This window comes from Vibrio tubiashii, from assembly GCF_028551255.1.
GTDB lineage: Bacteria > Pseudomonadota > Gammaproteobacteria > Enterobacterales > Vibrionaceae > Vibrio > Vibrio tubiashii_B.
Window position 1 is genome coordinate 2191518 of the sequence record NZ_CP117029.1, and the last position, 115343, is coordinate 2306860.

Consider the following 115343-nt stretch of genomic DNA (forward strand, 5'->3'; position numbering starts at 1 on the left):
TCATGCTCGAAAACCTTGGCAAGCCTGTTATCGTCACTGGTTCACAGATTCCTCTGGCGGAACTTCGTTCTGATGGTCAAGCAAACCTGCTCAATGCGCTGCACATTGCCGCTAACTACCCAATTAATGAAGTGACCTTGTTCTTCAACAATAAGCTTATGCGTGGCAACCGCAGCACTAAATCTCATGCTGATGGTTTTAACGCCTTTACGTCACCAAACCTACCGCCACTGCTTGAAGCGGGTATCAATATCCAAATTAGCAGTGAGATTGAGGTGGGTGCTAAGCCGGAAGGTGAGTTCAAAGTTCATGACATCACACCGCAGCCAATCGGTGTCATTACTATGTACCCTGGTATTTCGCACGAAGTGATCCGTAACACGCTACTGCAACCTGTTAATGCCATGATATTACTGACGTTTGGGGTAGGTAACGCACCGCAGAACCCTGAGCTGTTAGGCCACCTGAAAGATGCGTCTGAACGTGGTGTTATTGTCGTTAACCTAACTCAATGTTTAGCTGGTAAAGTCAATATGGGTGGTTATGCAACAGGCTGTGCTCTTGCTGAAGCGGGTGTTATCAGCGGTTACGATATGACACCAGAAGCTGCGCTGGCGAAACTTCACTTTCTACTTAGCCAAGGTCTTAGCTACGATCAAGTAAAAGTGAAGATGCAGCAAGTTTTACGCGGAGAGATGAGTATCTAATCTCGATACGCGACAAACATGATACCAATCGGGATAATATAGGTAATCAGATATTTATTTTGGTTGGTATTTAAAAAGCGTCACATTGTGGTGACGCTTTTTTAGCTATTGAGAAGATGCCTGCAACGTCACATCAGTATAAGCACTGTAGGCATCAAGCATAACATGGTAAGTGCCTGGCGCAGCTTGGTTGAAGCGACAAGTCTCACTGTTGCCATTGCGATAAGGTCGACAATCCCAATTTGACTTCGATGCTGGAGAGCCGAACTTAACATAGAGGTCAACATCACCACTGCCTCCTTGAGTTGTAAAGGTTAAGCTCTTTTGAGTAGCAAGTTCAAAGGTGTAACTTTGCTGACTTGAGCGTACTCCAAATAACCCTGTTTTTGGCACGCCATCTTTGAGTACATTATCAAGAGGAGGCTCAATATCGGATGCATTCGCTAGTTCAACCACATACGATAGTCCAAGCTTAGTGAACTTCACTGCGTGTCCGCCCGTTGGGTCAGAATTCTCTAGTGTATCTTGAGAAGTATGAATCTTAGGGTTGTAGTCATTAAACTTAGATTCAAATGGCATTGCCGCAGAGTAACCCGCATTATGCCAAGAGGCATGATCTGAACATGCGTAACCACATCGATCATATCCATAAGTCAAACTTGGAAGATACGTATCAATTAAGCTTGCTAAAAACTGAGTCAGGTTACTGTCGGTGTAGTCTGTAATAAAGACGATGTCCTCTGCAGATCCTTTGTAGTTAGTCATATCCAGTTGCAATACAGAAACGACATTTTTGCCCTGAGCTTTATAGCGATTTGCAATGTCTTGAGACCCTCTCAAACCAACCTCTTCTGCCGCATATGCCATAAAGGCAACGGAACGTTTGGGCTTAAAGTTGTTCTCAGCTAACACTCGAATAATTTCACTCACACTAGCGATCCCTGAAGCATCATCGTCCGCACCTGGAGCAATTGTGTGTTCATCTGTGTGTGAGCCAATTGTAGAATCTAGATGCCCACCAACGATCACCCACTCATCAGGCTTTTCACTACCTTCGATAGTTAGAACAACCGATTTTTGGTTGTATCCTGAGTGAGCAATTTGTTCTACGTTTGCCTTTGTCATCGACGAAGCTAAGTTTCGCCATTCATTGGCTATCCAATCTGAGGCTTGTGCTCCTGATGTTGTAGTGTAAAAACGGTTATTGAAGCTTGTTAAAGAACGGATTGTGTTGGTGAGTTGCGATGCACTGACCAATGGTAGCCAAGCATTGAGGGTCGACTGCTGGGAAGGCTTGGGTAATATGAACTGCGCCCTGCTTTGTGGCATTGCGCTCGCGGCCATGGCGCTTTGCGCTGAAGCATGAACCATATAGCCGCCGCATCGGTGATGCTCTTCATGCATGTTATGCGACAGCTCAGCCAGATGAGCAGTCTCAACTTGTCCAACCCACACGTCACCACTGCTCGCAATTGAGTGAGGCAGAATAGATTCTGCTTGCGCTTTCGCGACGGTACTAGCAGCATCGGCACCAATAGAAATCCAAACTTTATCTTCTGCATAAACATTTAAGCATGCCGTAGTTAATGCCATCGCCAAAAGCGTTTTTGTATATTTCATTATCCTCTCCAAAGGGGTTTTAAGCCCTAAAAAGTTAGAATAATTATTCAAACATTGAGAAATATTGCTTTTAAATCAGTTTGTAGAGAAAAGTTGTCACCGTTTTATCAATAGATAAGCTGAATGGTTAACGTGAAATAGATATAAAAAAGGCGACTCACTGAGCCGCCTTTCATTACTAACTTTGGCTATTAGCCGATGTGCGTTGCGCCGCCCATGTACTTCTGTAGTACAACAGGGATTGCGATACGGCCATCTGCTTCTTGGTTGTTTTCTAGAATAGCAACCATGGTACGACCTACTGCTAGACCTGAACCGTTTAGTGTGTGCACTAGCTCTGGCTTCTTCTCGCCCTTACGACGGAAACGCGCTTGCATACGGCGAGCTTGGAAGTCCCACATGTTTGAACAAGATGAGATCTCACGGTAAGTCTCTTGAGCTGGAACCCAAACTTCTAGGTCGTAAGTCTTACGCGCGCCGAAGCCCATGTCACCCGTACATAGAACCACTTTACGGTAAGGAAGCTCTAGAAGTTGCAGAACTTTCTCAGCGTGACCAGTTAGCTCTTCAAGTGCATCCATTGAATCTTCTGGCTTAGTGATTTGTACAAGCTCAACTTTGTCGAACTGGTGCATACGAATCAGACCACGAGTATCACGACCGTAAGAGCCCGCTTCAGAACGGAAACATGGCGTATGCGCCGTCATCTTCAATGGCAAGTCTGCTTCATCAGAAATAGTGTCACGAACCATGTTTGTCACTGGCACTTCAGCAGTAGGGATTAGAGACAGTTTACGTGGCTCTTCATCGTTTACTTTCTCTTCTAGCGGCTCAGTGTGGAACAGGTCTTTACCAAACTTAGGTAGCTGACCAGTACCAAATAGGCTGTCAGAGTTCACTAGGTATGGCATGTACATTTCTGTGTAGCCATGCTCATCTGTGTGAAGGTCTAGCATAAACTGAGCGATTGCACGGTGCAGACGCGCAAACTGGCCTTTCATCACGATAAAACGAGCACCAGTAATTTTTGTCGCGCTAGCGAAATCTAAACCACCACCAAGCTCACCCAGATCAACGTGATCTTTCAATTCAAAGTCGTAAGTTTTTGGCTCACCCCAACGAGAGATTTCAACGTTGTCATCTTCGTCTTTACCCGCAGGTACATCGTCAGCTGGTAGGTTAGGAACAGAAAGCGTGATCTCTTCAAGTTTAGCCATTACTTCATCAAGTTCAGCTTTTTTAGCGTCAAGATCGCTACCTAGAGTACCGATTTGCTTCTTGATCTCTTCTGCGCCTTCTTTGTCACCAGCTGCCATTTTTTGGCCGATTTGCTTGGAGATGGAGTTACGCGTGGATTGTAAATTTTCAACTTCTACTTGAATCGACTTACGTTGCTCTTCAAGTGTACGGATTGTCTCTACGTCTAGCTTAAAGCCACGACGCGCTAGTTTTGCAGCTGTATCATCCAGCTCTGTACGAAGTAATTTAGAATCCAGCATTGTTAATCCTATGCTTTTTTAGTAGTGAAATCGCGCTTAAGCATCGTGCTCATACGCTAAAAATATTAACCGAACAAATGTATCTAAAATGGAAGCTTATTCATAGCGCTTTTGTGGGCTTTTTGCGTCTAAACTAGCCAAGTAATCTAACTTTTCGCCAATTTTGGTTTCTAAGCCGCGGTTGGTCGGATAATAGTAGCGCGTTTCTGCCATTTCAGGTGGTAGGTAACGCTCTCCTGCCGCATACGCTCCCGGCTCATCATGGGCATAACGATACTCCGCGCCATAGCCGAGATCTTTCATCAAACTGGTAGGTGCATTGCGAAGATGTGGCGGAACTTCATACTCAGGCTCGTTGTGTGCGTCGCGAAGTGCTTGTTTCCACGCCGTGTAGACCGCATTACTCTTTGGCGCACAGGCAAGGTAGACAATCGCTTGTGCAATCGCTCGTTCACCTTCCGCAGGTCCAACACGGGTAAAGCAATCCCAAGCCGATAGTGCTACCTGCATTGCTCTTGGATCCGCATTACCAATATCTTCTGATGCAATCGCCAGTAATCGTCGGGCAATATAAAGCGGGTCACAACCTGCGGCAATCATCCTCGCTGACCAATAAAGCGCAGCGTCAGGGTTTGAGCCTCGGATAGATTTATGTACCGCTGAAATTAAGTCGTACCAAATGTCGCCTTTGTTATCAAAACGAGAGACTTTTTCCCCAGCAACTTCAGCCAGTAGCTGCAAAGTAATTTCTTTGTCGCCTTGGTCATCTTCTTGAGCCATATCGTATAACAGCTCAAGATAGTTAAGAGACATTCGCGCATCACCATTAACCAGCTCCGCTAGTCTATCGAGAACGTTATCGGCAAACTTCGCCGATATCTTGCCTAAACCACGCTCTGAGTCGGAAATCGCCTGCTGCAACGCTAAATGAATATCTGCGGTAGATAAGGAAGTGAGCTTATATACCCGAGCGCGAGACAACAGTGCGTTGTTTAACTCGAATGAAGGGTTTTCAGTCGTCGCGCCGATAAAGGTCACCGTGCCATCTTCAATATGAGGAAGAAACGCATCTTGCTGAGACTTGTTAAAGCGGTGTACCTCGTCAACAAACAAAATAGTCCGACGACCACCCAATTTATTTTCACGCGCTTTTTCAATTGCTGCCCGAATCTCTTTAACCCCAGACGTCACAGCAGAGACTCGCTCCACTTCGGCATTGGCGTAGTTAGCAGCCACTTCCGCCAGCGTGGTTTTTCCTGTACCAGGCGGCCCCCAAAGGATCATTGAGTGAATATGGCCCGCTTCTAGCGCTCGTCTAAGTGGCTTGCCCTCTCCCAGAACATGTTGCTGACCTATGTATTGGTCTAACGTTTCTGGGCGCATTCTAGCGGCAAGGGGACGAAAATCTTCATCCCCAGAAAAATCCAATGAGTAGTTACTCACATTTAATTCCTTTGGTCATCGACCTCAACACCTTCTGGCACAACGAAAGTAAATCGTTCTGATTTTGGCTTACTGAGAACAATGTTGTTGAAGACAAAGTTACTTTGCTGACCATCTTGCTCTACAACACTAAAACCTTGTACCGCGCCCTTGGCATCAATCTTCAGCTTGAATTGACCTTGATTAGAGTCCACTGCGCTTGGCGTTAGCGTAAATGTATCGCCATTCTGCTCAACGTTGTAGTTATCCCAGTCGCTAGCACGATTACGAGTCAGCAGAACAAAAGGCGTTTGCTCAGTTGCTTGCTCTTGCCAGTAAATGCTCACTTGCTCGATAAACGGGCTGTAGTACCACAAAGATTTACCATCTGAGACAAGGACATTTTCGTCAGGCGTTGTTGTTGTCCAACGAAACAAACTTGGGCGAGCAATTTCAACATTGCCCTCACCTTCCATTACGACGTCGCCTTCTGGGCTAATTAGCTGCTGAGAAAAGTCAGCGCTAAAACCTTCATTTTTCTGTAATCGTTTGCTCAATTCGTCTTTTGGCGCTGCCATCACTGAAAAGCTCATCAGTAGTAATGCGGCAAATTTCTTCATTAACATTCTTCCTAGTTGTGCACGTTTGGCTTTGTTATATCGCGATTGAATAACCAGTTTGACCGAATAAAGTTAACTTGGTTCGATTTAACGAATTCAATAACTTAACAGCCGCAGCATTGCTTGAACTTCTTACCACTGCCACACGGGCAAATATCGTTACGGCCAATGTCTTTGTATGGGTTAACGCTTTGAGATTTAGCCCCCATCATTGCTTCATCTGCCGCTTGTGCGACTTCAGATATCATCAAGTCAATTTTCGGAGACATCTCTTCAAGCGCTGGTGGTGTTTCTATACCCGACGCTTTCATCTGTTCGTGAGTTTGTTCTTCATCAATGGCTAACATTAGCGTCGTTAACAGAGCTTGCAGCATCCGCAGCGTACCATCACCAAGATTTACCTCTGCCCACTGCTCTTCAACCGTAGGCCAAAGCGTCATAAAACCTTCGGCAAAATCGGCTAACTGCTCACGCTGGTTCGACTCATCCAACAGAGCGAGAAGCGAGTACTCATTGCGTTTTAAATAGCTATATTGCTGGTTAATATGGGTTTCGACATCGGCTCGTGCGCTATCAGACTGCTCGGCAAACACAGACGGCAGCCAAGTTTCAGGAGCTAAAGGCTTGGTTGCCATGTTTGCAGCCAGTATTAGACCTTCAATAAACAGTGGGGACTCTTCAGTAATTGAGCCTTCGAGTGCCAGTAATTGATACTTCATTATCTTAATCTAGTTTTAACCATAGTTTGGGCGCATTATACCCCTAAGCAAGGCTTGGGGTCACTTCGATACTTTACTCCCTGATTTGATAACCTCTCCTTGTGGTAATTCGACACTCTTCCCGTCACGGCTAGCACTCATATTTGTACCTAGCCTTTTTTCTCACCGCCACTTATTTCTCTTTGAGAATTTGCTCAATAGGTGCATTATTCGCCAATGAAACATTTTCTTACATCCTATTGATAGGTCGTTGTCATCAATATGAAAAGATCTTCTACACGCGGCTTCACGCTGATTGAACTGGTTGTTGTGATTGTAATTTTGGGCGTACTGGCTGTAACAGCTGCACCAAGATTCCTTAATTATCAACGTGATGCTCATATTGCTCGTGCCGATGCTGCGTTTGGCGCTTTTGCTAACTCAGTGCAGCTCTATCAAGCAAAATGGTTAACTCAGGGTGAACCAGAAACACCCGTTAGCTATGGCTCTGGCACTATTTACCCTTCGACGCCTGGCTACCCAATGTCGGTCGGCAGTGCGCCTGTTGACCCAACGGTAGGCCCAATTCGCGGCAGTGACTGCGTCGCAATGTGGAATGCGCTAATGCAAGTTGACTTAACAATTCGCCCGCTCACAACCACGGTACTGCCATCAGATACCGATATCGTCTCTTGGTACACCTCTAGCAACCAATGCACCTATTACTACACCACGGGTTATAGCGATGGTGAAGAAATGCCACTGTTGCTCTACTCCCCACTAACAGGAGTGATTGAAAAAACCACTGGCAGGAATAATGCTTAGACTTCTTAGTGCGAAATCTCTAAAATCACGCCTCTTAATTTAAGACTGATTGTGTGAGAAGAGCGGTATGCGACTAGTGCTAGGCCCGATGGAGGGCGTGTTAGATCATTTGATGCGCGAGATTTTGACAGATATCAATGACTACGATTTATGTGTCACTGAGTTTGTCCGCGTGGTTGATCAACTTCTCCCTGACCATGTTTTCCATCGCCTGTGTCCCGAACTAGAGCAAGGCTCGCAAACTAAATCTGGTGTGCCTGTCCATGTTCAATTGCTCGGACAAGATCCAAATTGGATGGCAGAAAATGCGATTAAAGCGGCACAATTGGGCGCAAAAGGGATCGACCTTAACTTTGGTTGTCCTGCTAAGTTAGTCAACAAAAGCAAAGGGGGCGCAGCGCTATTGCAGCACCCTGAACTGATTCACAACGTCGTTAAAGCTTGTCGTGAAGCAGTCCCTTCACACACTCCAGTCACCGCTAAAATTCGCCTAGGCTGGGACAACCCAGAAGATTGTTTCGAGATTGTCGACGCGATTCAGTCTGCGGGAGCCAATGAACTAACCGTGCATGCCCGCACCAAAACGGGTGGTTACAAGGCAAGTGAAATCAAATGGGATTACATCAACCAAATTCGTCAGCGCTTTTCGATTCCGTTGATCGCAAATGGCGAGATTTGGAATTACCAAGATGGCCAAGCTTGTATGGAGACAACGGGTGTCGATTCACTTATGGTATGTCGCGGCGCATTTAATGTGCCGAACCTAGGTAACGTTGTGAAGCACAATCACACCGTGATGCCTTGGTCTGAGGTAGTCGAACTGCTGCTAGTTTACTCTCAGTATGAGATGAAAGGTGATAAAGGGCTCTACTATCCGAACCGCGTTAAGCAATGGTTCTCTTATCTGCGTCATCAATACCCACAGGCCGATGCTTTATTTAGAGAAATTCGTACTTTTAATAAGGCTGCTCCGATTGTTGAGCACATCACTCGCTATCGTGACGAGTTAGCCGCTTAAAACACCAGCTTGTTTTTACCACTGGTTTTCGCCTGATAGAGCTTTTCATCTGCAGCTTTGAACAACTTATCAAAGCTGCCTTGCATACCTTCTTGAATCACTTCAACACCGCCAGACACAGTAAATCCACCTTCAACCACCTGATGAGACTGAGAACGGATAGTGTGATGGACTCGGTTGATACTCTTCTTCAGCGCCTCGATGTTGTTACCCGACAGATAGATAACAAACTCTTCTCCACCAATACGCGCCGCGGCATCACTACCGCGTATGCTCCGTGAGATCGCTTCTGCCATATAGGTGATCACACGATCCCCTACGTCATGCCCATAGGTATCGTTAATCGCTTTAAAATCATCAATATCGAGGACGGCTAATACCGCATATGGAGCGTTGGAGCTACCTTGCAAAAAATCTTCTAAGCCACGGCGATTAAGTAACCCTGTCATCGGGTCTTTCGCAGCCAACTCTTTAAAGTAGCCATGTTCAACGCGCGTATTGATGAAAAAGAGAACGATAACCGAGAAAACATAAATAAGCAGGGTAACAACTAAGCTATACCGCTCAAACGAGACAAAGTTGCCAATCTCTTTTGGCAAATCAAACAGATAATATAGTGAGTGCTCACCGACTACCCCATCAATTGATATCGCTTTTAACCGAAGCGCATTGTCTGGTGGCGCAATTCTCGCACTATCAATAATGCTCAGATTTCCCGCCAATTTCCCTTGGCTATCAAGTAACTCATCATAAGAGAGATCTACAGACAGCATCCCCTGATGAACACCTTTATTGAACACAGGCATAGTCATGCTCATCACTAGATCGCTCGTCGTCGCAATAGGTGCGGGACCGGATAAGGTGACCAAATCTCGGTTAAACGCCGTTTGATGCCAAAATGGACGCACTTTAATGGTATTGAGTAACTCTAGGGTAATGCTTTTGGCATAAGTATCGGGAGAAGACATGATATAGCCCTCTTTGTCGATGTAATGAATACCCAACAAATAGGAGTCAATATCATGCAAAAAAGAGAGTACAGGCGCTAATGAGACCTGACTAGAAACTCTCTGATAAGCTTCGCTTGAGGGGTCACATAACGAAGCTTCACCCACCAACATGTAATTGATATCAACCGCTGGGATTTCTTGAGCGCGTCCATCAGAAAGCAAAGCCGCATCAATTGGCCACATCTGACATAAATCATCTTTGACCTGTCGATTATGTTCAACTAAAAGAATGTAATTGGACTTTGAGTAGTTGGAAAAGCTGTAGTCGAGCGCTGAAATCACTTTCGCCGCTCTAGATAAAACAGCATTCACACGCTCATACTCGGTATCAATGTCTCGATTTACAGAGTCGTAGTAGTTTTTGATCGTCAAAGCCAAAACGATCACAGCAATTACCAAAGGCATCAAGAAAACAAACTTTAAACTGAAATGTCGGTTAACTTGCATTCCTTTACTACTCATATAGAAACCAAAAACTTAAAAAGCCCATCAATACTGTATTACAGCAGATAGGCTCAGCAGATAAATTGACGCTAATTGTGTCACAAATCAACATCATAAGTTGATTTATGACTGTCAGTAAATACCTAATTTAGCAATAGACTATCGTCAGCGAGCTCTTCTCCACGAACTTTAGTGAACATTTCAAGTAAATCTGGCACCTGCATATTGGCACGCTGCTCACCCGCCACATCAAGAACGATCTCGCCCTGATGGAGCATCACAGTACGATCACCACAGGCTAGCGCATCTTTCATTGAGTGCGTCACCATCATCACCGTCAAGTTAAACTCAGCGACAATTTTCTTGGTTAAGTCGATGATGAATGCCGCCATACGTGGGTCTAGCGCGGCGGTATGCTCATCGAGCAACAGCAGTTTACTATCGGATAAGGTCGCCATAACTAGACTCACTGCCTGTCGTTGACCACCCGAGAGGAGACCGATACTGTCACCTAAACGATCTTCTAGCCCTAGCCCCAAGATGCTGATTCGTTCTTGAAACAACTTGCGACGCTTGCTTGATAGCGACAAGCTCCAGCCACGCTTTTTGCCACGCATATAGGCAAGTGCCATGTTCTCTTCAATGGTGAGATCACCACATGTGCCTGCTAGTGGGTCTTGGAAAACACGCGCGCATTGCTGAGCTCGCTGGTCAACGGTACGCTTGGTCACATCCAAATCATCAATAATGACACTGCCGCCCACCATTGGGGTTTCTCCCGTCACCGCGCCAAGCAGTGTGGATTTACCCGCACCATTTGAGCCAATTACGGTTAAAAACTGGTGCTCTGGTACTTCTAAGCTCACGCCGCGTAAGGCTCGATTTTCTAAGATAGTGCCCGGATTAAAAGTCACTTGAATATCTTCTAAACGAATCATGCTACTTCTCCTGACTCTTTGTCCTGCTTGATTGTTCTTTGACCATCAGCAGGAGGGCTAAGCTTTTTTGATTTGAGGTTTCCTTTAATCTTTGGTGCGATAAGGGCTGCCGCTACTAGCACTGCGGTCACTAAGTTTAAATCCGACGCTTGTAACCCAAACATTCCAGTACTCAACGCGAAGGCTACCGCTAAACGGTATAGCACTGAGCCAACGATAACCGCCACAACCGCTACCCAGATCTTTCTACCGGGAATCAAGGTTTGCCCTAGAATCACCGCAGCTAGGCCAACAACGATAGTACCGACCCCTGACGTGACATCGGCAAAACTATTGGTTTGAGCAAATAAGGCACCTGCGAAACCCACAAACCCGTTCGATAGCGCTAAACCAAAGTAAGTATAAAACGCCGTACTCGCCCCTTGAGCCGAGACCATGCGTGCATTGACACCTGTCGCTCTAAGTCCAAGGCCAAAATCACTGTTTAATAACCTCACCACTAGCCAGCCCGATATCAAAACCAAGATTCCGACAATCAACGGACGAATCAGCATAGGATCACCGATGGCTTCAAACGGGGTCAAAATCGTCTCTTCCCCAAGTAAAGCAACGTTAGGCCTACCCATAATTCTGATGTTGATTGAGAACGCGGCGATCATCGTCAAGATAGAAGCAAGCAAATGAAGAATGCCACAACGCACCGCCAAGAACGCAGTCACCCAGCCCGTTGCCGCACCGGCTAAAATTGCCATAAACGTCGCCAGCCAAGGGTTAATCCCCGCCACTATAGCCGTTGCAGCCACGGCCGCCCCCATAGGAAAGCTACCGTCAACACTTAAGTCTGGAAAATCAAGTACGCGAAAGGTGAGATAAACGCCCAGAGCAACAAGGCCATATAGCAAGCCAATTTCTAGAGCGCCAAAAAATGCAAAAGCAGACATACCAACTCCCTTTTCTGCTAGAGATCAAAACGCCTCAAGCATGTATTGCACACACTTGAGGCTAAGGTTTATTTCACGCTTGTTGCACGGTCTAGAACAGATTGAGGAATAGAAACACCTAGCTTAGTTGCTGCGCTCTTATTGACCACCAGATCAGAGCCTTTAGCGACTTTTACATCCAGTGAGCCTGGGTTAGAACCTTCTAAAATTGCCGCAACATAATCTGCGGTTTGTACGCCCACTTGGTAGTAATCAAAACCTAAGCTCGCAATGGCACCTTTGTCGACATAAGAAGTCGCCCCGCCAAGTACTGGGGTCTTAGCTTGGTTTGCCGCCACAATCATACCTTCGATGGCACTCGCAACTGTGTTATCCGTTGGAGCATAAAGAACATCTGATTTTGCTGCGATGGCTTGAGTTGCCGATTGGACGTCAGCACTTTTCAGCGCCGTTGCTTCAATCACTTCAATACCCTGCGCTGATGCACTTTGTTTTAGTAGCTCAACTAGGGTAACTGCGTTTGCTTCACCAGGGTTAAATACCACGCCGATAGACTTAGTATTTGGCAAGATTTCTTTAATTAGCTCAACGTGCTGACTTACAGGAGACAAGTCAGAAAGACCGGTAACGTTTTTACCTGGTTGCTCTAGCTGTTTAACTAGTTTTGCGCCTACCGGGTCCGTTACCGCAGTAAAGACAACCGGAATGGAGCGCGTTGCAGAGACCAAAGCCTGTGCGGTTGGCGTAGCAATACCGACTAATACATCTGGCTTCTCACCAACATATTGGCGGGCAATCTGCACCGCAATCGCTGGATTGCCTTGCGCAGTTTTATAGTCAAATTCAAGGTTTTTGCCCTGCTCGTAACCTTTAGCTTTTAAGCCATCGATTAAGCCTTGGCGTGTAGCATCCAATGCTGGGTGCTCAACGATCTGAGAAACGGCGACTTTCGCTGTTTTCGCCATAATGCTAGCGGATGAGAGTAATGCGACACCTGCAAGAGCGGCAGTTGCAATGACTTTTGCTGCTTTCATCTTAACTCCTTGATGTAATACCAACGTCCTTGTTCGCTCAAACATCTATCCCTAAGCTTGATAGGCATTCACCTCGTCAGTTGTTTGCTTAGATGACACAGCGTAAGAGCCCGTTTGTTGAACTTGGTATAAGCAATAATGTTGTGTGAGGGTAGATTTAGTATTGTTGTTATTGCACAAAATATGTGCACATCAATATTATTACCAACATGCTGTTCAAAAGAAAAGCAACTTTTAACATTAAAGCAACAAAAGGAGAGCCGCGTTGTCGTTTACTGTTTCACGGCATGAATCAACAAGTTGCGCGGAGTTGTCTCTCTAGAACAAAACTCAGATAAGGTCACCTTGTAGCCTTGCTCTTGTAGGTAGAGCGCTTTATCTAGCACTAACCACAGCTCTAGCACACGACGAAAAGGTTGCTGTACCAAACTGATGCGTTCCATCTGCCAGTAGCGATCCTGACCTAATTGTTCATAGTAGCCAAAATCGACTTCCGGCAGATTGACTCCCTTCTGCTCACACGCCCAGCGACAAAAAGCGTCAAAACCTTGTGCCAACTGAGATTTTTTAATGCTAGGTACAGGTTGATAGGTGTCGATTTGCGTGATGTCGCGCATCAATAAGTCGAAGCCAAGACGATAGGTCATCTCTTCCATACGATGGCGTTTTACGCGTTCGCCCCCTGTTACCGTCTCCTGTAGAGGGATTCTGAGCTCTTGGCGCGTTAGAGTCAGTGTCGAAGCTCGGCCAAGCTCAGATAAGGCTTGATAAGTCTCGCTATTAACCAAGTGATAGCAACATGGTGATAAGGTCACCGCAGGAAGTTGCTTAGTCGTGGCATGGTCGATTAAAGAGACATGCAAATCACCGCAGGCATGCAAGGCAACCGCGTGTTGATTACTGTTGAATGCCACCTCGGCCTGCTCACTCAGCGCATCACCTTGGATGAACTGCATCGTGAGCCCCTGTTTGTCTGCCTCGCGTTGACCCGACTCGCACAGTGCTTGCTGATATTCAAAACTCGTTACTTTTTGTTGAGTTTGGCTTGCAAGAATTCGCCCGAGAAAGCCCTTGCCTGAACACCACTCAAGCCATTCACCACCATGATGGTTGTTAATAGCCGCTTCCCCCATCGAGAGAATTTGCGCTAATTTTCGACCGGGTACGCCACTTTCAACACCTCGTGCTAACTCTAGGCCTTTGTTGTCAATTTGTGGCAGTGTTGTCCATCCGTTAATCTGCTCAAGACAAGGTAGATAGCATGACATATCGTTAAGCAATGAAGCGTTGTCTTGCTTATAAGAGGTAATTTGCTCAGGGGAAAGACTCTCTAACCAAGCACACAATGCTGAGCTATGAGTAAGCCAAGGCAACGATTGTTGATCAGATAGAAAAAATGGCTCGAAGCGCCAGTAGGCTTGATGTTCAATCAAGAACTGATTGAGTGATTGGAATTGGTTTAACATGACTTCCCCCTAAACGGGTATTTTAGAGGGAAGCCAATCGAGATGCTAGCGTACCGGTAGATCGATATCTTTAAACATCTCTTCAATTTCAGCGTTTGATTTCAGTGACAAGGCTTGCTCCACCACAGGTCGAGTCAAGTGAGGCGCAAATCGCTCCATGAAATCAAACATGTAAGAACGCAAGAAAGTACCGCGTCTAAAGCCAATACTTGTCGTACTTGCACCAAAGATATGGCTCGCATCAATCGCGACTAAATCGGTATCTTGTTCTTGGTCGATCGCCATGCTTGCAATCACACCCACACCGATTCCCATGCGTACATAAGTTTTAATCACGTCAGCATCGGTGGCAGTAAACACCACTCGCGGCGTTAAACCGTACTTATTAAACGCAGTATCAAGCTCAGAACGGCCGGTAAAACCAAATACGTAAGTGACAAGCGGGTAGCTCGCTAAATCTTGAATCGTGACCTTCTCTTTTTGCGCCAATGGATGAGACTTAGGCACGACAATTGAGCGATTCCAGTGGTAGCACGGCAACATGATGGCGTCTTGGTACAAATGCAGCGCTTCTGTGGCGATAGCAAAGTTTGCCGTCCCTTTCGCAATGGCCTCGGACATTTGCGAAGGCGTACCTTGATGCATGTGTAGCGATACTTTTGGGTAGCGCGCAGTAAAGCCTTTAATCACATCTGGTAGGGCGTAACGAGCTTGTGTATGAGTCGTAGAAATATTCAGCGTACCCATTTCTGGATGAGTATGCTCACCCGCAACCGCTTTTATGCTCTCTACACGGGCTAAAATCTCTTGAGAGATGCGGATGATATCTTGTCCCGCACTGGTCACTTGAGTTAGGTGCTTACCACTACGTTCAAAAATTTGAATGCCCAGTTCGTCTTCTAATAAACGAACCTGTTTACTGATACCCGGTTGCGAGGTATATAAGCTCTCTGCGGTTGCTGATACATTTAGGTTATGGTTAACAACCTCAACAATATACTTCAATTGTTGTAATTTCATTCTCGACCTCGCAATCCCTTATCGACGCCCCATAGTGAGCAAATATAGTTTATAATATTTAGTTATAACGCCAATAGGTTTAAATTGATAGTCCAATCGCAATTAAGGTAAGGAAATACAGGCTGTTTTTGCGCCTGATTGCCCATTTTGCAATCAAATACTCAGAATGAGCTTTGCAATCAGAGTTTTCATTAATAAAATTTATCAATTGGGCGATAATACAAAACAGGTGCAGTAGCTTAGCGGAATCGTGTATGCTTACCTGCTAGCCATTACAAAAACATAAGATACGGAATTTATGAATATTGGTTTAATCATAGCTTTAGTTGCCATCTTACTTATTTTGATCCTTGGCTATAACATTATGCTCCAGTATAAAGTTAAAGCTGAAACGGCGCGAAAACAGGAAAGTTCCCGCTATTTGCAGATCATAGACGCAACCGAAGACCTCATCGGGCATGCCCATCATATGCCTTATAGTAAAGAGCTATTGATGTGTCTCAATACCCGTATTCTCGATGCATTGCAAAGCATGCATGAACTCGACCCGAAGAATAAGCAATTAGAGCAACGGGTTGAGCACGTAAAGCAACAGATTAAGCAGCTTGAAGAGAATTTCAAAGGTGGTGAAAGCGCAACCTTTAAAGTTCCATCAAGTGATAAACAAGCGATTGTTATGCTCAAGTTGGTTAAGCGCCTGCGCGACACTATTCGCAGCGAGCACAACAAAGGTCGCTTCGAAACCCAAGCGTACGTTGCAGAGAATGCTCGACTAGAAACCATTCAGATTCGCATCAATATTGAAAACGTTATTAAACGTTCCAATGATGCCATCGTTCGTGGTCAGCCAGGTACTGCTATTCAATTGCTGAAGAAAGGTCTCGATGCATTAAGTACTAAGAACGATAGCTACTCAACACAAGCTCGCGAGAAGCTACAGACCATGTACGATGAGCTTGAGACGAAACGCCAAAATCGCAATGCAGAAGAGCTTCATCAAATTGAAGAAGATCAACGCAAGGACGATATGGATGCGCTCTTTGGCGAAAAGAAAAAGTGGTAATATAATCCCACTCAACCTATTCAAAAAGGTCGCAATTGCGGCCTTTTGTTTTTAATTTAGCTGTAAAACCACAATGATTGAACTAGAACAATATCAGAGCTTACTGGAGCCGATTAATGGCTTCCTGCAATGCTCAACGCCAGATAAGTGGGTAGAAGAAGCTCGCAAGCCTGAAAACCTAAAAGTCGTTTTAATCGACCACTTGCTGTGTGAGCTTAAGGCTGGCCAGTCTGCCATGTACCTGATTCGCAAATACGCGGTAGATAAAGAGAGTGCGCATAGCTTGCTTGATTGGTTTAAGCCTTATGAAGACTTTGCTTATCGCAAGACCGGCAGTATTGAAACTCTGAAAGGCAAGAGCAATATCTCTAAAGCGATCATGGCCAAGTCTAACTCGCCTTATAGCCAAGATCTGATCGACAAAATGGTTCTATTGATTAAAGAAGAACTGCACCACTTCTATCAGGTGCTTGAAATCATGGACAGCAGAGATATCGCGTACGAGCCAGTTCAAGCCAGTCGCTACGCCAAAGGCTTGATCGCCAAGATGGCAACACACGAACCACAAACCTTGATTGATAAGCTTATTATTGGCGCCTACATTGAAGCTCGTTCATGCGAACGCTTTGCTAAACTAGCACCACATATGGATGAGGATATCGCTAAGTTCTACGTATCCTTATTGCGCTCAGAGGCTAGGCACTATCAAGACTATCTCACCCTCGCTGAAGATATCGCCGGCGAAGACATCAGTGAGCGCGTTGACTACTTCGGTAAACTAGAAGCAGAGTTAATCTCTTCACCTGATAGCGACTTTAAATTTCATAGCGGAGTTCCAGCTTAGCAAACTTGAACCTCCCCCTCTTCAAATCAAACAAGGATGCTTGTCAGCATCCTTGTATTGTTAGTTCTGATTGGATATTAGGTATCGAGTAATGCTTCACCTAATCCCGCCGCATATAACTTCTTACTGATCCGGTTAAGTGCTTCCGCGTGTTTTGGCTCAACCACTAAAGTGCCCTTACTTTTCAACACATCCATCATGGCTTCAACACAGTTAGCATCGTTATCAACACCATCTAATTTCGAGCGAATAAACTGGAACCAGTCTTCATCCATTTTCTTCTTCACTTTGTCGATAACTTCTTGGCTTACGACTTCGAACTGTTGGCGGTTGTCAAAAGAGTCCTGATTAGTCCGTGCTATATCATAAACGATATGAGCTTTCTTCTTCGCGATAAGCATACCGGGAATATTGAGCTGCAACTCTGCAATCTGTCCGTTACTCATTTTAAGGAAGAATTTGATATCTTTGTAACCGCTGCTATCAGGGGCCACATTGTGTTGCTCTAGATTACTGCCCCCTCGCGCCAGCTGATAGCGATCTTTGAGCGCTTTTTGGTGAGTAGCGACCGCTTTAAATTCTTCCGTACCACAAATAAACAACTTAGCACTCTGAAGGTCACGGAATCTTTTGACTTTAACAGTGATGCGCGCACAGTCTTTCAAATCTCCGACATCATTTGCTCGCACTCGTGTGGTGATTTTCGCTAATGCTCCGCTGTAGCTTTTAATCCCTCCATAAGCACCAGGAGGAAAGCTCACCTCAGCACCGAATGCGACTTTTAGCCTTTCTGCGAATGTATTGAGCTCAACCTGCGCTTGAATTATCTCTTTAAACATCAAAAACAGCTGCTTACGTTTCAGTTTGGCATTGGCCACTTGGTTTTTGCCGTGGAAATCCATCGCCTTAGTATTCAATACCTGTTTACCTGCTGCATTGGTTTCTAGGTACTGAGATAAGTCCTCATCAAGGTACTCGACTAAATGGGCATCGTCGGTAAGGATATCGTGCATGAGTTTGCACATTTTGCCTTCTTCAGTCTGTTGGAAACTCTTCGACTTTAGCTGCGCACGTAACTCAGCCAAGCTCGACTGATACTCGGTTTGATTGACAAGGCGAAACCCTTGCGAGAGGTGAGCGGATTGGTTGATTCTTTTTAAAACTTCCGCTTTAACTTTTGCGACATCTCCGACCGTCATTTTCTTGGTAACGGCGCCACCTAAAGCTTCACTGCCCACTGACGCGACTAACGTATCTGCCATTAATCCAACTCCTTCTCTAACGTTACGCTTGCGCGTATGATTCACACGGCAACTCATTCATTACATTGATTAAAGAAGATATTTGAACGTATAGACAGCGCAAGTGATGAGATTGAGATAAAGATCAGCAAATTAGCATGCGAATAGAGATAGAGGGTACAAAAAAAGCCAGCGAACGCTGGCTTTAGTAAGGGGTTACGCGAGAGTCGCGTTAATGTCTGCTAATACCGCTGCTGGATCGGCAGCTTGAGTAATCGGGCGGCCAATCACTAAGTAGTCAGACCCGGCTTGAATCGCATCAACTGGCGTCATAATTCGTTTCTGGTCACCAACCGCTGCGCCTGCCGGACGAATGCCAGGAGTCACAAGTTTAAACTCTTTACCTAGCTCGCTCTTAAGCATTGAAGACTCTTGTGCTGAACAAACCACACCATCTAGACCTGAGTTTTTGGTCAGGTTTGCTAGGCGAATAACCTGCTCTTGTGGCGCAATGTTTAAGCCAATGCCTGCTAAATCACTTTGTTCCATACTAGTTAGTACTGTCACACCAATGAGTAGCGGACGATCTTTACCATACGGTTCTAGGATCTCGCGAGATGCTGTCATCATGCGCTCGCCACCACTGGCATGTACGTTTACCATCCACACACCAAGCTCTGCCGCAGCGCGAACCGCTTTAGAACAAGTATTTGGGATATCGTGGAACTTAAGATCTAAGAACACTGAAAAGCCGCGCTTGTGCAATTCTTTGACGAAATCAGGACCAAATAGCGTAAACATCTCTTTACCTACTTTTAGTCGGCATGAGCTTGGGTCAATTCTATCTACAAAAGCGAGTGCATCAGCTTGGTTATCGTAATCAAGTGCAACTATTACTTTTTGGTCGATCATTTCATCTCCTAACTTACTTTAAACAAATCGAAAAAAAGCAGCGGGATCACCGCTGCCATTTTGTGATGGGATTACCCCATAAAAACTATTCACCATCCAATCCTCGGATTGGCTTGATCGTCCCCCACCCTTTACATGAAGGGCAGTGCCAATACATGGAATGGGTCGAGAAACCGCATTTGCGACATCGATAATGAGGCTTAACTTTGAGCTGTTCCCCAACCAGTTTCTGCAGCGTGCCAAGACTGGCCTTAGCTCGACCTTCTTCAGCCTCAGCTAAATGGTAGTCCATCAAGCGATAAAAGCCCTTCATGGTTGGGTTTTTAACTAGCTGACGAGTCAACAGCTCCTGAGCAGCACCTGCGCCATCATGTTGTGCGACAAGTTGTGCGAGCATCAACTCAGCAGATACTCCCGCCTTGTTAACAATGCACTGGCGTAAGAAATTAAGTAACTCGTCTTCTTGTCCTAGATGATGGTAACACTCCGCTAAGGTAGGTAATACCTCACTGACAAAATCACTGTCTTGCTCTAACACCATCTCCATATACTTGATGGTATTGTTGTAATCTTCATCATCTAGATACAACTTGCCCAACGCAATGCTAGCTCTGACACACTTTGGATCTTCAGACAGTGCTCGCTTAAAGTTCTGCATCGCGACCGCATGATTGCCGTCTGCTTTTTCTTGCATCGCCAGCTCACACCAAAAGTGTCCAATACTGGTTCGCATCCTTTTGCGTCCCATCTTGACCAACAAAGACGCATAGTGAATGGCTTTGTTCCACTCACGTGTCTGCTGATAAATTGCGACAAGTTGTTGTAAAGCCGCTTCACGATGATCAGGTTCTTCAACCAACTGCTCAAAGATTTTTTCCGCACGGTCAAGGAAACCTGACGCCATATAATCTTTTGCTAGCTGCTGAAGCGCGATGTTTTTCTGGTCAATCGTCAAACCAGATCGGGAAATTAAGTTTTGGTGGATACGAATGGCGCGATCAACTTCACCTCTAGAACGGAATAAGTTGCCTAGCGCTAAGTGGGTATCGATCGTTTCATTATCAACTTGAAGAAGTTCGATAAAGTGATCAACGGCCTTGTCAGATTGATCTGACAAAAGAAGGTTCAAACCCGTCACATACTGACGTGATATTTGGTTTGATTGTTTCTGCTTGTCTTGCTGGGCGCTTCGATTACCCATATACCAACCGTAAGCGGCGGCAATTGGCAATAACAAGAAGAGAATTTCTAACATCAAGTAACAGCCTACCTAATACAACTTTAAGCTTTACCTTGGCTTGCTTCACTCACTGACGGAGATAACTTGTTAAGCTGCTTCTTCAGTTTACGCACCTGCAACTTAGATTTAAGGTGCAGGCTGCCGAAAATGATCCATGCTACGGCGAAGCCACCAATAAACACGCCACCAAGCAACGTAGAGAGGTGGAAATCACCTTGAGCAATTAGATAATTGAAATTAACGACTGCCTGATTTTGAGAGCCTAATGCCAATGCAATTAAGAATAGGGCCAGTACGAGAACGATTTTTATAATTTTCATAGTCCATCACCTAAGATAAGTTCTGCCGTTACGATTATGCAGTAAAAGCTACAAACAAACCATGGTTATCTCGGTTATTACAATGATAAAAAAGCGGCATACGCTATGTATGCCGCTTTTTTATCAGTCTTTTACAAATATCTAACCGATATTCACTCGCTCACGTAACTCTTTACCTGGCTTGAAGTGAGGAACGAATTTTCCTTCTAACTCCACTCGGTCGCCTGTTTTAGGGTTACGGCCAACACGAGGCTCGCGGAAGTGTAAAGAGAAGCTACCAAAGCCACGAATCTCGATTCTGTCACCACTTTCTAGTGTCGACGCCATATGCTCTAAGATATCTTTTACAGCATCTTCTATCTCTTTCGCTGAAAGGTGCGTCTGCTCTGCGCACAGTCTTTCAATCAATTCAGACTTAGTCATAGTTGCCCTCGTAGAGTAATTTATCACTTATTATAGTAAGTAATACCAGTTCCAACAAACACTTGCTTTCAATTTTAGACAATAATTGAGCAATATGTGTAATGAAAAATTGCTTTTTTTAGAACACTTTGAAGAGATTGGTATTACTACTAGTGATCTATCGAACATAAAAAAGGAGCCTTTCGGCTCCTTTTTCTTAAAAGCGATTTAATTATTCGCCTTTAGCTGCTTTGAAAGCGTCAGCCATAGCGTTACCGAATGAAGCATCGTCTGCTTTGTTCAGTGAAGCCATTGCTTCTTGCTCTTCAGCTTCGTCTTTAGCTTTGATAGATAGGTTGATTACGCGGTTCTTACGGTCTACACCTGTGAACTTAGCTTCAACACTGTCACCAGCGCTTAGGATTAGAGAAGCGTCTTCTACGCGGTCACGAGAAACTTCAGAAGCGCGGATATAACCTTCTACGCCTTCTTCAAGCTCGATAGTTGCACCTTTAGCGTCAACAGCAACAACAGTACCGTTAACTAGAGTGCCTTTCTTCTTCTCAGCAACGTAAGCGTTGAATGGGTCGTTTTCCATTTGCTTAACGCCTAGAGAGATACGCTCACGCTCAGCGTCTACTGCTAGTACTACTGCAGAGATTTCGTCGCCTTTCTTGTACTCACGTACCGCTTCTTCACCAGCAACATTCCAAGAAATGTCAGATAGGTGAACTAGACCGTCGATGCCGCCTTCTAGACCGATGAAGATACCGAAGTCAGTGATAGACTTGATCTTACCAGTAACTTTGTCGCCTTTAGCTTGCGCTTCAGCGAAAGATTGCCATGGGTTAGCTTTACACTGTTTTAGGCCTAGAGAGATACGACGACGCTCTTCGTCGATTTCAAGAACCATAACCTCAACTTCGTCGCCAACATTAACAACTTTAGATGGGTGGATGTTCTTGTTAGTCCAATCCATTTCAGAAACGTGTACTAGACCTTCAACGCCTTCTTCGATTTCAACGAAACAGCCGTAGTCAGTTAGGTTAGTAACGCGACCAGATAGTTTGTGACCTTCTGGGTAACGCTTAGCGATTGCTACCCATGGATCTTCGCCTAGCTGCTTAAGACCTAGTGATACGCGAGTACGCTCACGGTCGAACTTAAGAACTTTAACTTGGATCTCGTCACCAACGTTAACGATCTCAGAAGGGTGCTTAACGCGCTTCCAAGCCATGTCAGTGATGTGTAGTAGGCCGTCAACGCCACCTAGGTCTACGAATGCACCGTAGTCAGTAAGGTTCTTAACGATACCTTTAACTTCTGCGCCTTCTTGTAGAGTTTCTAGAAGCTCATCACGCTCAACGCTGTTCTCAGACTCGATTACTGCACGACGAGAAACAACTACGTTGTTACGCTTCTGGTCAAGTTTGATAACTTTGAACTCTAGCTCTTTGTTTTCTAGGTGAGCAGTGTCGCGGATAGGACGCACGTCTACTAGTGAACCTGGAAGGAAAGCACGGATACCGTTTAGTTCAACAGTGAAACCGCCTTTAACTTTACCGTTGATGATACCAACAACAGTTTCAGCTTCTTCGTAAGCCTTCTCAAGTACGATCCAAGCTTCGTGACGCTTCGCTTTCTCACGAGAAAGTTGAGTCTCACCGAAACCGTCTTCTACAGCGTCTAGAGCTACGTCTACTTCAGAACCAACTTCAACTTCAAGTTCGCCAGCAGCGTTCTTGAACTGTTCAGCAGGGATTGCAGACTCAGACTTTAGACCAGCGTCAACAAGAACGAAACCGTTCTCGATAGCTACTACAGTACCTTTAACGATAGTACCTTGTTGGAATTCAGTCTCGTTTAGAAACTCTTCAAAGAGTTGAGCAAAAGATTCAGTCATTTATTTAATCTTCAATAAATTAAACGTCCACGGGTGTCCTACCGCGTGGGGTTATTAAATTCGCCAGTCATCATCCTTGCGACCAACGCTCTTACCTAGCCGCCTAAGCGACTAGCTTCGATTCGATATATTGTAGTGCTTTTTCTACCACTTCGTCGATACTCATCGTAGTAGAATCTAGCAAAAGCGCATCCTCAGCAGGGCGTAATGGAGCCACTGGGCGGTTACGATCTCGGTCGTCACGCTCTTGGATCTCGCGCAAAAGGTCGTCAAATCTAACATCTAACCCTTTGCCTTGCAACTGTTTAAGGCGGCGCTGAGCGCGTTCTTCAGCGCTAGCGTCTAAGAAAATTTTCGCTTCAGCCTCAGGAAAAACAACCGTGCCCATGTCACGACCATCAGCAATCAAGCCCTGCCCTTCGGCAAATGCTCGTTGGCGACGCAACAAAGCCTCACGCACTCGCGGTAGTGCTGCAACTTTTGACGCTGCCATACCCGTTTCTTCTTTGCGTAGCTCTCCGGAGACGTCTTCGCCTTCAAGGATCACTTTAACTAGGTCACCTTCAGCGACAAATTGAACATCAAGGTGAGTTGCGAGCGGAACAAGCGCATCTTCAGACTCTAAGTCCACGCCATGGTGGATTGCAGCAAGTGCAAGTACGCGATAGATCGCGCCAGAGTCTAATAGGTGGAAGCCTAGCTTGTTCGCTATAAGCATACAAAGAGTGCCTTTACCCGCACCACTCGGTCCATCAACGGTCACAACCGGTGTATGAGACGACATGTTTTACTCCGTGTTGGTTGCAGATCAACGCTCAAAGCGTAGACCTTAATTCGGCGACAAATTATAGAGGGAAACGCTATTAGGTTCTAGGCGGGAATGACAGTAATTGGAAAAAAGAGCGCTGATGCGCTCTATCGTAACTAAATAGCAAATTACAGTTGGATCCGAGATTGATTTTTGGCAACAATTGCAGCGCCAATTCCTTTCACTTCGGTTAAAGACTCCGCGCTGGCAAACTTACCATGTTGCTTTCGATGCTGCACGATCGCTTGAGCTTTCTTGATGCCAATTCCATTGAGTAAATCTGCCAACTCCTGCGCACTCGCAGTGTTTATATTCACGGTAATTTCAATGCCGTCATATTTGGGATCAGATTTAACATCGTTGGCAAAAGAGAAAGGCGCAACACATATTAGTGACGCGATGAGAAGAATCTGTTTTAGCATACTGGCTTCCTTGTTTATTGAGGGATTTGCTCAGCATACGCTTAAACGCCAACCTGCCTATCAGCGACCGACGAAAACAAAACGGACTGCAGAAGCAGTCCGTTTTAAGATATGTATCAATTACACAAGCTGTGCTTATTGAGTCACAGCGTAGTACTCGATATCAATGGTCTTGCGTAAGATATTGATTAGACCAGAGAGGTCTTGTTGAGCATTAACTTGCGTCAATTGAGAACCGATTTGCTGGTTGTATTGAGGGTCAAATTCCGACGCAACTTTTGTCAGTTCAACCACAACGATATCACCATTCAGATCTTTCGCTTGTGCAAAGCCAACTGTACCTTCTGCTGGCTTCGTCATCGAGAACACAACATCAGCAAGTGGTGAGCTGCGGTCAAGTGTTTCTGCTTCACCAAAAGCCAAGCCATTAGCGCTTAGTAGCTCTTGCTTACCTTGCTTTAGTTCTTCAACCAGATTTTGCGCCAATTCGATCGCAGTTTGCTCGCCCTTAACATTCGCAAGTGCTTTAACCACATCACTGCGAACATCTTCTAGAGGAAGTACTGTTTCATCGCGGCTGTCTTCAACACGAACCACCACGATATGTTCAGGAGCCACTTCAATCGCTTCTGAATTTAGGCCGTCTTCTTTCACTTCAGGACTAACAATCGCTTGCAGTACTGCAGGCGTTTTCAGCAGTTCAGGAGCATCACGCTCTGAAATAAAGTCAGTAGTTTGAATCTTCGCGTTGATAGCTTTAGCTGCATCATCCAGCGAATCTGGGTATTCAAACGCCACTTTCTCTAACTCGCTTTGAAGCTCGTAGTACTGATCGATCGCTTGCTGATCTTTAAGCTCTTGCTTAATTTCCGCAGCAACTTCTTGATATGGCTTAGCTACAGAATCTTTTAGCTCATCAAGCTTGATGATGTGGTAACCGAACTCAGACTTAACTAAACCTGTTGTTTCACCCACTTTAGTTAAAGCAAACGCCGCTTCTTCAAATGTTGGGTCCATCACGTCACGTTCAATCCAACCTAAAGAACCACCTTCAGAGGCACTACCAAAGTCGTCCGATTTCTCTTCCGCTAGCGTAGCGAAGTCAGCACCAGCATAAAGCTCATCAAGAATTGCTTGAGCTTTCGCTTCATCATTACCTTCAACTAGGATATGGCTTACACGACGTTGCTCTTCTGAAGAGTACTTATCTAGGTGCTCTTGGTAGTATTGCTGAGCTTGCTCATCTGAGATTTCAATCGAATCTTTAAGCTGCTGAGCTGACAACTCAATGTAGGCTACTTTCACTTGCTCTGGGCGTGTATAACGCTCAGGGTTTTGTTTGTAGTAGTCATTGATCTCTTCTTCAGACAACTCTGCTTTCGCTGCAAAATCTGCAAGCGATAGCGTTACTTTTTTGATATCGCGAGTTTGAGTCAGAAGCTTGCTTTGCGCTTCAACTTCACCCGGTAGAGAAAAATCACTGCCTTGAATTGCTGTCAGTAGCTGATTACGAACTAGGTCACGACGTAGGTACTCAGCAAAACTCTCTGCCGAGAAGCCTGCACGACGAAGAGCGGTTTGATAGATGTCTTGGTCGAACTTGCCGTCAACTTGGAACTGAGGCATTTCTAGAATCAGCGTACGTACTTGCGTATCACTCACACGTAGACCTAAAGATTCTGCGTGTTGTTCTAGAAGTAAGTCATTCACCATGCGGTCAAGAACAGATTTACGGAAAGATTCTACATAGCTTGGGTCAGCCAGTAGGTTTGAGAAGTAATCGCCCAATTGCGCTTGCATACGATTACGTTCGTTTTGGTAAGCTTGTTCAAACTCACCACGACCAATTTCCACATTGCCTACTTTCGCTGCTGAGTTGTTTGAACCGCCCACAATGTAGCTGCCCACACCTGCAAATACGAAAGATAGGATGATAAGTCCTAGGATAATTTTAACCGCGATGCTGTTAACGCCTTCGCGTAATCGGTCCATCATACTTAAACTACTCTCCGCTTATGCACCGTACTTAAGACCTATCGGCTGCGTACGATACACTTCATTAAAATAAAAATTGAATAGCGCGATAATACCAGAAAAAGAAATGCGCATCAGTATGATGCGCATAATTTAAAAAGGTTCGAAAAAATCCGCCTAACTGGCGATTTTTTGATTAGTTACAAGAGTCTTTCAGAGCTTTACCAGCTTTGAACGCAGGAACTTTAGCTTCTGCGATTTGGATCTCTTCACCAGTCTTAGGGTTACGACCTGTGCGCGCTGCACGAGTACGTACGCTGAATGTACCAAAGCCAACTAGAGCAACTTGGTCACCAGACTGTAGAGTGTCACCGACTGCTTCGATGAATGCGTCTAGAGCACGACCAGCAGACGCTTTTGATAGATCTGCATTTTCTGCGATTTTTTCTACTAATTGTGTTTTATTCACTGTGATTCCCCTTTGTGCCACCTGATTTTATTTTTGTCGGTAGCTTTACGTTCCATTTCATTTCAAATTAGCGACAAACCCTTATATTACAAGGCTTGAAGCTATAGTCGCTAAAGTTAGCGCCCAAAAAAAACGCTGACAAGCCTTTTTATGCTTATCAGCGTAATCTTTTACTTATTTTTGCTGCACATCACTATTTTACGGCTGCAAACTCGACACCTGACGGCTCTTTTTCTAATGCAACTTTCAATACTTCATCGATCCATTGCACCGGAATAACCTTCAGATCTGCAATAACATTATCAGGAATCTCTTCCAGATCACGTTCATTGTCTTTCGGAATCAGTACCGTTTTGATGCCACCACGGTGTGCTGCAAGCAGTTTTTCTTTCAAGCCACCGATCGGAAGAACTTCACCACGCAGGGTGATTTCACCCGTCATCGCCACTTCAGCTTTTACAGGGTTACCCGTTAAGCTTGAAACAAGAGCAGTACACATCGCAATACCTGCACTTGGGCCATCTTTTGGTGTTGCCCCCTCAGGCACGTGAACGTGAATATCGCGTTTTTCGTAGAAATCTGAGTTAATGCCCAGTTTCTCGGCGCGCGAACGGACCACTGTCATTGCCGCTTGAATCGACTCTTGCATCACATCGCCGAGAGAACCGGTTTGCGTTAGCTTACCTTTACCCGGCATTGCTTCGGTTTCAATCGTCAGCAGGTCACCGCCTACTTCCGTCCAAGCAAGACCTGTAACTTGACCAATGCGGTTGCTGTCGTCAGCTTTGCCGTAATCAAAACGCTGCACACCCAAGTATTCTTTCAGGTTGTCCATCGTCACAGTCACGCTCTTAAGATCTTTATCCAGCAGGATGTTCTTCACTGCTTTACGACAGATCTTAGAAATCTCACGCTCTAGGCTACGTACACCTGCTTCTCGCGTGTAGTAACGGATAATGCCGATAATGGCTGAGTCTTCGATCTCAATCTCGCCAACCTTAAGACCGTTGCGCTTAATTTGCTTCTCAACTAAGTGACGCTTAGCGATATTCAGTTTTTCATCTTCTGTGTAGCCAGATAGACGAATCACTTCCATACGGTCTAGTAGTGGGCCTGGGATGTTCATTGAGTTCGACGTTGCAACAAACATCACATCTGAGAGATCGTAATCCACTTCTAGATAGTGATCGTTAAACGCGTTGTTCTGCTCTGGATCGAGAACTTCTAGTAGTGCGGACGATGGATCGCCACGCATATCTGAAGACATCTTATCGATTTCATCCAGTAGGAATAGCGGGTTTTTCACACCGACTTTCGACATTTTCTGGATAAGCTTACCTGGCATAGAGCCAATGTAAGTACGACGGTGACCACGGATTTCCGCTTCGTCACGTACGCCACCCAATGCCATACGCGTGTATTGACGACCTGTTGCTGCCGCAATAGAGCGACCCAGAGAGGTTTTACCTACACCAGGAGGACCAACAAGACAAAGGATAGGACCTTTCAGCTTGTTGATACGGTTTTGAACCGCTAAGTACTCAAGGATACGTTCTTTAACACGCTCTAGGCCGTAGTGGTCTTCATTAAGAACCTCTTCAGCTTTAGCGAGATTTTTCTTAACTTTAGAACGTTTAGCCCAAGGCACGCCAAGCATCCAGTCGATATAGCCGCGTACAACCGTCGCTTCTGCCGACATAGGAGACATCATTTTCAGCTTTTGTAGCTCTTGCTCTGTCTTCTCACGCGCTTCTTGCGGCATCTTAGAGTCAACGATTTTCTGCTTCAGAGTTTCAAACTCATCGACGCCGTCTTCGCTTTCACCCAGCTCTTTCTGAATCGCCTTCATTTGCTCGTTCAGATAGTATTCACGCTGAGATTTTTCCATCTGCTTTTTCACGCGGGTGCGGATACGCTTTTCAACTTGAAGCAAGTCAATTTCAGATTCCATCTGTCCCATTAGGAACTCAAGACGCTCTGTCACGTCTAGAATCTCAAGCACATTCTGCTTTTCTGCCAGTTTAAGCGGCATATGCGCGGCAATAGTATCCGCGAGACGAGCAGCTTCATCAATTCCGTTTAGCGAAGTCAGAACTTCTGGTGGAATCTTCTTGTTGAGCTTAATGAAGCCTTCAAATTGGTTGATAGCGCTGCGCACGATAACTTCTTGCTCACGCTCATCTAACTCAGAAGTAGTTAGATACTCTGCATCAGCAAAGAAAAATTCGTTTTCAATAAAGTGGTTAATTTTCGCGCGCTGCTGACCTTCTACCAGCACTTTAACTGTGCCGTCAGGAAGTTTCAGTAGTTGCAGGATTGTCGCTACGGTACCAACTTCAAATAAGTCCGCTTGAGTTGGCTCATCAGTATCCGCTTCTTTTTGGGCTACCAACAATACTTGCTTGTTGTTGTCCATTGCCGCTTCTAGGCAAGCAATAGATTTTTCACGTCCAACAAACAATGGAATAACCATATGCGGGTAAACGACTACATCTCGTAGAGGTAGTACGGGGATCTCGATACGTTCGGAACGTTCCAAGTTCATATTATTCTCTCTTCCGCTTTGTCCTATGAGCAGTATATGGGGGCTAATTGGTTGGATTCAATGAAAGAATAAAAAAAAGGGAGTAATTGATTACCCCCTTTTAACGTACATTAATTTATGTGAATCAGGTTATGATTCTGCACCTGCTGCTTGGTTGTCAGAGTTGCTGTAAATAAGCAGTGGATCAGATTCACCCTTAATTACTGACTCGTCGATAACAACCTTGCTCACGTCATCCATTGATGGCAGTTCATACATGGTTTCAAGTAGAACGCCTTCAAGAATTGAGCGTAGACCACGAGCACCTGTTTTACGCTCCATCGCTTTCTTAGCAATTGCGCGTAGTGCATCTTCACGGAACTCTAGCTCAGAGTCTTCAAGCTCGAACAACGCCGCATACTGCTTAGTTAGCGCGTTCTTAGGCTCACATAAGATTTGAATCAGTGCGTCTTCATCAAGTTCAGTTAGTGTCGTTGTTACTGGTAGACGACCAATGAACTCAGGAATCAGACCGTACTTAACAAGATCTTCTGGCTCAACTTGAGAGAACAATTCACCAATAGTGCGTGTTTCGTCTTTAGAGCGAATATCTGCACCAAAGCCGATACCCGTACCTGTCGCAACACGTTGTTCAATCACTTTATCTAGGCCAGCAAATGCACCACCACAAATAAATAGAATCTTAGACGTATCTACTTGTAGGAACTCTTGCTGTGGATGCTTACGACCACCTTGTGGCGGTACTGAAGCAACCGTACCTTCAATCAACTTCAGCAACGCTTGCTGAACACCTTCACCTGACACATCACGTGTAATCGATGGGTTCTCAGCTTTACGAGAAATCTTATCGATTTCATCGATGTATACGATGCCGCGCTCTGCTTTCGCTACGTCGTAGTCACATTTCTGAAGAAGCTTTTGAATGATGTTTTCAACGTCTTCACCCACGTAACCCGCTTCAGTTAGCGTTGTCGCATCAGCCATTGTAAATGGAACGTCTAGGAAGCGAGCTAGCGTCTCTGCTAATAGCGTTTTACCACTACCAGTAGGACCAATGAGTAGAATGTTACTCTTACCAAGCTCAACACCTTCACTCGTGGTGTCCCCATTACGTAAACGCTTATAGTGGTTATAAACGGCTACTGCTAACACTTTTTTAGCGTAATCTTGGCCAATCACATAATCGTCAAGGTGTTCACGAATCTCTCTTGGCACAGGTAGTGCTTCAGATTGTTTCTTCGGTAGAACATCTTTGATTTCTTCACGGATGATGTCGTTACATAGATCGACACATTCATCACAAATGTAGACTGACGGACCAGCGATTAACTTGCGAACTTCGTGCTGGCTCTTGCCGCAGAAAGAGCAGTAAAGAAGCTTACTACTACCGCTCTCTTTGCTTTTATCTGTCATTCGCTAACCTCTTATTAGCTTTCACTGTCTTGCTTTGAGTTTATATCAATTTTGACCAAATTTCGCCTGCATCTTTTGGCGATATGGTATTACTCTTTGTGGTGAGTCAAAACTGAGTCAACCAAACCGTACTCTACCGCTTGATCTGACGACATAAAGTTGTCGCGGTCTGTATCACGCTCGATCACTTCTAGAGGCTGACCTGTGTGCTCTGCAAGCAACTTGTTTAGCTTCTGTTTAATAGTCAGAATTTCTTGAGCATGGATCTGAATATCCGATGCTTGACCTTGGAAGCCACCTAGCGGTTGGTGAATCATCACACGAGAGTTTGGCAGTACATGACGCTTACCAGGAGCACCACCAGCAAGGAGGAATGCACCCATAGAGCAAGCTTGTCCCATACATACTGTGCTTACGTTTGGTTTGATGTACTGCATAGTGTCGTAAATAGACATACCCGCAGTCACGCTACCGCCCGGTGAGTTGATGTAGAGGAAGATATCTTTATCAGGGTTTTCTGACTCTAGGAATAGCAACTGAGCAACAACTAGGTTAGCCATTTGGTCTTCCACTTGGCCTGTCAGAAAGATGATACGTTCCTTAAGCAAACGAGAGTAAATATCGTAAGAGCGCTCACCTCGGGAAGTTTGTTCAACCACCATTGGTACTAGCGCGTTTAGGATTGGCGACATTGCATTTTTTTCTTGGTAGCTCATATTCTTATGTCCCTAAAATAAATGGCCCGGATGATACTTATCATACGGACCATTGTTAGCAGAATAGTTAACGCTAAGTCAACCTTGTAAGCACTTTATTGCTTATTACGCTGCTGGCTGCTGGTTCATTAGCTCGTTGAAGCTAACTTCTGTTTCAGAAACCTGAGCTTTAGCGATGATTGCATCAATAGCTTGCTCTTCTAGAGCAACGTTGCGCATGTTGTTCATCATCTGCTCGTTTTGCTCGTAGTAAGCAACAACTTCTGTTGGATCTTCGTATGCAGTAGCCATTTCTTCGATAAGTGCTTTCACTTTCTCATCGTCAGCTTTTAGCTCTTCAGACTTGATTACTTCACCTAGTAGAAGACCTACTACTACGCGACGCTTAGCTTGCTCTTCGAATAGCTCACGTGGAAGCTGCTCAGCTGCTTCTGGGTTGCCACCGAAACGTTGTGCAGCTTGCTGACGTAGAGTACCGATTTCTTGATCGATTAGTGCAGCAGGTACGTCGATTTCGTTTTCTTTAACTAGACCGTCAAGCGCTTGCTCTTTGATGCGGTTCTTAACAGCTTGCTTAAGCTCACGCTCCATGTTCTTACGAACTTCAGCTTTAAGAGCGTCAACGCCACCTTCAGCAACACCGAACTTAGAAACGAACTCGTCGTTTAGTTCTGGAAGCTCACGAGCTTCAACTTTGTTTACTTTAATAGCGAATTTCGCAGCTTTACCTTTTAGGTTCTCTGCGTGGTAATCTTCTGGGAAAGTTACGTCGATTTCGAATTCCATACCAGCAGTCTTACCTGCGATACCGTCTTCAAAACCAGGGATCATGCGACCTGCGCCCATTTCTAGAGGGAAGTTCTCAGCTTTACCGCCTTCGAACTCTTCGCCGTCGATTGAACCAACGAAATCGATAGTAGCGCGCTTGCCTTCTTCAGCAGCTTCTTCTACTTCAACCCAACCAGCTTGTTGCTTACGTAGAGTTTCGATCATTTCTTCAACGTCAGCGTCTTGAACTTCAGTTGTTGGTTTTTCAACAGTGATGTTCTCTAGGCCTTTTAGTTCAACTTCTGGGTAAACTTCAAAAGTTGCGTTGAATACTAGGTCTTCGCCTTCTTTAGTCTCAACTGGAGCGAAAGTTGGTGCGCCTGCTGGGTTGATTTTCTCTTTAACGATCGCTTCGATGAAGTGACGTTGCATTACTTCACCCATTACGTCTTGACGTACTGCTTTGCCGTACATCTTCGCAACCATTTTTAGAGGCACTTTGCCTTTACGGAAACCATCGAAACGACGGTTTTTTGCGATGTTGCGTAGTTCTGCAGTAACAGCATCTTCGATGTTTGCAGCAGGAACAGTAATGTTTAGACGGCGCTCTAGGCCCTCTAGCGTTTCAACAGTAACTTGCATTATTCATTAACCTCAAAACTGGCTCAGATAACTGAGCGTATGTGCCCTATTCAATAGGAAAAGGACCCATCCTTGTTTGTACTCTATGAGTACTCTTGTAAATCGAGTATCGATAACCGAGCAATTCAATTATCGGACTAATTAGCGATATCCTTTCGAGCTAGTTGTTTAGAATCTAGTCCGGTAAAGGTATCTCCGATTAGCCTCAGGATAAAAATTTAGACGCAGCATTCTACCGAGCAGATCGGTAGCTGTCGAGCCGATCCCCACGATCACTGCGGGATTACCCTAAAAACTCACTTAACTGCTAAAAAAAACATCAATAAAGCAGTCTTTGTTTCCAGAAATGGGGACATTAATGCCTTTTTCAAGAGAAACTAATGTTTTTTTTCATTTAAAGATCAAAACAAGATCTAAGTCCGGTTTTATCCCTCAGTTTGCCGCGCAGAGTACACACATTTGTAACAAAAACCTTTACGCTATGGATGTTTAAGGAAGTTTCACAGGAAAAGTGATGTTAACGTTCAGGCGCAGCAAGTTTTATCTGCTCATACTCTACCTGTTCACCGTTCTTGTCGGTTCGAGCTGGATATGGAATTCAAGCGAAAGCCGCCAATTTTCAATACACAAAGAGCAGCTTGAACGTTTTGCAGAATTTATTTCGAGTAAGCTCGATAAGTACGCGCATCTGCCTCAGCTGATTGCCAAAGATAAAGAGCTGATCGCAGCTCTGCAACACCCACACAATAGCGCTCAAATAGAGCTTACCAATCGCTACCTTGAGCAAGTCAACGAAACCATTCAGTCGACAGACGCGTACTTGTTAGACGAGTTCGGTAATACCATCGCTTCTAGCAACTGGAATCTTGAGCGTTCATTTCTCGGTCGTAACTACGCTTGGCGCCCCTATTTTTCCAATGCGATTCAAGGTAAGCCCAGCCAATATTTTGCCTTAGGCTCCAGTTCGAAGCAGAGAGGGTATTACTTTTCTTACCCGGTGACTTATGCGGCGGAGATCATTGGCGTTATCGTTATCAAAATGGATCTCACCGCTATCGAAGCGAACTGGCAAAACAGAACCAACACCTTTGTCGCCACCGACAGCTACAACGTAATCTTCATGTCGAGCAATGATGATTGGCTATTTAAAAGTCTAACGACACTATCAGAGGCGCAGAGGCAAACCATTCTTAATAGTCGCCAATATTTGGACTCACCCATACGCTCTTTTGGCCTAGATGGCCAGTTGGATCGACCTCATACCGAGCTTAGCAATCCGCTCGCTTCTGGCTTCGAGAACTCGTATTTAGTTTCATCTCGTCCACTCACCAAGCACGATCTAACATTGCGCGTACTCACTCCAAAAGCGACTTTGCTCTGGTCAACACTGAGTTTCTCATTGGTTGTGACCCTGTTGTTTGTCATCGCTTATCTTTCACTTCAGCTCACTTATCAACGTCACCTGAAGAAGCGCCAATTCGAGCAGTTGCAGTCAGAAGCAAAACAAAAATTAGAGTTCTTGGTGATGGAGAGGACGTCAGAGCTGCAAGCCGAAATCCATGAGCGCAGCAAAACTGAGTACGCCTTACGCCAAACCCAAGATGAACTGATTCAAGCGGCTAAACTCGCCGTACTCGGCCAGATGTCAGCCAGTATTAGCCATGAGCTAAACAATCCACTCGCGGCAATTCGTAGTTTTGCTGACAATGGACGACGCTTTTTAGAGAGAGATAAGTATGACCGCGTTGATGATAACTTGTCGCGTATCTCAGCGTTGACTGACCGCATGGCTAAAATTAGCAATCAGCTACGTTCATTTGCACGTAAAAGTGACAGTAACGAGGTCAGCCAGTTAGATGTTGTGCCGCTGATCATCGCCGCTAAAGAGTTACTGGCACCACAATTTAAATCTAAACAAGTTGCGCTTGATATTCAGCTTGAACAACCATTGCCTGAAGTGGAGCTGAACCCCATTCAGTTCGAGCAAGTGCTTATCAACCTAATGACCAATGCGATGCAAGCTGTCGAAGACCAAACACAGCGTCAGGTCGCCATTTCTACCTCAGTAGGCGGCAAAGAGCTGTCTATATTTGTCGATGACAATGGTCCGGGAATTGACAGTAATAAGCAGCAGTCACTGTTCGAGCCTTTTTATACCACCAAGAAAAACGGATTGGGCCTTGGACTGTCGATTTCGCAGCAGATCACCCAAGCTATGGGTGGCACACTTCAGGTTTCGACGTCCCCAATGGGCGGGGCGCGATTCGCTATCTCTCTGCCAATTAAAGAATAACGAGGAATGCAGATGTACGATGTAATCTTCATTGATGACGAAAGTGATATTCGCCTTGCGATAGAGCAGAGTTTTGAACTAGAAGAAATTCCAGCGCGCTTTTTTGCAAGTGCCGAAGAAGCGCTGCTCGCGATTAAACAAGATGGTTTACCAAAAGTGGTGATCACGGATATCTGTTTACCCGGACTTTCCGGCGAAAATATTCTGTCTAGTATTTTGCACCAAGACCCTGATATTCCAGTGATCCTCATCACCGGGCATGGCGATATTTCTATGGCAGTAAACGCCCTAAGAAACGGAGCCTATGACTTTATCGAAAAACCGTTTCCAATCGATCGCCTGATTGACACAACGCGCCGAGCATTGGAAAAGCGAGACTTAACGATTGAGAACCAAGAGCTCAAACGTAGTCTGAAAGCGAGTCAAACACTTGGCCCTAGAATTATTGGTGATACGCCCTCTATTCAAGCGCTGCGCGATACCATAGTTCATATCTCTGACACCAATGCTGACATCCTGCTATTCGGAGAAACGGGAACCGGTAAAGAACTCTTCGCTCGTTCTATTCATGAGCAAAGCCCACGTAGAGATAACAACTTCGTCGCCATCAACTGTGGTGCGGTGCCTGAAAATCTAATTGAGAGCGAACTCTACGGTCACGAAAAAGGCGCCTTTACAGGGGCCGATGTTAAACGCGTAGGTAAATTTGAGCATGCTCAAGGTGGAACACTGTTCTTAGACGAAATCGAGTCTATGCCTCTGCAAGCGCAAATTCGTTTGTTACGCGTATTACAAGAGCGCGTTATAGAGCGAGTTGGCTCCAATGAGCTTATCCCGATTGATATTCGCGTCATCGCCGCCACCAAAGTCGATTTAAAACAAGCTGCCGAACAAGGGACATTTCGTGAAGATCTCTACTATCGACTCAATGTTGTCACTCTAGATTTACCTCCCTTGCGACAACGTAAAGAGGATATCCCTACTCTATTTCACCACTTCTTACTGGTTGCTGCTTCGCGTTATGGTAAGTCAGCGCCAGCAATTGAATCACAGCAAATTCATCAACTCATGAGCCATGACTGGCCGGGAAATGTCCGTGAACTAAGGAACGCAGCTGAACGATTTGTCCTACTTGGCAGGCTATCTCAGTTTGGTTCTGATGGCGCTGAGAATAGCAACCGTGAGTTAGGCTTAGCCCAACAAGTTGCCGAATTTGAGAAAAGCTTGATTGAACAAGCGCTCAACCAGAATGAGGGCAGCATTAAGAAGACGATGGATCATTTGCAACTTGCTCGGAAAACCCTGTACGACAAAATGCAAAAATATGGCTTAGATAAGAGTAACTATAAAGGTGAATAAACTATTCACTTCTAGTTCATCTCTAGCCGCTTATATTGGTCACATCAAACGGAAGTGATGAATGGAGTTGTTTATTAACTCAACTGTCCATAAATAGAAATGTCCTAAAAACAAAAGCCCCAGATAACTGCCTATCTGGGGCTTTTTATGTTCACTACTTTATTCGGTTACTTGGTTATTATCTCTGGTCCCATCAGCGTAGTCGGCAGCCAGGTCGAAACCCAAGGTACGTATGTCACGATAATGAGGAAGAGGAACATCACCGCGACCCAAGGCAGTGCTGCTTTCACTACTTGCATCATCGACATCTTGGCTACACCAGCGGTCACAAACAGGTTGAGTCCGACCGGTGGAGTTATCATACCTATCTCCATGTTCACCACCATCATGATACCTAAGTGGATTGGGTCGATACCGAGCGCGATAGCGATCGGGAATACTAACGGTGCAACGATAATCAGCAGACCCGATGGCTCCATGAACTGACCACCAATCAACAGTAGAACGTTAACCACAATCAAGAAAGTAATCGGGCCAAGACCTGCCGACAACATAGACTCGGTGATCATTTGCGGAATGCGCTCTTCCGTAAGTACATGCTTTAGAATCAGAGCGTTAGCAATGATAAACAGCAGCATGATGGTCAGCTTACCTGCTTCATACAAGGTATGCTTTGTGTCTTTATGGACAAACGATTGGAAGATTTTCACTAATGCAGGTTTAGTGTTTTTCTTATCGGCAAACGGCCCCATATCTTTGTAGATAAAGTTGGCGATAAGGAAAGAGTACACTGCTGCGACTGCTGCCGCTTCCGTTGGGGTAAAGATACCGCCATAGATACCACCGAGGATGATAACCACCAGCAATAGACCCCAGCTCGCATCTTTTGCTGCGGCAAACATCTCTCCCCAACCAACGAATGGCTGCTTAGGTAGATTCTTCACTCGCGCTGCAATGTAAATGGCAATCATCAACATCACACCTGCAAGAAGACCAGGAATCACACCACCAAGGAACATACGCCCTACAGACACATCCGTCGCCGCTGCGTAGACAACCATTACGATTGAAGGCGGGATCAAGATACCCAATGTACCAGCGTTACAGATAACCCCAGCCGCAAAATCCTTTGAGTAGCCGTTTTTGATCATACCAGCGATAACGATACTACCAATTGCTACTACCGTTGCAGGTGATGAACCAGACAGCGCGGCGAACATCATACACGCCACAACCGAAGCCATGGCTAGGCCACCGCGGAACCAGCCCACCATCGCGATAGCGAAACGAATAATACGTTTTGCTACCCCGCCAGTAGACATAAAGCTTGAAGCGAGAATGAAGAATGGGATTGCCAGTAAGGTGTAATGCCCAGCAAAAGCATTAAATAGGGTTTGTGCCACGGAAGCTAACGACGCATCTGAATGCATCATTAAAAAGACAATACTTGATAAACCCAGTGAAATTGCGATTGGCACGCCAACAAGCATAAAACCAATCACCATGACGAATAAGAATAAGATTTCCATGGTTTAGCTTTCCTTGTTCTGATTATTGTTGTTCTTCGGCTCCATCGCTTCACCAGCATCCTTGAGCTCTTCTTTTAGCGCTTCTAACTCTTCTTCCGCTTCATGACCAGCAATTAAGCGGTCCAATTTACCTGAGATGATTTGCAGCGTAATTTGAGCAAAACGGAACGTGAGTAGCGCCATACCAATCGGCAGCGCCATATAAGGAATAAAACGAGGCATTTTTTCGTAGCGCTCGCCTTCATTAAGCCAATCAGCAAGGAATTGCAGCATTTCTGGCATTGGAATATCGTCTGTTTCGTACCAAGCACGCTCGGTTGCAAACGGATACCAGTAGTTCCAAGAACCAATCAACAGCAGAATAGAGAAAGCCAAACAACATGCCGCAGCAATCAAGGCATAGATTTTACGAAGTTGCTCCGGAGCAAGGTTAATCACCACATCAACACCGATGTGAAAATGCTTTTTAACGCCGTACGAAGCGCCGACAAGAACCATCCAAGCAAACATGAACACGGTAAGTTCCAGTGCCCATAAAATGTTGTCGTTAAAGACATATCTAAATACAACGTTGGCGAACGTGAGCAAGGTCATTGCTCCCAAAAAGAACGCAATCAATGTCTCTTCAATTGCGTCTGTCACCTTCCCAATTCTGGCAAAAATTGACTGTTCCATAAGTTACTTCACTATATCGCAGGTAAAGAAAGGCCCTCCTCCCGACAAGAGGGCCAATGTTTTTCTAGGTTTTAGTTATTATTTGTTTGAAGCTAGAGCCGCTTCAATGAGGTCAGAGCCAATGTCTTTTTCAAACTTCTTCCAAACTGGTTGAAGCGCAGTGACCCACTGCTGACGTTGCTCTGGTGTTAGCGTACGAACTTCACCACCAGCTTCGATGATGTTGTTTTTGTTCGCTAGGTTAACTCGTGAAGACTCAGAGTTACGCGTTTCAGTTACTTCTTGGATGATCTTGTTTAGCTGCTTACGCTGGTCATCCGGTAGACCTTTCCAGAAGTCTTTAGACGTCACGACTAGGTAATCGAGAATACCGTGGTTCGTTTCAGTAATACCGTCTTGAACCTCGAAGAACTTCTTACCGTAGATGTTTGACCAAGTGTTCTCTTGACCGTCGATAACTTTAGTCTGAAGTCCACCATACACTTCTTTAAACGACATTTTCTGCGGGTTAGCACCTAGTTGCTCAAACTGAGCGACTAGTACGTCAGAGGCTTGAACACGGAACTTAAGACCTTTTGCATCTTCAGGAGAGATAAGCGGCTTGTTCGCTGACATCTGCTTCATACCATTGTGCCAAAACGCTAGACCTTGTAGACCACGGCGGCGCATTGCGTTTTTCAGCTTTTCACCAGCCTGAGAGTTTTGGAAACGGTCAACCGCTTCTACGTCTTCAAATAGGAATGGCAGGTCGAAAATACGGTACTTTTTAGTGAACTTTTCAAACTTTGATAGAGAAGGGGCAGCAAGTTGCACGTCACCGTTAAGCAGTGCTTCAAGAACCTTGTTATCATCATAAAGAGTCGAGTTAGGGAAAACCTGCATACACACTTTTCCGTTCATCTCTTCATTAACACGTTTTTCCAGTAATGAAGCCGCGATACCTTTCGGGTGTTTATCTGTATTCGTTACGTGACTGAACTTAATCACTGTCTCGCCCGGATCACAGTTCGCCGCAGCGTTAAAACTGGTCACAGCAAGAATCGATGCAGATAGTAGGGTCAATGGCTTAAACATTATTATTCTCCTTGTTAAATGAACAACCCCATCACTGGGAGTTGATACTTAATAAGGGCAATAACCGCGCCAAACTGAATCAATTAGTGTTATTTATTACTTTTCAAATAGTTAAGATTATTGATAAATCGATGACGTTATCGAGTTCACATTAAGATTTTTAAAATGGGGGGAATTCCACCCATCACAAATTTCAATACGGGTGAATTTACACATATTTAACAAGCATGCAAAAATAGAAAAACAAATGGCAGCTATCATAGCTGCCATTTTCGTTACTAGAGATGAGATGAGCAGTAAGGAGACATGACTGCCCACTTCGACTCACTCTGCATGAAACTAACTTCATGCCATGCTTCTAAGCTTAGTCGACTTCACCCAAAGTTACTAATAAACATATCAATTAAATCACCCATTAGTGAAATTCGATACGTTGCTCGGTCGCCGCATCAAAGAATACCGCCTTAGATAGATCAAAGTGCAAAGGCGCAACCTGACCCGCTGTGACATCGAACTCTGGAGAAAGACGACATGCTACTTCCTGCTCGTTCACTTTAATCATCGCGATAGTATCTGGCCCGGTTGGTTCAAGCACCTCTAAGGTTAAATCTAACTGAGTCGTCGCATCAGATTCTTGGTTTTCACTATCAGTAATATGCTCAGGGCGAAGACCAATCACCACTTCTTTGCCATCTTGCTCTCGCATTGAAGCAGGTAAATTAATATGGTGTTCTTGCCCATTACTACCTTTAACCTTAATGACTGGCTTATCTTCACCATCGAGATCCACCATAGTCTTAATAAAGTTCATCGAAGGTGAACCCATAAAGCCAGCCACAAACATGTTGTTTGGCTTATTGTAGATTTCTTGCGGTGTGCCTAACTGTTGCAGTTCACCATCTTTCATTACCGCGATTCTGTCCGCCAGAGTCATCGCTTCAATCTGATCGTGAGTCACGTAGACAATGGTGGTGTTGAGCTGCTGGTGTAGACGTTTGATTTGATGACGCATTTCAACACGCAGTTTCGCATCAAGGTTGGATAATGGCTCATCAAACAAGTAGAGCTTAGGTCGACGAGCTAAAGCGCGCCCCATAGCCACACGTTGACGCTGACCACCGGATAGCTGCGAAGGTTTTCTATCTAGCAGGTGATCAATTTGCAGCATTGCCGCAACACGCTCGACTTCTGCATCAATCTCCTGCTTCGGCATTTTACGTATCTTAAGGCCAAACTCGATATTGCCACGCACCGTCATATTGGGATAAAGCGCATAAGACTGGAATACCATGGCGATATCGCGATCTTTCGGCTCAACCTCAGACACGTCATTGCCATCAATCACAATCTCACCTGAGCTGATGTTCTCTAGCCCTGCAATGGTATTCATCAAAGTCGATTTTCCGCAGCCAGACGGCCCAACTAAGATCAGGAACTCACCAGAGTCGATATTGATGTCGATACCTTTCAGCGTCTCTTGGTCCGCCTTTGGATAGGTTTTACGGATTTGTTTAAGTTCTAGTGTTGCCATAATAATTATCCTTTTACCGATCCAGCCGTTAGGCCGCGAACGAAGTATTTCCCTGCTAATACATAAACTAAGAGTGTCGGCAGTGCGGCAATAATCGCGGCTGCCATGTCAACGTTGTACTCTTTCACCCCAGTACTGGTGTTGACCAAGTTGTTGAGTGCCACCGTAATCGGCTGGGTCTCTGAACCTGAGTAGACGACGCCAAATAAAAAGTCATTCCAGATTGCGGTGAACTGCCAAATGACGGTCACCATGATAATCGGCGTTGAGATCGGCAGTAGAATCTTGAAGAAGATGGTAAAGAAGCCGGCACCATCAAGTTTGGCTGCTTTAACTAACTCATCCGGAATACTGATGTAGAAGTTACGGAAAAAGAGCGTAGTAAATGCCATACCGTAGATAACGTGAACAATCACCAGCCCAGCGGTGGTATTTGCCAAGCCAAGCTTACCTAATACCGTTGCCATTGGTAAAAGAACAACTTGGAACGGAATGAAGCAGCCAAAAAGTAGCAAACTAAAGAACAGGTTCGAGCCACGGAATTGCCATTTGGTCACAACGTAACCATTGAACGCGCCGAGCAAGGTAGAGATGGCTACTGCAGGTATCACCATTTGGAACGAGTTCCAAAAATACCCTTTCACCCCTTCACACTTCACACCGGTACAAGCGCTGTCCCAAGCTTTAAGCCAAGCATCGAACACCCACTCGGTTGGTAAGCTCATTAAGTTACCGGCTTTAATATCTGGCAAAGTTTTAAAAGAGGTAATCACCATCACAAACAGCGGCATCAAGTAAACCACACAGAAAAATGCCAGCGTTGAGTAGATAAACAGTCGAGAGAAATTGATTCCTTGCATCATGACTTTTTCTCCCTAAGTTCTGAATAGAGGTAAGGCACCAAAATCGCGAGTATTCCCGCTAACATCATCATCGCACTGGCCGCACCTAAACCAATTTGACCACGTGTGAATGAGTGCGCGTACATAAACAGCGCAGGAAGGTCGGAAGAGTACCCTGGCCCGCCAGCTGTCATTGCGGTGACCAAGTCAAAGCTCTTAATCGCAATGTGGGAGGTAATAATCACGGCGCTAAAAAACACAGGTCTTAGACACGGCATAATGATACGCCAATAGATGGTTGGTAAGCTCGCACCGTCAATCTGCGCTGCTTTGATAATTGAAGAGTCAATACCACGTAGGCCTGCAAGGAACATTGCCATGACGAAACCTGAAGATTGCCATACAGCCGCAATCACTAAGGTATAGACCGCCATATCGGAATTCACCAGCCAATCAAATTTAAAGTCACTAAAACCCCAATCTTGCATCAGTTTTTCGATGCCAAGACCTGGGTTAAGAATCCATTTCCACGCCGTACCTGTAACAATGAACGACAAGGCCATTGGGTATAAATAGATAGTACGAATCGCCCCTTCCTGACGGATATTTTGGTCAAGAAGAATCGCTAGCCCGACACCGAGTCCAATTGCCACTAGCATGAACAGCAGGCCAAAAACACCTAGGTTGGTAATAGAAGTGATCCAACGGTCGTTCTCCATCAGTTTTTCGTATTGGGCGAAGCCAACAAAGTTAAAACTAGGTAGAAAACGGGAGTTGGTCATTGAAAGTGCCGCTGTCCAGAAAATATAACCATAGATACAAACCACAGTTACAAGAACGGTCGGGGCAAGAACGATTTTCGGTAGCCAATGTTGAAGTCGGTCGGCCAAACTGGCCTTAGTTGTCGACTTCTTTTCATACCGATTTACAACATGCTCCATAACGAGTCCTTACGTCATAACGCGCCGATCAACATCCTGATCGGAAATAGAGGAAAGGGCGAACAGGCTCCCCACAAGCCTGAACGCCCTTTGGGGGTGTGATTTAACTACGGAAGTTAGATCGCAGCTTTAACCGCTTTCGCGAGCTTTTGTGCTGCCTGTTGTGGATCCGCTTTGTCGTCATTGAAGAAGTTAGTAACGACGTCATAGATCGCGCCTTGAGCGTAGCTTGTAGTCGATAGACCATGCGCCATACTTGGCACTAGGTCGCCTGACTTAGCACTCGCTTTGAAGGTCGCCATAGAGTCCAATGCACATTGGTCAAACTTCGACATGTCCATATCTAAACGTACTGGAATTGAACCTTTGTTTAGGTTGAACACTTCTTGGAAGTCTTTGGTTAGGATGGTGCGCGCTAGATCTTGCTGCGCTTTTTGGTTTGCTTTGTCGCTCAGTTCAAAGAACGCAAAGCTATCAATGTTGAACGTGAACTGGCCGTTAGTACCTGGTGCTGGTGCACAGATGTAGTCTTTACCTGGGACTTTACCCGCAGCGGTAAACTCACCTTTCGCCCAGTCGCCCATGATTTGCATTGCCGCTTCACCATTGATGACCATTGAAGTGGCTACGTTCCAATCACGGCCCGGAGAGTTGGCATCAATGTAGTCGCGAATTTTCTTAAACTTAGTGAACACTTCAACCATTTTGTCGCCAGACAGTGTATCCATATCCAATTCAACAAATGCCTTGTTGTAATCTTCACTGCCTAGAACGTCTAGTGCTACTGCTTCAAATACCGTAGCGTCTTGCCATGGTTGACCACCATGCGCTAAAGGTACGTAACCTGCTGCTTTAATTTTGTCTGCAGCAACAAAGAACTCATCAAGGGTTGTTGGTAGTTCTACACCCGACTTCTTAAGTACTTCTGGGTTTGCCCAAATCCAGTTTACACGGTGAACGTTAACCGGAACCGCTACATACTCGCCGTCAAACTTCATCACTTTAGTTACAACGGAAGGAAGAATTTCATCCCACTTCTCTTGCTGACCTGTGCTATCTAGTGATGTAAGGAAGCCAAGACCGCCCCACTCTTGAATATCGTGACCTTTGATCTGCGCTGCAGACGGTGGGTTACCTGATACGGCACGTGTTTTCAGTACAGTCATTGCCGACTCACCGCCGCCACCAGCAACCGCGAAATCTTTCCAAGTATGGTTTTGCTGCTCTAGCATATCTTTAAGTACAGCGGCAGACTTTGCTTCGCCACCGGCTGTCCACCAGTGAAGAACTTCAACTTCACCAGCGTTAGCAAAATTAGCAGCAGAAAGTAGAGAGAGGGTAAGTAGGGTTTTATTAAGTTTCATTATTATCTTCCATGTATTGGATTAGACATTCAGGCCAACTGCTTAATGACCCCAAGCGTTCTTGCTTGTACATAAGGGAGTCTATCCAATTAGAATTTTTTGATTGAAACAAACCGTAAAACCAATGTAACAACAATGTTACATTACACCTCAAGACTCGGTGGAATAAAGACTTGCGCTCTTAAGCCTCTATTTGGCAAGTTGTCAATAATGAGATCTCCGCCATGTCCATGGAGAATATTACGGCAGATTCCTAGGCCTAAACCGTGTCCATCTTCATCATTTGCCAAGCGATAATAAGGCTCAAACACGGCTTCCAGCTTTTCTTCAGGAATACCAGGGCCATGATCGCAGATGACTACCGTTATCCATTCATCATCAACCAGGACGTTTACTTCGGCATATTGACCGTACTTAACTGCATTTTCGATCAGGTTGCTTAGTACCCGTTTCATCGCCAGTGGCTTGGCGACAATCGGTTCCATCTCTTTTGGTTTAAACTCGACTTGGGTTTGATACTGGTTATAAGGTTCCACGACGCTTTGTATCATTTCACTTAAATCAATATAAGCGTTGTTTTCATGCAGATCGGTATCACGGACACATTGCAGCGCCCCTTTCACCATCATCTCTAACTCATCAAGGTCTCGATTAAACTTCTCGCGCTTGGTATCACTTTCCAGAAGCTCAGCGCGCAACCTCAAGCGTGTGATAGGCGTTTTTAAATCATGTGAAATGGCCGAGAAAAGATGCTCACGATCGGCAACATAGCGTCGGATTCGTTGCTGCATACGATTAAATGCTCGGGTGGCAGTAATAAGCTCACTTGCCCCCTCTTCTTGCAGCGGCGCCTGTTCAATATCCATGCTCATTTCATTGGCGGCCTTGGCTAATCGTTTAAGCGGTTTAACTTGGCGGCGAACCAATAGATAGGTCAGCACAAGCAAAATCGTAGTCGAGAAAATCAGGAACAGAATCTGCTCACGGCCAATTAAGGTGTCATCTAGCGTAACGTAAGGAGCTGGTAGCAGAGCCGCTATATAAACCCACTCATGCGAGGCAAGCTCGATCTGCACCACTAAGATTGGCGGGTCGATAGGATTTAACGTCAGGGTATGGTGAGCCCATGATTTGGGTAGATCATGCAGATAGATATCGTTTTTAAGTAAACGTAAGTTATCTGGATGGGAAAAATCGACCGAGATACTCTCTGCTTTACGCAGTTTGTTTTGTAATACCCCTTCAATCGCCTCGATTGATGCCAGTTTCAACGGCGTATCTTCGATCGGTTCTACAATGAGTTGCTCTTTATTGAAAGAAACGAAAAAGCGTGTTCCCCCCATATTGCGGATCTGGTCGAGCACGATATGACGGTAGCGAACGGGGAGAGATTGAAAAAAGGTCACTGTAGACGCGAACATATTGGCCATGCTTTCTGAAGCGTCACGAATCCCTGCCAGCTCTTTGTGTTTCGATTCCGTATACCAGATGCTGGTAGCAACGCCTTGCGCGAGAATGACTGCCAGTAAGGTTAAACCTAATGTTCGGCTGACTAATGAGTTGGGCTTAAACTGCCGAAACCAGTTCCAAACACTAGCTCTCATAGCTCACCGGTACTGCCAACAAATAGCCATTACCACGCATCGTTTTAATATAGTGAGGGAACTTGGCACTATCACCCAGTCGCTGTCTTAATCGGCTGAGCTGAACATCTATCCCACGCTCAAATGGGAGCGCTTCACGTCCACGAGTCGCAAAAGAGATGGTATCGCGATCTAACACTTCATTAGGACGCTTGAGAAACAACATCAACAAAGCGAAATCACTCCCAGAGAGATCATGCGATTGGTGGGTTTCTAAGTGAGTAATGCGGTGCGCTAACGGATCAAGTTGCCAGTCACCAAATACAATCGACTTAGCATTGGCGCTGGCGGGGATCTCTTCCGTCACATTGACACGGCGCAATACAGCCTTGATACGCGCATTAAGATGTCGAGGGTTAAATGGCTTAGCGATATAGTCATCTGCGCCGATCTCTAGACCAATAATCTGGTCGGTATCATCGGACACCGCCGTGAGCATAATAATAGGCACTGACGAATGACGGCGCACTTGCTGGCATAAGGTAAATCCGTCATCACCGGGCAACATCACATCGAGTAAAACCAGCTCTGGATAGCCTTGCTGCTCTATATAGGCTTTCATTTGCTCACCATCATTAACGGCCGAAACCTGATAGCTTTGCTTGGTCAGATACTCTTCCAATAACTCACAAATTTCTTGATCGTCATCGACAACGAGAATTTTAGCTGACATACCCTTACCTATTACTGCTCTGTATTGATAGAGCGAGTGTAATCACTTCTGATATTCGAGATGAATGAAGATTCCAAAGAATTTGAACCTCTTGCGGACACACATCACATCTTATTAACAAAATAACGTTTAACAATCATTCAAAAGTAGTGATTTACGTCTAAGCTAAAACAATAAAAATCATTAAAAAGCGCTAGGTCTCTGATGAGAAACCCTCTATCGATGTTAAGTAGATGCTTGTTTACGCTGCTTTTACTCTTACCTGTCTCAACTAATGTTTTTGCCAACTATTCGAACGGTTTAGCCACATGGACAGGCTATCCTGACAATGTGCAAGGCTTTAAAGAGAGCTTCTCTCGTTTACAACTTGACGAGAAGAAGTTGGCAAAATTCAGCTACCAGTGGTTTTAATCATCAATGACGCTAACCAAAAAAATCCTTCTCAGTATTGTTCTTCTGACCTTGGTTATGTTCTTTGCTGCCGGGTACTACATCTATAAGTATTCAGAGCATGCATTAGAGTACAAAGCGTATCAGCAACTGAGTGGATCTTTGGAGCTAGCGGAAGGGATCATTGATGGTCACAACCAGAACGTCACGTCCATTGCATCGCTTAGTGCCCAGAATCGGAATGTGATTAAAGCGCTCGACTTAGGCATCAACCGAGGCATAGCCCAAGAACTTAACGACTCAATTAAAAACAGTCGCTTTATTAATTACATTTTTATTATCGATTACGACGGGTATGTCTTTTCCACTTCAAGCGTCGACTACCAAGGAAATAAATTCTTCGGCGAAAAATGGCTTAACTACGATTTAGAAGCCCAACCTCAACTTAGCCAGTTATTGACCCGCGACACCATTATAAGTACACCCAATCAAGATCCGTTCTTATCGGCGGAGAGCGGAGGAAAGCTGTCTCAGTGGGTGGTCAGCCCGATTTATTTTCGCGATCAATTAGTCGGTTGGTCGCTGCTATCATTCGATTGGCAGCGCAAAATGCTTGATCTACTCAATGCAACCTACAATCGACTAGAGCATGCCCACTACCCGGTGGTGAACCTTGGGTTATCAGACCAAATGAGCGACTCAAGCCCACTTATGGTCGGAAAACTTGCTGCCCCCTCTCAAATTCTTCAAGCCAGCAAGGAGATGTATTTTGGTCAAGCCAACTACTTACTGTCGGTAGTATTCGATGCAGAGCAAGCACTAAGCAGTTTAAGTGCCATTAAAAAAGTGATGGTATTTATCTTTGTTGCCGCCGCGATAGCACTTACTTTAACAATGTGGCTCTCAATTCGAACACTAATAATTAATCCTATTACCGCCTTGAATCACAGCATCGTTGGGTTAAATACAGACAACCTCGACGCTAGACTCTCTGCCTCTTCAACCTCAGAAATCGACTCAATTACCCAAGCCATTAACCAGCTGCTAGAACGTTTACGCTCTAATACCATTTCAATCGAAAGGCTCGATGAAGAGATCAAAGCGAAACAGATGTCTGAACAGCAACAGAAGCTTATCAGTCAAAAGCTTGAAGCCATTTTGGACACCGCAGCTGACGGAATTGTCACCATAGACAGAGAAGGAAAGATCCTTAGCTTTAATCAGGCAGCGCAACTGATGTTCGGCTATTTAGAACAAGAAGCGATTGGTATGCAGGTTGAAAAGCTGATGCCAAACAAGCACGGTGCGTTACACCAAGCCTATATTGATCAATACCTAGCCACAGGACACAGTAAAATTATCGGCGTCGTGGATAAACAAGGGCGTTTAGGACGAGAGTTCCAAGCGGTGACAAAACAGGGCGAAATGTTCCCTATCTTGCTTTCAATTGCTCAGGTCGAAACGAGCCAGGGCATGTTATTTTCCGGCGTCATTAAAGATATTTCGAAGCAGAAACAGGTAGAGCGAGACCTTATCTTTGCCAAAGAAGAGGCAGAACAAGCCGCGCTGTCAAAAAGTGAATTCTTAGCCGTGATGAGTCACGAGATTCGCACACCAATGAATGGCATTATCGGCATGCTTGATCTGTTACAAGAAAATGATCTTAACCACTCTCAAGCTCATCAAGCTTACCTTGCTCATACCAGCGCCCTCTCTCTTCTCACCTTGCTTAACGATATATTGGATTTTTCAAAAATTGAGGCAGATAAATTAGAGCTTGAGGAGCAACACTTCGACTTACGACATATGCTAGGAGATTTTGCAGAGGCGATGTCAGCGAGCCTAACCAATCCAAATGTTGAGATCATTCTCGATACGATTGATGTAGAGCACTCAATGATCATCGGTGACAGTACTCGCATTAGGCAAATATTCGCTAACCTTGTCAGCAATGCGCTTAAGTTTACAGAACATGGTGAAGTCATTATCACTGCACGTCTCGAAGAGTACAATGATACCCAATGGCAACTTAAGGCTTCGGTCAAAGACTCAGGCATTGGCATTCCACCCGACCGGATAGGCTCTTTATTTGATAAATTTAGTCAAGTAGATAGCTCGACAACAAGACGTTATGGCGGTACTGGTTTGGGCCTCGCCATTGTCAAAAAGTTATGCCAGCTAATGGGGGGCAATGTATCGGCCACTAGCCAAGTTGCCAAAGGAAGTGAGTTTAGTTTTGACCTATTAGTACAGAAGTCAGATCAATCAGAGAAGGTCATTCCGAGCGTAGACATCTCGCTTCTCAATATTCTGGTGGTAGACGACAACGCGATAAACCAAGAGGTGATTTTACGCCAGTTGCAACACTGGGGTGCGAGCGCCATCTCCTGCTCTAGTGCTTTCGAAGCCATCAGCTTATGCCAACGCCGGACTGAAGATAATCTTCCTATGTTTGATGTTGCCTTTTTAGACATGCAGATGGCGGAGAAAGATGGCCTTGAGCTGAGTAAACAGCTGAGCAGCGATCCAAGCACTCAATCGATGAAACTGATTATGATGACCTCGATCGACAATGTTCCTAAGCCAGAAACCATTCAAACCAATGGGCTCAGCGGTTACTTTGTCAAACCGGCCACTACCAAAGACCTGTTCAATGCACTTAAGGTCATTGCGAGCCCTGATTTTTCTCCGGGCGAGCAACTCGTGACCCACAACTATCTATCGGCAATGCAACCAGAGAAACAAACATCAAACTCGCTAGATAGCGATCTTAAGCTGCTCGTGGTCGAAGACAACCGAGTGAATCAAATCGTCATTACTGGCATGCTGCATAAGCTTGGATTGGACTGCACAATTACCAACAATGGCCGCGAAGCTTTAAGCGCTCTTTCAGATGAAAACAGCTTCGATATTGTTTTAATGGATTGTCAGATGCCAGAGATGGATGGATACGAAGCCACACATCGCATCCGTAGTGGCGCGAGTGGTGAAAATGTTAAGAATATTCCCATTATCGCCATGACAGCCAACGCGATGGAAAGTGATCGCAACGCTTGTAAGCACGTTGGGATGAATGACTTTCTCACCAAACCCGTCAATCGTTCTTTACTAGAAGAAAAGTTATTACAGTGGAGTAACCAGCACTAAAATCAGTTAAGTGGTTCTTCTTCGTGCAAGCGGATTAAATATGAGAAAAAAGTGAACAGTTCAAGAGTGATGTGAAGGAAGCTAAAGCCACAATTCAGTAAGGGCGCCTTGGATGATTGAGAACAAAAGTAAGCTATCACTTACCAACCAAGGCATACCTCTCGGCTCTTTCTATAATAGGGTGAAAATGCTCACAATACCGATTAAAGAAAATAAGCAAGTACGACCGATTAGGCCAAAGTTGGAAGGTTGAATCATTTCTTGGTGCTGCATAGGCTAGTCTCTCTTTTGTTACATAGTCATTACAATATGATGAAATTTAGAGACTTTCTCAATGCATACTTAGATTAAATTTTTATGACAGAGATTAGCTTTATTTCTGTTCCCTTAATTACCATTGAGTTTAACGCACACAATATGGCTTTGGTCACTCAACGAAAAAATCATTTCAACTATTATCAATACATCATAATTATAAATTCGACGTCAGGAGGCCATTTATGCGATCGCTCATAAAACGCTTTTCACTTCACCGTATCTTTACCGCATTAGCGGGTATTCCCTTAATCTTAGCTCTGCTAATGGCGGTAGAAGTCGCCGTTTTCCAAAAGACCACCGTAGAACAGTCCAATCGCGATCAGGAAATCATTCAGTTAACACTGCTCTACGATAACTTGGCTCATAACCTTGCGGTAGAACGCGGCTTAACGGCTGGAGTACTTGGAAGTAAAGGCGCACAAGAGCAAGTCGCTAAACTCAAAGAGCAGCGAAAAAATGCCGATCAGCACATCGCGGCATTTAACGCATTTAAACCTGAATATATCTCTTCAGAACTGACGAACAAGCTGAAACAGTCTTTGGATACTCAGCTTGCGGATATCAATCAAATCCGTAACCAAGTTGATCAGCTTTCACCTAAACGCTCTCCATTCGCTTACTACTCCAATCTCAACCAGCTCGCAATTGACAATGCTGTTCTGCTAGTTTCGGGCGTAAGTAACTCTGAGATTATCAGGCTAGGTAACTCTTTAACCTCAGTGATGGTCATTAAAGAAAGAGCCGGACAAGTTCGCGGCGCACTCAACGGGGCTTTTGCTCGTAAAAACTCTTCGCTTGGTCAGTACACCGCAATAGAGAATTATCTCAAATCCGGCGAATACGCAGAGAGGTTGGCAAGTCTTGCCATGCCAGATGAGTTCTCAAGCCAACTTGAGGCAGCCAAAAATAGCCCAACTTGGAAGCAAGTCGTTGATATTCAAAACCAATACCTAAACCAGAAAGCACAGCTACAAGAACTGCAAGGGCCTTCCGCGTTAGATTGGTTCGGCTTGGCGACAGAGAGAATCAAGTTAGTCAATAAAATACGTAACCAACTGGCCACCACAATGACTGATGTGGTTTCTGCTCAAGCAAGCTCTGCCCAGTGGTTACTCAGTATGATGATCGCCGCTATAGTCTGTATGGGCGCGATTTTAGTTGGTGGACTAGTTGTCAGTCTTTCAAGCCTCAAACGACGAGTTGGCGAACTCACAAGTAACTTGGCGAGTATGTCGAAATCTAACGACCTTAGCATGGTGCTGAAGGACGAAGGGAAAAATGAACTGTCGCAAATATCGTCAAGTGTCAATGGCTTGGTATCGAGCATTAAGCGGCTGTTGATTAACGTCACCGAAACCAATGAGCATAGCCATCAACGACTCGATCAAATGGTTCAAGGGGCCAACGATCTAGGTGACAGTAGTCGAGCAACCTCCGACAAATGTGGTAACATCGCTGCTGCCATGACTCAGCTCTCTCAATCCAGTTTAGAGATCGCCTCTTCTTCTGAGCGCGCATTAGAAGAAACGGAGCAAATGACCAATAAGGTGCTCACGTGTCAAAAGCAAAGCCAAGATTCGTATGAGATTGTGAAAGCCTTGGTCAACCAAATAGAACAAACTCAGGATTGTATGTCTCAGTTAGAGCAAGACGCGCAAAGTGTCAGCAAAATTGTTGAAACTATTAATGGCATTTCCGAGCAAACCAACCTGTTAGCCTTGAATGCTGCCATTGAAGCTGCTCGTGCAGGGGAACATGGCCGTGGCTTTGCCGTTGTTTCTTCCGAAGTTCGAGATCTTGCTCAGCGTAGTAAAGAAGCAACCGAACATATCTCTCAATTGCTTTCAAACATCACCAATAATACGCAAACTGCGGTGAGCAATATGGATAAAAGCCGAGAAGCGACCGACTCAACGTTCAACTCTGTTTCTGAAGTCACTAACAGCGTCTCTCAGCTAGAAGTGCTGATTGAAACGGTGAATGAACACATCACTAGTATCGCCAACTCTACGGTCGAGCAGTCCAAAGCCAGCGAAGCGGTCGACCAAGATGTCGATGTACTATCAGATATCGCACAAAATACAGGGCAACTCGCAGACAGGATGAATCAAGTGGTCACTAACTATCGTGAAGAAGTCAGTGAAGTGAGTGAGCACCTAGAGAAATTTAAGCTCGGTACTACCTAAGCGAGAGGGTAATTCTGACAAAATCACCATCTTCAAACTCGATATGGTGATCAAACAGAGATGAAGAATATATTGTACGGAGGAAAGTGTGCTTTTCTCCGTGAGTGCCACGAAACAACATCGAAATATTCGCGACCAAGCGATTACGATTATTGAAATGGGCATTGAGATCAGCAGAAAGTACACAAAGCAAGCACCCTTTGCTGTTGTGTTGTAAGTCGACAGCTTCAGGGCTTGAGACCAGCACTGTGGTGTTGAGCTCTTTTTCGAGGGTATTAACCAGCAGCAAAAAGCTATCAAGGTGTGGCAGTTCATCCCCTTCGACGGGAGTCAGCAAATTGCCCAACATGGCTTCCATGTCCAACCGCTGAGAACGCGCATGGCTGACAAGCGATTTAACCTTCTTTTTGAAAGGCTTATATTTCTTGCTGTTAGCGGCTTTGTTTAGCCAGGCCGAAAGAATATCGTTGACTTGAGAGCGAGATTTGCTACCTAAAACGATCGCAGTATGGTTAGTACGCAAATGGAGTAAAGCATGAAGAGCGAGCTCCGCCAGTAACGGCTCGAATTCAGGTTTAATTTTGGTATGGATACTGCGCATGTTCTCTGAGCGTAAGGTGCCAAGCTTGAGCTTAGTCTATTAGGATTTGTTAAAGGAACGACATGCTACCGAAAAGCCTTACGTAAGTACAGTATTCAATCGATGTCTGAGCAACTATTCACCAAACCTCTATGCTAAGCGTGAACCGGAGTCTGGAGACGTTTCTGCACAATACGCTTTGCTTTTTGGATCTGTGTCACCTTCGGGTGCATCGGATCTTGCTTTATCAAGTTCTCGATTACAATTCCTACACTCACAGGAAATTGCTCTTTAAGCAACTCAATATTGCTGCTATCAGACACCTTAAACTTAAGCATGGCGTTAATAAAGTGAGAGTGATGGTTGATAAAATAAGGCGCCTCTTTGGCCTTTATCGCTAAAGCATCAATCACACGACCTAGCGACGCCTTTTCTGTCGCTTGCTGCATTGCTTGCGCTTTAACACTCAATATTGCTTCGGCTTTATCCAGCACAATGCAGCTAATCGTCATCGCAATATCTTTCTTGCTTGAGTTGAGCAGCCTTAACTCATCTAGCCAAGTTCTGGCTAAATCTAAGCAACCAATATGAAGTGCCACTGCAAGTAGAGCAAACTTGCGATGTTCTAGCTTAGTTTGGTTGTACAGCAGCTCAAGACGCTTTGGCGAGCAAACTGGGTTCACTCCATTGACTTGTAACAACAGCTGATACAGACCTTTTGAGAACTTATGGTTATCGATTAACTCATTCTCTTGAATGGCCAAAATTGCCTTTAGAGACGTTTTCAAAGTCGCCGGATTCATTTTGTTGCGTGTTTTGATGGCGATAAGTGCTTCGAGAAACAACCTTAGCTCCTCAATAAACACTAACTCTTCGTCATCTAGCACCGAGTCATAGTCAATTTTGGCGAGAAACATCGACGCTTTTCGATAGTCCGAGAGCATGATACACAGCATCACACACTTAAGCGTTAGATGAACGATATGTGGGTAGCGGATTGAAAGTTTGATCATTACCCGAACAGCTTTGTCTAAATCACAATCAAGCAATGAATGACGTGCTGTGATCTGCGAAACCAAAGGGTCATCAGGGTAACCGAGAAGTTCATATTCATGGGCTAGAGCTAATGCTTCCACCTCATTTCCCATTTCATCATGCAGCGAAATCTGTTTTACAAGTGGCCAACGATGTTTTACCTGTCTACTCAACTGTTTAAGGACTAGTAGAGCTGAGTCATATTTGTTCTGTTTTACGTAGCAATCAACAACGACTTTGTGAAAGTCTAGCCACTCAATCCCCTTACGTTTTGATTGTCGGTTGCAAATTTCAATCGCGTCATCATATAAACCAATTTCGAGCTTCTTATGCACCGTTGCCAAAATCGAACGTTTAATTAAGCTGCTGGCAATAAGGTGCTTAAACTGGTTGTAGTTAAAAGGGTGACCGAGAATATTGTCCGGCTCTAACTCCTCTGCCCCTCTAATATGGTCATCATCGCCACTATTGGCAATCACGACAAATGAGCAGTCACGTGAGTAGGCACGGCTTTGCTGATAAAGGTAGTGATATTTAGGGCCGACTATTTTCTTCTTACTGGCATAAGAACAAATGATCAGATCAAAGCGATGCTGGTTAACAAGCTGCTTAAAGGTCATGACATTTTGTGCCTTGTGCAACTTATCTTCTGCACCACCCATTTTTTTCAGCATGTTTTTTATCGACGAAGACAACATACTGTTCTCTTCTACGATAAGTACTCGCTTGTCACTTAAATCTTTTTTGTCCGCCATCTAACTACATCTGTCATCTAATTTTCGAGTGGATGCTAGAAGGCCGACACATTAAAGCCTATAACTAGCCGCAGACTTAGATACACGAGCCGAATCGCAGTTACAAATTAATCATTATAAAAATCCATTTTATCCCTATATATCAATCAATTAACCACAAAAACAAACCCATATAAACATTCACAAAGCCAAACCTAAAGCGGCCATCATTCACAAAAGAGATGCATATTGAGTAATACTTAAGCAAGCCACTAAAAGATAAGAGCATTCACGTATCAGCATTGACTCGATATTGAGTACTGAAAATGGCAGTCATTGACCACCTAACAACGTGAGATAGACAAGTTGGAAAAGCACCAAAACGAAAAAACCCGACAACTCTATGAGCTATCGGGTTTCTAGAATAAATGGCACGCCCTGTAGGATTCGAACCTACGACCACATCCTTAGAAGGGACGTGCTCTATCCAGCTGAGCTAAGGGCGCGCTACAGGGAAAGGATTATACGAGTTCGAATTCTTAAAACAAGGGCTTTTAGTAACATTATGATCTGACTGACTAAAAAAAGGTCACAGAATTCTATTTTGATTAAAAACACCACAAAGCAAACGTTTGCTTATAGATGTTCGTCAAATAATTTGCGACAATGCGCTGCAAATAATTCGCCATTCTTATTAAAGGAAAGTCATGACCGCTCAAAATATTGATGGAACTCTAATTTCCCAAACTGTTCGCTCAGAAGTTGCAGCCCGCGTAAAAGCTCGTAAAGAAGCTGGCTTGCGTGCTCCTGGCCTAGCAGTGGTTCTTGTCGGCGAAGATCCGGCTTCTCAAGTTTATGTCGGCAGTAAGCGTCGTGCATGTGAAGAAGTTGGCTTTGTCTCAAAATCTTTTGACCTTCCTGCAACGACGACAGAAGAAGAGCTACTGGCTCTTATTGATGAGCTAAACGGTGACGCTGAGATCGATGGGATTCTTGTTCAGCTACCGCTTCCTGCTGGTATTGATGCGACACATGTCCTTGAGCGTATTCACCCTGAAAAAGACGTCGATGGTTTCCACCCATACAACGTAGGTCGTTTGGCTCAACGTATTCCTAAACTCCGCTCTTGTACGCCTAAAGGCATTATCACTCTACTAGAGCGCTACAACATCAACCTACGTGGTATGCATGCGGTTGTTGTGGGTGCATCAAACATTGTCGGCCGCCCTATGACGCTTGAGCTGCTACTTGCAGGGTGCACGACCACCACCTGCCACCGCTTCACTAAAGACCTAGAAGGTCATGTCCGCCAAGCTGACTTAGTTGTGGTTGCTGTAGGTAAACCAAACTTTATTCCTGGCAATTGGATCAAAGAAGGTGCAGTAGTGGTCGATGTAGGTATTAACCGCTTAGATTCAGGCAAGCTAGTTGGTGATGTTGATTATGACAACGCAAAAGAGCGCGCAAGCTTTATTACCCCAGTACCAGGCGGTGTGGGGCCAATGACGGTAGCAAGCCTCATTGAGAACACCATGCTGGCTTGTGAGCAGTTTCATACTAAGAAATAAAAGCGAGAAGCGAGAAGCGAGAAGCGAGAAGCGAGAAGCGAGAAGCGAGAAGCGAGAAGCGAGAAAATTAAAGGATTGGCACCAAGTGTCAATCCTTTTTATTTTGGAACGCTTCGCTATGGATTCGGGATGTGGGAACGAAAAAATCTCGAAGGGCGAAGCCCGTTCCCGATTCTCGGAGCAAAGCGTTCTAAAGGACGAAGTCCGCTCCAACTCTTAAAGGCTAAGAATCACACCTGCGATTGACGCGCTCATAAGGTTTGCCATGACACCTGCCGCAATGGCGCGGAAGCCGTATTTGGAAATGAATGGACGCTTTTCAGGTACTAGGCTTCCTAAGCCACCGATGAGCATCGCCATGGTTGAGATGTTTGCAAAGCCGCACAGTGCAAAGGTCACGATAGCTTGTGAGTGCTCACTTAGCTGCGCTTTGACATCCATTAATTGGATAAAAGCGACAAACTCGTTCACAACAATTTTATTACCGATTAACGAACCTGCAGTGATGGCTTCATTCCAAGGAACGCCCAGTAGCCACGCCACTGGCGCGAACACGTAGCCAAGGATTAGCTCAAAACTCAGCTCTACTCCAACTAAGCTGCCAACCCAACCTAGCATGCCGTTAAGCATCGCTATCACACTGATAAAGGCAAGTAAGGTTGCGCCAACAGCGACTGCAATACGCAAACCAGACATTGCACCGTCAGCCATGGCTTCAACGACGTTGGTCGCTTTCGGCATCTCGGCATTATCTAGCTCAGTGCTCGGGCTGATGGTTTCCGTTTCAGGTACTAAGATCTTCGCCATCAACAAACCTGCCGGAGCCGACATAAACGCCGCCGCAATCAGGTAGTTGAGATCCACACCTAGCGAAGCGTAACCAACCAAGGTACCACCAGCCACAGAGGCAAGACCACCACACATAACAGCGAAAAACTGCGAGTCCGTCATCTGTTTTAAGTACGGTTTTACCACTAGCGGCGCTTCAATCATGCCGACAAAAATGTTTGCTGTCGCAGACAAAGACTCAACACGACCTATACCCAATAGCTTTTGCAGCCCACCACCAATGAGGTTAATCACTTTTGGCATAAGCCCAATGTGGTACAAGCCAGAAATCAGCGCCGAAAAAAAGATGATGATGCCAAGAACGTTGATTGCAAACGTAAAGCCACCTGTTGCTAAGCCGCCAAACAAGAAAGCGATACCTTCTTGACCATAGTTAATAAGATTAGAAACGGCGCCTGTCACGCTGTTCAGCGCTTCTTTGCCTGCTGGCACGTACAACACCAATAGCGCAAAGGTAATTTGCAATGCAAACGCCAGCGATACCGTTTTAAAATTAATTTTCTTTCTATTTGTAGAGAGCAGCCAAGCAGTAAATAGAATGGCTACAACACCGAGAATTGAGTTCATAACATGAATCCGACAGAAGGGGGAACAAGAGTGGCGTCGGAGTCTAGTGATCTAAAAATGAGATTCAAGTCACAATTGTTAACTGGATGTATTTTACAGAGCTTAAAATATCACCATAAAAATAACTCATTGATAAATAAAAATATAAACGTTTGCCTATTACTATCTTTTCCAGATGGAAATGATGTTTATGGAGTAAGAAAAATTGATCTTACCCAGATGCCGCAGTCAGGGTCTTTGAATATAGGGCGCCAGTTTCTTATCCCAATGGCACGGGTTGCCAATTTTCTGCTTTATAAAATCGATCACGGCTACCGTCTTTTTGGGTAAGAAACGACGACTTGGATAGACCGCGTAAAATGGCATGCTTTGCGACGCGTTCCAGTCGGGAAACAGCTGGATAAGTTGCCCGGTTTTAAATTCATCGCCGATAAGATAAGTCGCTAGATAGGCGATTCCCCACCCTGCAACCGCAGCATCACGGACCGCTTCTGCTAAGTCGACCGAATAGTTCCCAGAGACTTTAATACTCAACTGTTCTTGAGGGCTGCTAAATGACCATCGTGTATAATCCCTTTCCCAGCTTCGATAAATCAGGCAATTATGTTCCGTCAGTTCACTTGGATGACTTGGGGTTTGATGCTTAACTAAATAATCAGGAGAGGCTGCAACAACAAACTGTGAGTCCGCTAAGCGCTGAGCCACATAGCCTTCTGGAAGATGTTCATTGTTGGTAATCCACAGATCCAACCCCTCTTCTAGCATATCTACCTTGTAATCAAACAAATGCACTTCAACTTGAAGATTAGGATATTGCTGACGCAGTTCATCAATCGCTGGAATGATGTGCAGGGTACCAAAAGATTGCGACAAACCAATTTTCACTAGTCCTGCTACCTCATCACGCTGGCTTTCAACCTCTAGCTGAGCCTCCCCCACTATCGAAACCAACTGAGCACAATGTTCATAAAATTTTTGTCCAGCCTCGGTAGGCGTAAAGCTGCGCGTGGTACGTTGTACAAGCTTTATACCCAGCGATGATTCAAGCTGAGTTAATTGCTTACTGACATGTGAGACCGAGACACCTAAGCTTTTAGCAGCCAAGGTAAAATTCTTATGTTTGAGCAAAGCGGCAAACACCACCATTTGCGCAGCACGTTCTGAAAGCACAGGATCTCCAAAAGAAAAAGGAGCTCAAGAGAGCTCCTTTTGTTTAAATTGTTTGTCTACAACGTAATTCTATCAGCGAGATGACTGACAGCTAAAGCGAAGTAGTAAGAGCGATTCCACTTCATCAGTACATTGTAGTTGTTGTAAACCAGATAGACTCGCCCGTTGGCATTGTCTGGCGCGGTCAACCATGCATCCACATCCACTTGTGGCAGTGAACTACCATCGTAGCGCGTGATGCCAAGTTGATTCCACTCCGCTAGGGTTTTCTCTTTACCTTCAACACGCCCTTCTAGGTTCATGTCGAAACCTTGCGGTAGCTTAACCTGACGCCCCCAAGTGAACTTGTCATTCCAACCAGATTGACTCAGATAATTGGCGGCTGAAGCAAATACATCCGCTTCTGTATTCCAAATGTCTTTCTTACCATCACCGCTTCCATCAGCAGCATAAGAAAGGAACGAACTTGGCATAAACTGACATTGTCCCATCGCCCCGGCCCAAGAGCCTTTAAAGTCGCTGACTGAGATATGCCCTTCTTGCAAGATTTGCAGTGCGGCCATGGTTTCTTTGCGGAAGAAGGCTTCTCGGCGACCATCGTAGGCGAGCGTCGATAGTGCATCGATCACAGGGTAGTTGCCCGTGAATTTACCGAAGTTACTTTCTACACCCCAAAGCGCAACGATAAAACGTGGTTGTACACCGTATTCTTCACCAATTCGGCTTAACTCAGCATAGTGCTCTTTGTAGAGCGCTTTCGCTTGTTTTACCTTCCAATCAGGGACTGCACGAGGAATGTACTCATCCAGTGTTAATTTCTTTTCCGGTTGGTTCTTATCCGCTTTTACAGCACGAGGCTTATGAGTCACATTTTCAAAAGCCTGATTGATAATTTGCTCCGAAATACCATTGGTTCGAGCTTCTTGTTTTAAGCCTTCAACATATTGCTCAAAACTGACCTCATTCGCATAAACAGAGGTAGAGAGTGTTAATCCTAGAACGACTGACAGTAGTTTTTTCACATTGCCCTCCTTGAGCAATAGAAACCAACAATCTAATTATTATTTACTCTTCAGATTGCTGACGAGCTTGTTTTTGCTCTTTATATTCATCGAGTAGGTTTTTTGGTGGCGGTGGCAACTGCAAGAAAAAGCCATCATCTGTTAAAGACTGTTTTACTTTCTCGACATCAACTTGTGCCAGTGTGCGCCCTTCCAGTTTGACCACCATAACCATAATAGGTTTGCCAAACATCTGCATTAAAGTGTCAGGAACTTGTGAAAAATCATCCTTTTTCGGGATATATAGGTAAGCGCCTTCTTTTTTAGAACTTTTGTAAATTGCACAAAGCATTGGAAGCCTTTTGTCCGTTTATTTCATTGAACGTCAATGTTTCGCTATTTTTTAAAGCAAAACACTCAATTGAGCGCAAGATAACTTGCTGTGCTTATTCTGGGAATATAACATGACACCCCTAGTCTCAGGCAACGCCCTTAAGAGGTTGTAAGTAAAAGATGTCACACACCCCAGACCTAAAAGGCAGCAGCTTTACTTTGTCAGTTTTGCACCTTTCTGACAACAATGTTGATAAAACTATTCATTTCCTACAAGAAAAGGTAGAGCAAGCTCCGGCATTTTTTGCTCATGCGCCCGTTGTCATCAATATTTCAAAAGTCGATGGTGATATTGACTTTGTGAGACTGAAAGAAGGTATCTCCCAAGCTGGTATGATTCCCGTAGGCGTCACAGGCTGTAAAGACAAGCGCACACAAAATTTAGCCTCTGAAGCTAAGTTTGCGGTCATGTCTGCAAGCAAGTCTCCAGCTCAAGCTCCTGCGAAGATGGCACCAACCAAGATTATCCGTACTCCGGTGCGCTCTGGGCAACAGATATATGCCAAGGACAGCGATCTTGTGGTACTCAATCATGTTAGTGAGGGAGCTGAGGTCATTGCAGATGGATCTATTCACATCCATGGTACTCTACGCGGCCGCGCAATAGCGGGGGCGAGTGGAAACACTGGCGCAGTCATCATCTGCAATAAGCTCAATGCCGAACTTATGTCGATCGCAGGACACTACTGGCTCACCGAGCAGTTCGCCGACGAGTTCTGGCAGCAAAAAGTTATGTTCAGTTTGCAAGACGACTCACTCAAGTTCGAGTTGTTAACGATTTAATATTATAAGGAACACATAATGGCACGCGTTATTGTTGTCACTTCAGGTAAAGGTGGTGTGGGTAAAACCACTTCAAGCGCCGCAATCGCTTCAGGCCTTGCTGTAAAAGGAAAGAAAACGGCAGTTATCGATTTCGATATTGGTCTGCGTAACCTCGATCTTATCATGGGCTGTGAACGCCGTGTGGTCTACGACTTCGTCAACGTAATCAACGGCGAAGCGACATTGAACCAAGCGATGATCAAAGACAAACGCACGGAGAACCTGTTCATTCTTCCTGCTTCTCAAACTCGTGATAAAGATGCACTGACCAAAGAAGGCGTTCGCCGCATCTTAGATGAGTTAGACGAAATGGGCTTTGACTTTATTATCTGTGATTCTCCAGCAGGCATCGAGCAAGGCGCACTTATGGCGCTATACTTTGCAGATGAAGCGATTGTTACCACTAACCCTGAAGTTTCTTCTGTACGCGACTCTGACCGCATCCTTGGCATCTTAGACTCTAAGTCTCGCCGAGCGGAAGAAGGTTTAGAGCCAGTGAAGCAGCACCTACTGCTAACGCGCTACAACCCAGCGCGAGTGAACCAAGGTGAGATGCTAAGCGTCGAAGACGTTGAAGAGATTCTGCATATCTCTCTACTGGGTGTTATTCCAGAGAGCCAAGCGGTACTGAATGCTTCGAACAAAGGCGTGCCCGTCATTTTTGACGAGCAGTCTGATGCAGGTATGGCATACAACGACACCGTTGAGCGCCTGCTAGGTCAGCAAGTGGATTTCCGCTTCCTGACTGAACAGAAGAAAGGAATCTTTAAACGACTATTCGGAGGCTAAATGTCATTACTTGAGTTTTTCCGTCCCCAGAAAAAAAGCTCTGCAAATTTAGCCAAAGAGCGTCTACAAATAATTGTTGCCGAGCGCCGTAGCCAAGGTGATCCAGCACCGTCTTACTTACCACAGCTAAAAGAAGACATTCTTAAGGTGATCAGTAAGTACGTCGCTATCGACCCTTCTATGGTTGATTTGTCATTCGAGCACAAAGATGACGATATCTCAGTACTAGAGCTTAACGTTAAGTTACCAGAAGACGATAAGTAAAGAAGCGAGAGGCGGGAACGGACTTCGTCCTACGGAGAAGTGGATATTTGTGTCTTCTCGAAGGGCGAAGCCCGTTCTCGAATCTCGGAGCAAAGCGTTCTATAGGGCGCAGCCCGTTCCAATTTCCCGAGGACGCAGTCCGTCCTCGCTCTTACACCTTGAATTGATTAACGAGACGTTTCAGAGACTCTGCCTTCTGCTCTAGAGTTTGAGCTGAGTTAGCGGCCAAGTTGGCTTGCTCATTGGCAACAACAGACACCTCTGACACGCTTTCAACGTTCTTTGAAACTTCGCCACTGGCTACTGATTGCTCTTCGGCCGCCGCCGCTATGCTGTCAATCATATTGGCAACATTTTGAGCGCCATTCACGATTTCATCAAGGCTGACACCCGCTTTTTTGACTAACTCTAACCCCTCAGACACATGCGTCGCCCCTACTTCCATACGTTCAACTGCAAGCGATGTTTCGTTTTGAATCGCTTCAATCGATTGTCCGATTTCTTGTGTTGCAGAGGTGGTTCTATCTGCCAATGCACGAACTTCGTCCGCCACTACCGCGAAACCTCGCCCAGCTTCCCCTGCTCGCGCTGCCTCAATAGCGGCATTGAGTGCTAACAAATTCGTTTGCTCGGCAATTTCATTAATCACATTAATTATTTCGCCAATTTCCGCCCCGCGTTTACCCAGTTCAGCAACACTATTGGATGACGCTGTCACCGCTTCATTAATTGAGTTCATTCCCTCAATGGTGTTTTTCACAACTTGGCCACCCGAGTTCGCCGTTACCCCTGCTTCTTGAGCATTAGCGGTGGCTTCTGAAGATTTGGTTGCCACTTCTTGGATACTATGACTCATCTGCTCTATGGATGAAGATATCTGGGCAATCTTCTCAGATTGAACCCCAAGCTCATGCGACATGTTGGTATTCGCCTGTGTGATAGCCATGGTTCCATCGACCACCTCATCGGTAGTACGCAACACCTCAAGAATCGCACCATTAGTTTTCTTCACTGCTTGGTTATAGCTCGCGGCCATGGCACCTAATTCGTCTTTAGAATCAATATCGATAGTATTGGTTAAGTCTCCATTTGCTAGGCTTTCAAGGCCGATGGCAACTTGTTTGACCGGAACAGTTATCGCTTTAAGCACTACCCAAGAGATGACTGTACCCAAACCAATCGCTATTAGCGTACCTAACATCAAAGTTGTTTCCGTGGTTTTGGCAGCTGAAACTGCGGCCGCTTGACGCTCATCCATCAAACCATCTTCCATCGCAACAAACTCTGCGATTTGGCTACGGAACTTATCAAAATAGACCTTACCTCGTGCTTCACCAACCAGTTTCGCCATATCATTCATCGTTTTGGCGTCACCAATTTCTCGTCGTAAATTGATGATCGGCGTTACAACTTCAGATTGCCATTCACTGATGGTATCGTTCATCTCTCCTAACAACTTAACCTGCTGAGGATTGTCGCTGACTGTTTGTTTAAGCTTAAATATCAGTTGCTTAAACTTTCCACTGCCTTGGTTGTAAGGGTCGAGGAAATCTTCTCTGCCCGCAAGCAGATAACCGCGCATACCTGTTTCCATATCTACAGCGGCCGCAAGAACATCTTGCGCAGAAGCCATCACTTTATAAGTATGATTAACCCAATCTGTTGCTTCGCCAAGTTGAGAAAATGAGCTAAGTAACTCTTCTGTTTCTGATTTTTCTAAATAGCCTTGTTCATTCAAGGTAACAAGAGAGAAAACACTGTTATCGAACTTGTCTTTATTGGTTGCTTGTCGCTGCTCAAGTAGCTTGGCTTCTCGCTCTGTAAACAAAGCGATTTGGCCGCGAAACTTGTCGAAATAGACTTTTCCGCGTGCTTCACCAACAAGGTCTGACACGTCGTCCATGGTTTTGGCGTGTCCAATCTCACGCCTAAGTTCGATGATGGGCTCAGTGACATTGACTCTCCAATCATTGATCGTTTTTTCAATCTCATCTAAACGCTTAACCTGAACCGGGTTGTCATTAACCGTATTCTTGAGTTCAGCGACCAGCTTAGTAAATCTTTGTTGACCATTCAGGTAAGGATCTAAAAACTCCTCCTTACCTGCGAGAAGAAAGCCGCGCATACCTGTTTCCATATCAACAGCAGCCGCTTCGATCTTCATTGCCTGCTGAATAACATTGTGAGTATGGTCAACCATAGCATTGGTTTGAACTTGTGAGCGTGAGCTTGTGATTGCAATAAAAGCCAAAAACACGAGGAGAATGAGCGGAGCCCCTGTACCTAGCGCGATTTTGAACCTTAAGGGAATATTTTTAAAATTCATGGTTCTATCCTTGACGAGTAATCTTCTTCCATGTGGAGCGTTACTTACCTATAGGTATAGACATAGATAGAAAGTTTATCGAACAAATACCCCTAACGAAGTAGACGAAAAAAAGCCCCAGTCTTTCGACTGGGGCTTTGATCTTTTCCCGATAGATAAGTGTCGTGCTAGCGAAAACTTATCTCATGCTGAGTCTTACTTATTATGCTTCAGCTTTTGCTTTCTTAGCTTTAGGCGCTGCTTTTGCTGCTTCTTGGTCTGCTTTCTTCTTGATAACTGTAGTACCTTCGAAAGTTTCACCTTCAACAAATGCTTTACCGTAGTAAGACGCTAGTAGAACTTCTTTTAGCTCAGTGATTAGAGGGTAACGTGGGTTAGCACCTGTACACTGGTCATCGAATGCTTCAACAGCTAGCTCGTCTAGTTTCGCTACGAAGTCCGCTTCAGAAACACCTGCCGCTTGGATAGACATTGGAATGTCTAGGTTGCCTTTTAGCTCATCCAACCATGCTAGTAGACGTTCAATCTTCTGAGCAGTGCGGTCACCTTCTTGGCTTAGGCCTAGGTGGTCAGCAACTTCAGCGTAACGACGGCGTGCTTGTGGACGGTCGTATTGAGAGAACGCAGTTTGCTTAGTTGGGTTGTCGTTCGCGTTGTAACGAACAACGTTAGAGATTAGTAGTGCGTTCGCCAGACCGTGTGGTAGGTGGAACTCAGCACCAATCTTGTGAGCCATAGAGTGACAAACACCTAGGAATGCGTTCGCAAATGCCACACCAGCGATAGTTGCTGCGTTGTGTACTTTTTCACGAGCGATTGGGTCGTTTGCACCATTCGCGTAGCTTGAAGGTAGGTACTCTTTAAGCATCTTAAGCGCTTGTAGAGCCTGACCATCTGAGTATTCGTTAGCAAGAACTGATACGTAAGCTTCTAGAGCGTGAGTTACTGCATCGTAACCACCGAACGCTGTTAGAGATTTAGGCATGTTCATTACTAGGTTAGCATCAACGATAGCCATGTTTGGCGTGATTTCGTAGTCAGCTAGTGGGTACTTAGCACCTGTCTTGTCGTCGGTAACAACCGCGAATGGAGTAACCTCTGAACCCGTACCTGAAGTTGTAGTGATACAAACAAGCTCAGCTTTTTTACCCATTTTAGGGAACTTGTAGATACGTTTACGGATATCCATGAAGCGCATTGCTAGTTCAGCGAAGTGCGTTTCTGGGTGCTCGTACATTACCCACATGATCTTAGCTGCATCCATTGGAGAACCGCCACCTAGTGCTAGGATAACGTCTGGCTGGAAGCTCTTCATTGCTTCAGCACCTTTCTCAACAACAGATAGTGTTGGATCCGCTTCTACGTCGAAGAATACTTGAACTTCGATGCCTTGAGCTTTAAGTAGTTTCACTACTTCGTCAGCGTAACCGTTGTTGAATAGGAAACGGTCAGTAACTAGGAATGCGCGTTTCTTACCTTCTAGGTCGCCAAGAGCGATTGGAAGGCTACCACGACGGAAGTAGATAGACTTAGGTAGTTTGTGCCACAACATGTTTTCAGCTCGCTTCGCTACAGTTTTCTTGTTGATAAGGTGCTTAGGACCTACGTTCTCAGAGATAGAGTTACCACCCCATGAACCACAACCTAGAGTTAGAGAAGGTGCTACGTTGAAGTTGTAAAGGTCACCGATACCACCGTGAGTAGTCGGGATGTTTACAAGAATACGTGCAGTTTTTAGCTTGTCACCGAAGTAACGAATGCGATCTGCGTTTGTATCTTGGTTAGTGTATAGGCCAGATGTGTGACCGATACCACCGATTTCAACCATAGTTACCGCTTGAGCAACTGCGTCTTCGAAGTCGTCCGCGCGGAATAGACCTAGAGTTGGAGATAGTTTCTCGTGAGCGAATGCGTCGTCGTAAGAAACTTTACCTAGACCTTCACCAACAAGAACTTTAGTGTCTGCAGGAACTTTAACGCCCGCTAGCTCAGCGATTGCTGCTGCTGGCTGACCAACGATCTTCGCGTTAAGTGCGCCGTCGATAAGAAGAACTTTGCGTACTTTATCTGCGTCAGCTTTGCTTAGTACAACGGCTTTGTGAGTTGCGAAACGCTCTTTCACTTCGTCGTATACTTCGTCAACTACGATTGCAGCCTGTTCAGAAGCACATACTACGCCGTTATCGAACGTCTTAGACATTAGGATAGAAGCTACTGCACGTTTAACGTCAGCAGTTTCGTCGATAACAACAGGAACGTTACCCGCACCTACACCGATTGCTGGCTTACCAGAAGAGTAAGCGGCTTTAACCATGCCTGGACCACCAGTAGCTAGGATAAGAGCGATGTCGTCGTGCTTCATTAGAGCGTTTGAAAGCTCTACAGATGGTTGGTCAATCCAACCGATGATGTCTTTTGGAGCGCCCGCTGCTACTGCTGCGTCTAGAACCAGTTTAGCTGCATCGTTCGTTGAGTTTTTCGCACGTGGGTGTGGCGAGAAGATGATGCCGTTACGAGTTTTTAGAGAGATTAGAGATTTGAAAATCGCAGTAGAAGTTGGGTTAGTTGTTGGTACGATACCACAGATAATACCTACTGGTTCTGCGATAGTCATTGTACCTAGGTTGTCATCCTCTTCTAGGATGCCACACGTTTTTTCGTCCTTGTATTTGTTGTAGATGAACTCTGAAGCAAAGTGGTTTTTGATAACCTTATCTTCAACAATACCCATGCCAGACTCTTCAACCGCTTGCTGTGCTAGCGGGATACGAGCGTGGTTAGCTGCTAGAGATGCTGCACGGAAGATTGCATCGACTTTCTCTTGAGAGAAAGTAGCAAACTCTGCTTGAGCCGCTTTAACGCGAGCTACCATTGCATCTAGTTCAGCCAAATTAGTTACAGGCATAGTGAATCTCCTAAATTAATAAATATTAAAAACTTTTTAGTAAGGTCACTGTGATTGAAGGAACAGAGTTCTTAGTAAATTGCTTTCAGGGCTGAGTATATTATTTCAGGTTGTGAAAAAAATTGACCCAGATCAGTTCTGAAAAAATATTTACCTACTAAGTGGTACTTGAATCTCAAATTTTCCTATATATTCATTAAAATCATGAACTTAAATCACATATTATTATTGAGCATTTTTACAGCAGTTAAACCCATTGATTAGCTAAATGACCATATTTTGTAAAAAAGTTTCATTTTCTGACCACAAACTTACATGTAATCCATAAACCTTGTGCTACTGAGAGTATATCCGAAGCAATTTATCTCTCTATAATCGGTGTTATTTTTTATTGAAAATGTGCGAATGTTAACGTTTATGTCAAACGCTCAATCTTCAACCTCCATTCTACGTAACAAAGTGTGTCATTAGTGTTTACGTTTTTTTCAATAATAAGATTTTCTCAGTAATGAAATAGATTTAGCTTTAGTTTTTTTCATTCGTTCACGGCTAGATTTTCGACTATATTCCGCATGTAATCCGTTCCCTCTTTTACTTTGTTTAGGCATACAGAATGCAAACGTTCGAAATCGCAATCTTTTTGCAGTTTTTTCTCGGCTTAGTCGCAGCAGTTAACCCTGTTGGCATCATGCCTGTGTTCGTATCTTTGACCGGTCATATGACTCAAGAAGAGAAAAACAAAACGGCTGTTACCGCTAATTTAGCAGTGGCTATTATTTTGGTTGTCTCTTTAATGGCAGGCCAAATGCTGCTCGATATGTTTAGTATTTCACTAGATTCGTTTCGCGTGGCAGGTGGCTTGCTGCTGCTAAGTATCGCCTTCTCGATGATGAGCGGTAAGCTCGGTGAAGATAAGCAGAACAAACAAGAAAAGTCGGAGTACGTTAGCCGCGAGCAGATTGGTGTTGTGCCATTAGCCATGCCCCTTATGGCAGGCCCTGGTGCAATCAGCTCAACGATTGTCTATGGCTCTCGCTACCCGGGAATGTTTGATACCGTCGGCATCATAGTCACTATTGTACTGTTCGCTCTGTGTACATGGCTGCTGTTCCGCTCTGCACCACTTATCGTGCGATTCCTAGGTCAAACAGGCATTAACGTCATCACGCGTATTATGGGTCTTATTCTAGGCGCTCTTGGCATTGAGTTTATTGCTAACGGCTTACGCAATCTCTTCCCAGGGTTAGCCTAATTAAATTAATCGGTTATGATAGAGCGACCTAAATCAATATCGCTCTATCATGCCGAGACACTCTTTAAAGCATCACCTCTACGTTATTATCTTTGGTACCCACACAAAAGCGGGTCGAGCATTCGATCTTGCGCTTATCGTGGCGATTTTGTCTTCTTTGATCGTACTGGTCTTAGAATCAATACCATCGATTAAAACGAGTTGGGGTGTACAGCTTAGATATGTTGAGTACACTTTTACTGCTTTGTTCACACTGGAGTACTTGTTAAGACTCTACTGCTCTCCAAAGCCAGCCGCTTATGCGAAAAGCTTCTACGGTGTGATTGATTTGCTGGCGATTCTCCCCACCTATTTAGCCTTCTTCTTCCCGGCAGCATCATTTATGGGTGTGATCCGAGCATTGAGAATAATGCGTATCTTCCGCATCTTAAAACTGGTGCGATATCTACAAGACTCGAATATCTTGCTCAGATCTCTGCTAATGGCTAAGCGTAAGATTTTTATCTTCTTTACCACAGTTGCTATTTTAGTCACCATTTTTGGTGCATTGATTTATGTGATTGAAGGGCCGCAGAACGGCTTTACTAGTATCCCACAAAGTATCTACTGGGCGATCGTGACCATTACCACGGTTGGATATGGTGATTTAGTGCCGCAAACCGCCTTGGGTAAAGCCATCGCTTCGATGACGATGCTTTTAGGTTACTCAATACTAGCAGTGCCTACTGGCATTATTACTGCTGAACTAAACCAAGAGATGAGCTCACACAAGACACTGGTTAAATGCCCGAACTGCATGCAAACAGGACATGATAGTGATGCACTGCACTGTAAGCACTGTGGTAGCGAACTCGCAGACCCTGATCAGCGTGTGGTGCCTGTAGAGAAATCAACTTAGCTTTGAATAACGTCTCGCTGGTCTAAGTATTTGACGGTCAACCAACCGAAGACCAGCGCGCTAAGCCATGACATGACCGCAAGCCAACTTAGCCAAGTACTTATCACAAGCCCACTCGCCATTAACATACCAATGTAGTACGTCACCCGAGAAACTCTTTGCCTGTGGCTATTCGCAGCCCACACAGCCGCCAAAATGGTCGCACATGCTGATAGGCCAACCCCGATCACATCAGAAATGAAGACGACATCGTTCCACCAGTCGACATAGCATACGCCACCACTGCCAAACTCTTCTGGGCAGAATAGTATCGCGGCCAAGGAAATTAACTCACCAACCAGCATATGGGTAACGATCCATGCTGCAATCGCCGCAACGATAGTAAGAAAGATACGCAGGATACTCATTGATTACCTTAATAAAAAAGACCCTACTAAAAGAGTAGGGTCTTGATTAATAAAGGCAAGTTTAATTGAAATTAGGCTTTTTCACTTAAGATAATACGTAGTGTACGACGTAACGGCTCTGCCGCACCCCATAGCAGTTGATCACCAACAGTGAATGCGTTTAAGAAATCATCTCCCATTGCCATCTTACGTAGACGACCGACTGGAATAGACAATGTGCCTGTTACTTTGGCAGGCGTTAGCTCCTGCGCTGTAATATCGCGATCGTTCGGGATCACTTTAACCCAATCGTTGTGCGTCGCGATCATCTCTTCGATCTCATCCATAGGCACATTTTGCTTCAGCTTGATAGTCAGCGCTTGAGAGTGACAACGCATCGCACCGATACGGACACAAGTTCCATCAATTGGCACTGGCGCTTCTTGGAAACCAAGAATCTTGTTTGCTTCAACCCCTGCTTTCCACTCTTCTTTGCTTTGGCCATTGTCACGCTTAACATCAATCCATGGGATCAGAGAGCCAGCTAGTGGCACACCAAACTTATCTGTTGGGAAAGAGCCGCCGCGCATGGTGTCAGCCACTTTCTTGTCGATATCTAAAATTGAACTTGAAGGATTAGCTAGCTCAGAGCTGACGGAATCATTGATCACACCCATTTGCGAGATCAACTCACGCATGTTTTGAGCGCCCGCACCCGAAGCCGCTTGGTAAGTCATCGCGCTTGTCCACTCAACCAGACCTTTCTCAAATAGGCCACCTAAACCCATCAGCATCAAACTCACTGTACAGTTACCACCAACAAAGGTATTTGTACCACCGTGGATACCTTGTTGGATCTGGCTTAGGTTGACAGGATCTAGCGTAATAATCGAATCTTGCGCCATACGTAAAGTTGATGCGGCATCAATCCAGTAGCCTTTCCAACCTGCTTGGCGTAGTGCTGGGTAAACTTTCTCCGTGTAGCTACCACCTTGACAAGTGATCACTGCATCTAGCTGTTTTAGGCTCTCAATATCAAAAGCATCTTGAAGTAGGCCTGCCTCTTTACCTAAGTTAGGTGCAGGAATACCGATCTGAGATGTGCTGTAAAAAACTGGCTCAATAAGGTCAAAATCTTTCTCTTCAACCATTCGCTGCATTAGCACAGAACCCACCATGCCACGCCAACCGACTAAACCTACTCTCATTCTCAACTCTCCGTGTATTCAATTTTAAAAAGGGAATAGCTCAATATTCAATTTTCGCAGCAAAATCTCAAGAGAAAATTGCATCAAATCTGTAACTTTTATTTCTTATTTCGTTAATGCCGACCAGAAGCCTTGTTTTGTAGACTTTTTCACCACTTGTTATTTACCTATACAAAAACACGCCACAGACAAAACAACAACGAAAAGTTCGTGCTACACAATATTTACAATTAGAAACAACTATCACGATAAGATTTAACGTTTAACCACATTTTTAACTAGCAATAATTTAATCAACAGACACAACTCACACGAAAGCGACAATTTATCGAAATATTATTCTATCTAATGTAGAGTGCCCTACGTCCTTAAAAAGGGGTTAATACTCCTTCGTAAACAGAATTGTTCCACTGTTTACATTTGCTAATAAACAATTAAGAGGCTCCGTATGACACAACATACTCCCCGTCTGCCAAGCTTGATGCAGGTTGTTGTCTCCCTTGGGTTATTCTTGCTAATGGCGTTTTCGTTCACCGCCAAACTTGATTTACCCATTCAGCTAGCTCTATACATTGGCTGGTTCATTATCATCGTTTTAGGTATCCGTTTAGGTCACAAATACAAAGAGTTAGAAAAAGCAGCTCTGAACGGAATTTCTAACGGACTAGGTGCCGTACTCATTTTACTTGCCGTTGGTGCTTTGGTCGGTACCTGGATCTCAGGTGGTATTGTTCCAACCATCATCTACTATGGTCTGAAAGCTATCCATCCTTCAATTTTCCTTTTAGCCACGATGATCATCTGTTCCCTAACCGCTCTGGCGACAGGTACATCATGGGGCGCCGCGGGTACTGCTGGTATCGCGATGATGGGTATCGGTCAAGGTCTCGGTGTTCCTGCGCCAATTACCGCAGGTGCTGTCCTATCTGGCTGTTACTTTGGCGACAAGATGTCTCCGCTTTCTGACTCAGTTATCTTAGCTTCATCAATGTCTAACGTTGAAGTAGTTGAGCATATTAAAGGTATGCTGCCAGTAGCCCTGATCAGTTACATTATTACCGGTATCATGTTTACTGCGTTTGGCTTCCACTACGCGGGCAATGTTGATATGTCCCAGGTGCAATCTGTTATTCAAGCGATGGAGCAACAGTTCTACATTACACCTTACTCTTTTGTTCCTGTGGTTATCGTGCTTGGTTTGCTCGCGATGCGCATGCCTTCTTTCCCTGTTATCAGCTTTGGCTCACTGCTGGGTATTATCTGGGCAGTAATGATTCAGGACGTAAACTTCCTGCAAGCGTTCAATACAGCTTGGGCACCTTTTGAGATTGAATCTGGCGTTGGTTTCATTGATTCGATTCTTAACCGAGGCGGTATGTCATCAATGCTTGGTTCTGTGGCTGTTATCGTATTTGGTTTAGGTTTCGGCGGCCTACTAGATAAAGTCGGTGTACTAGAAACGATTGCTAAACTGTTTGAACGTCGCGTTCAAAGCGCTGGTTCTCTAGCAACTAGTACCATTGGTACTGCGTTTATGGGTAACGTATTTGGCTCAGCGATGTACGTATCTCTTATTCTAACGCCTAAGATCTGTGCTAAGAACTACGACCGTTTGGGCTACAAACGTAAGAACCTGTCGCGTAACGCTGAGTTTGGTGGCACATTGACTTCAGGTATGGTTCCATGGAGTGACAACGGCATCTACATGGCGAGTATTCTTGGTGTTGCAACTCTCTCTTACGCGCCATTTATGTGGTTGAGCTTCGTATGTATCATCGTCACTATTATCACATCTTACATGGGCTGGTTTGTTGATAAGTGTGAACCGACAGCGACTTCTGAGGTTTTAGAAGAAGAGACAGAACTCACTAAGCAAACAGCTTAAAAACACTCAACAAATAGCAAAAGCGCCTACACTGAGGCGCTTTTTTATTACTTATCTATTCGACCTTCTTGGCCGCACTCCGTTTACCTAACAGGTAACCTAAGCCTAATGGTGCAAAGAAAATTGCAACGATAAACAACACAAAGTAGATGATAGTGCTCTTAATCAATACCACGAGCTTATCCATCGCAAGAGCAACAACGTCTTGCGAAACTTTATCAATATCTTGGGCAAACTTTTCTCTTTCAGCACTGATGATTAAGGCAATTTCAGCACGTTCGCGGGCGACCATTTGCTCTAGTGCCTGACGCTCAGAACTCAATTGCTCCAACCTATCCGCGGTACGATTATCAATCTCTTGCACCAGCGGTTGCAGTTGAATCGACATTTGACGAGCAAGGTCTTCCATATATTGAGGGTTGTTGTTAACGAAATCTTGGAACGACTCAGACGTCAGCTGAATACTCTTAAGCGTTTCTGTCAGTTGTTCACCACTGACGCTACTGTTCATCGCGATAAGCTGCGCCTTCCAAGTCATGAGTTTAGGCGTCTGCTCAGAGACTAAACTCAATCGATCAGACACATCCCCTAGCGCTTCTGGCATAGTCCCGAGCGTCGAGACGGCTTCATCTTCACTGATTTCATGCGCTTGTAACCAAGCACGATACGCTGGAGTACGGATGAAAGAGAGATCTTCAAATGGATGAGCGCGAGCAAAATCCGTCACAAACTGCTTCGTCGATTTATAGTGCGTCCCTTTGAATAATGATTTCGCGAGTTTATCGATTTCAGTGGTAAGTTGATTGGATACCTGCTGCGCATGTGGTGTGCTAAATAGCTCTTTACCTGCACCCGATGCGAAAAACTGATTCATCTGCTCGGTAAACACCCAAGCATCGACCAAAGCTGCAGTCGGATTGACTTGGTAAGTCGATTGCTGGATACCCTCTTCCGCATTTATTTTCCATAGTAAGACGTAGGATTGGTGCACTTTATCCTGTGAGTCATAACTAGCAGAGATAGCATCCGCAGCTTGCTCTACTTGAGAAAAAAACTGTTGGGTATACTCACGCGTCAGCAAACGCATGTTCAGCTCTTGTTGGGTTAGCGGCGTAGTTTGGCTATCAAACTTAACCTCAAGTAATGAACAGCCACCACTCAACAAAATAGCAGTTAGAAGCCAAATTTTAGCAAAACGGCTCATTTGAATTTTCAACCTCAGATAGACATAAAATACGCGCGATATTCTATACCTTAAAAGTCAGAATACAGTTAACTATTGATAGTATTACGCTCTTTTAAGAAAACTCTGGCTTCTTCAATAGCGCGATCTAGGCGAACTTTCAGCTCTTCAACCGTGCTTGCCTCGACGTTATTGGTATCCTTGAGCGCGACTTCAACTTTACCCGCGGCCTCACGTAACTTAGTCGCACCTAGGTTGCCTCCGACCCCTTTTAAACTGTGAGCTTTTCGTTGTGCTTCTTCAGGAGACTCATTGACTAGTTGAACGATTTTATCCGCATCTCCGGTATGATCTTCAATAAAGACTTCAAGCAACATACACACTGATTCCATATCGTTGTTTAACGACTCTAGCATCTTGTCGAAATCAATTTCACTTTCGTTCGTTTCCGGCATTGGCGTCACTGGCTCGGCTTGTACGGCCGGATTCTCGATAACGGGCTCAACAATGGGGGCTTGTGGTGGGGTCACGACAATGTCAGCAACTGGGGACGAACTTGCTGCACTTTCTTCAAGTTTGGGAGTCGACGGTTTTGTCTCAGCCTCACCCCGATGAGACGGCAAGATAGTTGCTCTGGTTTCACTGGCGCGAAGGAGAGATAAATAGCCTCCCAGAACAACCAAGGTCAGTAAGAACCCGAAAATAACATGGCGAATGAGTAATTGATCAAACTCACCCCGTAACACACTGATCTGATTCAGCACATCGTGAGTTTGCAGCTTCTCGACAATATATCGGCCTTGCGCGTAACCACCGAGAACACTAGAGACTTGCGCTAGCACCTGTTGTAAATCTTGACGCTCTTTGGCTGATAATTGATTAGATTGAGAGTAAATGCTATCGAGATCTCGATAAACCTGCGGGCTAGAAGTACTATCACCAAACACAGCTTCAAGCACATTAGCGCTGAGTCGGAAGTAGATCACTTCTGTGCTCTGCCCCTGATAACGTTCTCGCATTGTACCAATCTGGTCAACCAAACTCAGGAGATCAAGATTGTTATCTAAGTAAACTTGAGACTGTTCGATGAAGCGATCGGTGGTAAACAACAAGCGATTGATGTCTGGCAACAGCCAACTGCTTTGATAGTGAGCATCAAGCTGAAGACGTAGGGCGTAGATAAGCTGCAAATTAAGAGATTGAGAGTCTGCCATGTTGACTCTATACGGCGAGTCAAAAGAGAAAGCATCGCGCAGTTCTTGGATACTCGTGCCTAGTTCATAGACCTGTTCTTTAGTAGCTTCTATTGAACGGTAACTGCTCGCAATAACAGCAATACTCACAATCCATATTGCTAACAATGCCCAGCCAATTTTCAGCGCTTTCCCATCCATGCTCTTGCCTGTAGATAAATCCCTAGTAATACAAGAATATACACTATCAAGCAGAAGTGGAGGACTAACTGGCAAAATGTTGCAGTCAGTCCTATTCTAGATAGGCTATTTATTACGTGTTAACTGGTCACGTAGATTTGGTGGTGTGCCTTTGATCGTTAACGTATCGGTTTCTGGATCGTAAAAAATACGCTCACCAAGCAGTAAGCTATCAAAACTTACATTCAGGCCACCGCCCGCACCCACATACTTTGTCAGTTTGCGCACAGCCGCGCGATCACCAGGGAAGCTTTCTTCAAGTTCATAACCCTGCTCTTGAGTGTAATCTAAGAAACTGGTGCCATCTTGAGATGGAGGCAGTTCACCAGACAGTTCACGAACTTGAACCTCATCACCTGATTTGATTTGCTCATTACAGTAATCAGCGACTTGTTTTTTGTAGCTGATAGCTTCGTCTTTCTCTAACTTAGAGTCGGCACAGAAATCTTCGACTGCTTGCATCAACACTTGGTTTTGTACTTTGGTGTCTAAACCGACTTCTGCTTGTAGGAAATCGAGGAAAAAGTCAGCCACTTTACGACCAACACGACCTTTGATGTAAGCTAAGTAACGATTTGACTCTTTGTCAGTCTCAAAGCTGGTTAAATCGATTCGCGCTGCAATATCCATCTTGCTTAAGTCAAGGTAATCTGTTGCGCTGATCTCTAGACCTTCTGTCACTTTAAGGCTCTGATTTGACGGAATAATCGCTACAAAAAGATAATCTGTCGCCAGTGACTGATATTCAGCAAAAACCAAGATGCCTTCGTCAGCAAATGGGTATTTTGATAATTCATCTTTAAGGCGGTTAGCACTTAACTGTGAGAAATCGTAAAAGTTTTGATTTCCTTGACGAAGATCTTGCAACCAGTTGTTAAATTCGCTGTCAGACTTAAAAGAACCAAAGCCTTTACCGGCTTTCGAGTTGAACACACGATGAAGCTCGGCAACTAGGTCTTCGGTCGAAGTATCATTAGATAGAGACTCTGAACGAAAGTTAACAACTAGTTCATCTGCGTCGTTTTTCTGTAATTGATGTAGGATAACGTTTGAAAGATGAAGGCTCATGATGAAATTTATCGCCGCGTAGGTTTCAGTTGCGTGGCATTGTAGGTTATCATAAGCCGCTTTACTATCATCATTAGAGTCTTTATGCCGATTACATCTAAATACAGCGACGAGCAAGTAGAACGAATCCTTACAGAAGTAGCTGCGGTACTTGAAAAACATGCAGCGGGTCCAGAGCTTGCGTTAATGATTGCTGGAAATATCGCTACCAATGTCTTAAATCAAGATGTTGCTGCTTCACAACGCAAAGCAATTGCTGAAAAATTTGCAGAAGCGCTTGTTTCTTCAATTGAAGATAAAAAACACTAAGAATAATAACGGACAATAGAACACTTACATGGTCGATAACGGAAATACATACGGTGAACGCGTATCGCGTTTAGTGGGATGGGGACACTGGTTCGCCTTTTTCAACATCATCGCTGCAATGCTGATCGGTACCCGTTATATCTCTCAGTCTCCGTGGCCAGAGACCCTACTTGGTCAATTCTACTTGATGATTTCTTGGGTCGGTCATTTTGGCTTCCTCGTTTTCGCCTTATACCTGTTGGTTCTATTTCCACTCACCTTTGTCATACCGTCACGAAAACTGTTTCGTTTAGTGGCGGTCTGTTTTGCAACTGTAGGGTTGACGATCCTACTTATCGACACGCAAGCCTACCAAACCATTAACTTGCACCTAACGCCGGTTGTTTGGGAAGTGTTGTTTAGTGACGAGAGTTCGACGATCAGCGTCGATCTACAGCACTTGTTTATTGTCTTACCACTGATATTTTTACTCCAACTCGCGTTGTCTGAGTGGGTATGGCGTAAACAACGTAAACTGTCACACAAACATGTCGGCCGCCCATTATCGGCGCTGTTTTTCGTTAGCTTTATTGCTAGCCACCTTATTTACGTGTGGGCGGATGCTTATTTCTATAATCCGATCACCGCTCAGCGCGCCAATTTCCCACTCTCCTACCCAATGACGGCGAAGTCATTTATGGAAAGACACGGCTTATTGGATCGCGAAGAATACCTAAAGCGCCTTGAGCAAAGCCAAGATAGCATTGAGTTAGTAAGCTACCCGCTCGAAACCATTGAGTTTAACCGCCGTGCTAATCCGCTTAATATCCTAGTCGTAAGTGTTAATAACCTGCGCTCTGACATGCTGACCGAACAGGCTATGCCTGCGACTTACGAATTTGCGCAGAACAACCTGAACTTCACCAACCACTACAGTTCGAGCAACGATTCGTTTGGTGTATTTGGCTTGTTTTATGGTTTACCAAGCAGCTACTCAAGCAGTATTAAAGCCCAAGGTTCAAAGCCTATCTTGATCGATACCTTGCTTGAAAAACAGTACCAATTTGGTCTGTTTAGTGCAGATAATTTTGACGAGCCTCTCTACGGTGAAACCGTTTTCCGTGGCATGAACTTTAATGGTATCGCGTTTAACGATGCTAAATCGGCGGATAACCAAGCAATAGATGCTTGGTCTGATTGGGTACAGCAGCAGGGCAAGAAACCTTGGTTTAGTTACATTGAACTGACCACCGTAGATAATTTCAGCGCCTACAACGACAGCGACCAACAGCTGCCGACTGGTGAAAAGCTAAAAGCGGGTTACAAAAACTCAGTTAGCCAAGCAGACTCTGAGTTAAACCATCTGCTTGAGCAAGTAAACAATCTAGAGCTTGATGAGTCGACAGTGATTGTCATTACCTCTAACCACGCCACTGAGTTTAATGAAACCAAGACTAATAGCTGGGGTTCAAACACCAACTACAGCCAGTACCAATTAAAGGTTCCTATGATTATTCATTGGCCTGGCAAACTGGCCGGTGAATACAAGCACAGAACTAGCCACCTAGATATGTCAGTGACCCTACTGCAAGACTTACTTGGTGTATCATCTAACCCAACAGACTTTAGCAGCGGTCGTAATCTATTCGATGAGCGCAAACGTCGTTGGATTCTAGCCGGTGATTCTCGTGAACTTGCTTTGATTACGGCAAAAAACACCACGGTGATTGATAAGTTTGGCAATTACAAACTGTACGATTCCAATTACCAACGCTTAAAAGATGAAAATCCGACGCTACCTGTGTTGATGCAAGGCTTGACTGAGTTGCAGCGTTTTTACGCAAAAAGTAACTAAATCATAGCCTTATAGGATTGACCCTCTAATCATTTAAGTTTAGATTAAAGGCATCGGACTGTAGCGCAGCTTGGTAGCGCACCGTCATGGGGTGTCGGGGGTCGCAAGTTCAAATCTTGTCAGTCCGACCATTACACCTAGAGCCTGTTGTTTTTATAAACAACAGGCTTTTCTTTTGCTTGGTAATTAGCTTCTCGTAGCAACTGACGCATTCCCTTTCCTCCCAAAGGCTGACTAGCAAACGGCTGTTTTCACTCGTCAAACATTGTAAAAGTATAATAAATCTTCGCCTATTCAAGTTTTTACCGCCAAACGCTCATTATTAAAGCAAACAGTAAAATTAGGGGTTTACAACTTTTCTCAACCTCTATATTATTCGCTTCAACAACGGAGAGATGGCTGAGTGGTTGAAAGCACCGGTCTTGAAAACCGGCATACGTTAATAGCGTATCTAGGGTTCAAATCCCTATCTCTCCGCCACATTCAAAACCCTAGTCGAAAGACTGGGGTTTTCTCGTTTTTAAGCCCCTAGTTAAGCGCAATCTACGCTTCAGCTATCATTCAGTAAAAAAGCTATTCTAAAGATAATCGATATCTTCATGCTCTCCCTGAACATAACTGCCAAGGTGAGTAGAGAAGCGTTTTGTCTCAATCAGTTCGATAAGCTTATCTTTGAGTTCTACTGGATACATTCTTTTATCTGCGAGTTCCGTTAGTGCTAGCCACTCGACATCCTGAATATATTCCTCATCGTTTAAGCCCGATAGATTATCGAGATTCGGAACTCCGCAATAAGATTCGATCAAATAGAAGAACTCAGCGTGGTAGCGCTGTTTATGCGTTTCGAGAAACTCCCTTACGCAGATAAGCTCTCCAACTTGGACATCGATCCCCGCCTCTTCTTTAAACTCACGCACCACACAAGCTTTCGAGCTTTGATCGCTTGGCTCCATACCACCACCGGGGGGAATCCAATACTCACCCGTGAAGTCTTTCACTTTAACAAGTAGCATTGCACCGTCTTTAATCAGTATTCCTGCGGCGCGAATTCTGTGTTCCATGATAATCCTTTAACTTACGTATACGTTCAGTGCAGCGCGAATAAGCTGCATATGGATTGGGACAAGCGCTTGATGCTCTGTACGATACCCACCACCAACTACACATGCTATCGGTAGCTGTTTTTCCTGAGCCAGTTGAAACATAAACACATCTCGCGTGTAGATAGCGTCACTTGAGATGTTCAAATACCCTAGCTCGTCATCTTCATGAATATCAACGCCTGCGTCATATAGAATGAGATCGGGCTGATGTAGATTAACGGCCATTTCAACCACCGAAGTGAATGCCTCAAGAAACTCAACATCCCCCGTTTCTCTGCCTAACGGTACATCGAGATCAGAATCTGGCTTGCGCGCAGGGAAGTTCTTATCACAGTGGAAAGAGAGCGTAACTATTGCATCCTCTTCTTCACACAGTGTTGCCGTACCATCTCCATGATGCACATCGCTGTCAACAATCAAAACCTTATCTATCCCTTCAAGAGTCAGGGCCCTTTTGGCTGCCAACACCAGATCGTTCACTAAACAGAAGCCACTACCAAAATCCCTGTGCGCATGGTGATATCCGCCGCTTAAATGGATAGCGACACCATGCTTAACGGCCTGATGAACCGTTTCGCAGGTTCCACCAGCAGACGTCAGCGTCCGAGTAATCAGTGTTTCGCTCCATGGAAACCCTATACGACGCATCTTTGGCGCAGGTAGTTCACCTGACGTAAGAAGTTGTATGTAGTCAGGACAATGAACTTGACTCACTTCCACCTGATCAACCGGGGCTGGCTGCACATATTGAAAAGCCTGCTGCCATATCGGGTTTACAGCTCGCTGCTGCTCTATTGCTTCAAACAACAGTCGATATTTATTGATTGGATAGCGATGCCCATCAGGCAGCGGCAATTCGGAATAGAGAGAGTGGTAAATCAGAGGAATCATAACAACACAAAGTCCATAAGCTTGGATTCATGGTATCAGCTTGATTTGCGGTTGCAAAACAAGTTAAATGATAATAATTATCAATACAAATTAAGAGACTAATTTTGAATACTCGATACTACTTGTTACTAGGGGTTGCGGCTGGAACTTTATCTGCGCTGTTTTTGTTTCTAGCGATGTTATTAAGCAGTTGGTTTTTGTTACGAATGGTTCTTTCCTAGCCGTATAGATCGTCATAGATTGTAAGAATTTTACGTTCTATGAAAACTTTCATAATGGTGAAACCATTCAAAGCAAGAGGCTTTTTTAAGTGCAAAGCATTTGAATGTAACGTGATACACCTTATAGAAAATCATGAAATGAAAGCGATTTCATTAAATTCATCACCTGTGAGAAATATAGATATCCAATTGTTTTTAATATTAATAAACGACTCCCCACTCTAGAGTGTAGTTTCATGACAGTCTCCTCCTAGGCGTGGTGTGAAGCGCACTAAGCTTTTCATCCATTTCATTTTTTAAGATTCCCAATAGAACAAAAACACAATGTCATATAGGGAATTATCATGAAAAAACTTAAGCTATTGCCTATTTCAATTGCAGTGGCAGCTTCGCTTGCTTCCGTCACCTCTTTTGCTACTGAAACTGAACTACAGGCTCTCGAACAACGCATCCAGGAACTGGAAAGCCGGATGCAGACCGATTACGTCAACGACCAGCAACCTGCCGTGCTATCACCTGATATTGAGGTTCCTCTTGGAGTGGTCTTCTCTGGCTATGCTCGCTATGGTGCGCATTACCAATCCGGTGACCAAAAATATGTTCAGGTCGATGGTTCATTTAACGGCTCGTCAGCGATCGGTCGTTTAGGCAACGAAGGCAATGGCGGAGAGTTCCAGTTGGCAAAAGTTTTTCAAAGTGACAATGGCGCTATCTGGGATGTTGTGATGATGTTCGACCATTGGGGCGATGAGGTAAACATCAAAAAAGCCTACGCTGGTGCAACCAACGTATTTGAAAGCCAGCCTAACGCTTATGTATGGGCAGGGCGTGACTTCCACCAGCGTCCACAACAAGGCATTAATGATTACTTCTGGATGATGCACGATGGCCAAGGTGGCGGTATCAATAACCTAGAACTTGGCTCAATCAAACTTGATTTTGGCGTAGTAGGTGCCGTTGACAGCTGTAGCCCAACGATAGAACCAGGTGCGAATCCTTCAATCAATTGTACTGGTGGTGCGGGTACTGGCGACAGTGGCGCTTACGCTTTCACTTCTAAACTGCATGGGGTTAATCTTGGTTTCGCCGACCTTGAGCTGTACGCTAACTACGGATTTGATTCAGAAGCGATTGATGATGCAAAGAGCATTAATGCATACCAACTAGGAGCAGTTTTCTCTCGCCCACATGACAATGGTTCCAACCGACTGGTACTAAGGTACTCTGATAACGCGGATAATGGTGTTTTCTGGAAAACCGATAATCTGACGACGCTCTATGCGAGCTTTGAAGGTAATTCTAATCTTGGTGAAAGTGCCGCTGTTGAGTACTTGCTTGCCTACCACGATTACTCAGTAGATGGCTCTTCTAAGGTCGAAGATGAGCGAACCAACTACAGTGCCATCGTTCGCCCTATGTACTTCTGGAATGATGTCCACTCGACCTGGTTGGAAGCGGGTTATCAAGTAGTCGACTATGCGAGAGCCTCTGATGACAACTCTGGTTGGAAAGTGACCCTTTCACAAAACATCGCCTTTGATTGGGGATCGGGTGCACGTCCAATGCTCCGCTTCTACGCAACAGCAGGCGAAGTCGACAATAAAGCTACCGCAACAACAACCGCTAAGCAAGATACCTTTAGCCTAGGCGCCATGTGGGAAGCCTGGTGGTAATCAGCACAATACTGTCCAACTATTTCGCTAGCAATCTCATTATTCCGCTAGCTGCTTTAACTTAACTCCAAACCATTTGAGCCGCTTTTTAGCGGCTCTTTTTTTGTCGATAGCAAAACCTAGATTCAATCATCCCAGCAATGCATTTGTGCATCAAATAACCATTTCATGAAACAGTTTCATGAGGTAGATAGAAACTGCATACCGCTTCATCCTTTGAACAATAAGGCTTTTCAGGGCTTATTTGAGTGTGATTTTTCTCACATAGGCTTTAACTAAGATCTTTAATACTAAGCCTCATGAAAGCGGTTTCGAAAACGTTCATGCGTTCAAGTGAAAAGCAGTTGTAGAGGTAAGTTGTGGCAACCATAAAAGATGTTTCTGAGTATGCAGGTGTTTCTCAAGCGACAGTATCTCGCGTCATCAATGGCACGAGTCGAGTAAGCCATGACAAAAAGCTCAAGGTAGAGAAAGCCATTCAAGTTCTAGGCTACCGACCAAACTCGATTGCTCAAGCACTCGCATCTAGCCGCACTGGCAGCATTGGCATCATAGTCCCTGAGCTCGGTGGTCCGTTTTATTCTGGCATCCTGCATAGTATTGAAAAAAGGTTACGCCGTTTTGGCTACCACGTCATCGTCACTGCTGGCTCAAATACTGAACAGGGCCAACGTGAGTCGGTGGAGTTCCTACTCGGGCGTCGAGTCGATGCAATGATTTTACACACTCAGCACCTCTCAGATGACTACCTCACAGAGCTAGAAGCAAAAGGAGTGGCTTTGGTTTTGGTCAATCGTTTCGTACCAGAACTAGCGCAGAACTGTATCGAAATTGATAACGAATTAGGGGGCCAACTGGCAACCGAATATTTGTTGCGAATGGGGCATCGCGACATTGCATGTATTACCGGCCCTCTGGACAAATCAGATGCACGGGGGCGTCTGCAGGGTTACCGCAAAGCGATTGAAGAAGCGGGACTCCTGTTCGACGAAGCACTGATTTCAGAGGCCGGTTTTACCGAAGAGTCTGGCATAAGCGCAATGCGCAAGCTGCTCAAGCGTGAACGACCTTTTACCGCCGTTTTTGCCAGTAATGATCATATGGCGTTCGGCGCTTTTGAGGTATTGAAAGAGCACAACATTCAGGTCCCAGAACAGGTGTCACTGATTGGTTTCGATGACATTTTGTTTGCTCGTTATATTTCGCCGCCTCTTACAACCGTGAATTTTCCCATTGAGCAAATGAGTGCCGAAGCGGTTCAACTGGTTATTCAAATACTCAACAAAAACAAGCGAGATGTGAGCTTCAAACTGTCACCTACCCTAGTGCCTAGAAGCTCAGTAAAACAACTCTAAATAAAGTCATTTAAGGACAAGAAGATGAAACTAAAAACTTTGACGCTTGCCACTGTCACCGCACTTGGACTTGCTACGACAGTCAACGCCGCCGATTCAAACATTCGCTTTGACGGCTTCCCAGACTTCGATAGCAGCCTCAAGGTTCTGCTGCCTGACTTCGAAAAAGAGACGGGAATCAAGGTCGATTACCTGATGAACAATCATGGCGACCACCACACCAAACTGACCACTAACCTTGCGACAGGCTCAGGTGCAGGCGATGTTATTGTCGTTGATGTTGAAAAGATTGGCCCTTTTGTCGCTTCTGGCGGCTTAGTTAACCTATCTGAAAACTATGGTGCCGATAAGTTTGCCGAGAGTTTTGCTCCTTATGCTTGGGCGCAAGGTAAAGGTGCCGACGGTGATGTTTATGGTATGCCTGTCGACCTAGGCCCAGGGGTAATGTACTACCGCAGTGATGTATTTGCTAAAGCGGGCATTGATGTAAACCAAGCGATCAAAGACTGGGATTCTTACATCAAAGCGGGTGAAGAGCTGAAGAAAAAAGACGTTTACCTGATTGCTTCTGCGGCCGACGTTGCCCAAGCGATTATCTTCACCACTGTGCCTGAGGGAGAAGGGCTCTACTTCGATGCAGACGGTAACCCTGTGGTCACCTCTGAACGCTTTGTGCATGCATTCGAAGTAGCAAAAGAGATCCGTGAAAAAGGCTTAGATGCGCGAATCTTAGCGTGGTCAAACGAATGGTATGAAGGTTTCCGTAATGGCACCTTTGCCACTCAATTGTCTGGTGCATGGCTGCTTGGTCACCTAAATAACTGGATCGCACCTGAAACTGCAGGTAACTGGGGTGTTTCTCACCTACCAGATGGTATCTATGGTAGTTGGGGTGGCTCTTTCCTCTCAATTCCAACTCAGTCAAAACACCAAGATGAAGCGTGGAAACTGATTGAATACATGACAACGCGTCGTGATATTCAGCTTAAACACTTTGAGACCATTGCTGCATTCCCAGCCAACACCCAAACCTACGATGATGCTTTGTTCCAAGAGGAAGTCGAATTCCTAGGCGGTCAAAAAGCCCGTTTGCTGTTTGCTGACGTGGCGAAAAACATCAAGCCTGTTGCTCCGGCTAAAGGTGACCATGTTGCTCGCTCGATAATCTTAGAAAATGCTCTGATGGAAGTACTTGATGAAGGTAAAGACATCAAAACTGCACTCAAAGAAGCAGAGCGCATGATTAAGCGTCGTACACGCAATCTTTAATTGGTTACATATTTGGTAAGAAAGGAAGGCGTACTGCGCCTTCCTGACTAGAGGTCGTTACTATGAATCATGCAGCGAGCAAGGTTATGGAAACATCACAACGCGAAAGCCTTTTTTCTCGCCTGAGTTTGAAAGCGCTTACACCGTATGGATTCCTACTGCCGTTTTTGATTATTTTCTCGGTATTTGGGATTTTCCCACTGCTTTTTTCTATCTATCTCTCTTTTCATGAGTGGAACCCGGTCGAAGGCCTTGGCGCTATGGACTATGTGGGGCTAGAGAACTACCACATTGCCCTAACCGACCCTTGGCTGTGGCGCTCATTAAAGAACACACTCTGGCTTGCGATTACGTCAGGTGTAGCACAGCACTTAGTCGCTCTGCCCGTTGCCTACATTTTGGTCTCGATGAGTGACCGTCTTCGCCACTGGCTAACATCCGCGTATTTTCTGCCTTTCATTACTTCGACGGTTGCGGCATCGCTGATCTTTTTCAACATGTATTCGCCCAACTCAGGAATCATTAACCAAAGCTTGATGGCATTAGCGGATAGCTCTTTGTTTGGCTGGGCATTTGCTTGGGTAAATGACTACCAACCAATCCGTTGGCTTGATGACGCCACCATGGTGAAACCGTCTATCGCAATTATGGTGTTCTGGAAATACACCGGCTTCAACATTGTGCTCTACACAACCGGTTTGATGACAATTCCAAAAGATATTCTTGAAGCCGCCCGTATGGATGGGGCTAACGCTTGGCGTCGATTCTGGAGCATTTCACTGCCTATGATTCGTCCATTTATCTTCTTTGCAGTCACCATGACCATCATCGGCAACCTGCAGCTGTTTGAAGAACCGTTCGTGTTAACACGTGGCACGGGTGGTACCGGCCAATCTGGCTTAACCATCTCAATGTACTTATACAAAGTAGGTTGGGAATGGCTTGAAATGGGCACCGCTTCAGCGATCTCTTGGCTGCTGTTTATGTTGATTGCAGGCTGTACCGCAATTCAATTCTTCTTCTTCGGTAAAAAAGGTCTGGGAGAGCAATAAGATGACGACAAACTCGATAACTTCTCCTCGCTGGCGACCTAGTGATCGTAGCCTAGAGATATTTACCAAGCTGCTGATGGCATTACTTGCTGTAGTCCTGATCGTTTCTGCGATTATGACCGTGTTCCCTTTCCTGTGGTCTGCACTGCTATCCACACGTGATAGAACCGAGATCTTCGGCTCTGGCATCAGCTTCGCTATCGGCGACAGCTTAGCGGTTAACTACGCCAAGCTATTGGAAATCATGCCATTCTGGCAAGCGATGTTTAACTCAATCTACATCGCATTTTTGGGCACTACGATTTCATTGCTGTTTTGTAGCATGGGTGGCTATGCGTTTGCTGTCTACAAGTTCAAAGGCAAAACCTTGCTGTTTGGTATGTTGGTCGGCTCGATGATGATCCCACCTGTGCTCAGTTTGATCCCCTACTTCATGATCGTCAAATTCCTTGGCTTGCTCGATAACCATCTCGCTGTGTGGCTACCGTTTACCACTACACCATTTGGTATTTTCCTGATGCGACAGCATGTGGTTGCGTCAGTACCTAAGGAGTTGTTAGAAGCGGCTAAGCTCGATGGCGCAGGCGAGTTTAGAACTTACTGGAATGTTGTTCTGCCACTGATGAAACCCGCTCTAGCAACACTTGCTATCGTTCAATTCGTTTTCTTCTGGAACATGTTTATGCAGCCTCTGGTTGTACTCACAACTCCAGAAAACTATGTCATTACCCAAGCGCTACGCAGCGTCCAAGGTATCCCAAATACCCCTTGGGGAGCGGTCATGCTAGGTACAACCATTTCGATTCTTCCACTGGTTGTCACTTATCTATTCGCGTCGAAACAAATGATTAGCGGCCTGACGTCAGGCGCTGTTAAAGGCTAAAAGGTTTAAATAACAATGAATAAATTCCAACTTCCTACTGATTCTAAATTACGCAGCCCAGAGTTCTTGTTTGGCGTCGCCACGTCTTCTTATCAGATTGAGGGTGGCGCTCAGCTTGGTGGACGAAGCCCATCTATCTGGGACACCTTCTGCAATAAGCCAGGTGCAGTAGACAACGCAGACAACGGCGATGTTGCCTGTGACCATTTCCATCTTTGGAAACAAGACATTGAGATGATTCAAGGGCTAGGTGTCGACGCATACCGACTGTCTATGGCATGGCCCCGCATCATTCCTCAAGACGGTGTAGTCAATCAAGAAGGGCTAAAGTTCTATGAACAGATCATCGATGAATGTCACGCGCGGGGATTAAAAGTATTTGTCACACTTTATCACTGGGATCTGCCTCAGTACCTTGAAGATAAAGGGGGCTGGCTGAACCGCGAAACCGCTTACAAATTTGAACAGTACGCTAACGTAGTCAGTGAGTACTTCGGCGACAAAATCGACTCCTACGCCACGCTTAACGAACCGTTTTGCTCTTCGTACCTAGGTTATCGTTGGGGAATCCATGCGCCGGGTATTAAGGGCGAACGCGAGGGCTTTTTGTCGGCTCACCACCTAATGCTAGCTCATGGCTTAGCGATTCCTCACATGCGTAAGAATGCCCCTAACGCCATGCATGGTTGTGTGTTCAATGCCACACCAGCATACCCATTAAACGATAACGATGTGGCTGCTGCCGAGTATTCAGATGCAGAAGGTTTCCACTGGTTTATGGACCCAGTCCTGAAAGGCGAATATCCGCAGTTAGTTCTTGACCGTCAATCTCACAATATGCCGATGATCTTAGAGGGCGATCTCGACATTATCCGCACCGACTTGGACTTTATCGGTATTAACTTCTATACCCGCTGCGTGGTTCGCTTTGATGAAAATGGTGATATCAAAGACGTGCCTCAGCCAGAAAATGAACATACTTTTATCGGCTGGGAGATCTACCCACAAGCACTCACTGATCTACTACTTCGTCTTAACGACCGTTACGACAACCTGCCACCACTTTACATCACTGAAAATGGGGCTGCTGGTGAAGACGATTGTATCAATGGGGAAGTGAATGACACCCAGCGTGTTAACTATTTCCAAGCACACTTAGAAGCGGTGGATAACGCTATTAAATCTGGTGTTAACGTACAAGGCTACTTCGCATGGAGCCTAATGGATAACTTCGAGTGGGCATTTGGTTACAAACAGCGTTTCGGTATCGTACACGTTGAGTATGAAACCCAAAAACGAACGCTAAAGCAGAGCGCCATTGCTTACCGTAACATGCTACTTGAGCGCCGAGAGGAGAATTTGTAATGGCTAAAGTTGAATTCAAAAACATCAAGAAGTCTTACGACGATGTCGAGGTAGTGAAACACTTCGATTTCACCGTCAACGATGGCGAGTTTGTGGTTTTCCTCGGTCCATCTGGTTGCGGAAAGTCAACCACGCTACGCATGCTGGCTGGCCTAGAAAGCATCACTGCTGGCGAGATACTTGTTGGCGATAAGCTGATGAATAAAATCGATGCTAAAGATAGAGACTTAGCGATGGTATTCCAGAGCTATGCACTTTACCCACATATGACGGTATACGAAAACATCGCGTTTGCCCTCAAGCTCAAAGGCATGGCAAAAAGCCAGATTGATGTTGAAGTGCGTAAAGCAGCAAAAATGTTGGAACTAGAGCCACTTCTCGATCGCAAACCTAAAGAACTTTCTGGTGGACAGCGTCAGCGAGTTGCAATGGGTCGAGCTATGGTGCGTACACCTAAAGTGTTCTTGTTTGATGAGCCACTTTCAAACTTAGATGCCAAACTGCGTGGAACCATGCGTGAAGAGATCAAGCAGCTTCATCGAGAACTACAAACAACCACTATCTACGTCACCCATGACCAAATAGAAGCAATGACACTTGCTGATCGTATTGTCATTCTTAAAGATGGCTATGTCGCACAAGTGGGTACACCAACACAAGTGTTCCAGCAGCCTGCTAATAAGTTTGTTGCCCAGTTCATTGGCAACCCATCAATGAACATGCTTGACGCACAATTGGTTGGCGAAGAAGGCAATTGGCAGATAGAGCTTGGTGATGTTCGCATCCCACTTCCACAACGTTTCCACGCGCATGCCTCTAAAAATCTGGTACTTCACTTCGGTGTTAGGCCAACGGATATCCATCTGCGTGCCGAACAAGTGGACCATGATCGGGTTCTGCCGCTGCCGGTCCAGATCAAGGACAAAGAACTGCTGGGCGCAAGCATACTGCTAAAAACGGAAATTGCGGGGCAGCCACTGATGGTGGAAACACAAGCAGCAGAAGTTGATGTCAGTGAACTGACTTTGTATCTCGATTTAGATGCGGTTCACCTGTTTGATGCCTTGAGTGAAAACTCACTGGCCACCTTCTAAAAGAATGAGTAAGCCGATGCTCACTTAGCATCGGCTTATTAATAGACCTCTCACTTCCCTATCAGCTGTATTGAGCTCTGACTGGGTGTTTTCTATATTCAATGTTTGGCTTGCTTTGTTGTTGGTTCGATGAAATCAAAAAAGAAGAATAAATCCCCCTCCATCTATGATGTCGCAAAACTTGCTGGCGTCTCACCCAGTACTGTTTCCCGTTTTCTCAATCGGACAACTTACGTCTCTGATGAAAAAAGCTACAACATTGAGCAAGCAATAAAAACACTGGGCTATAAGCCTAACTACACCATGAATCAGGGCAGCAACACGCGTTCCATGACCATTGGCGTTCTGGTGCAAAACCCCGAAAGCCCGCATACAAGCCGTATTCTGAATGACATGGAGAAAGTCCTCAATGCACAGGGCTACTCTCTGGTTATCGCGACCGGACACTGGAAAAACAAACTTGAATCACATGCTCTAGACTACTTATCTAAAAGTAATGTTGATGGCGTCATCATTGTCACCGGCAGCCTCACCGAGAAGCAAATCCTAGAGTATGCAGAAAACATCCCTGTTGTCGCCGTTGGCTATGATGTGATTGGCGATCGGGTGCGCTGCGTTAACATCGATAACGTACTTGGTGGTTACATGGCGACCTTGCACCTACTTCAACAAGGTCACTTAAACATTGCCCATATTAAAGGTCTGCTCAACCAACCAGACGCGGTCGCACGCTTTGTCGGCTACAAGAAAGCGTTGCAAGAGGCAGGAATCAAGGTTCAGCCAAAACTGATTAAACAAGGCGACTTCAGCAGTGAATGTGGCTATCAACTGACTAAGGAACTGATTGAATCTAAGTGTCACTTCAGTGCCATTTTCGCTGCCAATGACCAAACGGCCTATGGGGTTATCAAAGCCCTGCATGACCACGGTTATCGAGTACCAGAAGATATCTCAGTGGTAGGCTTTGATGATCTTCCGACCTCATTTTACTTTACCCCTGCGCTCACCACGATGCGTCAACCCGTTGAAGAAGTCGGTGTTGTCTGTGCTGAGTCAATTCTTAACTTGTTAAGTGGCAATAGACATGAAGTACGCCTGCCACCTATCGAGCTTATTATCAGGCAATCGACCAAGTCCCTTTACCGCTAGCTTTCTGATATTCTTCAATAAACACTCTAAGAATATCTAAAGGACTTGCGATGAAAACTGTTGTAATCACCGGAGCTAACCGTGGTATAGGATTAAGCTTAGCGAAAAACTATCTTGCTCAAGGCTGGCAAGTTCACGCAACTTATCGTTCAGAGAGTAGTTCGCCGGATCTTCTGGAGTTGGAAGGTAACAACCTAACCTGTCACCCATTAGATATCACGGATTATCAAGGACTGAGTGAATTTGCTAACGCGTTACCCGCTATCGATTTGCTAATCAACAACGCAGGCTACTACGGGCCAAAAGGTTATGGCTTTGGTAACACCGATGTTGATGAGTGGCGAAAAGTGTTTGAAATCAACACCATTGCACCGTTGAAACTGGTGGAGACTTTATACCCTAACCTGCGAAAAGGGCAGCTAAAGAAAATTGCTTGCCTCTCGTCTAAAGTCGGCAGCATGACTGAGAATACTTCAGGTGGTGGCTACATTTACCGCTCGTCAAAAGCGGCCCTCAACTCTGTAGTTAAAAGCTTAAGCAACGATCTGACAGCTGAAGGTTTTACCGTGTTAGCGCTTCACCCTGGCTGGGTACAAACTGAAATGGGCGGGCCTAATGCGTTGATTGATACCGACACTTCCGCAAAGGGTTTAATCAAAGTGATTGAACAAACAGATCAAGCCTGTTCTGGTGAGTTTATTAACTACAACGGTGATCGTTTACCTTGGTAACTTGGCTATATAGTTTTATCTAAGTCCGACTAGAATCAAGGTATGAAACAGACACTTCGCACGCTTTTAATTGTTGGCCTAACCATCGGAGTCGTTACTGGGTGTAGAGACAACGCACCCAGTGAGCCTTTTGATGACTACCTAACTCGCGTTGCAAGAGTGCAAGACGCACCCAAAGTAAATAAAGATTCAGTGAGCTACGCTCAGTTGCCCCGAAAGCGCGATTTATACCTTGATGTGCCTTCTGTCTCAATCGGCCTGCTCGACAGTTACCAATTAAGGCAATGTGGGTTGTTTAATCTGATAGCGGAGAAGAACTCCGTTTTAGGTAAAGTTGCCGACGAGTTTCGTAATTATGACTACCAAACAGCGTTGTTGGATGGCCTCTCTCGGTGCATAAACAGTAACGCCCTAGAACCAGATTTGGTAATGAAACTTGTCGAGATAAAACAACAAAAGCAGTCTCAGTTTGAGACGCATCATTGGAACCTAATATTTGCGAGTGATGCGATGCAGAAACAGCTTAGCGGAACTCGCTGGCTAGAGCCTAACCTTGGCCAAACAGTGGTTGAAATCAATCAAGCGTTAGCAACTTTGAATCTCGCTTCTGACAACGTAAGTAACCAAGTAATTGACGTTCAAGAGATTCTTGAGAAAAAGCTTATTGTGGGCAATCTTAGCTACTCTCTCGCGATGGCAACGAGCAAACTAAACCACGTCACCCAACAACTCACAGAATATGACCACAATATAATCTGCGCTCAAAATCGTGATACCACTAAGTTCAAATATCTCAACAATGTCTTTGAACAGCAATTTGTGGGTAAGGTGCAACCCTACATGGCTCAACTCGATGGCTATTATCAGACCCTGTCATCAAACCTAAATCTGTTTGATCCCAAGCCAAGCATTCATAGCTATGTGTATCCACTAAAGAAACACCATGTGGAGTTTCGTCAAGCTATACGTCGTCACGTCGATTATTGGCAACTGTTGTTTAAACGCTGTGGGCGCAAAGTAGGTTGATACCAAGCAGAATAAATATCTGAACACCTATTTATCCCGATTGGTATTAGACTTCTTAGATGTCGACTTGGCGGTAGATTTCTTACGATAGCCGCCTTTTTTGCGTTTGTATGCCGGACGCTCTACTTTAGGTAGATGGCGCAAAGACTCAGGAACCTCTCCGCTACGGACTTGATGCATTAAACCATCGATCCGCTGCTGTAGTGCTTGCATAAAAGGTTGGTAGGCTTGGTTACGCTCCGCCATACCCTGCAACTGGTGCTCCCAGTTTGCTGTCATATCTGGAAAGGTCGATTCAGATGGCAGTGCATGTATCAAGCCTCTACCTGCTGGCGTACTGAGAATAGACTTGCCTTGGCGCTGCAATAATTGGCGTTTAAACAGAGTATCAAGGATGCCTGCACGCGTCGCTTCTGTCCCTAAGCCATCGGTCTCTTTGAGTATTTTTTTCAGCTCTTTGTCTTCCACAAAACGGGCTATCCCCGTCATTGCCTGAAGTAATGTCGCTTCAGTAAAATGTTTCGGCGGCTCTGTCTTACGGTCTTTAATCTCACCTTCTCGGCAAGTTAGAACGCTCCCTTCTGGTAATGGAGGAACCGCATCAACACCTGCGTCTTCATCATCAACTTTACCCATCAGTTCTTTCCAGCCTGCCAATACAAGTTGACGCCCCTTGGCAATGAAGGTTCCACCTGCGATATCAAATACCAGCTTGGCTTCTGCATACACTGCCGCCGGATAGAACTGCATCAAATATTGGCGCGCAATCTGCTGATAAATCTTCATCTCATTGCCATACAGCGCATTCACCGACGCTTTTTTCGGTGTCGGGATGATGGCATGGTGAGCATCGACTTTTTTATCATTCCATGCTTTGGATTTAAGGCTCAGATTCGCTCCTGATACGGCACTGCCAAGTTCTTTGGCATTGTTGCTGATCGCATCACAAACACTACTCGCTTGGGAATAATGCTCTAGCGGTAAATAGCGGCAATCAGAGCGGGGATAAGTGATCAGCTTGTGCTTTTCATACAGAGACTGACAAGTATCAAGCACCTGCTGCGCACTCATACCAAATCGCTTTGCCGCATCAATTTGCAGGGCAGATAATGAATAAGGCAGTGGCGCTGATTGCTTGGTTTGCTTTTGTTCCGATTCAACAACTTTTGCTGGTTGGTTCGCGATTCGATTAGCGACATTTTCCACTAGCTTACGATTAAGGACTCTCCCCTCTTCGTCTTGCCAAGGTTTACACGCGTCACTCGGTTTCCAGCAAGCGCGTATATCAAACGTACTTGAGCCATCTTGATACGGAATAAGGGCGTGAAGAGTAAAATAATCACGAGGGATAAAGTTATCTATCTCTTCATCACGGCGCACCACTAAGCCAAGCACTGGCGTTTGCACTCGACCGACTGACAATACGCCTTGATAGCCCGCCTTTTGCCCTAGTAGGGTATAGGCGCGAGACATATTCATACCATACAACCAGTCTGCTCTAGAGCGCGCTAAAGCAGAAACCGACAGCGGCACAAAGTCACGGTTGCTGCGCATTTGGCTTAAAGCACGCTTAACCGCAGGTAAGTTCAAGTCGCTAATCAGCAAACGCTGCGTCGCTTCTTTTTTCGTTTTGCTTACCTTGCAGTAATCGAGCACTTCATCCACCAGCAGTTGCCCTTCCCTATCAGGGTCTCCGGCATGAACGATATGATTCGCTTCCTTCAAAAGCTTTCGTACTACCGTCAGCTGCTTACTCGCCGACTTTCTTGGCCTTAGTTGCCATTGTTCAGGGACTATCGGTAAATCGGCCAGATTCCACTTTTTATAGCGCTCATCGTAGGCATCAGGCTCAACTTGCTCAAGTAAGTGCCCAATACACCAAGTCACTACATCGCCATTACCACAACGAATAAAACCCTGATCATTTTTCTTTGGTCCAGGAAGTGCAGCGGCAATTGCGCGGCCAAGGCTTGGTTTTTCAGCAATGAAGAGACGAGACATAAGATAGGGAAAAACAGATACAATAAGGGCCACATTATCGAATGTGGCCCTTAGAAATCAAGAAAAACTGTAAATTTAAACAGTACTTCTAATAACGAAAGATTACTCTTCGCTTGTTCCTGCGCGCTCTGCTGCTTCTTTAACTAGAGGCTGCAGTTCACCTTTTTGGAACATTTCAATGATAATGTCACAACCACCGATCAGCTCACCTTCAACCCAAAGTTGAGGGAAAGTTGGCCACTGTGCGTATGCTGGTAGCTCTGCACGGATATCAGGGTTTTGTAGAATATCTACGTAAGCGAATTTTTCACCACAAGCCATAAGAGCTTGAGCTGCTTGAGAAGAGAAACCGCAGCTAGGTAGTTTAGGCGAACCTTTCATGTAAAGAAGGATCGAGTTTTCTGCGATCTGCTGTTTGATTTTATCGATAGTTTCCATTGCTTCCTCTTAATGGAGTTACGGCAAATATTCTGCACATTCTAAACCATTAGCACAGAATAAAAAGCCTAATATGAGTATGGTTATAGTCGGCTTCGCGCTTTTTTGAGATCAACTGTCATTATCTAATAAAGAATTTTCATATAGAAATTTACAGCCTGAGCTTTTAATAAAGTAAAAACTTGCTAAACTAGAGCGCAAGTCAGCAAAATGACCATGGTTGGCACTTGCGAGCCATGAATTATAAATAACACTGGAAGCAATCGAGAGGGGCAACCCTTTCATATAAATGGAGAATCGAGCAATGGCATTTGAACTACCAGCTCTTCCTTACGCGAAAGACGCACTAGAACCACATATCTCAGCTGAAACTCTAGATTTCCACCACGGTAAGCACCACAACACTTATGTTGTTAAGCTAAACGGTCTTATTCCTGGCACTGAGTTTGAAGGCAAATCTCTAGAAGAAATCATCAAGACTTCTACTGGTGGTGTATTCAACAACGCTGCACAAATCTGGAACCACACGTTCTACTGGCACTGTCTAGCGCCAAACGCGGGTGGCGAGCCAACAGGTGCGGTCGCTGACGCTATCAACGCTGCATTCGGTTCTTTCGAAGAGTTCAAAGCGAAATTCACAGACTCTGCGATCAACAACTTCGGTTCTTCTTGGACTTGGCTTGTTAAGAAAGCAGACGGCTCTCTAGAGATCGTTAACACGTCTAACGCTGCAACGCCTCTAACAGAAGAAGGTACAACTCCACTTCTTACTGTTGACCTATGGGAACACGCTTACTACATCGATTTCCGTAACGTTCGTCCAGACTACATGAATGCTTTCTGGGCACTAGTTAACTGGGACTTCGTTGCAGAAAACCTAGCAAAATAATCCTCCTCCCTAGGATTTAAATTTAGTCATTTTAAAAGCCAGCAGTTTGCTGGCTTTTTTTCGTTTCAAGCTATGATTTTCCTAAAGTTTCCCGCTACTAAGTCGCTATAAAAGCAACGAACGAGGAACATCATGCAAATTCACACTTTAGACAAAGCAGCCATTATCAGCGAGCTTCAGTTTGGCACGGGTATTAACCATGCCGTACATGAAGGACGCCGAGCTGATTTCGCGCTCATTTTGTCGATGTTTTCTGACGATGTTCGTGACAATACCCCGCTTGAAAAGGTCGATGAGATAGATACCAGCGAACAAGCTCTGCGCAAAAAATTTGAGCTGCAAGCGCCGCAACAGCTTCGCTCCGATCAAAGCTCTTACCAGGTATCGGCAACACAAGCTTCCCTATTTCACAGTTCAGGGCTCCCTAGTACCAAACTGAGCCATTACCTTACCCCTGACGCCTTAACCTATCTGCCAGAAGACACACATAACCTTCCTGAAGAGGTGTATCACAACCTGTCTGGTCACCAACGTCGTGCAATGGGAGAGAAAGAGCCAAAAGAGTTGATGCCAATCGATCTTTATAATCAGCTCATAAAAGCTCAGCGCACCTTCCAGATCCAAACCCAAGCTTAAAGGATCGTATTTGATCACATTTTTCGTGTCTCATTTTTCGGACTTGCTTAACAATAGGCCTGCATAATGTGAATAGCGCCAAATAATCGAACATTGTCATACTGAGCGAAGAGTTATTTGACGTTATTCACAACTAAAACACAGTTAATCTACCATGCTATGTGGACATCTTTTAGAGCATGCATTGCTTATGGGGGTAAGCCAATGGATATAAAAAATGCTGTAATTTTAGTGACATCTGCCGGTTCTCAGATCGGAAGTACGCTCGCTTATCACTTTGCCTCGCTTGGTGCAACGCTGGTTTTGTGTGACCGAAAAACACCTCAGCTCGCTCAAACCTATCAGCTGTGCCAAGAGATATCAGACAGCGTCTATCAATGCCCTATAGATGATCACTCACTCAGTTCAATCCAATACTTATTCACATTCATGGATCAAACGATCAAGCGATCCCCCGACGTTTTGATCAACACGCTAACCGCAGAGGCGATGCCGAATATTTTTGATCATCAAGGCAGTGACTTGTTTACCCAAAGGCTCTCTTTGATGGCTGCGACACTGTTTAGCTTTGGTCAAGCAACCGCCGAAAGAATGCGTGAAGAACAAAAAAATGGCGTGATTGTTAATGTGATTTCTCACCCTGACTATCAGGATATGTCAGGCTTCGACAATGCAACTTCGATGGTGGCAGGGTTTACCCAGAGCTGGGCTAAAGAACTCACTCCTTTCAACATTCGCGTTGGCGGCGTTGTCCCTGCTATTGAACACGATAATTCGCATTGGGCAGAAGTACAGGATGAATTGATTCGCAATACCGAATATATCGTCTCTAATGATTACTTTAGTGGCAGAGTCATGGCGGCGTAACCACACCGCCATTCTACTTACCCATTCACAGGGACTTCAGTACATTCTCTGAAGCTTCTTCTATAAGATCCAATACCAGTTCAAAGCCGCTATCCCCGCCGTAATATGGATCGGGGATTTCGTCATATTCAGAATCGGAATAGTCGAGAAACAGTTTTACTTTGTGTTGTAAGTGCTGAGGACATTGCGCAATTAAATCGGCAAAATTATCTCGATCTGCTGCTAAAACAAGGTCAAAATCTTCGAAATCGCCGCTAACGACTTTACGTGAACGAATCCCTTTAAATGAGTACCCTCTCCGCTCACCTGCTGCTTTGGCTCTTGAATCTGGTGGGTTTCCTTGGTGATAGCCAATGGTACCAGCCGAGTCCACCTCCACAGGAATACGGAGTTGCTGCGATTTTGCTCTAAGGATTGCCTCACCAGTAGGAGAGCGGCAGATATTTCCCATACAAACCACTAATAATTTCTTCACCTTACCCCCAAAAAATATGAATTCAGTTTCACAAAATAATATTTACGTCTACGCTTTTATAGAACAACGTCAGACTTAAAAGGATTTAACTATGAAAAGGCTATGTACTGCAATCGCGCTGCTATTACCTCTCTCTACTTTTGCTAACGAATTTGAAGCGGCTCTAACTGAATTTGCAATGAACGATGTAAAAGCCATCGCTTCCGATGCTGATGTCGTTTCTGCGATCAAGGCACAGAATCAAGAGAGTAGCCAACTCGATCAAAGCCAAATCACCTCATTAGACAATGATTGGCGCAGTCAGGTTGGTCAATCCAACGCGCCGCTTATCACCAGTAAACTAAGCAGCGAGCTATCGAAAAAACTCGCATCAATGCAAGAGAATAGCCAAGGTGTCATCACTGAAATTTTTGTTATGGATAACAAAGGGCTAAATGTGGCACAAAGCGCGGTAACTTCAGACTATTGGCAAGGCGATGAAGCGAAATGGCAACAAACCTATCTAGTCGGCCCTGATGCTTACCATATCAGCGAAATCGAAGAAGATGAATCGACCCAAATGTTCCAATCTCAAGTGAGCTACGCAATCTCTGACCCAAGTTCTGGTCAAGTTATCGGTGCCATTACTGTTGGTGTGAATGTAGAAGAACTCTAACCTTGGAGCCTGTATATGCGAGTTACGATTAGTAAGCTCGTTGTTTTCAGTGCGTCGATTCTATCTATTTTCGCTATGGCGACGATTTCATTCTTCAATTGGAACAGCAGTATTGATGCTATTTACAATTTGAATAAATCGTCGTACATGCAATCGAGTCACGCTCTAGGTGAACAACTGGCGACCCCAGTCAGGTTTAAGAAGATTGCCAACATAGAAGAGAGAGTAGATATTGCCCTTCAAGCACAAAATGGCAGTTTGAATGGTATATACATTTTTTTACCTGATCTCACACTACTCTACAGTAGCGACAATGCGTCTCAGCCCGAACTACAAGAAGCATTGCAAGAGAAAACTGTGCTGACAGATAGTTCTGAACAACATCAAATAGGACTTCCTCTTTTCTCAGGTAAGAAAAACACCTTGGTTGGCTATTTAGTGACTGATTGGAACTTCACTCAAGCTCAAGGCTTAAGCAGCCAACTAAGCAGCCAGTCGATGATTATAGCTGCCATTTCTGTCATTACCTGTATTGCTGTTCTGCTGGCTTTACTCAACTCACTTCTTGTTAAACCATTGAAACAGTTAAACTTGCTCTGTGAAGAGCTAAGTTCAGGCGAATGTAATTTGAGCAAACGACTCGAATTCAAACGCCAAAACGAACTCGGCCAACTTGCGCGCAGCATGAATCGTTTTATTGAGAAGATGGAGCAAACCCTGATACCGATTCATCAAGGAGCAGACTCAGTAACATCTATTTCAAAAGACCTCGATCGACATTTAGTCTCTATCAGCAATAAAATCACCCATCAGAGAGATGAAATTAAGAGCACAGTTGAGTTTAGCGAACAAGCTCAGCACTCGGTCTCATTGGTAAAAGACAATACCTTTGTCACTTCAGAGTCTCTCAATCGTGCGGTGGAAAGTGCTAAAGGTGGCCAACAACGCCTTCTTAGTGCACTTAACGACAATAAGATGATGGCCGAAAAAAGCGCTCATCTCTCCGAGGCTGCCAACGAAGTTAATAGCCAAGTCATCAAGGTGACCGAAATTTTGGGTATCATTCGCAATATTGCCGAACAAACCAATTTACTCGCCCTTAATGCAGCGATTGAGGCAGCACGAGCAGGTGAAGAAGGCCGTGGATTTGCAGTCGTTGCAGACGAAGTCCGCGGCTTAGCGGAAAAAACCTCAGATTCAACCAATCAAGTTGAGGAGATTTTATCTGAACTTGGCAATGTGACTAACTCTCTGATTCAAATTACCGAGGAAGGCAGCAGCGCAAGTGAAGCAAGTCTTAACTCAATTGAGGAAGCGGTAGAGGATATAGAGAAGGCGCTCAAGGATGTCTCTCAAGCCGATCAAATGTGCTCCACCATCGCGGGCTCTTCAGAGTCTCAAATTGATGCCATGTCTGAATTGGTAGAAAGGCTGAATAAGGTTGATCAACAAATCGACAGCCTTGTGGAAGACTCACACAATATCGAAACCAGTAGTGCTGAACTGTTTTCTCAAGCCAGCAATACTAGCCAACATCTATCAAGCTATAATTTAGCCCGATAACCTTTTTGATTCATGGTATTTAACCACACGGTTTTTCGCTATCATGGCGGAAAACCGTTTTACTATATGGAGTTATCATGTCTACGGATAATCAAAAGGAAGATCGCTATAAAGCTCGTCAACAAAAAGTCAAAGCAGAAATCGATGCACGAGTCGCCGCAGCTCAAGAAGAGAAAGGCCTATTCCTAGTAATCACAGGTAACGGTAAAGGTAAATCAACATCGGGTTTCGGTACGGTAGCACGCGCTGTTGGGCATGGTTTGAAGTGCTCGGTGGCACAATTTATTAAGGGTACATGGGACAACGGTGAGCGCAACTTGCTGGAAAAACTTGGGGTTGAGTTTCAAGTCATGGGTACAGGCTTTACTTGGGAAACCCAAAGTAAAGCGCAAGACACTGAAGCTGCTCAAAAAGTGTGGCAAGAGTGTAAGCGTATGCTGCAAGACGAGTCGATTGATGTCATCCTGTTTGATGAGATGACTTATATGGTCAATTATGGCTACATTGAATTAGATGAGCTGGTTGAAGCGCTAAACAATCGCCCTAAGATGCAATCGGTCATCATCACTGGACGCGGCGCTCATCGCACCTTGACTGAGATGGCAGACACTGTCTCCGAAGTACGTAACGTCAAGCACGCTTTTGAGTCAGGAGTAAAAGCACTCAAAGGTGTTGATTGGTAATCCTTAGCTAATTTTATTACGTTCTCTGTATGCAGGGCTAAATCTACTCGGCCCTGCTCTATATCCCATCAGGCTTTTACTCGACCCTAGCCAAACACGCTCTGACGCTTCGACCTTCGATTTGATCAACTATGCTAACTAGACATGATATCTAACTAGTGGAGTCTGAACATGGCTATGATTAAAACGATATTGATCCTAGCTTGCTCGTTTTGGGCACTTTCAGTCAATGCCAAACTCACGGTCATGACAGAAGACTTTGCCCCGTTTGGCTACTATGATTCGAATGGAGAACTGACCGGGATAGGCGTTGAGATCGTTAGGCACTTATTGGATGAACTCGATATCGAAGACGAGATACAAGTGCTGCCTTGGTCTCGGGCAATAAAGGAGCTAGAAGTATTCCCAAAACGCGCTCTGTTTTGCGTCGCCCGCACCCCAAATCGCAATGACAAGTTTGAATGGGTTGGCCCTATTCTTTCCGACGGTGTCTACTTCTTTCACTCAAAACAGTTCGATTCTTCGAAAGATGATTTAGAAAGCGCTAAAAATTGGGACAACATTGCAGTCACCGCTAACTACCCTGAACATCAGACTTTAGTTAACCTAGGTTTTGAGAATCTTTGGGTAACCAGTCAACCAAACGAAAATGCGCGACTACTGCAATACAACAGAGTCACCGCCATAGTTGCGGGCGAATTTGCCATACCGAGCTTGCTTAAATCGCAAGGAATAGAGGCGAGTAGCGTTGTTCGCTCAAACATTCAACTCTTCCATATCGACCTCTACATCGCTTTTTCGAAAGGTACTGATCCCAAAGTTTTGCAGCGGTGGCAACAAGCTCTTGAAGAGTTCCAATCAACAGCGAAATACCACGAAATACGCAAACGCTACACAGTATCCAATTAACAGCGTAACGGATTACTTGACACGACTAACTCAAGCCTGAACGATTATTGACCTATGATTTTGATGTTTTGTTTGTGCGGGTAATTTCCATCCGGCCACTTGTGCGTCGGATAGTGATAATCCTTTGATTCCATCAAGGTCACCACCCCAGGCAGCTTTTCTGTCAGTTCTGCTCTTGTCTTAAGGCTCAATTCATCAGAAAACAGATCTGCTTTAGACCCCAAATAGCTTGCCGTACTTAGATAAAAAAACTCGACCGTTTTACACGCACTATCACAGGTTGAGTCATCATATTGATAGTAGCCATGTTCATCGGCAATTTTCCACTGTTGATAGAGCGCACTATTGGTTCGCTTTTGATCGCTAAACAGTTTGGGATACAAAGATTGCCAACCTGCATTGACGATTAGATGATGGATTTCTTCTTGCGAGGCATCCCGGCGATCGCTTGGATCGGTTTCATCGGCAGAAAGATCTTGACCCACGCGCCCATCAATATCCATTGCATCGAAAGCCTCTTCACTAAATCCGCTTTCGCTCATAACCAATACCGCTTGATTGCGACGTAGGTGATCCAGTAGAGCGGGCTCATCAATAACCCCATCCTGATTATTGTCCAACCACTCGGCAATCACATTTGCCGCATACGCAAGCTTTTGCGAAGTCACTTTCTGCGTTGCACATACAGTGACTGCATCAAACACGATCGCTTTATGAGTAAAGAAGGCTGCAGGACACCCATCGACGTGTTCAGATGTGGTATCAAACTCGCCAGCCGATACGGTGGACGTCAATGCTGCTGTCATCACTAGTGATGAATATATGAATGCTTTCATGCTTCCTCCTCTATTGAAAGTACACCTTATCAATAGCAGAAAGCATTGACTGTATGAATGTGTCGTAAGTTTGTCCAAATGGGACTGACAGAAGAAAAGAGTTAAAAAAAACGCGCCATAAATGGCGCGTTTGAAAGTGTAATCGGAAAGCGGTTTAGTTAAACAATCCTTTGATTAAGCTATTAACCGCTTCTTTGGTTTTTTCATCTTTGATTTTTTCACCAAGTTTCTCATCGAGCTTCTTCAATCCGCGATCGATCTCTTTTTCAGCTTTTTGCTTAAGTACATCATCAAAGATGAGTTTGAACTTAGGCTGAGCCCAAGAGCCCGAGATATTGATTGGAATCGTCACATCTTTCAGTTCATCGATGTCTTTACCACCTTGGCCTTTCAGTGAGCCAACGATAGAAGTACTGACTGTGAAGTCGACGGTTTCGTTCAGGTAATTAGCACTGCCGTTACCGCGGATACGAAGTAGTGGTGACTGCATATGCAGATCATTGGTAGATACATTGCCTTTGTTCAGCTTCAAGGTTGCTTTCATTGCACTAAAGTCTGTTTTCTGGACTTCATTACCACCTTCTAGCTTCTCACCTTTGATCTTGGCGTAATTCTCACGAATTAACTGAGCAACGTTAATGCCGTTAACTGCGCCATCTTCAAAGTTAATAACGATTGTACCGACTAGATTCTTCTTAATGCCTGTTGGGGTTAAGCTGCTACCTTTCACGTCGACATCAATATTACCCGTGCCTTCCAACATATCGTTGTTTGCCACATCAATCAGTAGAGGCTGTACTTTTACACCTTTGATGCGTTTTTTCGCGGTGTAGCTTGCTGGTGACTTACGCGCATCGAGACGAGCCGTAGCACTGATAGAGCCTTGATATAAGTTTGATGTAAATGACGTCAGTTCTGCCACACCTCGGTTTACCGAGAAGCTCGCCTTTACGTTCTGAATTTTGGCATTGTTGGCTTTGAATTTGTCGATAGTAATCTGACCTTTCACATCCAACGTTTTCAGCGCAGAGAGATCGGGTTCCACTTCTTGAGCGGGTTTCTGTGGCGAGGTTGGCGCAGGCTCTGCTTTTTCAGGACTTTGCTGCGGTGCTTCTGAAGCTGGAGCAGTATCAGAGGGAGCTTGCGCCGGAGCCGCTTTGCCCAATCCTAAAAACTCGTCCAAATCGATATTCGGGCTATGCAAAACAAATCGAACTTTAGGAATATCACCTAACGTCACATCGGCTTTACCGTCAAACGCCAATGCATTTGCGGTCAGCTTTTCTAGCACAAAACTTAGGTGGCTCTTAGTCAGGTCAAACGACAAGTCTGATGCCATATCTACCTTCATTGGCGACTGAGGTAATGACTCACCTTTGAACGTAGCATCTAGCACCATTTTGTTCGTTAGCACTTTGCTGATCGCTTGATCAACTTGTAATGAAGCCGAACCCTTCATATCGATATCCAGACCAGCTGCATTACCCACAACGGCATAGCTCAGCGCATTGGCTTTGTCGAACTCAAACGTTTCTAGCCCAATCTTCGCGCTATCGATTTTTGTTGCAGGATCACTGAATGTCGCATCAAGGTTAATGTTACGTAGCGCGTACTCTTTAAAGCCCTTTGCTAGCTTAAACTCAGCATCACCCTTGGCGGTAAATTTCTGCTGATTCGCTTCACCTTTGGCGGCAAAGTCCGCTTTAGTCCAAGTATCAACTGCAAACTGAGACAGATTCAAAGAAACGTCATACAGCTTGGTAAATGACCCTGTTTGTTTATCTTGAATTTCAACCGACGCATTCGAGACAGTAACCCCAGCCAAGTTGATTGTCCAAGCCGAAGCGCCGTCACTACTTTGAGTCGCTTCTTCCGTTACAGGCTGCGAATTGCTTTCTGAAGTCGCTGGTGCCGCCGTCGCCTCAGCTTGAGCCGCTTGTGCTTGAGTTAGCGCGTCAATATTCTTGCGACCATCCGGTAAGGTTTCTAGCGAGAAAGCCGCGCCATCAAGCGTAATGTTGCCGATTTCAAGTTGTTGACTGAACAGTGGCATAACGGATACATCCACACCGACTGTATCCACCTTGAACATATTCAATTGTTCAAAGCCTTTCGGGTTACGAAGCTCGGTTTGACCTAGCTCGAAACCAATCGACGGGAAAAACTGCCAACTGATATCACCATCGATAACAAGATCAAGACCAGTATGGGTTTTCGCTTGTTCAACGATAAGTGGTTTAAATTGGTTTGGGTTAACTAAAGTAACCAGTGCAATTAGAGCACCGAGAATAACAACCACTGGGATTGCTATGATTAGGAACAGTTTCTTCATCAGCATTATCCTTGCTTGGTGAGCACGCCTCTTCTGCTAAGGGTTAGCTCCAAGTATAAATGATCAGGTAAATATTTATGGCGACCATAAAAAGAAAGTGGCACTAAAAGTGCCACTTATCTCATAAAAAATAAAGTCTTAAGCGTCTTTTCAGCGTTAAGCTTTCAAAAGTTTTGCAATATGAGCTTTTAATACATCGATTGCAATGCGGTTTTTACCACCACGTGGAACAATAATGTCTGCGTATTGCTTTGAAGGCTCGATAAACTGCATAAACATAGGACGAACCGTTTCTTGGTACTGCTTCAGAACAGAATCCATAGTACGGCCGCGCTCTTCAACGTCACGCTTAACACGACGAAGCAGACAGATATCCAGTGGCGTGTCCATAAATACCGTCGCATGCATTAAGTCACGCAGACGTGGGTCAGTAAGCAGCAAAATACCTTCAAGAATAATGACTTTCTTCGGTGTCATTGTCGTTGTGTTATCAGTACGGGTGTGTTCTGTGTAGCTGTACTCAGGTACTTCTACCGCTTGTCCCTTAACTAACTGCTCTAGATGTTCGCACAATAGATCATGGTCTAGTGCGCTTGGGTGGTCGTAGTTGGTTTTTACACGATCATCCATACTAAGATGGCCTTGATCGTTGTAGTAGCAATCTTCCGTAATCACACCAATTTGATGATCGCCCACTTTTTCACGTAGTTCATTGTAAATAGTGCTCGCGATTAAACTTTTTCCAGAAGCAGACGCGCCAGCAATACCTACGATGACGCATTGATTATTATCAGACATTATTCTTGCACCCGATGATTTAGATTGGTGTCATATGCTAATACTAGCAGTGCCTTTCGAAGTGAGACCTGCGTATTAGTATAAATTTAGATAAACCGCCTGATTATAGGGAGTTCAGCGATCGGTTGCCAGTCGCGATTGCCTTGATTTACTTAAATGGAATAAAAGATTTCAGCGCAATCGATTACACAGAATAAGAATAAAAAAGAGCGCCCGTCAGGCGCTCTTATTGCAGTGCATAAAGGTGGTTATTCGACCATAGTAAACATGATCGAGTCAGGCTTAGTTTTGCCCTGCCAATACAACCTGGAGCTGACCGCTTCCGCCAAAGCAAGATACTGCTGAGCATGTTCTGATTCTGGTCTCGCAGCAACCGTTGGGATACCTTTATCAATATCTTCACGCATCTGAATATGAAGTGGAACTTGAGCCAAAAGAGCAAGGCCATATTCAGTGGCCATTTTCTCAGCACCACCCGCACCAAAGATATGCTCTTTTTCACCACAATGACTGCAGATGTGGTAGCTCATGTTTTCTACAAGACCCACCACTGGCACATCAACCTTGTTAAACATTGCCGCACCTTTACGTGCATCGGCTAAAGCCAAGTCTTGAGGAGTTGTCACGATGACTGCTCCGGTAACCGGAACTTGCTGAGCCAGCGTCAGTTGAATATCTCCGGTTCCCGGTGGCATATCAATTACTAGGTAATCCAGTTCAGGCCACTCGGTTTCATTCAGCAGTTGAGCGAGCGCCTTAGCTGCCATCGGCCCACGCCAAATCGCCGCTTCATCTTTTGATACAAGGTAGCCGATAGAGTGAGTAAAAATCCCATGGGCTGCTATGGGTTGCATCCATTTGTTATCGCGAACTTCAGGTTGTGCATTGGTTTGGCCAAGCATCAGTGGCACTGAAGGGCCATAAATATCGGCGTCCAATAGTCCAACTTTGGCTCCCGACTTTGACAAGGCCAGCGCTAAGTTGACCGAGGTTGTCGACTTGCCGACCCCACCTTTTGCTGACGTCACCGCGATGACGTTCTTAACCCCTTTCACTGTCGCAGAAACATGGGTTTCGAGAGGTTTCGGGGCAACAACAATGTTGTGCGAAAATGAAGCAACCTCACCTTTATTTTGGGCAGCCTCAATCCATTCAGACAAATCCTGAGTTAACGCATTAGCTGCAAAAGGAATTTCAATAGTAAACTGATTGGCTTCAACTGACACAAAGTTCGCCGTAGACGCCCAATCAGGGGCGAGGCTTGGGTGCTCAAATTGATTTAACCAATCACAGAAATCTTGCTTTGAAGTGAACTGACGCATAGGTCCTCCTTATGCATCTAATCGTAACACTCCACCAGCCGATACTGAACCCTGAAAAAACTAAGGTATTCCAGTCGTTCCGTCTTGGAGTCACTAGTCTGATGAGGTAGTATTACTCTCTATTTTTTATACATCATTAGAAGCGAATATTAAGTATGGCGACTGATCCAAGAAAACTACTGGTCACTTGTGCCCTTCCGTACGCTAACGGTTCGATTCACCTAGGTCATATGCTTGAGCACATTCAAGCTGACATCTGGGTTCGCTACCAACGCCTACGTGGCAACACTGTAAACTTCATCTGTGCTGACGATGCTCACGGCACGCCAATCATGCTAAAAGCACAACAGATGGGAATTACGCCAGAAGAGATGATCGCTGCAGTAAGTGAAGAGCACCAAAAAGACTTCGCTGGCTTCGATATTAGCTTCGATAACTACCACAGCACGCACTCTGAAGAGAACCGCGAGCTGGCTTCGCACATCTACCTTGAGCTTAAGAAAAACGGTTTCATTTCTAGCCGTACGATTTCTCAGCTGTTTGACCCTGAGAAAGAGATGTTCCTACCGGATCGTTTCGTAAAAGGTACTTGTCCTAAGTGTAAGTCAGAAGATCAATACGGCGATAACTGTGATAACTGTGGTGAAACGTACAGCCCAACTGAACTGATTGAACCTAAATCAGCAGTCTCTGGCGCGACGCCAGTAATGAAAGACTCTGAGCACTTCTTCTTCGATCTACCTCAGTTTGAAAGCATGCTTCAAGAGTGGACACGCTCTGGCTCACTTCAAGCTGAAACGGCAAACAAGATGCAGGAGTGGTTTGAGTCAGGTCTTCAGCAGTGGGATATCTCTCGTGATGCGCCTTACTTCGGCTTCGAGATCCCAGGTGAAAAAGACAAATTCTTCTACGTATGGCTAGACGCACCTGTTGGCTACATGGCTTCTTTCAAGAACCTATGTAACAAAACTGAAGGTCTAGATTTCGACGAATACTGGAAGAAAGGCAGTACTACTGAGCTTTACCACTTCATTGGTAAAGACATTGTTTACTTCCACTCACTATTCTGGCCTGCAATGCTAGAAGGTGCTGGATTCCGTAAGCCAAACAACGTATTTGTCCACGGCTACGTAACCGTAAACGGCGCGAAGATGTCTAAGTCGAAAGGCACATTCATCAAGGCAGCGACTTACCTAGATCACCTTGATCCAGAATGTCTACGTTACTACTACGCGGCGAAGCTAAACAGCCGTATCGATGACCTAGACCTTAACCTTGAAGACTTCACTCAGCGCGTAAACGCTGACGTGGTAAACAAGATTGTTAACCTAGCCTCTCGTAACGCTGGCTTCATCACTAAACGTTTTGAAGGCAAGCTATCTGCAGAGTTCGCAGAGCCTGAACTTTACAACGAGTTCGCTGCTGCGGCTGATCGCATTGCAGAGCTTTACGAGACTCGTGAATTTGGTCGTGCAATTCGTGAGATCACAGCACTAGCAGACAAAGCAAACCAATACGTTGATGAGAAAGCACCGTGGGTTGTAGCGAAAGAAGAAGGCAAAGACCAAGAGCTACAAGACATCTGTTCTGTTGGTATCAACCTATTCCGCGTTCTAATGACTTACCTTAAACCGGTAATGCCAGAGCTTGCTGCACGTACAGAAGCATTCCTAAACGAAGAACTAACTTGGGAAGGTATTGCTGCGCCACTAACTGGTCACGAAATCACTAAGTTCAAAGCATTGTTCAACCGCATCGATCCGAAGAAGGTTGAAGCTATGGTTGAAGCATCTAAAGAAGATGCAGCAGCGGAAGTTGCAGCGAAAGAAAAAGCGGAAGCTGAAAAGAACAAAGCGAGCCAAACTGAGCTAGACAAAGATCCAATCGCAGACGAGATTGAATTTGACGCTTTCGCAGCCGTTGATATGCGCATCGCACGCATCATCTCTTGTGAAGAAGTGCCAAAAGCAAACAAACTGCTTAAGTTCCAACTCGACATCGGTGGAGAAACTCGTCAGGTATTCTCTGGCATCAAGTCAGCGTACAAACCTGAAGAGCTAGAAGGCAAGCTGACAGTCATGGTAGCTAACCTTAAGCCGCGTAAGATGAAGTTTGGTATGTCTGAAGGCATGATCCTAGCAGCTGGCCCAGGTGGTAGCGACCTATGGATTCTTGAGCCACACGAAGGCGCACAGCCTGGTATGCGTGTAATGTAAAAAGCATTACGCTTATCGAAAGCCCCGCTGATTCAGCGGGGCTTTTTTGTGCCCTTCTTCACACTTTCAGTGCTATCTTGCACCAATTAAGTTCATATGAGTGAACACTAAAAACATAAATTATTGAATTATATATAGATTATTTTTGGCACTAAACCTGCTCTACCACTTTATAGGTAATCCATAACAAGGAGTTGGTTATGTTTGTGCTCTTTTCAATCATCATTTCTTTTGTCGTGCTAGCGACTTTATTCTACTTTTCGAAAAAGCGTCATTCAGGTTTAGAAAGAAAGTTTGAGATTTTAATCCTGCTGCGCCAATTACTGTTACTGTGTCGTCAACACAGGGCAATCACCCATCAGGCGTTGACTAGCCACCACTTTGACATTCACCAAAGCCAGCTAGAAGAAAACTATGACGCTATGATGGAACGGTCGAACGAACTCATCGCCAGCGCTCAGTTTGAAAACAAACCTATGTACCGAATTCTGCAATTGAAGCTGAAAAAGCTACACAAGGAGTGGGATCAGAGAACCGTGGCTCGCAATCAGGTGATTCACGGCAAAACCATCAGACACTGTATGTTCTTAATGGATGAAATTGCCATAGCTTGGTTGATCGAGTCAGGACGAGAAGATATCAGCGATGAGTACCATATGAATTGGCAGCAGGTACTCGATAGCATGGAGGTACTTACCCAACTAAGAATTTCGATTCAGGATCTCCACTATCCAGAAGGTATGCTGAGAGTGAAATACTATTGCGATAAAACTAGGCGCAAGCTTAATCAACTATCACTCATCAGTCCGCTGTCGATTGCTTCGCCAATAAGCTCAAAGGCGATGCATGCTCTTTCAGAAATTAATGCTAGCGACGACATTTTAATGACGAATGAAGAGCTTTATCAGCTCACGACAGATATTTCACTGATCATTTCGCAAGTCTACGATCAGATGTTGTCAGATATGACAGAAAGCTTGTATCAGCCGTTACCTAAAGTCGCCCTAGCATAAAGAAAATCGTCAGTTGAAATGGGCACTCTCTAAGTGCCCTTAACTAAACGGTTGAGCCTATAGGCATGTCATTTGCTCAAGGACGTTTTATTTCTATCACCGATAGCGCTTATTTGCTAAAGTCGCGTTCGACAATATCCGGTCAACCTTGACCCTAGTAAAAAGAGCAGCTCCAGTGACTAACAATGAAATCTTGCGTCGTATCCAGCATTCGCTAAATCTAAAAAACAGCCAAATTATTAAAGCTTTTGAGCAAGCAGACTTCACTGTTGCCCCAAACCAAGTGAATGACTGGCTGAAAGCCGACTCTGACAAGTCAGTCTCTAAAATGAAAGATAAGGAACTGGCGCTTTTTCTCAATGGTTTTATCAACCTGAAACGCGGCAAAAAGGAAGGTGAGCAACCTAAGCCAGAGCAGAAGCTAACCAACAACATGATCTTCATGAAATTACGTATTGCGTTAAACATGAAAGCTGAAGATGTTTTGGATGTGCTTGAAGTTGTTGGTATTAGCCTAAGCAAGTATGAAATCGGTGCCTACTTCCGTAAACCAAGCAACAAGAACTACAAGGCGTGTGAAGACCAATTGCTCTGTGATTTCTTAAATGGCGTACAGTTCACCAACCGTCCTGATTCTGAAGAGTTTATCGCCTAGCTATAAATGCTAAGCGCACAAAAAACCTCAATCTTATGATTGAGGTTTTTAGTATCTAAGGCCGTTCTTTTAAAGAAGGCGAATTGTTAAAGCATTTTACGTGCTGCTTCAACTACCACTTTAATAGAGCGTGCTTCTGTCTCTTTTAGCGTAGAGTGGTCTGGAATCTCTTTCTGTGTACGGTTGATAATAACACCTGCCACACAGCCCGCTTTAAGACCTGAGCTCGCACACATAGTCAGTAGCGTTGCAGACTCCATTTCGAAGTTTAGAACGCCCATGTCTTGCCACTCTTGCATAGAACCTTGGAAACGCTTAACAACACGACCAGAGAAGGTATCGTAACGCTCTTGACCTGGGTAGAAAGTGTCACTTGATGCCGTAACACCCATGTGAACTGTTGCGCCAGATTCTTCAACTGCCGCTTTCATTGCTGTTGCCACTTCAAAGTCTGCCACAGCTGGGAACTCCATTGGAGCAAAGTGCAGGCTCGCGCCATCCAGACGAACCGAACCCGTCGATACGATCATATCACCGACATTTACGTGTGGTTGAATCGCACCTGTAGTACCAACGCGTAGGAAAGTACGAACACCAAGCTGCGCCAGTTCTTCTACTGCAATTGAAGTAGAAGGGCCGCCGATACCTGTTGAACAAACAACAACTGGCTTGCCGTCTAGTTCAGCACGGTAAAGCGTGTATTCGCGGTGACTTGCTAGGAATACTGGGTTTTCCATTTCTTCTGCAATTTTTTGTACACGCGCAGGGTCACCTGGAATGATCGCTAGTGTTGCGCCAGCAAGATCAGATTCAGTAACACCAAGGTGGAATACAGCTTGAGACATAGGGGGCTCCTTATTGTGGCGTAGTTGGGTTGCACATTAAACAACCGATACGCTCTATAAAATTCATCGGGTACAGGACATACTCTAGCGAACTCCTTGAAGCATTAGAGTGATAAACTTCACAACAACAACCGCAACAAATACAACATTTGCACATAAAAACGGTTTACATCACATTTTTACGCAATATAAACTCATTAGTTGCATAAAAAACAGCCCCTACATCAACAATGCAGGGGCTTTTTACTGGGTAGATTTATCTAATCTTGCTTTGACTTAAATTTCAGCAGTCTTAATGCATTAAGAGTCACGATAGCAGTCGCTCCACTATCAGCCAGCACCGCAACCCAAAGTCCAGTGATACCTAATAAACTTGTCACCAAGAACACGCCTTTCAAGCCAAGTGCGAGAGCAATATTCTGACGAATGTTATTCAATGTAGCCCGCGAAAGCTCAATCATTCCAGCAAGTTCAATCAGACGATTGTGGGTAATCGCTGCATCAGCGGTTTCTAACGCGACGTCAGTCCCACCTCCCATCGCAATACCAATGCTTGAGGCTTTCATTGCAGGCGCATCATTGATGCCATCACCGACCATGGCCACATTACCGTTTGCAGAAAGTTGCTCGACATAGCTGACTTTATCTTGGGGAAGCAGACTCGCTTTATAGTCGATGCCAATCATAGAACTGATGGCTAGCGCGCTGCGCGGATTATCTCCGGTGAGCATAATCGAGTGAATACCCAACTCATTAAGCGCTTTCACTGCTTTGGCAGAATCGTCACGCAGAGTATCTTGCCACGCGACCAGACCGATCGCTTTATGCTTCGCTTCGATAGCAACGACAACCGTCTTTCCTTGACCTTCGAGTTGCTCAATAGTCTCAACCAAAGCACTAGGTAACGTGATATCCACTTTACTTGGTGCGCTCACCTGATACTCAACACCTGAGACCACACCGCGCACACCACTACCGACCAGAGCTTGCTTGTCTTCTGCCTCAACAATCTCTAACTCAAGTTGTTTGGCTTTGTTCACTAGCGATACCGCCAGTGGATGGCTTGAACCCACTTCAATGGCGGCAACTTTTTCCAATAGCGACTGCTCTGTCCAGCCCTCTAAAGCAATAATGTCAGTGACTTCAGGTTTGCCTTTGGTTAGCGTTCCTGTTTTATCAAAAGCTATGGTTTCAACGCGGCCTAGCTGCTCTAACGCTGCGCCACCTTTAATCAGAGCTCCTCGACGAGCGGCTGCCGCTAAACCAGAAGTGATCGCGGCTGGCGTAGAAATCACTAGTGCACAAGGACAAGCAATCAGAAGCAGTGCCAGTCCACGATAAACCCAAGTTTCCCAAGGTTGAGCAAACAACAATGGCGGCGTAATGATCACCAGTAGTGACACCAGCATCATCAACGGCGTATACCAACGGCTAAACTTATCCAGAAAACGCTCTAATGGTGCTTTCCGAGATTCTGCTTCTTCGATCAAATGGAGAATACGATCAATGGCATTCTCGCCCTGCTTTGAGGTGATGGTAAATCTCACCACTTTATCGACTGCCACAGCGCCTGCCATGACTGAGTCACCTTGATAACGTTCAACAGGTATCGACTCACCAGTGAGGGCACTTTCATCAAAACTCGCTACGTCACCGATAAGCTTACCGTCAGCCGGTAACCTTGCACCCGGTGAAACTTCAATGACATCACCAGGGTGTAGCTCACTTGCCGATACTTCAATGCGCTGACCATCAACGATTTTAATCGCATTTTCAGGAACCAACTCCATTAATGCTTGCACACCACTACGGGCACGTGAAGCAGCAAAGGCTTCTAGTCGTTCACCAATGAGGAACAATAACAGCACCATTGCTGCCTCTACGGTTTCCCCCAAATAGAGCGCCCCAAGTGCTGCAACACTCATCAAGGTTTCTATCGCAAAAGGCGTCCCTGAACGCGCAAGGCTGATGGCTTTTTTACCTATGGGGTATAGTCCCGCCAAGCAGGTAATGACAAACATCCATTCACTAATTTGTGGAAGTGCTGGTTTAATTGCAGCGGCGATCGCCATAGCAGAAGCAATAGCGATAATCTGCGCATTCTGTTGAAGCACAGACTTCCAACCTGTGGATACTTGTTTTGAAGACTTTGAATTAGGGCTAGTAAAGGTAAATCCAGTATCAAGGATTGTTTGTTCGACTAACTGGGCAACACCAACATTATCAGAAGTGATTATGAGTTTTTCGGTTGCAAAAAGGACTTTAGCCTCAACAATGCCATCGACTCGATTAACGGCTGTTTCCACCTTGCGAGCACAGGCTGGGCAATCCATTCCCTCAATTTTCCAACTTTGGGTGTAACGCGCAGAGGAACTGGGCTCGCCCTCTTCGTCAGCAGGGTCTGCACCACTACTGCAGCTATTTGAGCTACAACAGCTCGACTCGGCACTGGCAACCTCTGCCATTTTAATGGTTGAGATTTTAGGGCTAGCGCAAGAGCCTGATTGAGAAGGGTTAGCCGCGACTTTGTCTGAGCGGCATGCTTGATGTTTAGTGCACATATGTTTATCTCCATTCACTGTACACTATGAGTGTAAACCTTGGAGCCTACTCCAAGGTCAAACTTTTTCTGCCGTTTGTTGCGAAATCTCTGTTGTTGAAGCGACGTCATCAATCAATACCGCATCATGACTACAGAAAGGCTGACTATTGACACTGGTAATCGAAGGATCTGAGGCTTCATGCTCAAGGCAACTTGAACGCATCAAGTCCGAAATATGCTTACGCAGCACAACAATCGCAATCAAACCGAATACCACGGTACCAATTGCCTGACCGTAAAGCACCCCAAGAGCGCCAAACCAAAACACCCCCAAATGGACAAAGGGTAAAGTGCCTAATGTCGCTTTGCCTAAGTTCAGTGCCGTTGAGTACAGCGGCTTGCCTAGATTGTTGAACGAGGTATTGGCAACGAACTGTGCACCGTTGAAAATAAAGCTCACCGCGACATAGGTACAAAACGCTGCA

98 protein-coding genes and 3 tRNA genes (2 of these 101 cut by a window edge) are annotated in these 115343 nt (G+C 45.1%); 41 read left to right on the forward strand and 60 right to left on the reverse strand.

Annotation, left to right across the window (positions count from 1 at the left end; all coding sequences use genetic code 11):
* Positions 1 to 707, forward strand: the 3' portion of a protein-coding gene (gene ansA, locus LYZ37_RS09935) for an asparaginase (protein WP_272785382.1). The gene continues 310 nt to the left of window position 1, outside the view; the window shows 707 of its 1017 coding nt (coding positions 311-1017); the start codon falls outside the window, past its left edge; its stop codon occupies positions 705 to 707.
* A gap of 105 nt (positions 708 to 812) precedes the next feature.
* Here ansA and LYZ37_RS09940 read toward each other — a convergent pair whose 3' ends face one another.
* From LYZ37_RS09940 to LYZ37_RS09960, 5 genes are all read right to left on the reverse strand, one after another.
* Positions 813 to 2300: a M28 family metallopeptidase gene (locus tag LYZ37_RS09940; protein ID WP_272787167.1), complete on the reverse strand. Its 1488-nt coding sequence runs from the start codon at positions 2298 to 2300 to the stop codon at positions 813 to 815.
* 218 nt (positions 2301 to 2518) lie between these two features.
* A complete protein-coding gene (serS, locus tag LYZ37_RS09945) occupies positions 2519 to 3826 on the reverse strand; it encodes a serine--tRNA ligase (RefSeq protein ID WP_272785383.1) in 1308 nt (435 codons plus the stop codon).
* 96 nt (positions 3827 to 3922) lie between these two features.
* Positions 3923 to 5269, reverse strand: a complete 1347-nt coding sequence (locus LYZ37_RS09950) for a replication-associated recombination protein A (RefSeq protein WP_272785384.1) — start codon at positions 5267 to 5269, stop codon at positions 3923 to 3925.
* Positions 5270 to 5271: 2 nt separating this feature from the next.
* On the reverse strand, positions 5272 to 5868 hold the full coding sequence (gene lolA / locus LYZ37_RS09955) for an outer membrane lipoprotein chaperone LolA (RefSeq protein WP_272785385.1): 597 nt from the start codon (positions 5866 to 5868) through the stop codon (positions 5272 to 5274).
* 104 nt (positions 5869 to 5972) lie between these two features.
* Complete coding sequence (locus LYZ37_RS09960; RefSeq protein WP_272785386.1) at positions 5973 to 6587, reverse strand: YecA family protein; 615 nt, start codon at positions 6585 to 6587, stop codon at positions 5973 to 5975.
* A 261-nt stretch (positions 6588 to 6848) separates the two neighbouring features.
* Between LYZ37_RS09960 and LYZ37_RS09965 the strand changes: the two genes are divergently transcribed.
* Positions 6849 to 7391 (forward strand): prepilin-type N-terminal cleavage/methylation domain-containing protein, encoded by a 543-nt coding sequence (locus LYZ37_RS09965; protein ID WP_272785387.1) that lies wholly within the window; start codon positions 6849 to 6851, stop codon positions 7389 to 7391.
* Positions 7392 to 7458: 67 nt separating this feature from the next.
* Positions 7459 to 8409, forward strand: a complete 951-nt coding sequence (gene dusC, locus LYZ37_RS09970) for a tRNA dihydrouridine(16) synthase DusC (protein WP_272785388.1) — start codon at positions 7459 to 7461, stop codon at positions 8407 to 8409.
* Here the strand turns inward: dusC and LYZ37_RS09975 are convergent.
* The 6 genes from LYZ37_RS09975 to cysB all read right to left on the reverse strand — a co-directional run bounded on the left by LYZ37_RS09975 (position 8406) and on the right by cysB (position 15262).
* The gene (locus LYZ37_RS09975) at positions 8406 to 9866 is read right to left on the reverse strand and encodes a GGDEF domain-containing protein (protein ID WP_272787168.1); all 1461 of its coding nucleotides are present in this window, start codon (positions 9864 to 9866) and stop codon (positions 8406 to 8408) included. The two genes, dusC and LYZ37_RS09975, sit on opposite strands and share 4 nt — an antisense overlap.
* A gap of 140 nt (positions 9867 to 10006) precedes the next feature.
* Entirely contained in the window at positions 10007 to 10801 is a 795-nt protein-coding gene (locus LYZ37_RS09980) for an ABC transporter ATP-binding protein (protein ID WP_272785389.1), read from the reverse strand.
* A complete protein-coding gene (locus LYZ37_RS09985; RefSeq protein WP_272785390.1) occupies positions 10798 to 11742 on the reverse strand; it encodes an ABC transporter permease in 945 nt (314 codons plus the stop codon). Before LYZ37_RS09985 ends, LYZ37_RS09980 begins: the two co-directional genes overlap by 4 nt.
* 68 nt (positions 11743 to 11810) lie before the next feature.
* Complete coding sequence (locus LYZ37_RS09990) at positions 11811 to 12776, reverse strand: ABC transporter substrate-binding protein (RefSeq protein ID WP_272785391.1); 966 nt, start codon at positions 12774 to 12776, stop codon at positions 11811 to 11813.
* Positions 12777 to 13048: 272 nt separating this feature from the next.
* Entirely contained in the window at positions 13049 to 14242 is a 1194-nt protein-coding gene (locus tag LYZ37_RS09995) for a methyltransferase (RefSeq protein WP_272785392.1), read from the reverse strand.
* 45 nt (positions 14243 to 14287) lie between these two features.
* A complete protein-coding gene (cysB, locus tag LYZ37_RS10000) occupies positions 14288 to 15262 on the reverse strand; it encodes an HTH-type transcriptional regulator CysB (protein ID WP_004749651.1) in 975 nt (324 codons plus the stop codon).
* A 298-nt stretch (positions 15263 to 15560) separates the two neighbouring features.
* Between cysB and LYZ37_RS10005 the strand changes: the two genes are divergently transcribed.
* Together LYZ37_RS10005 and miaE are read left to right on the forward strand one after the other, a co-directional pair.
* Positions 15561 to 16325: a DNA repair protein gene (locus LYZ37_RS10005; RefSeq protein ID WP_272785393.1), complete on the forward strand. Its 765-nt coding sequence runs from the start codon at positions 15561 to 15563 to the stop codon at positions 16323 to 16325.
* Between the two features lie 73 nt (positions 16326 to 16398).
* Positions 16399 to 17169 (forward strand): tRNA isopentenyl-2-thiomethyl-A-37 hydroxylase MiaE, encoded by a 771-nt coding sequence (miaE, locus tag LYZ37_RS10010; protein ID WP_272785394.1) that lies wholly within the window; start codon positions 16399 to 16401, stop codon positions 17167 to 17169.
* Positions 17170 to 17246: 77 nt separating this feature from the next.
* Here miaE and LYZ37_RS10015 read toward each other — a convergent pair whose 3' ends face one another.
* The 14 genes from LYZ37_RS10015 to tig form a co-directional block, all read right to left on the reverse strand.
* Complete coding sequence (locus LYZ37_RS10015) at positions 17247 to 18431, reverse strand: hypothetical protein (RefSeq protein ID WP_272785396.1); 1185 nt, start codon at positions 18429 to 18431, stop codon at positions 17247 to 17249.
* Positions 18432 to 18626: 195 nt separating this feature from the next.
* A complete protein-coding gene (pyrF, locus tag LYZ37_RS10020; protein ID WP_171321078.1) occupies positions 18627 to 19322 on the reverse strand; it encodes an orotidine-5'-phosphate decarboxylase in 696 nt (231 codons plus the stop codon).
* An 85-nt stretch (positions 19323 to 19407) separates the two neighbouring features.
* Entirely contained in the window at positions 19408 to 20577 is a 1170-nt protein-coding gene (lapB, locus tag LYZ37_RS10025; protein ID WP_171321077.1) for a lipopolysaccharide assembly protein LapB, read from the reverse strand.
* A 26-nt stretch (positions 20578 to 20603) separates the two neighbouring features.
* Positions 20604 to 20882 carry a LapA family protein gene (locus LYZ37_RS10030; protein ID WP_004743675.1) on the reverse strand — a complete coding sequence of 93 codons (279 nt, stop codon included), beginning with the start codon at positions 20880 to 20882 and terminating at the stop codon, positions 20604 to 20606.
* Positions 20883 to 21023: 141 nt separating this feature from the next.
* Positions 21024 to 21305: an integration host factor subunit beta gene (ihfB, locus tag LYZ37_RS10035; RefSeq protein WP_004748547.1), complete on the reverse strand. Its 282-nt coding sequence runs from the start codon at positions 21303 to 21305 to the stop codon at positions 21024 to 21026.
* 211 nt (positions 21306 to 21516) lie between these two features.
* Positions 21517 to 23187, reverse strand: coding sequence for a 30S ribosomal protein S1 (rpsA, locus tag LYZ37_RS10040; RefSeq protein ID WP_004748546.1), 1671 nt, complete (start codon positions 23185 to 23187; stop codon positions 21517 to 21519).
* A gap of 103 nt (positions 23188 to 23290) precedes the next feature.
* On the reverse strand, positions 23291 to 23971 hold the full coding sequence (gene cmk / locus LYZ37_RS10045) for a (d)CMP kinase (RefSeq protein WP_004748545.1): 681 nt from the start codon (positions 23969 to 23971) through the stop codon (positions 23291 to 23293).
* Positions 23972 to 24123: 152 nt separating this feature from the next.
* On the reverse strand, positions 24124 to 24417 hold the full coding sequence (locus LYZ37_RS10050; protein WP_272785397.1) for a ComEA family DNA-binding protein: 294 nt from the start codon (positions 24415 to 24417) through the stop codon (positions 24124 to 24126).
* A gap of 135 nt (positions 24418 to 24552) precedes the next feature.
* Positions 24553 to 26412, reverse strand: a complete 1860-nt coding sequence (ppiD, locus tag LYZ37_RS10055; RefSeq protein ID WP_272785398.1) for a peptidylprolyl isomerase — start codon at positions 26410 to 26412, stop codon at positions 24553 to 24555.
* A gap of 175 nt (positions 26413 to 26587) precedes the next feature.
* A complete protein-coding gene (locus LYZ37_RS10060) occupies positions 26588 to 26860 on the reverse strand; it encodes an HU family DNA-binding protein (RefSeq protein WP_004414742.1) in 273 nt (90 codons plus the stop codon).
* Positions 26861 to 27053: 193 nt separating this feature from the next.
* Positions 27054 to 29405: an endopeptidase La gene (gene lon / locus LYZ37_RS10065; RefSeq protein WP_239825372.1), complete on the reverse strand. Its 2352-nt coding sequence runs from the start codon at positions 29403 to 29405 to the stop codon at positions 27054 to 27056.
* 129 nt (positions 29406 to 29534) lie between these two features.
* Positions 29535 to 30818 (reverse strand): ATP-dependent protease ATP-binding subunit ClpX, encoded by a 1284-nt coding sequence (gene clpX / locus LYZ37_RS10070; RefSeq protein ID WP_004748541.1) that lies wholly within the window; start codon positions 30816 to 30818, stop codon positions 29535 to 29537.
* An 89-nt stretch (positions 30819 to 30907) separates the two neighbouring features.
* A complete protein-coding gene (gene clpP, locus LYZ37_RS10075; protein WP_004748540.1) occupies positions 30908 to 31534 on the reverse strand; it encodes an ATP-dependent Clp endopeptidase proteolytic subunit ClpP in 627 nt (208 codons plus the stop codon).
* Positions 31535 to 31639: 105 nt separating this feature from the next.
* Positions 31640 to 32944: a trigger factor gene (gene tig, locus LYZ37_RS10080; protein WP_239852130.1), complete on the reverse strand. Its 1305-nt coding sequence runs from the start codon at positions 32942 to 32944 to the stop codon at positions 31640 to 31642.
* A gap of 514 nt (positions 32945 to 33458) precedes the next feature.
* Here tig and LYZ37_RS10085 point away from each other — a divergent pair.
* Positions 33459 to 35237 (forward strand): ATP-binding protein, encoded by a 1779-nt coding sequence (locus LYZ37_RS10085; protein WP_272785399.1) that lies wholly within the window; start codon positions 33459 to 33461, stop codon positions 35235 to 35237.
* A gap of 12 nt (positions 35238 to 35249) precedes the next feature.
* Positions 35250 to 36596, forward strand: coding sequence for a sigma-54-dependent transcriptional regulator (locus tag LYZ37_RS10090; RefSeq protein ID WP_239852126.1), 1347 nt, complete (start codon positions 35250 to 35252; stop codon positions 36594 to 36596).
* A gap of 167 nt (positions 36597 to 36763) precedes the next feature.
* Here the strand turns inward: LYZ37_RS10090 and LYZ37_RS10095 are convergent, their stop codons facing one another.
* From LYZ37_RS10095 to LYZ37_RS10135, 9 genes are all read right to left on the reverse strand, one after another.
* Positions 36764 to 38125 (reverse strand): TRAP transporter large permease, encoded by a 1362-nt coding sequence (locus LYZ37_RS10095; protein ID WP_272279498.1) that lies wholly within the window; start codon positions 38123 to 38125, stop codon positions 36764 to 36766.
* A gap of 3 nt (positions 38126 to 38128) precedes the next feature.
* Positions 38129 to 38800, reverse strand: a complete 672-nt coding sequence (locus LYZ37_RS10100) for a TRAP transporter small permease (RefSeq protein WP_004748534.1) — start codon at positions 38798 to 38800, stop codon at positions 38129 to 38131.
* 78 nt (positions 38801 to 38878) lie between these two features.
* Complete coding sequence (locus tag LYZ37_RS10105) at positions 38879 to 39874, reverse strand: TRAP transporter substrate-binding protein (RefSeq protein ID WP_272785400.1); 996 nt, start codon at positions 39872 to 39874, stop codon at positions 38879 to 38881.
* A 415-nt stretch (positions 39875 to 40289) separates the two neighbouring features.
* On the reverse strand, positions 40290 to 41405 hold the full coding sequence (locus tag LYZ37_RS10110) for an ABC transporter ATP-binding protein (RefSeq protein WP_239825366.1): 1116 nt from the start codon (positions 41403 to 41405) through the stop codon (positions 40290 to 40292).
* Positions 41406 to 41410: 5 nt separating this feature from the next.
* On the reverse strand, positions 41411 to 42268 hold the full coding sequence (locus tag LYZ37_RS10115) for a carbohydrate ABC transporter permease (protein WP_004748529.1): 858 nt from the start codon (positions 42266 to 42268) through the stop codon (positions 41411 to 41413).
* Complete coding sequence (locus LYZ37_RS10120) at positions 42265 to 43188, reverse strand: carbohydrate ABC transporter permease (RefSeq protein ID WP_272785401.1); 924 nt, start codon at positions 43186 to 43188, stop codon at positions 42265 to 42267. Before LYZ37_RS10120 ends, LYZ37_RS10115 begins: the two co-directional genes overlap by 4 nt.
* A 116-nt stretch (positions 43189 to 43304) precedes the next feature.
* Positions 43305 to 44552 carry an ABC transporter substrate-binding protein gene (locus LYZ37_RS10125; RefSeq protein WP_004748526.1) on the reverse strand — a complete coding sequence of 416 codons (1248 nt, stop codon included), beginning with the start codon at positions 44550 to 44552 and terminating at the stop codon, positions 43305 to 43307.
* A 143-nt stretch (positions 44553 to 44695) separates the two neighbouring features.
* Positions 44696 to 46156: an ATP-binding protein gene (locus LYZ37_RS10130; protein WP_272785402.1), complete on the reverse strand. Its 1461-nt coding sequence runs from the start codon at positions 46154 to 46156 to the stop codon at positions 44696 to 44698.
* Positions 46146 to 46868: a response regulator gene (locus LYZ37_RS10135; RefSeq protein WP_272785403.1), complete on the reverse strand. Its 723-nt coding sequence runs from the start codon at positions 46866 to 46868 to the stop codon at positions 46146 to 46148. The genes LYZ37_RS10130 and LYZ37_RS10135 overlap by 11 nt, the downstream gene beginning before the upstream one ends.
* A 204-nt stretch (positions 46869 to 47072) precedes the next feature.
* On the opposite strand from LYZ37_RS10135, the gene LYZ37_RS10140 reads away from it, so the two are divergent.
* From LYZ37_RS10140 to LYZ37_RS10150, 3 genes are all read left to right on the forward strand, one after another.
* Positions 47073 to 47279, forward strand: a complete 207-nt coding sequence (locus LYZ37_RS10140) for a hypothetical protein (protein WP_272785404.1) — start codon at positions 47073 to 47075, stop codon at positions 47277 to 47279.
* A 6-nt stretch (positions 47280 to 47285) separates the two neighbouring features.
* Positions 47286 to 50405 (forward strand): hybrid sensor histidine kinase/response regulator, encoded by a 3120-nt coding sequence (locus tag LYZ37_RS10145; protein ID WP_272785405.1) that lies wholly within the window; start codon positions 47286 to 47288, stop codon positions 50403 to 50405.
* 500 nt (positions 50406 to 50905) lie between these two features.
* The gene (locus LYZ37_RS10150) at positions 50906 to 52909 is read left to right on the forward strand and encodes a methyl-accepting chemotaxis protein (RefSeq protein WP_272785406.1); all 2004 of its coding nucleotides are present in this window, start codon (positions 50906 to 50908) and stop codon (positions 52907 to 52909) included.
* Here the strand turns inward: LYZ37_RS10150 and LYZ37_RS10155 are convergent.
* The 3 genes from LYZ37_RS10155 to LYZ37_RS10165 all read right to left on the reverse strand — a co-directional run bounded on the left by LYZ37_RS10155 (position 52902) and on the right by LYZ37_RS10165 (position 55764).
* On the reverse strand, positions 52902 to 53510 hold the full coding sequence (locus LYZ37_RS10155; RefSeq protein WP_272785407.1) for a DUF2913 family protein: 609 nt from the start codon (positions 53508 to 53510) through the stop codon (positions 52902 to 52904). The genes LYZ37_RS10150 and LYZ37_RS10155 overlap by 8 nt on opposite strands.
* 134 nt (positions 53511 to 53644) lie before the next feature.
* Positions 53645 to 55279 carry a response regulator gene (locus LYZ37_RS10160; RefSeq protein ID WP_272785408.1) on the reverse strand — a complete coding sequence of 545 codons (1635 nt, stop codon included), beginning with the start codon at positions 55277 to 55279 and terminating at the stop codon, positions 53645 to 53647.
* Positions 55280 to 55687: 408 nt separating this feature from the next.
* Positions 55688 to 55764, reverse strand: a tRNA-Arg gene (locus tag LYZ37_RS10165).
* A 201-nt stretch (positions 55765 to 55965) separates the two neighbouring features.
* Here LYZ37_RS10165 and folD point away from each other — a divergent pair.
* Positions 55966 to 56826: a bifunctional methylenetetrahydrofolate dehydrogenase/methenyltetrahydrofolate cyclohydrolase FolD gene (gene folD, locus LYZ37_RS10170; protein ID WP_004748512.1), complete on the forward strand. Its 861-nt coding sequence runs from the start codon at positions 55966 to 55968 to the stop codon at positions 56824 to 56826.
* A 216-nt stretch (positions 56827 to 57042) separates the two neighbouring features.
* Here the strand turns inward: folD and LYZ37_RS10175 are convergent, their stop codons facing one another.
* From LYZ37_RS10175 to LYZ37_RS10190, 4 genes are all read right to left on the reverse strand, one after another.
* Complete coding sequence (locus LYZ37_RS10175) at positions 57043 to 58242, reverse strand: NupC/NupG family nucleoside CNT transporter (RefSeq protein WP_272785409.1); 1200 nt, start codon at positions 58240 to 58242, stop codon at positions 57043 to 57045.
* Positions 58243 to 58470: 228 nt separating this feature from the next.
* Positions 58471 to 59412: a LysR family transcriptional regulator gene (locus LYZ37_RS10180; RefSeq protein WP_272785410.1), complete on the reverse strand. Its 942-nt coding sequence runs from the start codon at positions 59410 to 59412 to the stop codon at positions 58471 to 58473.
* Positions 59413 to 59468: 56 nt separating this feature from the next.
* On the reverse strand, positions 59469 to 60434 hold the full coding sequence (locus LYZ37_RS10185) for a lytic murein transglycosylase (protein ID WP_272785411.1): 966 nt from the start codon (positions 60432 to 60434) through the stop codon (positions 59469 to 59471).
* Positions 60435 to 60477: 43 nt separating this feature from the next.
* Positions 60478 to 60765: a YcgL domain-containing protein gene (locus tag LYZ37_RS10190; RefSeq protein ID WP_272785412.1), complete on the reverse strand. Its 288-nt coding sequence runs from the start codon at positions 60763 to 60765 to the stop codon at positions 60478 to 60480.
* Between the two features lie 161 nt (positions 60766 to 60926).
* Between LYZ37_RS10190 and minC the strand changes: the two genes are divergently transcribed.
* Genes minC through minE form a run of 3 tightly spaced genes read left to right on the forward strand, consistent with a single transcriptional unit; the run spans position 60927 to position 62684 of the window.
* Complete coding sequence (minC, locus tag LYZ37_RS10195; protein ID WP_171321055.1) at positions 60927 to 61589, forward strand: septum site-determining protein MinC; 663 nt, start codon at positions 60927 to 60929, stop codon at positions 61587 to 61589.
* Positions 61590 to 61607: 18 nt separating this feature from the next.
* On the forward strand, positions 61608 to 62420 hold the full coding sequence (minD, locus tag LYZ37_RS10200; protein WP_004748505.1) for a septum site-determining protein MinD: 813 nt from the start codon (positions 61608 to 61610) through the stop codon (positions 62418 to 62420).
* Positions 62421 to 62684: a cell division topological specificity factor MinE gene (gene minE, locus LYZ37_RS10205; RefSeq protein ID WP_272785413.1), complete on the forward strand. Its 264-nt coding sequence runs from the start codon at positions 62421 to 62423 to the stop codon at positions 62682 to 62684.
* 151 nt (positions 62685 to 62835) lie between these two features.
* On the opposite strand, the gene LYZ37_RS10210 is transcribed toward minE, so the two are convergent.
* Together LYZ37_RS10210 and adhE are read right to left on the reverse strand one after the other, a co-directional pair.
* A complete protein-coding gene (locus LYZ37_RS10210) occupies positions 62836 to 65010 on the reverse strand; it encodes a CHASE3 domain-containing protein (RefSeq protein ID WP_272785414.1) in 2175 nt (724 codons plus the stop codon).
* A 202-nt stretch (positions 65011 to 65212) separates the two neighbouring features.
* The gene (gene adhE / locus LYZ37_RS10215) at positions 65213 to 67915 is read right to left on the reverse strand and encodes a bifunctional acetaldehyde-CoA/alcohol dehydrogenase (RefSeq protein WP_272785415.1); all 2703 of its coding nucleotides are present in this window, start codon (positions 67913 to 67915) and stop codon (positions 65213 to 65215) included.
* A gap of 613 nt (positions 67916 to 68528) precedes the next feature.
* On the opposite strand from adhE, the gene LYZ37_RS10220 reads away from it, so the two are divergent.
* Both LYZ37_RS10220 and LYZ37_RS10225 read left to right on the forward strand, forming a co-directional pair.
* A complete protein-coding gene (locus LYZ37_RS10220; RefSeq protein WP_004748498.1) occupies positions 68529 to 69167 on the forward strand; it encodes a YchE family NAAT transporter in 639 nt (212 codons plus the stop codon).
* A gap of 49 nt (positions 69168 to 69216) precedes the next feature.
* The gene (locus tag LYZ37_RS10225; protein ID WP_272785416.1) at positions 69217 to 70065 is read left to right on the forward strand and encodes an ion transporter; all 849 of its coding nucleotides are present in this window, start codon (positions 69217 to 69219) and stop codon (positions 70063 to 70065) included.
* Here the strand turns inward: LYZ37_RS10225 and LYZ37_RS10230 are convergent.
* Together LYZ37_RS10230 and asd are read right to left on the reverse strand one after the other, a co-directional pair.
* On the reverse strand, positions 70062 to 70472 hold the full coding sequence (locus LYZ37_RS10230) for a hypothetical protein (RefSeq protein ID WP_272785417.1): 411 nt from the start codon (positions 70470 to 70472) through the stop codon (positions 70062 to 70064). The genes LYZ37_RS10225 and LYZ37_RS10230 overlap by 4 nt on opposite strands.
* Positions 70473 to 70543: 71 nt before the next feature.
* On the reverse strand, positions 70544 to 71659 hold the full coding sequence (gene asd / locus LYZ37_RS10235) for an aspartate-semialdehyde dehydrogenase (RefSeq protein WP_272785418.1): 1116 nt from the start codon (positions 71657 to 71659) through the stop codon (positions 70544 to 70546).
* Between the two features lie 448 nt (positions 71660 to 72107).
* Between asd and nhaC the strand changes: the two genes are divergently transcribed.
* Entirely contained in the window at positions 72108 to 73544 is a 1437-nt protein-coding gene (gene nhaC, locus LYZ37_RS10240; protein ID WP_272785419.1) for a Na+/H+ antiporter NhaC, read from the forward strand.
* Between the two features lie 55 nt (positions 73545 to 73599).
* Here the strand turns inward: nhaC and LYZ37_RS10245 are convergent, their stop codons facing one another.
* From LYZ37_RS10245 to yejK, 3 genes are all read right to left on the reverse strand, one after another.
* Positions 73600 to 74748: a chemotaxis protein gene (locus tag LYZ37_RS10245; protein ID WP_272785420.1), complete on the reverse strand. Its 1149-nt coding sequence runs from the start codon at positions 74746 to 74748 to the stop codon at positions 73600 to 73602.
* A gap of 68 nt (positions 74749 to 74816) precedes the next feature.
* Positions 74817 to 76121: an Hpt domain-containing protein gene (locus LYZ37_RS10250; protein WP_272785421.1), complete on the reverse strand. Its 1305-nt coding sequence runs from the start codon at positions 76119 to 76121 to the stop codon at positions 74817 to 74819.
* Between the two features lie 105 nt (positions 76122 to 76226).
* Positions 76227 to 77228, reverse strand: coding sequence for a nucleoid-associated protein YejK (gene yejK, locus LYZ37_RS10255; protein ID WP_272785422.1), 1002 nt, complete (start codon positions 77226 to 77228; stop codon positions 76227 to 76229).
* 84 nt (positions 77229 to 77312) lie between these two features.
* Between yejK and LYZ37_RS10260 the strand changes: the two genes are divergently transcribed.
* The 4 genes from LYZ37_RS10260 (at position 77313) to LYZ37_RS10275 (ending at position 79851) form a co-directional block, all read left to right on the forward strand.
* Positions 77313 to 77537: a YejL family protein gene (locus tag LYZ37_RS10260; protein ID WP_272785423.1), complete on the forward strand. Its 225-nt coding sequence runs from the start codon at positions 77313 to 77315 to the stop codon at positions 77535 to 77537.
* 28 nt (positions 77538 to 77565) lie between these two features.
* Positions 77566 to 79371: a DUF3413 domain-containing protein gene (locus LYZ37_RS10265; protein ID WP_272785424.1), complete on the forward strand. Its 1806-nt coding sequence runs from the start codon at positions 77566 to 77568 to the stop codon at positions 79369 to 79371.
* A 54-nt stretch (positions 79372 to 79425) separates the two neighbouring features.
* Positions 79426 to 79502: transfer RNA gene (locus LYZ37_RS10270), tRNA-Pro, on the forward strand.
* A 258-nt stretch (positions 79503 to 79760) separates the two neighbouring features.
* Positions 79761 to 79851, forward strand: a tRNA-Ser gene (locus tag LYZ37_RS10275).
* A gap of 98 nt (positions 79852 to 79949) precedes the next feature.
* Here LYZ37_RS10275 and LYZ37_RS10280 read toward each other — a convergent pair.
* Together LYZ37_RS10280 and LYZ37_RS10285 are read right to left on the reverse strand one after the other, a co-directional pair.
* Positions 79950 to 80432 (reverse strand): NUDIX domain-containing protein, encoded by a 483-nt coding sequence (locus LYZ37_RS10280; protein ID WP_272785425.1) that lies wholly within the window; start codon positions 80430 to 80432, stop codon positions 79950 to 79952.
* Positions 80433 to 80441: 9 nt separating this feature from the next.
* Positions 80442 to 81365, reverse strand: a complete 924-nt coding sequence (locus LYZ37_RS10285; protein ID WP_272785426.1) for a histone deacetylase family protein — start codon at positions 81363 to 81365, stop codon at positions 80442 to 80444.
* A 565-nt stretch (positions 81366 to 81930) separates the two neighbouring features.
* On the opposite strand from LYZ37_RS10285, the gene LYZ37_RS10290 reads away from it, so the two are divergent.
* From LYZ37_RS10290 to LYZ37_RS10335, 10 genes are all read left to right on the forward strand, one after another.
* Positions 81931 to 83259 carry a carbohydrate porin gene (locus tag LYZ37_RS10290; RefSeq protein WP_272785428.1) on the forward strand — a complete coding sequence of 443 codons (1329 nt, stop codon included), beginning with the start codon at positions 81931 to 81933 and terminating at the stop codon, positions 83257 to 83259.
* 359 nt (positions 83260 to 83618) lie between these two features.
* Positions 83619 to 84614 carry a LacI family DNA-binding transcriptional regulator gene (locus LYZ37_RS10295; RefSeq protein WP_008077980.1) on the forward strand — a complete coding sequence of 332 codons (996 nt, stop codon included), beginning with the start codon at positions 83619 to 83621 and terminating at the stop codon, positions 84612 to 84614.
* Positions 84615 to 84638: 24 nt separating this feature from the next.
* Positions 84639 to 85883, forward strand: coding sequence for an ABC transporter substrate-binding protein (locus tag LYZ37_RS10300; protein WP_054961512.1), 1245 nt, complete (start codon positions 84639 to 84641; stop codon positions 85881 to 85883).
* 62 nt (positions 85884 to 85945) lie between these two features.
* Positions 85946 to 86935: a carbohydrate ABC transporter permease gene (locus LYZ37_RS10305; protein WP_008077977.1), complete on the forward strand. Its 990-nt coding sequence runs from the start codon at positions 85946 to 85948 to the stop codon at positions 86933 to 86935.
* Position 86936: 1 nt separating this feature from the next.
* A complete protein-coding gene (locus LYZ37_RS10310) occupies positions 86937 to 87818 on the forward strand; it encodes a carbohydrate ABC transporter permease (RefSeq protein WP_272785429.1) in 882 nt (293 codons plus the stop codon).
* A gap of 15 nt (positions 87819 to 87833) precedes the next feature.
* Positions 87834 to 89183 (forward strand): GH1 family beta-glucosidase, encoded by a 1350-nt coding sequence (locus LYZ37_RS10315; RefSeq protein WP_272785430.1) that lies wholly within the window; start codon positions 87834 to 87836, stop codon positions 89181 to 89183.
* Positions 89183 to 90277: an ABC transporter ATP-binding protein gene (locus LYZ37_RS10320; protein WP_272785431.1), complete on the forward strand. Its 1095-nt coding sequence runs from the start codon at positions 89183 to 89185 to the stop codon at positions 90275 to 90277. The genes LYZ37_RS10315 and LYZ37_RS10320 overlap by 1 nt, the downstream gene beginning before the upstream one ends.
* A gap of 129 nt (positions 90278 to 90406) precedes the next feature.
* Entirely contained in the window at positions 90407 to 91426 is a 1020-nt protein-coding gene (locus tag LYZ37_RS10325; protein WP_272785432.1) for a LacI family DNA-binding transcriptional regulator, read from the forward strand.
* Between the two features lie 50 nt (positions 91427 to 91476).
* On the forward strand, positions 91477 to 92157 hold the full coding sequence (locus LYZ37_RS10330; RefSeq protein ID WP_272785433.1) for an SDR family oxidoreductase: 681 nt from the start codon (positions 91477 to 91479) through the stop codon (positions 92155 to 92157).
* A 42-nt stretch (positions 92158 to 92199) separates the two neighbouring features.
* Entirely contained in the window at positions 92200 to 93183 is a 984-nt protein-coding gene (locus LYZ37_RS10335; RefSeq protein WP_272785434.1) for a DUF3080 domain-containing protein, read from the forward strand.
* A gap of 27 nt (positions 93184 to 93210) precedes the next feature.
* On the opposite strand, the gene LYZ37_RS10340 is transcribed toward LYZ37_RS10335, so the two are convergent.
* Both LYZ37_RS10340 and LYZ37_RS10345 read right to left on the reverse strand, forming a co-directional pair.
* On the reverse strand, positions 93211 to 95184 hold the full coding sequence (locus LYZ37_RS10340) for a DNA topoisomerase III (protein ID WP_272785435.1): 1974 nt from the start codon (positions 95182 to 95184) through the stop codon (positions 93211 to 93213).
* A gap of 102 nt (positions 95185 to 95286) precedes the next feature.
* Complete coding sequence (locus LYZ37_RS10345) at positions 95287 to 95622, reverse strand: Grx4 family monothiol glutaredoxin (protein ID WP_004748458.1); 336 nt, start codon at positions 95620 to 95622, stop codon at positions 95287 to 95289.
* Positions 95623 to 95926: 304 nt separating this feature from the next.
* Here LYZ37_RS10345 and sodB point away from each other — a divergent pair, with 304 nt between their 5' ends.
* The 3 genes from sodB to LYZ37_RS10360 all read left to right on the forward strand — a co-directional run bounded on the left by sodB (position 95927) and on the right by LYZ37_RS10360 (position 98014).
* Entirely contained in the window at positions 95927 to 96511 is a 585-nt protein-coding gene (gene sodB, locus LYZ37_RS10350) for a superoxide dismutase [Fe] (RefSeq protein WP_004748456.1), read from the forward strand.
* Positions 96512 to 96643: 132 nt separating this feature from the next.
* Positions 96644 to 97147, forward strand: coding sequence for a VC2046/SO_2500 family protein (locus LYZ37_RS10355; RefSeq protein ID WP_272785436.1), 504 nt, complete (start codon positions 96644 to 96646; stop codon positions 97145 to 97147).
* Positions 97148 to 97351: 204 nt separating this feature from the next.
* Entirely contained in the window at positions 97352 to 98014 is a 663-nt protein-coding gene (locus LYZ37_RS10360; RefSeq protein WP_239825327.1) for an SDR family oxidoreductase, read from the forward strand.
* Positions 98015 to 98039: 25 nt separating this feature from the next.
* Here LYZ37_RS10360 and LYZ37_RS10365 read toward each other — a convergent pair whose 3' ends face one another.
* Complete coding sequence (locus tag LYZ37_RS10365; RefSeq protein ID WP_272785437.1) at positions 98040 to 98489, reverse strand: low molecular weight protein-tyrosine-phosphatase; 450 nt, start codon at positions 98487 to 98489, stop codon at positions 98040 to 98042.
* Positions 98490 to 98580: 91 nt separating this feature from the next.
* On the opposite strand from LYZ37_RS10365, the gene LYZ37_RS10370 reads away from it, so the two are divergent.
* The 4 genes from LYZ37_RS10370 to LYZ37_RS10385 all read left to right on the forward strand — a co-directional run bounded on the left by LYZ37_RS10370 (position 98581) and on the right by LYZ37_RS10385 (position 102299).
* Positions 98581 to 99144, forward strand: a complete 564-nt coding sequence (locus LYZ37_RS10370; protein WP_272785438.1) for a hypothetical protein — start codon at positions 98581 to 98583, stop codon at positions 99142 to 99144.
* A 15-nt stretch (positions 99145 to 99159) separates the two neighbouring features.
* Positions 99160 to 100707: a methyl-accepting chemotaxis protein gene (locus LYZ37_RS10375; RefSeq protein WP_272785439.1), complete on the forward strand. Its 1548-nt coding sequence runs from the start codon at positions 99160 to 99162 to the stop codon at positions 100705 to 100707.
* Positions 100708 to 100784: 77 nt separating this feature from the next.
* Positions 100785 to 101390 carry a cob(I)yrinic acid a,c-diamide adenosyltransferase gene (cobO, locus tag LYZ37_RS10380; protein ID WP_272785441.1) on the forward strand — a complete coding sequence of 202 codons (606 nt, stop codon included), beginning with the start codon at positions 100785 to 100787 and terminating at the stop codon, positions 101388 to 101390.
* Between the two features lie 171 nt (positions 101391 to 101561).
* Complete coding sequence (locus tag LYZ37_RS10385) at positions 101562 to 102299, forward strand: substrate-binding periplasmic protein (RefSeq protein ID WP_272785442.1); 738 nt, start codon at positions 101562 to 101564, stop codon at positions 102297 to 102299.
* A 44-nt stretch (positions 102300 to 102343) separates the two neighbouring features.
* Here LYZ37_RS10385 and LYZ37_RS10390 read toward each other — a convergent pair whose 3' ends face one another.
* The 4 genes from LYZ37_RS10390 to apbC form a co-directional block, all read right to left on the reverse strand.
* Positions 102344 to 103135, reverse strand: coding sequence for a hypothetical protein (locus LYZ37_RS10390; RefSeq protein WP_272785443.1), 792 nt, complete (start codon positions 103133 to 103135; stop codon positions 102344 to 102346).
* Between the two features lie 154 nt (positions 103136 to 103289).
* Complete coding sequence (locus tag LYZ37_RS10395) at positions 103290 to 105467, reverse strand: AsmA family protein (protein WP_272785444.1); 2178 nt, start codon at positions 105465 to 105467, stop codon at positions 103290 to 103292.
* Positions 105468 to 105623: 156 nt separating this feature from the next.
* Complete coding sequence (gene udk / locus LYZ37_RS10400) at positions 105624 to 106265, reverse strand: uridine kinase (protein ID WP_171321025.1); 642 nt, start codon at positions 106263 to 106265, stop codon at positions 105624 to 105626.
* A gap of 248 nt (positions 106266 to 106513) precedes the next feature.
* Positions 106514 to 107587 carry an iron-sulfur cluster carrier protein ApbC gene (gene apbC, locus LYZ37_RS10405; protein ID WP_272785445.1) on the reverse strand — a complete coding sequence of 358 codons (1074 nt, stop codon included), beginning with the start codon at positions 107585 to 107587 and terminating at the stop codon, positions 106514 to 106516.
* A 155-nt stretch (positions 107588 to 107742) separates the two neighbouring features.
* On the opposite strand from apbC, the gene metG reads away from it, so the two are divergent.
* The 3 genes from metG (at position 107743) to LYZ37_RS10420 (ending at position 111471) form a co-directional block, all read left to right on the forward strand.
* A complete protein-coding gene (gene metG / locus LYZ37_RS10410) occupies positions 107743 to 109803 on the forward strand; it encodes a methionine--tRNA ligase (RefSeq protein WP_272785446.1) in 2061 nt (686 codons plus the stop codon).
* 200 nt (positions 109804 to 110003) lie between these two features.
* On the forward strand, positions 110004 to 110816 hold the full coding sequence (locus LYZ37_RS10415; protein WP_171321022.1) for a hypothetical protein: 813 nt from the start codon (positions 110004 to 110006) through the stop codon (positions 110814 to 110816).
* A 175-nt stretch (positions 110817 to 110991) separates the two neighbouring features.
* Positions 110992 to 111471, forward strand: a complete 480-nt coding sequence (locus LYZ37_RS10420) for a DUF1456 family protein (RefSeq protein ID WP_272785447.1) — start codon at positions 110992 to 110994, stop codon at positions 111469 to 111471.
* 86 nt (positions 111472 to 111557) lie between these two features.
* Here the strand turns inward: LYZ37_RS10420 and udp are convergent, their stop codons facing one another.
* From udp to LYZ37_RS10435, 3 genes are all read right to left on the reverse strand, one after another.
* On the reverse strand, positions 111558 to 112316 hold the full coding sequence (gene udp, locus LYZ37_RS10425; RefSeq protein WP_004748435.1) for a uridine phosphorylase: 759 nt from the start codon (positions 112314 to 112316) through the stop codon (positions 111558 to 111560).
* Between the two features lie 260 nt (positions 112317 to 112576).
* Entirely contained in the window at positions 112577 to 114877 is a 2301-nt protein-coding gene (locus tag LYZ37_RS10430) for a zinc/cadmium/mercury/lead-transporting ATPase (RefSeq protein WP_272785448.1), read from the reverse strand.
* Between the two features lie 57 nt (positions 114878 to 114934).
* Positions 114935 to 115343, reverse strand: the final stretch of a protein-coding gene (locus LYZ37_RS10435; protein ID WP_272785449.1) for an MATE family efflux transporter. The gene runs 1058 nt beyond the window's last position; 409 of the gene's 1467 nt are visible here — the last part of the coding sequence; its start codon lies off the right edge, out of view — the gene reads right to left on this strand; it ends in the stop codon at positions 114935 to 114937.

Coding starts and splice junctions, on each gene's coding strand:
- LYZ37_RS09940 (WP_272787167.1), bottom strand. CDS start 2,300: ATGGCATTAACTACGGCATGCTTAAATGTTTATGCAGAAGATAAAGTT.
- serS (WP_272785383.1), bottom strand. CDS start 3,826: ATGCTGGATTCTAAATTACTTCGTACAGAGCTGGATGATACAGCTGCA.
- lolA (WP_272785385.1), bottom strand. CDS start 5,868: ATGAAGAAATTTGCCGCATTACTACTGATGAGCTTTTCAGTGATGGCA.
- LYZ37_RS09960 (WP_272785386.1), bottom strand. CDS start 6,587: ATGAAGTATCAATTACTGGCACTCGAAGGCTCAATTACTGAAGAGTCC.
- LYZ37_RS09965 (WP_272785387.1), top strand. CDS start 6,849: ATGAAAAGATCTTCTACACGCGGCTTCACGCTGATTGAACTGGTTGTT.
- dusC (WP_272785388.1), top strand. CDS start 7,459: ATGCGACTAGTGCTAGGCCCGATGGAGGGCGTGTTAGATCATTTGATG.
- LYZ37_RS09975 (WP_272787168.1), bottom strand. CDS start 9,866: ATGCAAGTTAACCGACATTTCAGTTTAAAGTTTGTTTTCTTGATGCCT.
- LYZ37_RS09980 (WP_272785389.1), bottom strand. CDS start 10,801: ATGATTCGTTTAGAAGATATTCAAGTGACTTTTAATCCGGGCACTATC.
- LYZ37_RS09985 (WP_272785390.1), bottom strand. CDS start 11,742: ATGTCTGCTTTTGCATTTTTTGGCGCTCTAGAAATTGGCTTGCTATAT.
- LYZ37_RS09990 (WP_272785391.1), bottom strand. CDS start 12,776: ATGAAAGCAGCAAAAGTCATTGCAACTGCCGCTCTTGCAGGTGTCGCA.
- LYZ37_RS09995 (WP_272785392.1), bottom strand. CDS start 14,242: ATGTTAAACCAATTCCAATCACTCAATCAGTTCTTGATTGAACATCAA.
- cysB (WP_004749651.1), bottom strand. CDS start 15,262: ATGAAATTACAACAATTGAAGTATATTGTTGAGGTTGTTAACCATAAC.
- LYZ37_RS10005 (WP_272785393.1), top strand. CDS start 15,561: ATGAATATTGGTTTAATCATAGCTTTAGTTGCCATCTTACTTATTTTG.
- miaE (WP_272785394.1), top strand. CDS start 16,399: ATGATTGAACTAGAACAATATCAGAGCTTACTGGAGCCGATTAATGGC.
- LYZ37_RS10015 (WP_272785396.1), bottom strand. CDS start 18,431: ATGGCAGATACGTTAGTCGCGTCAGTGGGCAGTGAAGCTTTAGGTGGC.
- pyrF (WP_171321078.1), bottom strand. CDS start 19,322: ATGATCGACCAAAAAGTAATAGTTGCACTTGATTACGATAACCAAGCT.
- lapB (WP_171321077.1), bottom strand. CDS start 20,577: ATGTTAGAAATTCTCTTCTTGTTATTGCCAATTGCCGCCGCTTACGGT.
- LYZ37_RS10030 (WP_004743675.1), bottom strand. CDS start 20,882: ATGAAAATTATAAAAATCGTTCTCGTACTGGCCCTATTCTTAATTGCA.
- ihfB (WP_004748547.1), bottom strand. CDS start 21,305: ATGACTAAGTCTGAATTGATTGAAAGACTGTGCGCAGAGCAGACGCAC.
- rpsA (WP_004748546.1), bottom strand. CDS start 23,187: ATGACTGAATCTTTTGCTCAACTCTTTGAAGAGTTTCTAAACGAGACT.
- cmk (WP_004748545.1), bottom strand. CDS start 23,971: ATGTCGTCTCATACACCGGTTGTGACCGTTGATGGACCGAGTGGTGCG.
- LYZ37_RS10050 (WP_272785397.1), bottom strand. CDS start 24,417: ATGCTAAAACAGATTCTTCTCATCGCGTCACTAATATGTGTTGCGCCT.
- ppiD (WP_272785398.1), bottom strand. CDS start 26,412: ATGATGGACCGATTACGCGAAGGCGTTAACAGCATCGCGGTTAAAATT.
- lon (WP_239825372.1), bottom strand. CDS start 29,405: ATGAACTTGGAACGTTCCGAACGTATCGAGATCCCCGTACTACCTCTA.
- clpX (WP_004748541.1), bottom strand. CDS start 30,818: ATGACAGATAAAAGCAAAGAGAGCGGTAGTAGTAAGCTTCTTTACTGC.
- clpP (WP_004748540.1), bottom strand. CDS start 31,534: ATGAGCTACCAAGAAAAAAATGCAATGTCGCCAATCCTAAACGCGCTA.
- tig (WP_239852130.1), bottom strand. CDS start 32,944: ATGCAAGTTACTGTTGAAACGCTAGAGGGCCTAGAGCGCCGTCTAAAC.
- LYZ37_RS10085 (WP_272785399.1), top strand. CDS start 33,459: ATGTTAACGTTCAGGCGCAGCAAGTTTTATCTGCTCATACTCTACCTG.
- LYZ37_RS10090 (WP_239852126.1), top strand. CDS start 35,250: ATGTACGATGTAATCTTCATTGATGACGAAAGTGATATTCGCCTTGCG.
- LYZ37_RS10095 (WP_272279498.1), bottom strand. CDS start 38,125: ATGGAAATCTTATTCTTATTCGTCATGGTGATTGGTTTTATGCTTGTT.
- LYZ37_RS10100 (WP_004748534.1), bottom strand. CDS start 38,800: ATGGAACAGTCAATTTTTGCCAGAATTGGGAAGGTGACAGACGCAATT.
- LYZ37_RS10105 (WP_272785400.1), bottom strand. CDS start 39,874: ATGTTTAAGCCATTGACCCTACTATCTGCATCGATTCTTGCTGTGACC.
- LYZ37_RS10110 (WP_239825366.1), bottom strand. CDS start 41,405: ATGGCAACACTAGAACTTAAACAAATCCGTAAAACCTATCCAAAGGCG.
- LYZ37_RS10115 (WP_004748529.1), bottom strand. CDS start 42,268: ATGATGCAAGGAATCAATTTCTCTCGACTGTTTATCTACTCAACGCTG.
- LYZ37_RS10120 (WP_272785401.1), bottom strand. CDS start 43,188: ATGGAGCATGTTGTAAATCGGTATGAAAAGAAGTCGACAACTAAGGCC.
- LYZ37_RS10125 (WP_004748526.1), bottom strand. CDS start 44,552: ATGAAACTTAATAAAACCCTACTTACCCTCTCTCTACTTTCTGCTGCT.
- LYZ37_RS10130 (WP_272785402.1), bottom strand. CDS start 46,156: ATGAGAGCTAGTGTTTGGAACTGGTTTCGGCAGTTTAAGCCCAACTCA.
- LYZ37_RS10135 (WP_272785403.1), bottom strand. CDS start 46,868: ATGTCAGCTAAAATTCTCGTTGTCGATGACGATCAAGAAATTTGTGAG.
- LYZ37_RS10140 (WP_272785404.1), top strand. CDS start 47,073: ATGAGAAACCCTCTATCGATGTTAAGTAGATGCTTGTTTACGCTGCTT.
- LYZ37_RS10145 (WP_272785405.1), top strand. CDS start 47,286: ATGACGCTAACCAAAAAAATCCTTCTCAGTATTGTTCTTCTGACCTTG.
- LYZ37_RS10150 (WP_272785406.1), top strand. CDS start 50,906: ATGCGATCGCTCATAAAACGCTTTTCACTTCACCGTATCTTTACCGCA.
- LYZ37_RS10155 (WP_272785407.1), bottom strand. CDS start 53,510: ATGCGCAGTATCCATACCAAAATTAAACCTGAATTCGAGCCGTTACTG.
- LYZ37_RS10160 (WP_272785408.1), bottom strand. CDS start 55,279: ATGGCGGACAAAAAAGATTTAAGTGACAAGCGAGTACTTATCGTAGAA.
- folD (WP_004748512.1), top strand. CDS start 55,966: ATGACCGCTCAAAATATTGATGGAACTCTAATTTCCCAAACTGTTCGC.
- LYZ37_RS10175 (WP_272785409.1), bottom strand. CDS start 58,242: ATGAACTCAATTCTCGGTGTTGTAGCCATTCTATTTACTGCTTGGCTG.
- LYZ37_RS10190 (WP_272785412.1), bottom strand. CDS start 60,765: ATGCTTTGTGCAATTTACAAAAGTTCTAAAAAAGAAGGCGCTTACCTA.
- minC (WP_171321055.1), top strand. CDS start 60,927: ATGTCACACACCCCAGACCTAAAAGGCAGCAGCTTTACTTTGTCAGTT.
- minD (WP_004748505.1), top strand. CDS start 61,608: ATGGCACGCGTTATTGTTGTCACTTCAGGTAAAGGTGGTGTGGGTAAA.
- minE (WP_272785413.1), top strand. CDS start 62,421: ATGTCATTACTTGAGTTTTTCCGTCCCCAGAAAAAAAGCTCTGCAAAT.
- LYZ37_RS10210 (WP_272785414.1), bottom strand. CDS start 65,010: ATGAATTTTAAAAATATTCCCTTAAGGTTCAAAATCGCGCTAGGTACA.
- adhE (WP_272785415.1), bottom strand. CDS start 67,915: ATGCCTGTAACTAATTTGGCTGAACTAGATGCAATGGTAGCTCGCGTT.
- LYZ37_RS10220 (WP_004748498.1), top strand. CDS start 68,529: ATGCAAACGTTCGAAATCGCAATCTTTTTGCAGTTTTTTCTCGGCTTA.
- LYZ37_RS10225 (WP_272785416.1), top strand. CDS start 69,217: ATGCCGAGACACTCTTTAAAGCATCACCTCTACGTTATTATCTTTGGT.
- LYZ37_RS10230 (WP_272785417.1), bottom strand. CDS start 70,472: ATGAGTATCCTGCGTATCTTTCTTACTATCGTTGCGGCGATTGCAGCA.
- asd (WP_272785418.1), bottom strand. CDS start 71,659: ATGAGAGTAGGTTTAGTCGGTTGGCGTGGCATGGTGGGTTCTGTGCTA.
- nhaC (WP_272785419.1), top strand. CDS start 72,108: ATGACACAACATACTCCCCGTCTGCCAAGCTTGATGCAGGTTGTTGTC.
- LYZ37_RS10245 (WP_272785420.1), bottom strand. CDS start 74,748: ATGAGCCGTTTTGCTAAAATTTGGCTTCTAACTGCTATTTTGTTGAGT.
- LYZ37_RS10250 (WP_272785421.1), bottom strand. CDS start 76,121: ATGGATGGGAAAGCGCTGAAAATTGGCTGGGCATTGTTAGCAATATGG.
- yejK (WP_272785422.1), bottom strand. CDS start 77,228: ATGAGCCTTCATCTTTCAAACGTTATCCTACATCAATTACAGAAAAAC.
- LYZ37_RS10260 (WP_272785423.1), top strand. CDS start 77,313: ATGCCGATTACATCTAAATACAGCGACGAGCAAGTAGAACGAATCCTT.
- LYZ37_RS10265 (WP_272785424.1), top strand. CDS start 77,566: ATGGTCGATAACGGAAATACATACGGTGAACGCGTATCGCGTTTAGTG.
- LYZ37_RS10280 (WP_272785425.1), bottom strand. CDS start 80,432: ATGGAACACAGAATTCGCGCCGCAGGAATACTGATTAAAGACGGTGCA.
- LYZ37_RS10285 (WP_272785426.1), bottom strand. CDS start 81,365: ATGATTCCTCTGATTTACCACTCTCTCTATTCCGAATTGCCGCTGCCT.
- LYZ37_RS10290 (WP_272785428.1), top strand. CDS start 81,931: ATGAAAAAACTTAAGCTATTGCCTATTTCAATTGCAGTGGCAGCTTCG.
- LYZ37_RS10300 (WP_054961512.1), top strand. CDS start 84,639: ATGAAACTAAAAACTTTGACGCTTGCCACTGTCACCGCACTTGGACTT.
- LYZ37_RS10305 (WP_008077977.1), top strand. CDS start 85,946: ATGAATCATGCAGCGAGCAAGGTTATGGAAACATCACAACGCGAAAGC.
- LYZ37_RS10310 (WP_272785429.1), top strand. CDS start 86,937: ATGACGACAAACTCGATAACTTCTCCTCGCTGGCGACCTAGTGATCGT.
- LYZ37_RS10315 (WP_272785430.1), top strand. CDS start 87,834: ATGAATAAATTCCAACTTCCTACTGATTCTAAATTACGCAGCCCAGAG.
- LYZ37_RS10320 (WP_272785431.1), top strand. CDS start 89,183: ATGGCTAAAGTTGAATTCAAAAACATCAAGAAGTCTTACGACGATGTC.
- LYZ37_RS10325 (WP_272785432.1), top strand. CDS start 90,407: ATGAAATCAAAAAAGAAGAATAAATCCCCCTCCATCTATGATGTCGCA.
- LYZ37_RS10330 (WP_272785433.1), top strand. CDS start 91,477: ATGAAAACTGTTGTAATCACCGGAGCTAACCGTGGTATAGGATTAAGC.
- LYZ37_RS10335 (WP_272785434.1), top strand. CDS start 92,200: ATGAAACAGACACTTCGCACGCTTTTAATTGTTGGCCTAACCATCGGA.
- LYZ37_RS10340 (WP_272785435.1), bottom strand. CDS start 95,184: ATGTCTCGTCTCTTCATTGCTGAAAAACCAAGCCTTGGCCGCGCAATT.
- LYZ37_RS10345 (WP_004748458.1), bottom strand. CDS start 95,622: ATGGAAACTATCGATAAAATCAAACAGCAGATCGCAGAAAACTCGATC.
- sodB (WP_004748456.1), top strand. CDS start 95,927: ATGGCATTTGAACTACCAGCTCTTCCTTACGCGAAAGACGCACTAGAA.
- LYZ37_RS10355 (WP_272785436.1), top strand. CDS start 96,644: ATGCAAATTCACACTTTAGACAAAGCAGCCATTATCAGCGAGCTTCAG.
- LYZ37_RS10360 (WP_239825327.1), top strand. CDS start 97,352: ATGGATATAAAAAATGCTGTAATTTTAGTGACATCTGCCGGTTCTCAG.
- LYZ37_RS10370 (WP_272785438.1), top strand. CDS start 98,581: ATGAAAAGGCTATGTACTGCAATCGCGCTGCTATTACCTCTCTCTACT.
- LYZ37_RS10375 (WP_272785439.1), top strand. CDS start 99,160: ATGCGAGTTACGATTAGTAAGCTCGTTGTTTTCAGTGCGTCGATTCTA.
- cobO (WP_272785441.1), top strand. CDS start 100,785: ATGTCTACGGATAATCAAAAGGAAGATCGCTATAAAGCTCGTCAACAA.
- LYZ37_RS10385 (WP_272785442.1), top strand. CDS start 101,562: ATGGCTATGATTAAAACGATATTGATCCTAGCTTGCTCGTTTTGGGCA.
- LYZ37_RS10390 (WP_272785443.1), bottom strand. CDS start 103,135: ATGAAAGCATTCATATATTCATCACTAGTGATGACAGCAGCATTGACG.
- LYZ37_RS10395 (WP_272785444.1), bottom strand. CDS start 105,467: ATGAAGAAACTGTTCCTAATCATAGCAATCCCAGTGGTTGTTATTCTC.
- udk (WP_171321025.1), bottom strand. CDS start 106,265: ATGTCTGATAATAATCAATGCGTCATCGTAGGTATTGCTGGCGCGTCT.
- apbC (WP_272785445.1), bottom strand. CDS start 107,587: ATGCGTCAGTTCACTTCAAAGCAAGATTTCTGTGATTGGTTAAATCAA.
- metG (WP_272785446.1), top strand. CDS start 107,743: ATGGCGACTGATCCAAGAAAACTACTGGTCACTTGTGCCCTTCCGTAC.
- LYZ37_RS10415 (WP_171321022.1), top strand. CDS start 110,004: ATGTTTGTGCTCTTTTCAATCATCATTTCTTTTGTCGTGCTAGCGACT.
- udp (WP_004748435.1), bottom strand. CDS start 112,316: ATGTCTCAAGCTGTATTCCACCTTGGTGTTACTGAATCTGATCTTGCT.
- LYZ37_RS10430 (WP_272785448.1), bottom strand. CDS start 114,877: ATGTGCACTAAACATCAAGCATGCCGCTCAGACAAAGTCGCGGCTAAC.